The organism is Algoriphagus ornithinivorans, assembly GCF_900115305.1.
GTDB classification, from domain to species: Bacteria; Bacteroidota; Bacteroidia; order Cytophagales; family Cyclobacteriaceae; genus Algoriphagus; species Algoriphagus ornithinivorans.
On the sequence record NZ_FOVW01000006.1, the window covers coordinates 57,672 to 173,014 of the forward strand.

Below are 115,343 nucleotides of genomic sequence, written 5' to 3' on the forward strand. Positions count from 1 at the left end.
CTTTTAAGACATTTCCGTTGGTATCAAACTCAGACCCATGGCAGGTACAAGTGAATTTATTACTTCCAAATGTCCAGTTTCTATCACAACCTGAGTGCGTGCAAACTGAAGTCATTGCGCTGTAAGATCCACCAACATTAACGATTAAAGTTTGAGCATCAACTACCAATAACCAGCCGCCTGCTGTTTTCAATCCAGTCTGAACATCCAAGTCAATTCTAACAGTATTACCAGAAATGGTGATACCATTTGATCCTCCTCCTGATGTAGGTGGGTTTTGTGGGGGTTGTTGAGGATCCATGTCCTCAGAACTCGAGCATGCAGTGAAAAATCCAAGTCCGAAAATGGACATTACAGCTATTGATCCTGATTTCTCTAAAAACTCTCTTCTTGAGGAGCTCAGGTTTCCAGATTTTGTTTCAATTTTTTTCATTTCCTTTCTATGTCGTTACATTTTTACTAACGAGATAAAAAGCAATTGTGGATTAAAAATGTTTGAGAAAAGATTAAAAGTGCTTTCTATCAAGAATCTCTTTAAGAACGATAGCATCTTTCATGGAAGAGGAATTTTTCAGAAGCCTTGCATAAGGGTTGGACCTAATAGACTTTCTGGATTCATCTCTATCTACTACTGACGGGATTTCTGGAACCCCTTTCGAAGTTTTGCTTAGATCCGATTTGGTTTTATTGAATGCTCCTTCGTAATACTGAATTTCATCATCTTGCTCCTCCAAGGACTTGTATTTTGTCTTCCAAGGCAACTCCTCTACTGTCTCCGGCATTTGAACAGGGGCAGGTTCTTTTTTCTTGGGTTTGGGAGCTTCCTGCGTTCTTGGTTTTTTCTGTTGATCCCGGATTTCACGGAGTAGGTCCTCGAAACTAGTTCCTTGCTCGGGTTGATTGGTTGGAGTATCGGCAGGATCAAGACCTTCCTCAGACTTCTTTTTCCGAGTAGCAGTGTAAATGAAATAAGCCAAAACGGCCAAAATGTAAAGGATATTTCCCAAGTCCATAGCTTGAAGATAATAGAATTTGGGTGGATTGTTGAGAGTGGGTCTAAAATTTAGATTGGAATGAGAATTTTTAATTGATAGGCCTTCCATACCTACGGCATGGTGATGAATTCTATACCAATTTGCTACCGAGCTAAAATCCCTCCGGGATTTGGGTAGGCTTTGCGGTGCTGCTTCTCAGCGAGATCTCGAGCCAGCGCAGTGGTGATTCTCGTTTCCATTTATACCCCGAGTTACACTAGGGCCTGCCTGACACTTAGGCGGGGCTAATAAATTGCGCTCCTTTGCAGCTTTTGATATAGGTTCTATTTATGGTTTATCTTGCCGAAGGCATATCTGGCTCGACGGAGGAGAGACTATCTTGCGAAGCATATCTGTCGAAAATTATTTCGCCGCAGGCATATTTCTATTTTATCTCGAAAATCTCCCTACAAAAAAATCGTTTTCATCTTGCTGGCATTTGGTTTTTATGTCACAATTGAAATTGTGCGCCAGCGCTGGGGATGCAATTATCCGATTATTACCCCGAGTTGCACTCGGGCCTGCCCGACTCAGGCGGGGCTAATAAATTACGCTCCTTCAGAGCTTTTGATATAGGTTCTATTTATGGTATATCTCGCCGAAGGCATATCTGGCTCGACGGAGGAGAGCCTATCTTGCGAAGCATATCTGTTGAATATTATTTCGCCGTAGGCGTATTTCATTTTATTTCTACTGTATTTCTCTAAAATCCCCCCAGCCCCCTTTGCTGAAGGAAGTCATCCTAAACTAAGTTTACACTTCCAAAGGGGGATTTGACCCGTATCTTGCCGAAGGCATATCTGGCTCGACGGAGGAGAGCCTATCTTGCGAAGCATATCTGTTGAATATTATTTCTCCGAAGGCATATTTCTATTTTAACTCTACTGTATTTCTCTAAAATCCCCCCAGCCCCCTTTGCTGAAGGAAGTCATCCTAAACTAAGTTTACACTTCCAAAGGGGGATTTGACCCGTATCTTGCCGAAGGCATATCTGTTGAATATTATTTCGCCGAAGGCGTATTTCATTTTATTTCCACTGTATTTCTATTCTATCTCGCCGAAGGAGTATTTCCAATGTATTTCTTACACCATTTATTTCCTCTAAAGTCTTTTAATTTTTGCCAATTCCTTCAAATGATACTATTTTACTTGCTTTTAGAAAGAGGATAAAATCACATGCTACTTAGTAAACTGGAGATCAAGGGCTTTAAGAGTTTTGGCGACCGAATGGTCATCAATTTTGACAAAGGTATTACCGGTGTCGTAGGGCCTAATGGTTGCGGAAAATCTAATGTAGTCGATGCCATCCGCTGGGTATTGGGTGAACAAAAAACCCGAATGCTCCGCTCGGATAAGATGGAAAATGTGATTTTCAACGGGACCAAAAACCGAAAGCCTTCCAACTTAGCTGAAGTGTCTCTCACTTTTGAAAACACCAAAAACCTCCTCCCCACTGAGTATACTCATGTCACCATCACCCGTCGCTATTATCGCTCAGGGGAAAGTGAATATCAGATCAATGGGGTGACCTGTCGATTGAAAGACATCACCAATCTCTTCATGGACACGGGAATCAACTCGAATTCCTATGCCATCATCGAGCTGAAAATGATTGATGAGTTGCTCAATGATAAGAACAACTCTCGACGCGAACTTTTCGAAGAAGCTGCCGGAATCTCCAAGTTCAAAACCCGAAAGAAAGAAACCCTTCGCAAACTAGAAGACACAGATGCTGACCTCGCAAGAGTTGAAGATTTGCTCTATGAGATTGAGAAAAACCTCAAATCCTTAGAAAAGCAGGCAAAACAGGCAGCTAAATACTTTGAAATTAAAGCTGAATACAAGTCTGCTTCCATCAATCTGGCTAAAAAGAGTATAGAAAAGTACTCTAAGTCTTTGATTGAAACGAATCAGAAAATCCAAGCGGAATCTGACCGCAAACTTTCCTTTCAAACACAAATCGCAGACCAGGAGGCTATGTTAAGCCAGTTGAAAGCAGATTTGATTTCTAAGGAAAAACTCTTGGCTTCCCGCCAAAAGACACTCAATGAGCATGTCAATAAGATTCGCTCTTTTGAGTCGGAAAAGAAAATCAAAAATGAGCGTCTACGCTTTTTGGAAGACAGATCCCAAAAATTGCGGGAGCAAATAGACGCTGATAGAAAATCTAATGATAGAGCAGGATTCTCCATCCGATCCCTTCAGCAGGAAATGGAATCGGCGGGAAAAATGCTGGCCGAAAAGGAAGCAGTTGTCTCTGAACTTAGAGCTGCTTACGAATCCCAAAAGGAGATTCAGGCTGAAAAACAGTTGCAACAGAAATCTCAGCAGCAGGCATTTGAAGGATTGAAGGAAAGGGTTTATCAACTCAGCAAAGACCTTGAAATCAAGCAAATTCAATTATCTACTTTAAAGCAGGAACTTGAGAGAACTTCCTCAGATGATTCCCATCAAGAAGCTTCTTTGGTGGATTTTGAGGCCAAAATAGTAGACTTGAAAGAGGAGCTGGATCAGGCAACAGCGGAATTCACCGGCTTGAAAAACAAGCAGGAAGACCTGGACCAGAAGATCGAGGAATCCAATCGGGTCATTGAAATGATACGCGAGGAATTGACCACCTCATCAAGAAAATTAGACTCCAAGCAAAACGAATATAACCTCACCAAATCCTTGGTAGAGAATCTGGAAGGTTTTCCGGAGGCCATCAAATTTCTTAAAAAGAACAGTTCTTGGGGAAAAGATATACCCCTCCTCTCCGATCTCTTGACTACGGATGAAAAATACCGGGTTACCATAGAGAATTACCTAGAGGGATACATGAACTACTATGTGGTGGACACCGAAGCACAGGCAATTGCAGCGATCCAATTGCTTTCTGACTCCTCTCGTGGAAAAGCCAATTTCTTTGTTTTGGAGCATTTTGAGCGCTTCAAATCTAGCCAAAGCAAGTTGTTCGCCAATGCCATCGCGGCCACCGAAATCATAGAATTTGATGTCAAATACAGCCGTTTGATCAACTTCATTCTGGACAATGTCTACATCGTGCAGGGAGATTACAAGGATTTTCCTCAGGACACCGAGGCTGTGTTTATCTCCGAAAGTGGCAAATACACTAAACGCAAATTCTCCCTTTCTGGCGGTTCTGTAGGCCTTTTTGAAGGAAAAAGAATCGGTAGGGCCAAGAACCTAGAAAAACTAGACAAGGAGATCAAAGAACTCAATAAGAAAGTTTCTGCTACCCGATCTAATCTGGATCAAAAGCTTTCTGACCTGATGAAGCTGAAGGAGATTTCCTACAAAAAGCAGTTGGAGGAAAAGCAAGCAGCCATCAATGAGATCAACCAGTCTTATGTCTCGGTTCGAACCAAAAAAGAGCAACTGGCAGAATTACTTTCTTCCAATGCCAACAAGCGAGAGGATATCCTAGATAGAATTGCGGAGCTGGAAGAAAGTCTCTCCACCATTCAACCGGATTTATTGGAACAGCGAGGTGAATATGAATCTGCGGCTCAGGATCTGGAAATGCTGACTGAGGACTTGGAGAAAGAATCTGCTTTGCTTTCCGAAAAATCTCAGGCTTTCAACCAGGAAAATATCCTCTATCATCAGCAACTGAACCGCGTGAATAGCCTGGAGCAGGAGATCGAGTTTAAGCAGAATGCTTATGAGAGTTCCAAGGAGCGTATAGAAAAGTCCCAAGCTGAATTGGCCTCTCTGGATTCAGAAATCAAAGGATTATTAGAAAACAATGAGATCAAGGATGATGAATTGATTGAATTGTATTCGGAAAAAGAAGGGATTGAAGCTGGGGTTACCGAAGCTGAAAAGGATTACTATGGCAGTCGGGGCTTGATTGATGAAACAGATCAGAAAATCCGCAGTCTACAGAAAGCCAAGGAAAGTCATGATCAATTGTTGCATGAATTACAGAATAGCATCAATGAGATCAAGCTGAAAATGACCTCCATGAAAGAGCGTCTGAGCGTGGAATTTGAGTTGGATCTGGATCAACTGATGGAGGAAAATCCTGAGCTGGATGAAGAATTTGCAGACTTCTCGGAAGAGGACTTGAGAAGCTTGGTTCAGAAGCATAAAGAGAAGCTGGAGAAAATCGGCCCTATCAACCCTATGGCTATGGAGGCCTACGATGAGATCAAGGAGCGTCACGACTTTATCATTACTCAAAAAGATGACTTGGTGAAGGCCAAGGAATCCTTATTGACCACTATTCAAGAAATCGATGATGTGGCCAAGGAGACCTTTTTGGAGGCATTTGATAAGATCAAGGAGAACTTTATCAAGGTCTTTCGTTCCCTCTTTACAGAGCAGGATGATTGCGACTTAAAGCTGACCGATCCGGACAATCCCTTGGAGTCCAGCATAGAGATTATGGCCAAGCCTAAGGGCAAGCGACCATTGACTATCAATCAGCTATCTGGGGGAGAAAAGACCTTGACAGCCACTTCCCTACTCTTCTCTATCTATCTGCTCAAGCCAGCGCCATTCTGTATTTTTGATGAGGTGGATGCACCTTTGGACGATGCCAATATTGACAAGTTCAACCAGATTATCCAGCAGTTCAGCGGAGAGTCCCAATTTATCATCGTCACCCACAACAAGCGCACCATGGCCAGCACGGATATTATCTACGGTATTACCATGATAGAAGCAGGAGTTAGTAGAGTTGTGCCGGTAGATTTGAGGGAGTTGGCTTAATCCAAAAAAGTATTACAGATTTAATTTTTAGGAACTTTTATAAAATTTATATGGAACTATTTTTTTCAAGAGATGAGCTTGTTGAGGCTATCAAAAAAATAGATGAAGACCCAAGTCAAAAAAAAGGAAGGCAATCATCAACATATGATTTGATTTATGAAGGAAAAAACTACCCTCCAATTTTAGTTCTTTCGGTTGCAAATCAACTAAAGGGAGGAAAAGATTTGACTTTAGAGGACTTTGGAAACAATGTTAGTATACCATTTAAAATTCTTCGAGAAAATGATTTTGAGATCATCCCTAAAAAATCTAACCAAGATTTAGAAAATCACATGAGTTATTATGATGAGTTGATAAAATTTTTAGACCAGGCAAAAACAACCGACCTAAAAACTAAAGGCTATTTGAAAAGCTATGCTAATTTAAAGGTTAAGGTAAGTTTTGGTCAAGGGTATCCGGCAAACATCCCATGGATTTCATTTCTGGCTGATCCTTACACCACTGCTGACGGAATTTATCCTGTTTACCTATATTACAAGGATGAAGACTTGCTAATTCTTGCACATGGAATTAGTGAAACAACCCCCCCAAAAAAGGATTGGAATTTGGAAGACGCTAAAAGGATATCAAAATTCTTCGAAGAAGAAAGTCTAAATCCACCATACAGATACGGTGACTCATTTGTTTTTAGGGTATACGATACAACCAATTTACCAAGTAGAGAAGCAATTGATTCTGATTTAAATCAAATTATTGAGAGGTATTTAGAGCTGACCTCCAAAATCCAACCTTTTTCGAATGATAAATTTGAAATTGAAAATTTCATTGAAAATTCTGGTGAAGTTAATTTAATTTTTAACCCTCTTTTAATTAAAAGATTTGCTACTTCTCTCATTTCAAAACAATTTTTAATACTAACCGGTCTCTCAGGATCAGGAAAAACCAAACTTGCCCAATCTTTTGTAAAGTGGATTTCGTCAGATTCTAATCAATATAGAATTATCCCTGTCGGTGCTGACTGGACCAATCGAGAACCTCTTTTGGGGTATCCAAATGCTTTGAATCCAAAAGAGTATGTCAAACCTGAAAACGGAGCTTTAGATTTATTGATTGAGGCTAACGAGAATCCCTATCTCCCCTTTTTTTTGATTTTGGATGAGATGAATCTGAGTCATGTGGAGCGTTATTTTGCTGATTTCCTTAGTGCTATGGAATCCGGCGAGGAAATTTTCCTACACAGCGGAACGGAATCCATCAGCGGAATTCCATCCAAAATCAAAATTCCAAAAAACCTATTTATCATCGGCACAGTCAATATCGATGAGACCACCCATATGTTCAGCCCCAAGGTTCTGGATCGGGCCAATACCGTTGAATTCCGGATTACACCCGATGAAATGTCCTCCTTCTTAAATCAAATAAGGGAAATCAACATGGAAAATCTGGAGTCCAAAGGTGCCGGAATGGCAAAAAGCTTTTTGGAAATGGCTTTGGATAAATCTATTCCAAATGAAGAAATGGAGGAAGTCAAAGCGGAGTTAGGCAAATTCTTTGCCGAACTGAAAAAAGTAGGTGCTGAGTTTGGCTATCGATCAGCCACGGAAATCCTCAAATTAATTGACCGATTAGGCAAGATTGATTCTGGATTAAGCCAAGAAGAAAAACTAGATATTACTATTATTCAAAAGCTACTTCCAAAACTGCATGGATCTAGGCGAAAACTTGTTCCTGTATTGACATCCCTTGCCAATCTTTGCCTTAAGGATTCTTTCAAGCCAGAGAACGAAAATGCATCTGTTGAGAATAAGGTTTTCGAAGCGCAATTGGATCAAATCAAATATCCTATATCGTATGAAAAGCTATCACGGATGCACAAGGCAGCCATTGAAAACGGATTTGCAAGCTTTGCCGAAGCTTAACCTATGCCAGCTGTTTCATCCATATCGATCGATCTATCTGAGGTAGAAGATGGCTTAGTCTTAGAAATCCTTAATAAAAATAGAGAGGAGTTTCTTTTTGATGAATACCAGGAAAGCCTAGAAAACAACGAAGCCAGATATCAATTAGTGGAAGGTTGTTTTTATGAATATGACATAAATAATCCTGAATATTCATTAGATGCTGAAAATGAAAGTATTGTTCAATCCTCTCAAAAGCGCCCATATTCTGGTATTATAGCACCTAATATTTATGTGGGGACTCTTTTTCTTAACCTCAACAAAAAAGGAATTGAAAATCCAATCAAGAAAATTCCACTTGAGGTGCGATCCAAAAAAACAGACTATAGGAATGATTACCGTGACATGTTGGAATTCATAACCGAAAAATCTACAGATCTCCTCCTTCAAATCAACTCTCCGGTTTACCAAAATTTTGAACCTAATTTTGATCAGGGCATATCGGAAAAGGTACTTTATCAGCGCTTTATCTTTTTAAAGTCCATCATCGGCACTTCGGAATTTCATGAGGCAGTGCACCGGATTGTTTCGTTTCCTAATACCAAATGGAAAGAAGAAACAGAACTAAAGGAGGTAAGGAATGTGCGTCGCTTTTCCCGAAGTACAGTTGCCGAAATTATCAAAGGCAAAAACCGAAATAAAATTCCTGATACCCACCCACTCTGTGGCTATGGATTGGATTCTATTCCTGCCAAAATACTTTCTTCCAGAAAAGTGGATTCACTGGATACTCCGGAGAATCGATTTATCAAGTACGCCTTGGAAACTTTTTTAAAGTTTTGTGTGGAAATCCATGTCAAGGCACGGAAACTTAAATCACAAAGTCAATTGGCCATAGAATCGGAACGGTTGGTAGCCGAATTGGAAAACCATCTTCATCATACCGTTTTCAGCGAGATTTCTGCCCCCCATTTGTTGAAATTAAATAGTCCGGTTTTTCAGAGAAAAGAGGGTTATAGGGAAGTTTTACGGGTATGGCTGATGTTTGATCTAGCTGCCAAACTGATCTGGAAAGGTGGAGAAGATGTGTATGAAGGAGGTAAAAAGGATATTGCAACACTTTATGAATATTGGCTTTTCTTTAAAATGCTTGAAATCCTTCAGCATCTTTTTGAAATCGAACCCAAGCAATTGGAGGAATTGATAACTGTCAAAGATGAAGGCTTGAATATCAATCTGAAACAAGGAAAATTCACTGCTTTAAAAGGGATCTTCAATTCAGGAAACCGGAAGTTTCATGTTCAGTTCAACTACAATCGGTCATTTCAAGGAAAAAATGATTACCCAAAATCAGGAAGCTGGACCACTACCCTTCGGCCCGATTATACCCTTTCCGTTTGGCCATTTGGAATTAGTGAGATTCAGGCAGAGAAGGAAGAATTAATTGTTCACATTCACTTTGATGCCAAGTATAAAGCGGACAACATATTTCAAATTACAGATCAGGAAGATGAATTGGAAGAGGAAAAAACCGCTAACAGAAAAGGCATCTATAAAAATGCTGATCTCCTGAAAATGCATGCGTATAAAGATGCAATCCGCAGAACGGGTGGAGCCTATGTTTTGTACCCGGGAAATGTTCCGATTGAAAGAAAGGGCTTTCATGAGATTATCCCAGGACTGGGAGCTTTTCCTGTTCGTCCGTCCAAAATGGATGATGGTACTAGAGAACTGGAAACCTTTATCAAACAGGTTATTTATCATTTTATTAACCGCGCATCGCAGCGGGAAAAAATCGCTTTTAAATCATTCAAAGTTTATCAAAATCCACCATCAAAAGAAGACCGAGTAGACGATTTACTTCCAGAGGCATTTGGAGAAAATAGACACTTGATTCCAGATGAAACTTATGTGCTAATTGGATATTATAAATCTGAAGAGCATTTAGATTGGATCAAGAAAAAGAAGAAGTACAATTTTAGAACAGGCGCCGGAAACGGTTCTTTAAATCTCGATTTGGAAACAGTAAGCGCTAAATATTTACTTCTCCATACAAAAGGCGATAAAGATTCAAGTCACTTATGGAAAATCGTTAGCAAAGGGCCTAAAGTTTTTTCTAAATCTGATTTAGAAAAATTGGATTATCCATCTCCTTCAAATGATTTTTATTTAGTTATTAACCTCAAACCCATCACAGATCCTGAATTTATCGGTAAAAGATGGGCATTTAAAAAATTGGATAAATACAAAAAAGGAAATGCTTCTGCACTTCCATTTACTGCGAGCATTGCTGAATTTGTTAAAGTAAACTCTCATATTTGAAAAGATAGTTTGGAATTAATTAAGACCTAATTCTTCAATTATTTTTTTAGCATGAATCCAATTTTTATTTAAAATTGGTTTTGCCATTGAAGTTTTACCAAAAGATGGTTCACCCGAAAAATGGCAAAACTTCTCCTCAAAATTAGGGTTTTCATATTTAGACCAACTCTGATATGCAGTATATGAAAATCGCCTTTCTGGATTAAATGGAATTTTTTGACCTGACCTTATGCAAAATCCCTCGATAACTTTCCCGGTGCTCATAACATCTTTTTCCTCAGAAATTCGTTCTGGTCTTACACCATCAATTTGTTCACTACTAAGTTCATCTGGGTAATCAAAGACTGATTTTGGATTAGTTTTATCAATTGTTAATGATTTATAAAATTTGTCAGTAGAATCGAACAAAACTTTGGACCCCATATAATTCTTACTTTTAGAGAGCAAACCTTTTTTATTCTCAAAAATCGGTCTTTTAATAAAAACAACTTCATTTTTCTCTGCTATTTCTATACAAGTTTGCCAAGCAGCATCATCAACATTTGAGGTTTTTGAAATCTTTTCAAAAATACTTTGTTCAGCAAAGACTCCAAACTCTATATTATTCTTAAATGAATAATCGTATAGATTAATTGAAGTTATAACTCCATGATATTCATTAGCATAATACTTTGCATGAAGATTAGGAGCATAAACAATACTAACATTCGGAAACTCCTTAAAGAATTCAAAATCTGCAATATTTAGGCTTTTAGAAACACTTTTTTCATTTTTTCCAAAGATCAATAAAATGTTGAGCTCAGGTTTAGCCTTATGTTTTAAAAATAATTCTTTGAAGTAATCATCGAGTTTGATATAAGGTGATACAATTAAAAGTTTTGATTTTGCATTCCAAATTATATCATAAATGAGGTTACTTAATTCCTCCCCTGTTAAAAATTTTGCCATGAGTTTTTTATTTAAAATAAAACAAGTTTCCTCACTTTAAAAAGAAGAACCAATTAAGTACTTTATAAATGACTAATTTTCAAATCAATTGATTTTGAGAAAATAAATATTCCCTAAGTATTTGTTTTTTTTAAATATCTTTTTTGTTACCAACAAAGGAATCGTATTCATCAAACAAAGATTTTTGATAAACGCCTCCTTTGATTTTATTCATTAATTCCCGTATGAATTCATAATGTTTAACATAGGGATTGGGAACGGAAATGCTGGCTATTCCTTTGGATCGGAGTAGTTGGATTTTAATTTTATCCGATTCGATTCGCTTTTTGTTTCTGTAATGTTTCGTGCCGTTGATTTCAAAGACAACTTTTGGTACCCTACCCTGATAAATGACACCATCAAATTCCTTTTTGTTGACAAAATCATTATTGATTTCCTCAGGAAAGACATCCAGCACTTTTACATTTCGCTCCAACCGGCTTCCTTGGACTGAGCAATAATGGCACATTGTCTTATAAAATTCGTCCTCAAATTTCGAATCATTCGAAAACCCAATGGTAAACCTATTAGCCGAGCTTTGAGGGATTTGTGTGGTGCCGTTTTTTTGTACGTAATCAACCAGAGCATATAGATCATCATCCTTTCTTGAAAGAATATCTATCGCCTTTTTATCGGCAACCACAATTAAGTTTTCCTGAGCCCTGGTGACCCCCACATTGATCAACTGGCTGTTGTTCTTAATCCAATCGTAGGTTCTTCCAGAGGTGTTTCTTGATAGGGAAGTGGATATGATAATAGTTCTGTTCTCCTGGCCTTGTATTTTGTGAATTGTACCACAGCTTACGGATTCATCTATTTCATTATTGGCTTTCGCCCTTCCCAGGTATTGATTCAAAACTGCTTCCTGATTGCGGAAGGGGGTGATGATGAAAACATCTTTTAACTGATTGTCAGCAATGTATTTTACGATCTCTCCAGCTTCTTCAATGGTAGCATTTCTACTCTGCTGATTTACATTATTCACATCAATCAGCTTCAGCTCCCCTTTTGACTTAATTTTCGAAAGGTTAAGCTTGTTCTCATAAAACCGCATGTTGGAATAGCTGATAATCTTCTTTCCACAGCGATAATGATAGCTCAGCAGAATATCTCTGGAAATATTATCAATTCTCTTATATAGCGATAAAATAGAATTGTTGTAGTAATCGTAGGTCTTATCAACCTTGAATCGATGCATCAGCTGCTGGCCAGTACTCTCTTCAAAAACGACGATTGGCTTTAGCTGGTTTGTGTCTCCAATTAGAACCATGTTTTTGCACTTTGAAACAGGAATCAAGGCTGTGGCAACATCACATTGACCCGCTTCATCTATCACCAGTAAATCAAACTTACCTTTTCGTCCCAGCTTCCGGCTCGATAGATTGGTAGTAAGTATAATCGGAAATACTTTGGTGAGCTTTTCTAAATTCTCATCATCAGCAACCTATTTATTGAATTCCCTGACCTGTTTTCCAGATTCCTCAATCTCCAGGATTTCTATCAACTGAGCATACTCCTTGGTCCTGAGACGCTTTACGTACCTCAAAGATTCGTAGTAGAAAAACTGCAAAAGTTGGTGGTTGTCTTTAATGACTTCAAAAAGGTTATCCAGATCATCATTATTTGTCTCTGGTATCTGCCTTAGTTTTTCTTCAATGGCAAGCTTTTCCTTTTCTAGTAGATGATTTCCAGCTTTCGACAGCAAATTGCACACAAACTCAAGGTTTTGCGACTGCTCAATTCTTATCTCATGATTTTTGATTTTCTCAACTAATTTTCGGTTTCTCTCTTTCGATTCCTCTTTGAGATTAAAAAGCAGCCTTTCCTTAGGCACATCCTTGGTCTCAAACGCATGCCTTTCCTTGATTACTTGGATGGCCTGTGAGACGTAGTCGTTGTTCCCAAGCCTTAGTACAGGAAGCATTATTCCCTTGTTTCGGTATTTGCCCAAAGATAATTTATCCTTAATCCCGTCAATGGGCACATTATTGTTCGATGAGATCAACAATGTTTTGCCATTGGTAAGACAATTGACAATAATATTTAATATGGTTTGGGTTTTACCCGTTCCCGGTGGTCCCTGCACATAAGTGATGGGGTATTTCAAGGCATTATAAATCGTTTGAATTTGATCAATATTGATATTCCGATCATACAATACCATATGTGGTTCCTTTCGGTTTTTCCTGTCCAGCAATGACAGTTTTTGAAAGAACGCCTTTAACGGAACTTCCATTTCATCCCTCTCAAATTCTGCATGTATGGTGTCATAAATTCCAGCAATATCAATCTGAGCATATCCCAAAACAACAAGTTCCGGCCGGGTATTGATCACTTCGCCGGTTTTGAAATTGTCTCTCAACAATTCAATGGCTTCTGACTGGTCCTTTGTGTAAACCGCTTCAAAATCCGAAGGACTTAAATCAGAGTAATATGCCAATGAGTGCTTTACATCTTTTATATAAAAATTCGAGTTGAATTGTGTTTTGCTACCCAGATGTAATTTTTTGTTTACAGGATCAAGGGTGAGCTTTCTGTAGGCAATCACAAATTTGCCCTTAGAGGGTAAATCAATTGAAAATTCGCTGATCGCAAGCTCATATTCATAATGCTTGCGATAATCGTTGTGATAAATATCCTTAATGATCTGCTTTAGCTGATCATCTTTTAATGGATAAGGGTTTTCCTTTTCCAATTCTGACAAATCCACTCCTTGAATTAAATGGGATTTGTGTAGGAAGGGATCTTTATTGGCTTTGTAGCATTCCAGATAATAATTCAAAATGTTATTGTCATACCGGTCAAATTCGTAGACCTGTAAACTTTCATCCTCATCCAGTTTTCTGATCAATTCCTTTGAAGATTCACTATGGGAGAATTTAAGGATTTCAGCACTCTGGATTGATGAAAAAAAAATTTTTTTTACAAGTAGTGGATAATCCTTTGTGACATTAAACATATTTACCCACAGCTCACCATTTGCGTTTATGTCAAGAATGCTTATCCAAAAGGGCGTAATTTCCCCATCTTTGTTTTTATAGGTAATGTTTAGAAATTTCCCTTCCCTAATGGCTTTCCCGATAATTACAGTGATGTTTTTGTTAATCATTTTTAGGGAAAATTAAAATTCATGGAATTGAAAGTTCATTTCGTGATTACCTTATTTATGAAATACATTTAAAAAAAATTGATTTTTGGAACATCTGTTAATATTACAGTGTTTTAAACGAGGTTAGATTTATACTATTTGTAAACCATTTTTTGGAAAGATAAACTTAGAACTAATCATCTAAATATCCAATATCAACTTATTATTTAGGCTTTTGCTAGGTGGATGAACTTGATTTTCTAATTCTTCTCTATTCTAAAAATTTGGAATTCGCGGTAGGATTTGATGCTGGGTTTTCAATTTTCCTTGTCTTAGCCATGCAAAAAATCTCAATCTATAGAAATCACAGGAATATACTTTTCTAAACTGATATTAGGATTCCAGATAGCTTCTTCTTTTAAATTATGTAAAGGATTCCAGCTTCCCAAAGCTCCTATTTGAGAATTAGTTCAGAATTAGTTTCTATGGACCTAATTTGAACATTTTAAAAAGCCTATTTCTATAGTATAAAATCCATTAGCTTCAGAAAAACTAGGAATAGCAACCTTCGGCCTTTGTAAGGCTTTTCTTTCATAGTCTGAAAATAAGATGCAGGTAAATTAAAGGCAAACACCAAGCCGATAAAAAATTAGCATAAAATTAATCCGTTACTCCCTCTCCGCCTGCATTGCGCCGATATTATTGTCTTTGTAGAACTTATCCCGGTATTCCTGGAATTGCTCTTCGAGCTCTGAGACAAGATTTAAGTTGGTATCTACCGCAAAGAAAATATCGGTTAGTTTTTCTTCCAGCAGCTTTACTCCCAAGTTGATATTGTCTGCTTCTATCTTGGATATTTTCTTTAATACGGATGTTTGGGAGTTTCTTAAATCTTCAAATTCCCGAAGGATTTTATCCATCATATCCATTTTTTCTAGCTTATCCATGTGCATTTATTTTGGGTTTAAAGAGATGTTTCATCTAGAATATACAAAAAAATATTCGGTAATTGATATTTTATTATTGATTATCAGAAGGTTATTGGGTTTAGGTAGAGAATTCGGCTGCTCGAGATTTGTAATCTCGAGCACCTATCGTAGGATTTTCTATCCGACAATAACAAGCCCCTTCCCTGTCTTGCTGGCACTGAGATATCGTTTCCAAATGTAGATCACGGGCCAGCACTGGAGTGAATCTCGTTTTCATTTATACCCCGACTTCCAGGCGGGGCTAAGAAATTACGCTCCTTTGGAGCTTTTGATACAAGTACGATTTAAGGTTTATTTCGCCGAAGGCATATCTGGCTCGACGGAGGAAAGCCTATCTTGCGAAGCGTATCTGTTACAAAATATTTCGCCGAAGGCGTATTTCTATTTTATTTCTAAAATCTCCCTACAAAAAATCGTTTTCATCTTGCTGGCATTGGGTTTTCATGTCACAATTGAAATTGTGCGCCAGCGCTGGGAAGAGGGAAACTACATCTTCCAAACCCTGGGTTTCACCCAGGGCTAATAAATTACGCTCCTTTGGAGCTTTTTATTTTCGTTACAACAAAGGTTTTGTCTCGCCGAAGGCGTATCTCGTTTTATCTTGAAAAATATCTTTATCAGATTATCGAGAGTTCAGTAGTATTTCGCCGAAGGCTTATTTCTTTTTATTTCTACTGTATTTCGATTAAAATCCCCCTTGCCCCCTTTTATTAAAATTTGGTCATTAATTGAATTGACGTTTCCAAAGGGGGATTTGCTTCTTGGATAATTTAAGTTTTGTATAAAAAAAATGGCCTGTGGATCACACAAGCCAAATCGAAAGGTCATTCGAAAAATATATCAATCAAAAAGTTCCAAAAATCACCCCTAAACTAATATGTAAAATCCCCTCCGATTGATATCTATCTGCAGTAAGGACAGTTTTGCATAGGCGTAGTTATCTGATTCATTTGAGCATACAATCGGCAATACTCTTTCACTTCTCTTGAATCAGGACCTAATCCATTTTTACATAAGTAAACCCAAGCTGCCTGACAAAATCCATCTCGCTGAGGTGCTCCTGTTGGCCCTTGGTAGGTACTTGTACAATAAGACACTGAAGAACCACCAGATCCTCCTGAGCCACCACCGGAGCCGCCGGAGCCTCCAGAACCTCCTCCTGATCCCCCGGAGTCATCACTGGAAACTGGTGGGACATAAGGAGGATCATCTCTATTATCAAAACTTACTCTAAAATCAAAACTGATTGGAGTAGGCGGAAATCTAGGGTCAGATCCACCAAATTCTCCATTTCCTTGAAGTCTAAAGGAAATTTTCCCTCTGGTTTCATCTTTTATGTCTTTGGAAAATTCACTCACAGTGGCTGTGCCTGATTTGAACTTTAATGAAAAACCATCTGCATAAATATCTACTTCATCATTGCTAAAAGTATCTGGGACTATGGTAAAAGTCCCTTTTTTAGCAGGAATGGAGAAAGTGAGATTCACCATGATATTGTTTCCCAATATTAAATTCACCTTCGATTCACTGGCGTTGAATCCATATATTCTCAAATTAGAATCAGTTTTATCAGCATTTTTTAAGGTGCCTGATAATTCTGGAGTACTTAAAGAACCTATGCTGGAGATATAATATGAGTCAAGGCTATCACCTTTCAAACCCTCAATCAAATCACAGCTAGGCATCATACAGAAAACCATCAATGTGAGTATTATTCTAAATACGCTCTGCACGTGTTTCATCTGTTTATAATTTGTTTTTAAGAGGTCAGATGGAATGCCCCGGATAATCATTCCCCTCCCGAAACAAGTTCGGGACAAGTTGTTTGAGATTTTTCCTCATGGGCATTTCATATTTACCTGATCAATTTGGAAATACTCCTCCTCGGTCGTTCTGTTTATTTCACAAGTTTCAGCCTAAATATGAAGCCTTCCTATACCTAAAAATTGGTATTTTTATAAAGGATTGTTTTGAATTCAGTTCAATTTTTATCTTGCTTCCGAATTCATCCATCACCCTACACAATCACTCTAGTTTATCCTCTAAATGGGTAAGTGTTTAAAGAATAGCTTCTTTGTATTCATCTGGTACCACCGGTGGAACTTCCGTTACATCCTTGGCTCTATTCTTTTGATCAATTTGCTTTCCTGCACTGAAAAGGAGGACCAATTGAACTTTGGAATCTTTCCAGATCAGAATTACACTCCTTCAGAGGCTTGGGAAAGGTTTGACACTTTGAAGCAGAATAAAAGTTTGTTTAATCAGGGTATTACCAAAAGTCAGTGGTGGCTGGGATTTACTATAGTAAATGATGCGGATAGTTTACAGTCATTATTATTTGTTTCCAACAATCCTCATATCAACCGTATCCAGGTTTTTGAAAATGGAGCTAATTCCTCATCAATGGATCTGGGGGACTTATATCCTTTCGAAAAAAGACCATTCCTTGACAGGGATTTAATTATCCCATTTACTATTCCTGCGAATGGCAAGCTTCAAGTTCTTTTGCAGATGGATAAATCTGGGGAAACATTTCACATAGAGCCTGAGATTCTGGATTTCCAGACTTTTTATCAAAAAAAGACCAATGATACCTTGATCATAGGGGGTATCCTGGGCTGGATGTGTATCATTTTCATTTTCGCAGTTTTCTTTGCTGCAGAACTGAAGTCTTGGAGTGGAGCAATATATGCGGCCTATGTTTTGGCTATTTCTCTTTGGTTGGCCACCCATTGGGGCTTGACATTTCAATTTCTCTGGCCTACTCAGACTACCTGGACTGGAATTGCCAGGCCTTTTTTCAATTTGATGACCAATGTGCTGATTTTGCTTTTGGTGGTCAACTTCTTCCCTCCCACTGTTACTGGAAAAAAAACAGCAAAGTGGATTTGGGCTACTGCAATTTTCCAAGCTTTAATGGCTTTGGCCTTGCTTTTACCTTTGGGAATAATGGATGGTATTTCAAGCAAATCACTTTTTCTCCAAATCACGCTGCTTGTTTCCTTACTTACCAGCATTTTAATTCTATTATATCCTTTTCTCCAATGGAAAGCCAAGGTGCCTCTTGCTGGATATTACCTGCTCGGTATAGCTATTTTGGCTCTGTTTGGGATTGTGCTGCAACTCAATCAAAAAATATTACCTATGGGTTTGCCCCATTATTTGGTGGATTATGGAAGTGCTTTCGCGTTGATGGGTGAAACGGGAGTAATTACCGCAGCTTTTGCAAGAAGAGCCTCAATTTTCAAAAAGGAAAAAGAAAAGCTCTCCATTGAGATTTTGAAAAGGGAGAAGCAGGCTGCTGAACATTTGATACAAGTTCAGGAAGATGAGCGTAAGCGATTGGGCAGGGATCTTCATGATAGCATAGGTGGAATGCTGGCAAGCCTTTATATCAAAACTGAGACAATAGAAGAAAATTATTCTAAGCAATCCTTAAATGAATTGAGGCAAATGATAGAGCAAAGCATACAGGAAGCCCGCTCGCTTAGCCACAACCTAACTCCTCACTATCTGGAAGAAAATGGTTTGGAAAATGTATTGAAAGTGCAGATTGAGCTCTTGGAGAAAAAATACCCACTGAAAATCCATTTCTATTATCAAGTAAGTACAGATTTGGGGAAATCCACGGAATTGATTCTCTATCGAATTATCAATGAGCTACTTCAAAATATGGTTAAGCATTCGGAAGCGAAAAAAGCGCTGATCAGTATTTCGGAAAGGGAGGGTGAGCTAGAACTCATTGCAGAAGATGATGGAAAAGGAATTGATCCTGATCTTGGTTTAAAGGGAATTGGCCTAAAAAATATTCAAGAAAGAGTTGCTTATCTTAAGGGGAAAATGGAATTGGAATCCAGCGCAAGCGGAACAAGCCATATTATAATCATACCGCTACATGCTTAACTTCAGCGAAATTAAAATTGTGCATATAGACGATCACTTGCTATTTGCGCAAGGAGTTTATTCTTTGATTGGTACAGAGTCGTTTATTCAAGAACTCGCGCATGCACAGTCCTTTAAAAAAGGTTTGGAGGAGGTCAAAAGAATCCAGCCTGACATTATTTTATTGGATTATTTTTTACCTGATTCTGACGGTATAGCTTCTATCAGAGAATTGAAAAAAGTATCTGTTTCCAGTAAAATTATCCTACTTACTATGGAAAGTAATCCCAACATCGTGGATAAATGCAAAATGGAAGGCGCTATAGGATATTTGCCGAAATCGATCAGTAAAAAGGCATTGATTCAGGCTTTGAATAATGCTATCGAGGGGATCCCTACTTTTCCTGAGTCTACAGGGGAAAATACCCAGGGATCAGAAACTTATTCTAAACTGAATATTCTCAGTAAACGGGAGAAGGAGATTGCTTATTTGATAGCGGAGGGTTTGACATCAGCGGAAATTGCCGAGAAGCTTTTTTTAAGTGATTTGACTGTCAATACCCATAGGAGGAATTTGATTCAAAAATTAGGGTTGAAAAATTCAGCTCAATTGGTGGCATTTGTGGAGAATCAGAAATTTATGAAGTCCTGAGGTTTATTTTGACGGAACTTGTAATTCTCGGACATCTTGCTGGCATTGAGTTATCGTTTCTAAATAGAGCTATTGGGCCAGCGCTGGGATGAATCTCGTTATCATTTATACCCTGGGTTGAACCCAGGCCTGCCCGACACAGGCGGGGCTAAGAAATTACGCTCCTTTGGAGCTTTTGAATCGGCTGGTCGAGATTCGCTGCTCGAGATTTGTAATCTCGAGCACCTATCGTAGGATTTTCAATCCGACAATACCAAGCCTCTTCCCTGTCTTGCTGGCATTTAGATAGCGTTTTCAAACGTAGTTCTCGGGCCAGCGCTGGGGAGAAATCGTTACCATTTATACCCCGAGTTGCACTCGGGGCTATTAATAAGTTTAAGCCCTTCAGGCTTCTGGTTTAGGGATCAAACGGAGCAGGGTGAACATTGAACTATGAACGATTGAACTAATAAACCCATCAAAAATATCCAAAAGCTTGGGCCTCCGATTACTCAATTAACCAATTACACAATTACTCCTTTTGTTGCCGAAGGCGTGTTTCTATTTTATTTCAAAAATCTCCCTACAAAAAATCGTTTTCATCTTGCTGGCATTGGGTTTTCATGTCACAATTGAAATTGTGCGCCAGCGCTGGGGGTGCAATTATCCGATTATTACCCTGAGTTGCACTCGGGGCTAATAAATTACGCTCCTTTGGAGCTTTTGATACAAGTACGATTTAAGGTTTATTTCGCTCAAGGCATATCTGGCTCGACGGAGGAGAGTCTATCTTGCGAAGCGTATCTGTTACAAAATATTTGGCCGAAGGCGTATTTCTATTTTATTTCTACTGTATTTCTAATCTATCTCTCCGAAGGCATATCTTCTCTTCTCTTAAAAATATCTTTCCCCTAATTCTGGAACTCCTAGTATTCTTACTTGTTATAAGCTCTAAATCTGAAACAGGAGATTTCTAGAGATTAAAAATATCTTTTAAGGCTATATTGCAGCCCAATTGAAAATACCCAATGAATAGAGCCCAAATCCAACAAAACTTACAAGCAATTTTAAAAAATATGCCTGCCGATTGGCTTAACTTAACCACACATCGGTTGGATATTTATGAAGAAAGTCTCGCAAAAACTCAATTTTTAGAGCATTTCAAAAACCTTGTTGAATCTGGAAAGGTCAATTTGGAAGGTCTTAAACAACTTCCAACGGCTTACGATTATATTCGTTTAGGGCATCCCCTATCCAGTGTCTTGGAATGGGCAATTGCTGAATTAAATAACTTGCCTTTTGATCAGGTAATCAGCTTTTCTTCTAAAACGGCTCCCATTTTAGCCGTGCTGAGAAAAAACCTTTTTCTTCATAAAAAAACTCAAATCGTTTACTCAGAAGATATTTCAGATTTCTTCGGAGCTGAGCTCATTCGGGAAGTTTATGGATATGAGTTTGAACTCTTAAAGGCGAGCTCTAATGAGTCTCTTCCAGATTATGAAGGCAGTAGGATTTTTGTTTCCTCAGCAAACTCATTTGATCAACCTAAACTTTCATTTTCCATTGATTTTGCTGTCAGCATTCATGGGGATTTGGGAAGTGTAATTCAGGTTATTGGAGCAAAAAATGCTTCTTACATTTCTGAAATTCAACATGTGAGAAGAAGAGAGACAATCGCCATGACTCCTGCGAATTGCTTTACCGCTTTGGAATATTTAGCTGGTAATTCAAGTTCACCTGAATCCCCTAGCCGAGATCCAAAAACCAAGGATTCGGTTTTGGAAAGCATCGCCAATATTACAGGCACAGATAGCAAGCCCTTAGTAGCATCCAGCGGCTTATCTATCCAATATGCTATCATGATGGGATTGGTCCATGATGCAATGGAAAAGCATCCTGGAAAGGAAATCAAGTTTATTGTTCCACCTAACTGCTATGGAGGCACCAATGATCAGGCAAGAAGGGTTGCCGCTTGTTTGGATCAGGTAGAAATCGTGGATTTACCGGTAGATGCCGGAAATAACATGAACCAAAGCTTGGAAAGAATTTTAGGTGAATTAGCTCAAAAAGATGCTATTCCCTACATCATCGCCGAAATACCTACCAACCCAAGAGTGGAAGTTCCGGACTTACAAAGATTAAAGCAAGTACTCAGTGCCAGCCGTCAGACCGAAAATGGGGAAACAGCTATTGAACCTGTTTTTATACTTGATCAGACATTTTGCCCCAATGTGCAATTCTTGCCTGAGGGAGAAACGCTCTCAGTAATCCCAGCTATTTCTTACGCCAGTGGATCCAAATTCCCAAGCGGCGGTGAATGTACCGCTGGTTACTGTGTGGCCAATTTAAAGGCAGAGAACTTGATGGATAAAATTGCACTTCACCTTGCTCTGTGTGATAATGAAGCCACGGCTCAGCAGTATGAGATTTTGGCCAGACAACTCCCATCCATGAACCAGCGAATTCAGGATGCCTATGTGAATACTAGAGACTTTGTCAACTTTATACAAGACCAACTCCCAAGCGCCAAAATCAATTTTGTTTCTGAGGAATTAGCTGAAAGAGGCTTTACTCCTTCTGTTTTCTCTCTGGATTTGCCTACAAAAGGAGATACAGAGGAAGAAAGAGAAGCATACAAAAGGGCCTTGAACTTAAAGCTGATCAATAAAATGATCACTGAAATCCCTGATGAGAGTAAGTTTTGCGTGAGTTATGGACAATTAAAAGGTTGCTATTGGACTGTTCCTGCTACATCCACTCAAGGAACCACCAAGGAAGGAGATAAGGATTATATTGTCAGAGCATCTGTTTCTCACAATATTGACTTAGAGCGTCATAAGGAGGTATTCAAGGACTTTGCGGAAAAACTATAGTCGCGAAATTCAGATTTTCGATTTACGAGGGGATAAATAATCTTTGAAGAGCCAAATGTCAATTCAATTTTATTGACAGGATCAAACTTTCGCTTTTCTAACCATCTCAATATGTTCGATCCCATCTTCATCATAGGTATCTCCTTCTGCCCTGAATCCTAAAGACTCATAAAATCCCAAGGCATAGGTTTGAGCACCTAGTCTGATATTGCATGGCCCAAAAAGCTGATAGCAATACTCTATAGAAAGCACCATCACCTTTCTTCCCAATCCTTTTCCTCTGTGTGCAGGTGAAGAGACTACACGGCCTATGGCTACTTCTTGATAGGATAATCCTGCAGGAACTATCCTAGTATAGGCCACCAATTCATTCTCTTGATATAAAAGCAAGTGATAGCATTTTTGATCTTTATTATCCAAGTCTAGGAAAACACAGTTTTGTTCTACCACAAACACCTCACTTCTCAAGCGTAAAAGATCATAAAGTTCGGTTACACTTAATTCATGAAAGGCTTTTACAGTATGGCTTAGATTCATAAGGCTTACAATTGATTTTTCTTCATTTTTTCAAAATGCTAATATAATCCATTCATCCTGCAATAGGGGAAATTAATGGTTTTCTCATTTGACCTTAAAAATTTAAACAGGACACATCAATAAAAGGAAAATCCAGTTCCATTTTATGAACTGAAAATCAATAATTTATACCTATCTTCCTCAACCTTACTAGAGAAGGATTACTCACCCAGCCTGATATGAAAACTTCATCCAAAGTGTGCCTGCTTTTTTGCTTGGCACTGACCCTCAATACAGCATTTGCTCAAGAAAATTCAAGTCCTGCATTTAGAAAAAATGGACTTTCAGGCAGTTTAGGCTTTGCAGGAATTGTAGCCACCGCAACGTCTAATTATGAGCGAATTCTCACTCAGTCTTTAGACAAAGGAATCACAGCGACCTTTGCGAAGGTAGGCCTTGGGACTTACGGAGGTTGGGTGGATTCTGGAAGTTACCTGTATTTGCAATACGGATTTTTGACAGGAAAAAACGCCAACCATTTAGAGGTCAGCGCAGGTCCGAATTTTAATCTGAACAATGCAGAAGATATGCTTCCAGTAGCCTTTAATATTGGATACCGACTGCAAAAACCCGGAAAAGGATTTATGCTAAGAACTGGAGTGGCCTTTCCAGAAACCCTTTATTTGGGTTTAGGGTGGTCATTTTAAGAACTAAGTTTATTTAATGTTGGATAGATCTACTGGAGGTCTAAAATCTATCAATCCTTTTTTCTGAATCGTAGCCTCAACATCTTCCAATTTGGAAGGAACAAAGTCGCTGAGATTTTCTACACCTTCTTTGGTCACAAGAGCCACATCCTCGATTCTAATGTACAATCGCTCATCATGAAGCCATATCATGGGATCTATGGTAAATACCATGCCCTCTTTCAACGGAATTCCCCTCACTACTCCTACATCATGTACTGCCATCCCTACTGGATGCTGGAAGTGCCCTCTAAACTTCAAACCATCCTCAACAGCTTTTCTATGGCTTTCCTTTACAAAGCTTTTATCTTTCAAATATTCTTTCATCTCCGCCGCTGCTTTATCCAATACTTCATCAGAAGTCACTCCGGGTTTGATGTATCTGAATAAGGCATCTCTATAGGCTACAATAAAATTGTATAATTGCTTTTGCTCTTCAGTAAACTTGCCATTTACTGGCCAAATTCGGGTTACATCGCTGGTATAATACCTATAATCCGGAGCATAATCCATCAAGACCAAATCACCATCCTGAAGCATATCTTTTTTATGAAAATAATGTCCCATATAGGCATTGGTTCCACCTCCGATGATAGCTGGATAGGCATCCCCCTGAGATCCGTATAAGTAAAAAATATATTTTGCCACAGCATCCAATTGATATTCATAAACTCCGGGTTGGGTGGACTTCATGGCTTCTATGATTCCCAATCCTGCAATTTGAGTTGCTTTTCGGATGACAGCAATTTCCTCTTCACTTTTGATTAAGCGCATCTGATCCAAAATCGGAGTCAGGTCTTTAATGTCAAATTGTGGGAATCGGCTGTTCAATGTTTGGATAAATCTGGCTTCTCTGGTGGAAGATCCGTCCCATGGATCTGAGGCATTTCTTGCAAGGCCAAAAAGTATCTCATCTCTACTGTCATTACCGATTTCAGCCGGACTAAATTCTGTATAAAGAATCGGTGCGGGAGGCTTGATCAATCCAGATCCCACCAAATCTGCCGATAAGAATTCTATGCCTTTTACCTGCTCTACCCCGGTCAATTCTTTAACCAGTTCAGCATCTTCCGCAGACAATACTTTTCCTTGATTGTTTTCCATAGCTTCATCTCTATGAGGGAGATAAAGCGTTGCTCTTTTATTCCTTCCATTGAGCAATAAATAGGCCCTGGGAGTTTCTATTCCGGTGAGGTAATAAAAGCTATTCGATTGGCGGAAAACACTAAATCCAGGAATTCCACTGGCTCCCTGAATTACTGCGATTGCATTATTCCCAATTTGATCAAAGATCTGAGATCTTCTTTTGGCAAATTCTGCCTTAGAAAATTCTGATTGGAAATAGTAGTTGGTTTGCGCCTGAAGAGAAAAAATACTTGTCAAAACGAGTAAGCAAATGGAGATAAGTTTTTTCATAGTAGTGATTTATCTTCCTGAATATAAAAAAATTCTTTGGCAGGAAGTACTATTTAAAAGCAAGGCACATTTTCTGGATTTGAATAATATTCAAAAAAGAGCGGGAATTGATCCCGCTCTGATTAATTGGCTCTTCCTAATTGACGAAGCATCAAGATATGGTCCCATAGAGCTGAAAAAAAGGTTCCTTTGACCAAATAAGGTATTTTAAACTCTTTGGCTGTTTGGGAGACTATTTTGGCTAGCTTGTTATAATGAACATGACAAATATTTGGAAATAAATGGTGCTCTACTTGGAAGTTCAAGCCACCTATCAGCCAAGAAAAAACCTTGCTTTTAGGAGCATAATCACTCGTAGTTGCCATTTGGTGTTTGATCCATTCACTTTCAATTACCCCCTTTTCATTAGCTTGAGGAAATGAGGTGCTGGAAAGAATATGAGCCGTCTGAAAAACGACACTTATGACAATCCCTGTTACAAAGTGCATACTCAAGAAAGCAGCGACAATGATCCAAACAGGGAGCTGAATCATTATTAGAGGTAAAATCAGAGCATAAGAGTAATAAAGGAGTTTCAATGCTGTAATTTTCATCAACAACTTGGAATAATCCCCTTTTTTGGAAAAGAATCCCATTTTTCTATACCTCGTAGCTTTAACGTAATCCTTCAAGGTGATCCATGAAAAGGTAGAAAGTCCATAGAAAAACCAGATGTAAAGGTGTTGGAAACGATGAATCCAATAGCGTTTGGCATTTGGAGAAAACCTCAGGAAAAACGGAGCATTGATATCATCATCTTCGTGATCAATATTTGTATAGGTGTGGTGCAAAACATTGTGCTGAATTTTCCAGACATTGGCATTGGCGCCAATCAAATTCATGGTATAGCCCACCCATCTATTCACAGTTGGATTTTTAGAATAAGATCCATGGATTGCATCATGCATAACTCCCATGCCTACCCCTGCCATACCCAGTCCACTGCAGATATATAGTGCAAAGACTAGTCCTACGCTGGTGACTATTCCTGTACTCAGAATTACTAAGGGTATGAAGAATAGGGATAGCATAAAGACAGTTTTGATAACCATTCTTTTCCCTCCAAATCTGTTATGATTTGAGCTGCTGAAATAATCGTTTACTCTTTTATTTAAGGTTTTTGAAAATTCAGCGTCGTTTCTTTTTTCGAATTTTACATGTTTCATTGTTTCATTGATTAGCGCGTCAGTTGATCTAGGATTTTATAGCATAGACCAATTCAAAGCGGTTGGTTAGTAAGTTTGGAGTTCTGCGAAAAGCAGCTCCAATTCTTCTCTTGTTTTGTTCAATTTGACAGAAAGCTTTTTCATCATTTTTTCTCTCTGTCCTTCTGGATACTCAAAATCCGCATCAAGCAAAAAAGTAAAACGCTGCTTGAGCATTGCTTTTTGTTCTCTCCAACTTCTGATGATTCTCATAATAGATTTAATAAGTTTCCATTTATATGATTTCACGCTCAAAAAGAGCCAATTCTTTTTTTTCAGGATCTTCAGCGTACGTACAGTAATAAATCTCTTTATAAAACCTTCTTACAATTAAAGGAACTGTTGGATTAACCTTGGTGAAGACCTTATCTCCTTCTTTATACTTCGTTTTATTATCATTTTCCATGATTCTATTTTTTTACGTTATTATATCCTGACGTCCTCATATCCACTTTTGATAATGGTAGAAAGCATCTTAAATCGTTGATTTGCCTTCACCAAATGTTTCACATGAGCAGGAGATATTATGATTTGACCTTCTTCGACTGTACTCCATTTTTTATCTATGCAGACTGATGCATTTCCTTCGATCACCTGAATCAGATGATCAAAAGGGAAATAATAGACCTGCACATTTCCAATGTCAAAAGAGGATAATGTGACATTTCCTGTGTTTTGCTTTAGAATTATTTTATTGACTATGGAGCCATGGCAATATTCTATTGCGCTTCCTATATTTTGAGGAAGTGATTTTATTAATTCAGAATCATTCATGACTTTGAGTTATTAGGTTTCCATTAATCCATGTTTTTCTTTTCCTTTTTCTTGATGGATTTAGCTTCTCGTTTTTCCTTTAAAGTTTTTTGAGGAGCCTTGGCACCTGATTTTTCGCTTCGCTTTTTGTCTTTAGACATGATGTGTTAGGTTAGACTCTAGAGAAATGGGCAGTTTATGCCTATTTATCTCATATTCTAAAGTTCGCTTAATTATTATCCTAATGTGTTACACCTATCTGACAGATAGTTACATAAATCCAATGTTTAGGGCTCCAAAAAGTCTCTGCAGGATTTTTTAGAGATTTTCTAAGTTTTGCTTTCTCTTATTTTTCAAGCCTTTATAAAAAGTGGGCGTAAGGCCGGTAATGCGCTTAAATTGATTGGATAAATGCGCAACGCTACTATAATGCAACTTGTAGGCGATTTCAGTTAGATTCAATTCATCATAAATCAATAATTCCTTCACTCGTTCGATTTTATGAAGAATGATAAATTGCTGCAAGGTGATCCCGTTAACCTCTGAAAAAATTGAAGCCAGATATGTATAATTGAGATCTAATTTTTCGCTGATATAGTCTGAATAATTCACTTTGGGCAACTCATCCGAATAGTGAATCATCTCGATCACCACATTTTTTATTTTCTCAATGAGAATACTTTTTTTATCATCCAATAGCTCCAAACCGGCTTTTTTGAGATTCTCTTCAAACTTAGCTCTTTGTTTCTCGCTGAATTCTTCTAAGATTTCCACTACTCCCAGCTCCACAATCATATTTTTTACACCCAACTTCTGAAGCTCATCCTTCACCAACATCTTGCATCTCAGACTTACCATGTATTTAATATAAAGCTTCATGAGAGGATAAGGGTTGTATAATAAGGATAACAATTAAGCTATTTCTGATAAGGAATCACTCGATCCCACCTAATCATCTAATGATTGGAAAAGTGTACTTTTCAACCTAGAAATGTTTAATTCCTGCTTTTATATAAACCGGTAAGTCATTCTCTTTGGGAGGAATTGGACAGGAATAATTGGTACTATAGGCGCAGTAGGGATTATATGATTTGTTAAAATCGAGAACAATACTATCTCCTTCAGGAATCTCAACATCCATATATCTGCCTCCTCCGTAGGTCTCTTTTCCATTTGTTAAATCAGTAAAAGGAAGAAAAAGACTATTTTCATAACCGGGGGTAATTACCTTACTGATACTTTTAAAAAGTGTCAGCTGCATTTCTTGGCCATCCAAAGTGAAGGTTGCTATGCCATATTTCTCGTAATCTCTGAGTCTGTTATCACTGGTCTTGAATGTATGAAGGTCCACTTTCGGCAATTTTTGGAAAGTAGCCTCTATTCGATACACTTCATCCACAGGATAAAAAGGTAATCCTTCAAACTCTTGTAGCTTCTCTTTGCTCAGAGGAGATTTATCTGGATCAGCATAATTCTTATTAAGCTTTTCCCGAAATGCCAAAATATCCGAAGAATGAGATTGAGCAAAAGCTCCGGAAAGCAAAAAGCAGAGTGAAATACTAAGGACAAAACGTTTTTTAGAATGAAACACAGCGCTATTGGATTAAGGATTTATTATAAAATATAGATTATAAATCTTTGGATATCAATTTTTATAAAAAAAAGAATCTGATTATCCGCAATCATGCCAGTTGCCTTATTTTCTTTGCTTGACTGGTTGGATACTTCGACTTCGCTCAGTACAGGCGACCGATGACCTCAGCCTACCGGCAGACAGGGAAGACCCAGCCACGGCAGGCTGGCGAAGCTTCCGGATTCTGATCTTTTTAGCAGACAATAAGCCGTATTTTTGTCAATACTGGTAAGAAAGCGGATATCCATAAAAAAGAAAAAAGCCTTTCGAGTTTGGATCAAAAATAACCTCAACACGATCTATCACTTCCAAGAATTTATTTTTTAAATTGAAGCATCCAACACTAACACACTATGAAGAAGCTAAACATTATTTACATTTTGATGATTTCGGTAGGTTTTGCCTGTGGATCTGGATCTGAAAAAGACTGGGGTTCCATGATGACAGATACTCGAGACATTAGCGGGATCAATCAAATCAAACTAGAAGGCGCAATCAACCTTTACTTAAGCCAGGGAGACCTAGAATCCATGGAGATCAAAGGCTTCGAAAAAGCCATGGAGTATTTAAAAATATCAGAAAACGGTTCTGAATTAATTATTGATTTTGATCCTGATGGATCTGAGTTCTTCAAAAATAAAACTCCGGAGATCCATTTAACTATAGCGGATTTACAAAGACTGGTTTTTGATGGCGTAGGGAATATCGAGACAAAAAACACCTTTGAAGTAGGTCAATTGATGATTCGGGGAGATGGAGTTGGAAATGTGGAAATGGAAATTCAGGCGGAAAGTTTGGACGCGCAATTTAATATGATGGGAAATGTGGACTTATCAGGCAGTGCGACCTATGCTAAAATCAGCTTTGAAGGAATGGGAAATCTAGAGGCATCTGACTTGATCACCCAAACGATGGATTTACAATCAAGAGGGATGGGCAATGTAGAAGTACATTGTGAGGGTGAATTGTCCATTTATGCTCAGGGAATGGGTTCCGTGACATATACCGGTAATCCTACTGTAATCAAGGAGGAAATTAAAGGACTGGGTAATGTCAGTAGAAATTAAGCTTATCTCCTTTCAGATTCAGCGTTTCTGATCAAAAGGGATTGATGTCTCAATTCTTCCTTAAAATTATTTTCAATCCTTCTAATTCTCAAAAAGTACCCCGGCTAACTAACCGGGGTTATTTTTTAGACGTATTTTAAGAAATGGACCCATATTTTGACCTAAGAGGTCAAATACTCCATAATTCTAGAAATTTTAATTTGAAAGCCTAAAATTCTCATTAAGACAACTATTCTTTCTATTTTCAGAAAATCATTCTTTAAAATTCTATGGAAATATTCTCCATCATTACTATTCTGACCATACTTTCTGCACTTTTTGCTTACATCAATACCAAATTCCTGAAACTACCTTTTACCATTGGTTTGATGATCATAGCTATGCTATTCACCTTGGTGATCTTAATTCTAGGCTATTTTGAAAGTGCTGTTTTGGAGCAGTCCAAAACCTTAATTCAATCCATAGATTTTAAAACAGTACTGCTCGAAATCATGCTGAGTTTCTTACTCTTTGCCGGAGCTTTGCACACCAAATTAGATGAATTGGCTAAGCAAAGAGGGCCTATTATGCTTTTCGCAACTTTTGGGGTCTTGCTTTCCACCTTTTTGATCGGAACGCTTTTTTATTTCTTAGCTGAATTAATCGCACATCCGATTGCCTACATTTATTGCCTCCTTTTCGGAGCATTGATCTCTCCTACTGATCCCATCGCAGTATTGGGTATCCTCAAAGAAGCGAATGCCCCCAAAAAACTTGAAATCAAAATTGTAGGAGAATCCCTTTTCAATGATGGTGTGGGTGTCGTTGTATTTTTGGTCCTTTTATCTATTGCTCAAAGAGGAATTGCATCTGTTGAGGCTGAGGAAGTTGGTTTACTTTTCTTTGAGGAGGTATTTGGGGGCTTGGCTTTAGGTTTGGTTTTGGGCTGGCTTGCTTTCAAACTGATGAAAAGTATAGACCACTATGAAACCGAGGTATTACTCACCTTGGCATTAGTAATGGGCTTATATGCATTGGCCTCCTATCTGCATTTTTCAGGTCCTCTTGCAGTTGTAGTCGCTGGAATTTTGATTGGAAATAAATCGCCCGAAACTGCCTGGTCATCGGTTACCCAAAACTATGTAGACAAATTCTGGGAGTTGATCGATGTTTTCTTAAATGCTATTCTATTTGTTTTGATCGGACTTGAGTTATTGATCATCACCATTAATACAGAATATATTTTACTAGGGCTTTTAGCCATTCCTATTGCTTTGGTTTCACGTTATTTAGCGCTTTCCGGTCCTATTATATTATTCAGGAAAAAATTGGAATTTATTCCTAAGACTGGTCTTTTGATGACCTGGGGAGGAATCAGAGGTGGGATTTCAATTGCATTGGCCTTATCTTTAGAACCTATCATGGAGCGGGAACTATTCTTGACAGTCACATATGTCATAGTAGTATTCTCTATTATCATCCAAGGATTGAGCATCGGTCCATTAGTTAAAAAAATCCTCAGCAAAACCCCTCAATAATGAGCAATTCAAATTCCCTTTCTCAAAAGGGAAAAGCTGCATCTGAAAATCCAATGCGGATTGACCTGGAAGTCTATTTTGATGCCATGGATAATATCTACCACACCAAGGATAATCCTACGGGTACTTTCCCAATGAATGTTGCAGAAAACCAGCTTTGTTGGGAAATGCTGAAAGAAAAAATGCAGGGGATATCAGGCAAAGAGGAAATTCCTGATTGGGTGACCAGCTATGGAGATTCGTCGGGAGTTTTGAGTTTTAGAGAGGCCATAGCCAGCTATTATTCTGACTTTCTGATGAATCATACTGTGGATCCGGAAACATTGGCCCTTTCTGTTGGAGCCACTTCTGTGATTGAAATGACAGCCTTTTTATTGGCTGATCCGGGAGATACCGCGGTAATTCCAGCCCCAAGCTATCCTGTTTACACTGGAGATATCGGAGTTTTCCCCAGTATCAAGCGTTACGATCTCCAAACTCATTCTGATATTGGAGAATTAAAAGATGGAATTCCTTTGCAGATTTCACAATTAGAAAAAGCTAAAAAAGAAATTGAGGCAAGCGGAAGCAGATTTAAAATGCTCATTTTGACAAGCCCAGATAATCCTACAGGAGGGATTTATTCTAAAGAACAACAGGAAGAAGTTGCCGATTGGTGCATAGCCAATCACATTCATTTGATAGTGAATGAGATATACGGGCTTTCCTTGATCGATACTGAAGACCCAGAAGTTTCAGGTGATTATGGTAAGCATTTGAAGTTTTATTCTTTCGGCAACCTGATGAACAAAAAAAAGAGTGCATACCTACACCATTGGTATTCTTTTTCCAAGGATTTAGGGATCTCAGGATTTCGTATTGGTGTAGTTCACACCTATAATGAGGATTTCATTCAAGCTTATAAAAACGTGGGGCTTTCACATGGGATTTCTAATCATACCCAATGGTTGTTGCAAGAAGTTTTGAATGATAAAGCTTTCATGAACACTTATATTGATTCTTATCAAAAAGCACTGAATCAATCCTACAAAATCGTGAGAAGTACTTTACAAAAATTAGCGTTGAGGTATAGTCCCTCTCATGGAAGCCTTTTTGTCTGGATGGATTTATCAGAGTTTTTACAGAAAAAAACTCAGCAAGGTGAGAATGATCTATGGCTTAAAGTCTATGAAGAGACTAAAATATTACTGACACCGAGCAATGGCTTTGGACATAAGCAAAAAGGCTTATATCGCTTGGTGATCTCTAGTTTTAAACATGACGATTTACGAGTTGCTATGGAGCGATTCTCAAAATTTGTACTTCAGCAAAGAGCAGAAAAATAATAAGTTAAATGTCATTTTCAGAGTAATAAAGTGTTTCAAAAACCCGAATTCAAACTAATATGCAATTCAATTTTTAATTTGAATAAACCTTATTAAGTTTCAGATTATCAATATTTTAAATTCATTTTTTTATTTGATCCTAGGTTATTTTTTCGTACCTTCTACCAAATCAAAGAGAGTAACTGATGATTAAACTAGTGGTAGTATACGGACATCCAAAAAATACTGAAGATTTTGAAAAGTATTACATGGAGACTCATTTGCACCTTGCTAGAAAAATATCTTGTGAAAGACTTGAGACTTGCAAGTTTATAGGTACTCCAGATGGCAAAAAAGCAACCAATTATAGAATGGCTGAATTGTATTTTGGAACCTTGGAAGATTTGCAAACCGCCATGGCTTCTGAGGAAGGTCAAGCAGCAGTTCAGGATATACCAAATTTTGCTACCGGAGGAGTTGAAGTAAGTATTGCAGAGATAAGTTAATTACTTAGCCCGAAATTTTTAAGATTATCAAAAAACTTTTATCAAATTTCAAATGCCACACTTTTTAGGGCTATTTCATCTGTTTATAATTTGCTTTTTAGAGGTTAGATGGATTGCCCAGGATAATAATCTCCCTCCCGATCCGCCGCGGCGGACGGGACAAGTTGTATGAGATTTACTCCTCTTGGGCATTTCATATTTTACCCTCTCAAAAATTCCGCTAATAACCCATGAAAATGATGAACTCCCCTCTCCATTTTGGGCGAAAACCTTCCAGTCTGATAGATTCTTGAATGCATCCCTTTGAAGACTCCTTCAACTACGAACTCATCTTCTCTTTCTACTTTATCCAAGGAAGCCCCTGCTCCAGTGTCTAATTTGCTTTCATCCCAAACATAGGTGATAAAACTGACTTTGGTTCTATTGAGAGCAATGGGTTTGACTACGTTGATTGAACAACCCCATGGATAAAAGTTAAACATCATATTGGGGAATACCCAGAAATAATACGCGCTGATTTGTTTACCGAAGTCTTCATGGTTTTCAGGTAAATCAAAAACATGATCCCCTCCTGAGGAATGTCCTACCTGTAAATTAAGTAACCCATGAATCTCAGTTTCATATTTCCCATAATCCAAGACTTCATTCAAACCGCTGTGAACAAAAGGAATGTGAAAGCCCTCTAAGTAATTGTCACAATAAAGTGCCCAGTGAGCATTGACTAGGTAATCCTTATTTCTGCTTTTATCAAGTTTAAATTCATCCAAAGGAAGAAACCCTACCTTTTTTTCCATCACATTTAAGACAGCCTGAAAATCCATCCCGTGCTCTAAGGCTGTAAATAACCAAGGCCCCCATTTTTTTATTGGAAATGAATGAAGATGATCTTCCTTTCTTGGGAAATCTTCTGCCTCCTTGAATTGGGGCATATGTTGAAATTCTCCCTTGAGATTAAATCTTCTCCCGTGATAAGCACAGGTAATACCTTTTGAACTTCCTGCTTGATGGCAAAGGATGTTTCCTCTATGCGTACACACATTTGAAAGACAATTAATATCCCCTTGATCATTACTCAGCAGCATAGGCTCCTCTAATCCAAACTCCAAAAACTTGAATGGATAAACTTGGGAATCTAAACCCACCAAACTTTGATCTCCTATGAATTGCCAGGTTTTGGCGAAGACCTTTTCAATCAAAGCATCATATACTTCCTGCGAAGTGTAAAAATAGGAAGGCAGAGTTTCGGCCTTGGTGATATCAGGGTCTATATAGAAAGGTTTCAATATTTCTTATTATCTTGATTACTACCCAAATTACTTAATTCCATTCAATTCATTTTTTCTTTTGAAAAAAACTTCGCCTCAACGTCAACTAGGGTTAATTACGGTAATTTCTTTAGTGGCCGGGGGCATGATAGGTTCAGGAATTTTCACGCTTCCAGCTGCTTTAGCCCAATTTGGGGGGATTAGCTTATTGGGTTGGATTATAGCTGCAGTTGGGGCTACTTCCCTAGCAGCCATGATGGGGAAACTCAGCAAAGTCATACCCGAGCAAGGCGGCTCTTATGCCTACACAAAAAGAGCCTTTGGTAAATTTCCCGCATTCATTGTGGCCTGGGGATTTTGGTTGTCGCTCTGGAGCACGAATTCGGCCATAGCACTATCCTTTGCGGGTTATTTTTCAGTCTTTTTTCCCGGGCTTCAAGGTCAACCTTGGTTTACCACCTCGATTGCTTTATTGGTTATTTGGGGCTTATCTATCTTAAATAGCTTGAGTATCCGAGGATCAGGGAATCTTCAAGTTGTCACTACCCTACTTAAAATTATTCCTATCCTGATTATTGCTATTGGGGGTGTTTTTGTATTTGACATCAATCACTTTATTCCTTTAAATATTTCTGAGGTTTCTTCTATTCAAGCCATTACCACAGCCTCTGTACTTTGTTTTTTTGCTTTTATGGGAATAGAGGCTGCCACTATACCGGCAGAAAATATTAAAAACCCAGAGAAAAATATTTCAAAAGGCACACTCATAGGAGTTGGATTGGTCGTTTTTCTGTACTTGTTCAGTTCTATTTCTCTATTTGGAATTCTTCCTCCCTCTGAAGTAGCGCAAAGTACTGCCCCCTTTACCGATGCTGCAAATCAACTATTTGGGACAAACACAGGATTTTTCATAGCCATTGGAGCATGTATATCCACTTTAGGTGCTCTGAACGTTTGGATTTTGGTTCAAGGTCAAATTTCTAACTCCATGGCAAGGGATGGATTATTACCGAAATCTCTGGCATTTATCAACAAATATGGCTCACCCAGTACAGGAATAATTCTCTCAAGTACAGTTATTTCAGTTCTGCTTTTATTCAACTCCAGCAAGGGCTTTGGAGACTTATATTCTTTTATGGTATTATTGACTTCAGCTACTTCCCTACTCTTTTACATTGCAGCAGCATTTTCATTTCTCAAATTTTCAATAAAATCAGAATTAGGTTTTAAGCCTTCATTTAGTAATATCAGTCTTTCCTTTATTGGTTTGGGGTTCGGGATTTGGATCTTATTAGGTTCAGGAAAAGAAGCCTTGATTTGGGGTGGAATTGGGGTTTTACTAGGTATTCTTATTTATCTTTTCAACAGAAAAAATGACAGATGAAATCGAGCATGAGGAAAAATCTCAAACAACTTGTCCCGTCCGCCGCGGCGGATCGGGAGGGGGATGATTATCCTTGGCATTCTATCTGACCTCTAAAAACAAATTAAATGGATCCCCGCTTTATTTCCAGTATTGACAAAAATACGGCTTATTGTTTGCTGAAAGGATCAGAATCACGAAAGCTTCGGTCTTCGGTCATCGGTCTTCAAATCGCTCAAACAAAGAAAATATGGTAAATAGCAAGATTGCCGAAAATCAGATAATAAATAAATTGTTTATCTAATATGATTCATCAAATAGAAAATTCAGAATTAGCAATTAAAGTCAACGCAATTGGCATGGAGCTAACCTCCATTATTTCCAAGTCAACTGGAATCGAACACCTATGGCAAGGAGATCCAAGTTTTTGGAATGGTCAAGCTCCCATTCTATTTCCGATAATAGGCGCATTAAAGGATGGAAAAACTGAATATGATGGAAAATTCTACAAGATTCCAAAACACGGAATAGTAAGAAATTCGAGCAAGCCAGTTTTATTGGATCAAACTGCTGAATCACTCACATTTTCAATGCAGTGGGATGATGAGACTCTTCTTGCATATCCATTTAAATTTGAATTAAAAATAATCTTTTCACTCAAAAGAAGAACTTTGGAGGTCCTACACGAGGTAACGAATCATGGCTCTGAAACCATGTATTTTTCATTAGGAGGACATCCTGCGTTCAACTGTCCGATTCATAAAGGGGAAGTGTATGAGGATTATTTCATAAAATTTGAAGAGAAAGAAACCGATTCAACTTGGCCAGTGCTGGAAAATGGTCTGATTGGTAATGAGCCGCTTCCTATGTTGAAGGCTACTGATAAGTTACAATTGCACGATAACCTGTTCGATAAGGATGCTTTGATATTTAAAAATCTAAAGTCAAGAGAAGTCAGCTTAGTATCAGAGAAAAACGGTCCTGTCCTGAGTATGAGCTTTCAGGATTTTGACTATTTGGGAATATGGGCTAAGCCCAAAGCTCCATATGTGTGCATAGAACCATGGTTGGGTATTGCTGATTCAATTGATTCGGATGGAAAATTGATTCATAAAGAAGGCATCATTCTGCTGGAATCAAACAAGAAAACCCAAAAAAGCTACACTATAACTATTCATTAAATCGAGGAAGGAAGGTCATTCACGATGGTTTCCACCATTGTAATAAAACCTCGGTAAGTAAATGGCTTGTGAAAGTAAAAGGAAACAGATTGATATGCCAATGCTTGATTTCTTTCAGAAAGGCTGAGTTCCTCCGAGAGCGCAACGATTTGAAAAGTGGACTTTAACTGGTAATTAAGTCCATCAAACTTTTTCAAGAATTCCCAACCTATTCCATTTTGAGCATTTAAATCGAGTAGAATCAAATTTTCCCCATCATTTCCTGAATTATCGATTGATTTTGGATTTTCTTTTAAAAAATCATCTCCATTTGTGAAGTAAAAAATAGGGGTATTGACACCGATTTTATCTGTGAATTTTTTTATGGCTGAATGAAAAGCAGTGTCAGGATCTACAATGTAAATCGCATTAAATTCCATGAAAGTATTATTAAAATCAGGCTCTCAAAATTTAGAAAAAAAATAAGGGATTTGGAATACATTTAAATGCGTAACAAACTCATAAAAAGCTATTTAGCATTATTTTTCACGCTATTTTTTAAGACAGAATTTCAGATTTTAAAGTAGTATTTTTGAAGAAAGCCATAATCCTTTTTCTAAAATTTTTATTCTCTTTATTTTATCAAAGAATAACAAAATAATAACCTTGAATAATTACAGTTTTTTGGAATTAAAACTCATCTTTAAAGACAATTTTAAAATTCATTCTATGCAAAAAAAATTACTACGATTAGCGGGGATTTTTCTACTGCTTTTTACGGGCTTCCGACTGCAGGCTCAAGAAGTTTTTATCAACGAAATTCATTATGATAATGTGGGAACAGATGTAGGTGAGGCCATAGAAATAGCTGGACCTGCTGGTACTGACTTGACAGGATGGTCAGTGGTTTTATACAATGGGGCGAATGGTGCATCCTACAATACCCGAGCTCTTTCAGGTACAATCACTGATTCTGGAAATGGCTTTGGATTTGTAACCCTAACTTATCCAACCAATGGAATTCAAAATGGATCTCCAGATGGAGTTGCCTTGGTTAATAACGGAGTGGTTGTTCAGTTTCTCAGTTATGAAGGAACTTTCCTCGCTGTTGGTGGTCCTGCTGACGGCCTAACCAGCACCAATATTGGAGTTGAAGAAACATCCTCTACCCCAATAGGATTTTCTTTACAATTAGGGGGTACAGGCAGTACTTACACAGATTTTACTTGGCAAACCGAAAGCGCTGAAACATTTGGTTCAATTAATACAAATCAGACCTTTTCTTCAGAAGTTGTGCTGTTTGTAAATGAATTACACTATGACAATGTAGGTAACGATGTGGGTGAAGGCATTGAAGTAGCGGGCTCAGCTGGTCTAGACCTAGAAGGGTATAAATTGATTCTTTATAATGGAAATGGTGGAGCTGTTTATGGCACTGTGAATCTTACTGGAGTGCTTTCTGACCAGGACAACGGCTTTGGAACTAAATTTTTTGCTATCAATGGATTGCAAAATGGTGCTCCTGATGGATTCGCTTTGGTGAATCCTTCTAATGAAGTGATTCAGTTTTTAAGTTATGAGGGAGTTTTCACAGCAGTTGGTGGTCCAGCAGATGGCTTACTAAGCGAGGATATAGGCGTCGTTCAAATTTCATCTACTCCTGTTGGTACTTCTTTACAGCTACAAGGTACTGGAACCAAATACTCAGACTTTACATGGTCTTCCACCTCAATTACCAATACCTATAATCAAGTCAATTCCGGACAGAGTTTTGGAGGTGTAATCGTAGACCCAGAAGCAGTTTTAATTTCCATCGCAGAGGCAAGAAATAAAGGGATTGGTTCAGAAGTGTTAGTACAAGGCGTATTGACTGTTAGTGATCAATTGGGTGGACCTGCATTCATACAAGATGCTACTGGTGGAATCCCTGTTTTTGACTCCCAAGTTCATGGGCTTGGCAATTATCAAATTGGAGACGAAATCAGGATTCTAGGATCTATTGGAGCCTTCAACCAACAAATTCAAATTGTCAATATTTCTGAATTAGAACTTATAAGTTCTGGAAATGAAGTTGTGCCTACAGCACTTTCCATCAGCCAGATTAATTCAGGAGTAGAAGGACAATTGATTAGCATTCCAAATGCTGCCTTTGCTATTTCCAAAGGTCTCCTTTTCCCAGAAAGTAATTATACCATCACAGATGGTAGTGGAAGTCTTGAATTGAGAATCGATGGTGATGTCAGCAGTTTGGTTGGAAGAGTAATACCAACTGAGGCGCAAACCATCACGGGAGTGTTAGGAAGCTTCAGAGGAAGTCTCCAATTACTTCCTAGATTTATAGAGGACTTACCGGGTACAAGGCCATACGAAGCAGCCGGCTCCGATATTCCAAATGCAGAGACCTTAGATGTGATGACTTGGAATATGGAGTTCTTTGGTGCCACAATTGCGAACTTTGGTCCAAGCAATGTAAGCTTGCAAGCAGAAAACGCTATAAAAGTGCTACAAGCTACTTTGCCGGATGTAATCGCAGTACAAGAAGTTTCAGATGAAGATTTATTGGCTTTCGTGGTTTCACAGCTACCTGGATATGAAGTGATTTGTTCGGATAGATTCTCAAGATCTTTTGAGGCTCCCGATCCTACTTTCCCACCACAAAAGCTATGTTTAATCTATAATACGGCTGTATTAGAAATCCAGTCTTCTAAAGTTCTATTCGAACAGATTTATGATGAAGCTAGATTGGGATTGAATAACCTTTTGGATGAGTATCCAACAGGAACTCCATCTTCATTCTGGTCAAGTGGCAGATTGCCTTGGTTGGTGGAAGCTGTTGCAGATATCAACGGAGTCAAAGAGCGAATCAACTTTATCAACATTCACGCAAAATCTGGTTCAAGCAGAGATGATTTAGCTAGAAAGCGATTTGATAACCTTGCATTGAAGGATACTTTGGATGCATTTTATTCAGATGCCAATATCATCCTATTAGGGGATTACAATGATGATTTGGATATTTCCATTGGCGGAGGTCCTAGCACCTATGAAGTTATTATCAGCGATCCTGATTTCAACGGGGTAACCCTTTCCTTGAGCGAAGCAGGTTTGAGATCCTTTATCTTTAATGATAATGTCATTGATCACATCACAATTTCCAATGAGCTTTATGACAATTATTTAGAGGGATCAGAGCAGTTGTTTATTCCTTTCAATCTTGTTGCTAATTATGCCAATACTACTTCCGACCATTTACCTGTATCTGTCAGGTTTATTGCAGGTGAAGCCATTAGCTCAGATGCAGGAGAGGGAGCAATTGTTTATTTGGGTTATGAACCTTTAGCTTCCACCACACTTAAAGCCGCTGGTGCAAGTGGTGGCAGTGGCAATTACACCTATTCTTGGAGTAATGGTCAAACGGGACAAGAAATAACTGTTTCACCAACCGAAACCACTACTTACACACTTACTGTGAGAGATGATGCAGGGAATATCTTCCAAGACGAAGTCACTGTTTGCGTTGTCGATGTAAGATGCGGATCCAAGAATGATAAAGTATTGGTTTGCACTTCCAATGGCAATTCTGGAAAAACTCAAACTATTTGTGTGGCACCTGAAGCTGTTCCGGCCTTCTTGAGAAAAGGAGCAACTCTTGGAGATTGCGGTTTGATTCCTTGTGAAAGCAATTCTGAATCTATTAGCAAAGAGACTAGTTTCAAAAACGCAAAGATTCAAAAGGCTTATCCAAACCCATTAGAAGAAGAAGTAAACATTACTTTGGATTCTAACTTGGATATCGAAGTTGCTTACATCCTATTTGATGAAAAAGGTGAGTTGGTTCAAAGCGGAACTTCAAGCTTTAATTCTGGTAAGCTCCAGCTGATCATAGGTTCTAAACAATTGAAGAAAGGATTCTATTATCTTCATTTGAATCATGGTCAGGAGACTAAAATGATTCGATTGATGAAAAAGTAATTTGATTCAAAATACATTATGCCTGGTCCCAATTAGACCAGGCTTTTTTTTGAATTCACATTTTGAGGATTAAAGCCCCGAAGACTTTTTTACCCATGTATTTATTGGTAAATTATGAATACTATAAAAAACTGATCTATTGATATTTAAGATTGGTTATTAGCATAATTTTCAACATTAAACCCCAATAACATGGCACTAGTGAAAGTAATTGAAGTAATAGCTTCATCAGAAAAAGGAATTGAATCTGCAATAGAAAATGCTGTTGCAGAGGTTTCTAAAACAGTCCGGAATATTGATTCTGTATGGCTGAAAGACACCAAGGTTCATGTAAAAGATGGCAAAGTCATTTCTTACGGAGTAATCTGTAAAGTATCCTTCAGAGTCGATTAAATAATCAAAAAAAATAGGCGCAGCCAAACACTGCGCCTTTTCATTTTCCCAATCGCCAATTATTGAGTCAAATTCCAATCTCAACTTTTAAATTAAAACTTTTTCCTCAACTGTTTGAAGTTCGCCTTCCCACTTACTGACAGCTGCTGTAGCTAACCCATTTCCCAGTACATTGGTAGCACTCCGGAACATATCACAGAAGTGATCTATTGGCAATATTAAAGCTATTCCCTCTACAGGAATTCCAAACATTCCGCAGGTAGCCGCCACTACCACCAAGCTTGCTCTTGGGACGCCTGCTACGCCTTTACTGCTCAGCATAAGGACCAACAACATGGTGAGTTGAGTACCCAAATCCAATTCGATTCCATAAACCTGTGCAATAAAAATACTGGCGAAAGTCATATACATCATACTTCCATCCAAATTGAAAGAATACCCCAATGGCAAAGTGAAAGACACGATTCTGTCATTACAACCAAATTTTTTTAAATCCTCTGTGAGCTTCGGGAAAACAGCTTCTGAACTAGTTGTACTGAAAGCAATCACCATGGAACCAAATAGTCCTCTTATGAGCTCAGGCAATCTTTTTCCAATAACCAAATAGCCTACCAAGAGCAAGACCATCCATAGAACCAAGATACCAGCAATAAAAGCCCCGAAATACTTGGCATAGGTAAGCAAAATATCCAAGCCTCTCGTGGCAATCACGGCAGAAATAGCACCAAACACGCCTAAAGGAGCGGTCATCATCACGTAGCCTACCATTTTCAAAACAACATGAGCTACTATTTCTAAAGCATTGATCAAAGGCAAAGCTGTAGGACCTAATCCGGCCAAAGCAATTCCAAAGAATATGGAAAACACGACCAATTGAAGAATCTCATTGGTGGCCATGGCTTCAAAAACACTTTTGGGAACTATATGCTCCACAAAATTTAAAAGCGAAAACTGCTTTGTCTTTGCTGTCACATCAGCTACTCCAGCAGCATCTTCAGTACTCAGATTCATTCCCATTCCTGGCTCATAAAAATTGACCATCACTAAGCCAATTAATAAGGAAACTAATGAGGCAGAAAAGAACCAAATCATCGCCTTACCTCCTATCCTACTGACAGTCCTCACATTTCCCAACTTGGCTATACCTACTACCAGGGTACAGAAAACTAAAGGAGCGATGATCATCTGGACCAGACGGATGAAGATGGTGGCCAACAGTTTGATGTTACCACTATAGGCACTGATTAATTCAGGATCTTCACTTTTGAAAATTGAAAATCCAACGATCATTCCGAGCACCATAGCCCCAATAATCGAATAAGTAAGAAGGTTTTTTTTCATGAAAGATTGGGGCAATTGTCTATTCAAATCGCAAATGAAAGCAAATAATTTGATGCTTTTTCATGCCCCACTCTAAACCAAGAAAAATATTTTTTAAAACCTTTAATCAAGAATATAAACTCCTGATACAAAGATATTTAATAACCCAAAGCCTTTAAATTATCAATAGGAATAATTCAAATAAATTTAAACATTACAGAGTGAGTTTGAAGATTTCCAAATTACCTTTTCATCGGAAATAGCACTCATTGGAAATCTACTATCACCTACTCTACCCAGTTCATTTCCCTCGCAATCATAAATTGGGGAAACAGAATTGCAGTTTGAGCAGCAATTCTTTAAAATAAAAATTTCTTGATTAGCCGATTTTGCTTGTGTGAAGTATTGGAATGCCGCAAAATCTGAACCCTCTAACTCACGTATTTGCTCATTCAACCAGTCTAAGTCTTCGACTGGGTCTGCAACACCACAAACCAATACCGGCAATTCATTTTTTTGACAAGAGAAAAATATCATTCCTAAAAGGAAGATCATGGTTACATGTTTCATGAATTAAAGATTAAAGTTGATTTGTTTTTCTTGTTACGTACAATATGTATCAGTTGATACAGGTTTTTTTGTAAATCATTTAGATTGTACGATTTTTTCTCAGGTTTTTGAATACATTTAATGCTTATAATGCAATACATTCGACGCATTATTCAATTATAGGAATGTTTAAGTTAAGCGAAATCATATTTGTAGACGACGATGCGATCGTTAGAATGCTCGGAAAGAGGATCTTAGCCAGTATTAAATTTGAAAGAGAAATCACTCAATTTGAAAACGGCCAGACCGCAATCCAAGAGATTCAAAAGCGGGTTACTCAAAATTCAATCGAACAGAGCGAGAAACCTACTTTGATATTACTTGATATAAATATGCCTATCATGGACGGATGGGATTTTTTGGATGAATTTTCTGCACTACCCGAAAGCATCCAAAATCAGTTTTACATTTCCATTATCACCAGCTCTATAGACCGTTCTGACAAGGAAAAAGCCTTTTCGTACCCTATCGTAAAAGATTACATACAAAAACCCATGTCAGTAAACCTCTTTATGGATTTTTTAAAGAAACATGAGTTTGTGAATGAAGAATAATCACCGAGCATAAGTCTCTTTTATAATAATTGTTTGCTTTTTCTGGAGAATGGATGAATTTTAGGGCTAATGAATTCACCCGAGATTCTTGATGCCATTCGATTAAATTTTTCCCCCAAGGATTTACTCGCCTTAAATCTTGCATTAGCCTTGATTATGTATGGAGTAGCTTTGGATTTAAGGTTTGAAGACTTCAAGTACCTATTAAAGAATCCCAAGCCATTTTTCCTGGGAGTTCTTTCGCAATTTCTTCTGCTTCCTTTCATGACATGGCTACTAATCTTGGCAATACAGCCTCCTCCCAGTGTGGCCTTGGGTATGTTTCTAGTTGCAGCCTGTCCTGGTGGAAATGTGTCTAATTTCCTAAGCAGTTTGGCAAAGGGAAATACAGCCTTATCTGTAAGTTTAACTGGTTTCTCAACTCTAGCCTCAATTCTGATCACACCTCTGAATTTTTCGCTATGGGCAGGTTTTTACAAACCAACCTCTACTCTTTTAAAAGCAATTAGCTTAGATGTCACTGATGTTTTTATCACTATTTCATTGATTCTAGGTCTCCCTCTTGTTTTAGGGATTCTCACTCGTAGCTACTTCCCTGAGTTTGCTAGAAAAGCTGAAAAAATTCTCAAGCCTTTAAGTATTGTAATATTTGGAGCTTTTATCGTGTTGGCTTTTGCTGGAAATTTTGAAATATTCCTTCAATATATTTCAATCATCTTCCTTTGGGTTTTTGCCCATAATTTGCTTGCCTTGACTACAGGATTCTTTACAGCAAAATTGGGGAAACTTCCTTTGCCCGATGTCAAAACACTAACCATCGAAACAGGAATTCAAAATTCTGGCTTGGGGCTAGTTTTAATTTTTACGTACTTTGAAGGCCTTGGAGGAATGGCTATCATCACGGCCTTGTGGGGAATTTGGCATTTGATTTCAGGAATGCTTGTTGCCAGTTTATGGAAATCTAGAAAATGAAAGATCTTTTTAATGCGATTTTAAGGTTATTGGTAAAAATCGCCCTACGCCTATACTTCAATAAAATTAGAGTTTCAGGTAAGGAGCACATCCCTAAAAATAGACCAGTGATCCTAGTTGCTAATCACCAAAATGCACTCATAGATCCACTTTTATTAGCTACCCATACCAATTTAAAGCCTTGGTTTTTGACTAGGGCTGCCGTGTTTAAAAATCCCATAGTATCCAAAATCCTTCACTATATCAGAATGCTACCTGTATATAGAGTCAGAGATGGTTTTTCTACTATTCAGCAAAATCAACAAACTTTTGAGGCCACTTTTGAAGTGTTGAAAAAGAATGGTACTGTAGTGATCTTCGCCGAAGGTAGCCATAGCATTGTCCGAAATGTCAGAACTTTGAGTAAGGGCTTTACCCGTATGGCTTTTGGTCTCAAAGAAAAATATCCTCAATTAGAGCCATTGATTTTGCCTGTTGCACTGGAGTTTAGTGCTCATAAAAAATCAGGAAGTTTGGTCAGAATCGATTTTGGAAAGCCGATACCTGTGGATATGCCTTCTTCCAAATCAGGTTTACTTACCAAAAAAGTGCAAGAAACTCTACAATCCATGGTGGTAGAAATACCTGACGAAATATATGATGAGAATTTACAAAAGATCCTTGACGCAGGAGTAGATGTCACTTCCAAAAATGCCGTGAATGAGTTTTTGGATAATGGGAAAATCATCGAGTCCGTAGACAGCCCCTCGCCTATCAAAAATAAACTGATGAAAGTATTCCATTTTCCACTCTATTGGATTTGGCTTTCTATCAGTCCTAAAATTGAAGATCGGGTTTTTGAATCTACTTTTAAGTTTTTGATCGGTTTCTTTTTAGCACCTATTTATTACCTTTTGCTTCTTATTCTTGCATTGGAGAGCCCTTTGGGAAGCTGGGCCCTTTCCTTTCTGATCATGGCCTGGATAAGTCTCCTATGGAACAAGAATCCGCAAGAATAAGTTGAAATGATACCAAATAGTATTTGGAGGAATCATTAACTTTGAGCAACTCTTTGTAAAACCCAAACATAACTTATCATGAGTGAAGACTTCTTGCCCATTAATGGGACTGATTATGTCGAATTATATGTAGGCAATGCCAAGCAAGCTGCTTTATTTTATCAATATGCTTTTGGCTTCGAATTAATAGCTTATTCTGGTCCGGAAACTGGCTACAGAGATAGAGCTTCCTATGTATTGAAGCAGGGAAAAATCAGACTGGTTTTAACTTCTCCTCTTAAATCTGACCATTACATTGCTGAGCACATCAAAAAGCATGGTGATGGAGTTAAAGTGTTAGCCTTGTGGGTGGATGATGCAGAGAAAGCCTGGTACGAAACAACCTCCAGAGGTGCTGTTTCCGCTGATGAGCCGAGAACTTTTACAGACGAGCATGGCGAAGTAAAAGTAGCCTCAATAAAAACTTATGGGGATACTGTTCACACTTTCGTAGAGCGAAAAAATTACAAAGGCATCTTCATGCCAGGCTTTATTCCGAGGAATAGCACCTATCAATCTGAATCCATAGGCCTACTTCATATTGACCACTGTGTGGGAAACGTGGAATTGGGAGAAATGAACCATTGGGTAGAATTCTATGAAAATGTAATGGGCTTTAAACTCTTGGTTACATTTGATGATAAAGACATTTCTACAGAGTATTCAGCTTTGATGTCGAAAGTGGTTTCCAATGGAAATGGCTATATCAAGTTTCCAATCAACGAACCAGCCGAGGGAAAGAAAAAGTCCCAAATTGAAGAGTATCTGGATTTCTACAATGGACCGGGTGTACAGCATATGGCTATTGCTACCGATGATATTATTCACACAGTAGGTGAATTGAGAAAAAGAGGAGTTGAATTCTTGGAGGTTCCGGCAACCTACTACGATGACTTATTAGATAGAGTTGGAGCTATTGATGAAGATATCAAACCCTTGAAAAAACTCAATATTTTGGTAGACAGAGACGATGAAGGATATTTACTTCAAATCTTCACCAAACCACTTCAAGATAGACCGACTCTTTTCATAGAAATTATCCAAAGAAAAGGAGCAACTTCTTTCGGAAAAGGTAATTTCAAAGCTTTGTTTGAAGCAATAGAACGAGAGCAAGAACTAAGAGGAAATCTTTAAAAAAAAGCCAGCTAAAATGCTGGCTTTTTTTATCGATACAGTTCACTATGTAATTTCTTTAGAGCATTCAGGTCAAATTTGAATACCTGTCTATCATAGGTCATTAACCCATTTACTTCTACTTCAACGTCTGTTGTTTGGGTATAAATCGCTGCAGCTAATCCTTTTGGAATAACTTCTTTAAGATCCTCCATCAAAAGACTATATCGGGCAAAAAGCTCTGCCTGATCAGAAAAACTCTGATAGCCCCAATTATCCCGATTTTGCCAAGTGTGACCATCAAGCGGCAATCCCAAACCTCCAAATTCCCCCAGAACCAATATATTTTTCTCACCAAATAAAGCTGGATCTGGCATAACAGGATCTGGGTAATTGTGTAAGTCCAGAATATCTCCCAGCAAGTCGGCCTCCTTAGGATTCTCCCATTCAAAATTCCCCCCACTGGCAGAATTTATCAAGCGGGTTGGATCCAATTTTCTGGTTAATTCTACGATTTCAGCGGTTTTAAACTGTCCCCATGCTTCATTGAAAGGAACCCAAACCACAATAGAAGGGAAGAATTTAAACTCTTGAATGATTTCAGCCCATTCAGTCTTAAAAATTGATTCAGACTCCTCATTTCTTTCTTTGAAAGTACCTTCCCTAATCACTCCAGGTCTTATTTCCCATTTATTTCCCATGTCTCCAGATGGCATATCCTGCCAAACTAGCATTCCTAATTTGTCGGCATGGTAATACCATCTGGCAGGCTCCACCTTCACATGTTTTCTAATCATGTTAAAGCCCATTTCCTTGGTTTTCTCTATATCGAAAGCTAAAGCCTCATCGGTTGGCGCGGTGTACAAACCATCCGGCCACCAGCCTTGGTCTAAAGGTCCATATTGAAATAAGGGCTCACCATTTAAGAAAATTCGCTGATGCCCATCTTGAGCTTTAGCCATTTTGACCTCTCTAAAAGCGGAATATGAACTGACTTCATCAATGACCTTGCTCCCATCAAGTAATTTGATTTTAACGTCATACAGGTGTGGTTGCTCAGGAGACCATAGAATTGGGTTTTCCAATTTTAGTTGGATAGGTTCACCAACAGTATTGGATCCAGAGGCAATTAGCACACCTTGATTGGTCAATTGAATTTCAACTTTCTGCCCGGGTTTAGATTCATTTACGCTAGTATGAAAAAATTGAGTTTTTTGCTCCAAATTAGAAACAGAGTAAGTACCGGAGATATACGATTTAGGAACGGACTCTAACCATACGGTTTGCCAAATTCCAGTGACCGGTGTATACCAAATTCCTCTTGGGTCTTTAACTTGCTTTCCTCTTGGCTGTGGACCGGAATCACTTGGATCCCACACTCTAACTCTGATTTGCTGTTTTTTTCCTGGCTCCAAATGATCTGTAATGTCATAGGAAAATGAGTCAAATCCTCCTCTATGTATTCCGAGCGATTTGCCATTTACCCAAACTTCTGACTCCCAGTCAACAGCTCCAAAATGAAGCAGTATCCTTTTCTTATTGGGTTTAAGAGCCAATTCGAAATCTTTTTGATACCAAATTTCATTATCTGGGCCAACGGGCTGCTGCACTCCAGACAAGTAAGATTCTACAGGAAAAGGCACTGTGATTTTTCCAGCAAACCCAATCTCCGGCAAACTTCCTTTTGGAAGAATGCTATAATCCCAAGGTCCATTAAGATTTTGCCATTCTGAACGGACTAATTGAGGCCTTGGATAATCCTGTAAGGGTGCCTCGGAACTCACTTGATCCGTCCAGGGAGTCTTTAAAAAATTAGCCTGTCCAAAGGCATATGTATAACTAAACAATAAAATTAAAAAAAGACTTGAGCGCATAGGTGGATTGTTTAATGAAAATCAAACCATAATATCATAGGTCCAATTTTTCTATCGGTATTTGTTTTTAAAATTTCAGAATCTTTACCTGGAGCACTCAAAATATTTTCTTTTACCGGCTCTCTTTTTCCTATTGAGAGAAAGCTGATATCAGATTGCCAACCTATTGGATCATCTTTAGAAACTGGCCCCATATTGAGTGCGATACTTGGGTTTTCCGATTTGATCTCCACCCCTACATACTCAAAAGCCAATTTCACTTTATGGAATTCGGGAAGTTCTAAAATATTTTTTCCGTCCATAGCTGCATCTTTAGCTTCACTTTCTAGCAAAAAGCTTCCGCTAGAATTTTTCGAGTTTAGCCAGCTTACCTCTTTCAATTGAGAAACTTGGTAATCAAAGCTAAGCCCGATAAGATCTTGAGTTTGGTCTATATATCCATTGGCTTCCAATTTCAATTGACCATTGGAATGAATAGTCCAAGTTAAAGTGACTGGCCCCGGTTTATAATTGGATTGGATTTGTATACTACCATTTGAATTTCTTTTCCAGGTGAAATTTTGATAGGTACTACTGACACCTTCGATTTTTGGTACTTGAGCAAAGCTGAGCACATTCATACCCACTTTGACTTTTTCCAAATTCCCATTCGCTTTTCCGAAGACAAATATTTTTTCTCCTACACGAATCTGAAGATCCACTGTTGACTCCCTAACAACAATAGTTTCTTCTTCTTTTAAATCCTTTGCAGTAAAAGAAGCAAACATGATTAAGAATAAAAGGAAATAAAGTTTTGAGGCTTTTGCCATTAGGTAATTCATTTGGGTGAAGCTATTTCAGACTCTAAATTAAACTTTATCTATCCATTTAAAAATTAGGAGGCCTTTTTCATTCTTATAAACAGGCTATGTTTCGATCAATTTCAAAAATTGAATGGCATTTTTTCACATTTTCCATATCTTAGAATCAAGCTATAATTTTTACAAAAAAATGACTTCTATAGACCCTTCAATCTTAGTGCGGGCACAGGCATGGCTCGATGGTAACATAGACCAGAAATCAAAAGATGCTATTAAAAAGCTTCAGGCAGAGAATCCAACTGAACTTATTGACTCTTTTTACCAGGACCTAGAGTTTGGTACAGGAGGACTTCGGGGATTAATGGGAGTTGGAACCAACCGAATGAATGTCTACACCGTTGGGATGGCTACCCAAGGCTTGGCTAATTATTTATTGAAATGCTTTCCCAATGAAGAAATAGCTGTTGCGATCACCCATGACAGCAGAATCAATAATACTCTTTTTGCTAAAACCACTGCCGACGTTTTAACAGCGAATGGTATTAAGGTGTATTACTTCCGGGAAATGCGGCCAACACCAATGCTTTCTTTCGCTGTGAGACATTTTTCATGCAAAAGCGGTGTGATGATTACGGCTTCTCATAATCCAAAGGAATACAATGGCTACAAAGCGTATTGGGAAGATGGAGCACAAGTCGTAGCACCTCATGATAAAAATATCATCAAGGAAGTGAAGAAAATCACCTCTTTTGATTTGGTAAACTGGGATAAGAATGATGATCTATTTGAATACATAGAAGAGGATTTTGATCAGATTTATCTGGATAAAGTCAAAGGATTGAGTTTATCTCCAAAAGCAATTCAAGCCCAGAAGGATTTATCTATCGTGTTTTCTCCTATTCATGGAGCTTCAGGAAAAATGGTGCCAGCTGCTTTAAAAACCTTTGGATTCACGAATGTACACATAGTCAAAGAGCAAGCTGAGCCAGATGGGACTTTCCCAACTGTAATCTATCCTAACCCTGAGGAAGCTGAAGCTTTGACAATGTCTGTGGAGTTAGGAAAGAAGGTCAATGCTGATCTGATTTTGGCATGTGATCCTGACGGAGATAGATATGCGGCTGTAGTACCTAATGAAAAAGGCGAGTTTGAATTGCTCAATGGTAATCAAACTGGCACCCTACTTACCTACTATCTCCTCAGCAAATGGAAAGAGGCTGGAAAGCTGGATGGAAATCAATTTATGGTGAATACCATTGTGACCACAGAGCTTATCAACCGCTTAGCAGAGGGCTTCGGAGTGAAATGCTTTAATGTTTTAACAGGTTTTAAAAACATTGCTGCTATTATCCGTGAATTGGAAGGAAAAGAAACCTTCGTTGGAGGTGGAGAAGAGTCCTATGGCTATTTGGTAGGAGACTTCGTGAGAGATAAAGATGGAGTAAGTGCCTGTGCGATGGTTGCTGAAGCGATTGCCTATTACAAAACTCAAGGAAAATCAGTATTTGATGTTCTTGCAGAAGTTTACCAGCAATTCGAATTCTATAAAGAAGCCTTGATTTCTGTAACCAAAAAGGGAAAAGATGGAGCGGAACAAATCCAGGCTTTGATGATGGATTTCAGACTAAATCCTCCAAAGGAAATGAATGGAGTGTCCGTAGAAAAAATCATCGATGTGAAGGAAGGTGTGATTAAACATGTCAAATCCGGTAAGACCGAAAAGTTGGATATGGATTCCTCCAATGTAATGCAGTTTTACCTGGAAGACGGAAGTAAGATATCAGCTAGGCCTTCAGGGACTGAGCCCAAAATCAAATATTACTTCTCTGTTCATGCACCACTGGCATCCACATCAGATTACCGAAAGGTAGAGTCTCAGTTAGAAGATAAACTGGAAGGATTAAAGCGCTATTTTTCTTAATAAGTCACATTGATTATAAAAAAGAGACTGTCTCATAAATAGCTCTAATGTCAGCCTGAGCGCCTGCCTGTCGCAGGCAGGGAGTCGAAGGCCATTCCTATCGTTGTGGCCTACATTTCGACTTCGCTCAATGTGACATATTGCACTTTTTAGACAACCTCTTTTTTATATCCTTTGCCAAAGGACATCCGTGAAGTAATTTTCAGAATCAGTAAAAAAGTCCACAACTTTAAATCCACAGTCTGAAGCCAATTGACTGATTTCGGACTCACTGAATTTCCTGCTTATTTCAGTGAAAATAGGTTCAAAAGCCTCAAAGCGAATGAGTTTATTGGCAGCACCAATAGTTACCAATTGTTCTTTTTGGGAAATCAAATAACTTCTGCATTCCCCTGTAAGTGGATCATACATTGGCCAATGTGTAAACTGCTCCAAATCGAAATTGGCATCCAACTCTCTATTAATTCTTGTAAGTAGATTGAGGTTAAAATCTCTAGTAACGCCCTGCTTATCATTGTAGGCCTGAAGAATAATGGATGGATCTTTCTTTAAATCCACTCCCAATAAAAGCCAATCATGCGTTTGAGTACCTTGAGCTACATGAAGAAGGACATCTTTGGATTCATTCAAAGAGAAATTGCCAATATTAGACCCCAAGAAAAGGATTAGCGTAGGCTTTCCATTTTCCCAAACTCTTTCCTTCATCGCATTTCTATAGGTACTTTGAATGGGATGAACATCTATTTCAGGTAATTCACTCTCCAAATTATTCTTTAATTCCTGTAAAACTGAACCGGAAATATCCACAGGGAAATACGTAAAGTTGATTTCAGGCTTTGATCGTAGGTATCTGAGCAGGATTTTGGTTTTCATTCCATCTCCAGCTCCTAGCTCTACCAAGTTGAAGTCCTGTGAGTATCTCAAGATCTTTCCGAAAATGGCAGCGTGTTGGTTTTCAAAAATCTCAAATTCTTTCCTGGTCAAATAATACTCTGAAAGCCCCATGATTTTTTGAAAGAGCTTATCCCCAGCTGCATCATAAAAGTATTTAGAGGACAGTAATTTTGGGTTTTGTGTTAACCCATTGATTACATCCTGAAGAAAAGTTTCAGATGCATTTTTAATTTCATTCATAAGCTTTAAAATGATTTGGCTAGGCGAATGCCCATAAACTGCCATCTGTATTTAGGGTGAAAAAAGTTTCTATATGTCGGTCTTGAATGCCCTTCAGGAGTAGCTACGGATGCACCTTTTAAAACCATTTGATTAACCATAAATTTACCATTATACTCTCCTAAGGCCCCTGGGGCTATGGTAAATCCCGGATAAGGCAGGTAGGCAGAGTTGGTCCACTCCCATCTATTTCCCCAATTGAATTTTTCCTGAGCAGCTTCCCATTCAAATTCAGTAGGCAAACGCATGCCTTTCCAACTGGCAAAAGCTGATGCCTCATAAAAGCTTATATGAGATAGACTTGCTTTTGGATCAAGAAACTTCCTCCCGTTTAAAGTATAATAGGTCCAGGTATTATTTTGTTTTTCCCAATATAAGGGAGCTTCAATTTTATTTTCCTTCACCCAAGCCCAACCTTCATCATGCCAATACTTGGGTTCAGAATAAGCTCCAGATTTTATAAACTCCAAATATTCTCCATTAGTCACCAATGCAGATGAGATAGCGTAAGGATGTAGATAAACTTTATGTCTGCCCAACTCATTGTCAAAACAGAAAGAATCACCTTCATAACCTATTTCGTAAATTCCTTCATCCATCTCAATCCACTGAGATTTCTCTTCATGCGGATATTCATCAATATCCATGACTATAGGATCCAAAGGATTAAACCAAAAGCTGTATTTCAAATCAGTCAGCAATAGCTCCTGATGCTGCTGCTCATGATTCAATCCAAGAATAATCAATTCATTGATCTCGGGATTATCTTTTCGAATCAATCCTTCCATGGCTTGATCCACATATTTCCTGTATTCTTTCACTTCTTCTACAGATGGTCTCGTGATCAAGCCACGCTGATTTCTGGCAGTCCTCTGCCCCATCGCATTGTAGTAGGAGTTGAATAGGAAGTTAAAATGAGGATGCTTAACCCTGTATTTTTCAGCATATTTCACTAAGATAAATTGCTCAAAAAACCAGGAAGTATGTGCCAAATGCCACTTGGGCGGACTTACTTCTTCCGATGCTTGCAGGCTATAATCCTCAGTAATCAAGTCGGAGCAAAGGTGAATCGAGTGGGTTCGAATCCTCCTGAAATCGTCTAAAAGTCTCATTAAAAACGGGTAGTTATTGGTTTTTCTAATATAAAAAAATACTTAGGCTTTCCCCAAATGAATCAGTGCTTCTCCTACATTAATTACCGGAAGATTATTGATACCTATCACATATCCATTGGAGGGAGCTTTGATTGGAATTTTGATATGTCCATAAGGATCTGAAATCCTAGCGACAACCTGACCTTTTTTCACCTCATCGCCCAAGCGAACAGAGGAGTTGAAAATCCCTGAAGATCTTGCTCTTATCCAGTCACTACTTTGTAAAATAACAGTTTCCTTCTTTTCAGGACCACTTTCCAACATGTCCAAATGAAATAACATCCGCTTGATTCCGGCTACTCCTTCGTCAGTAGATAATTCATCAATTCTCATGGATTCCCCACCTTCAAATACCAGAAGATGCTTTTTGGCTTTAAAAGCAGCTTTTCTGAATGATTTCTCAATCAACTTAGAATTAACCACAAAGTGGGTCCCAAAAGCCATGGCTAATTCAATCGCCTTTTTGTCCTGAAAATCGACCCTGATTTGTGGGTGATTGGTCAGCATTCTACCTCCTGTATGAAAATCAATTCCATAATCTATATGGGGAATAATTTGCTCATTAAGAATGTAGGCTATTCTTCCAGCTAAAGAGCCCTTTTTACTACCTGGAAAACTCCTATTTAAATCTCGTCCATCCGGGAAGGTTCTACTGTTTGAAAGAAAACCATAGATGTTTACTAGAGGAATGATAATCAGCGTACCCTTCAGCAACTCCAGCCCATTGTCAATCTCTTCTAAAATCCTCTTCGCTGTTACAATTCCATTGATTTCATCCCCATGAACTCCCCCACTTACCAATACGACAGGTCCCTCCTCTTTGGCAGACCTGATGAAAATCGGCAAATCAATTAATGTATGTGTGGGTAATTTTGCAATTGGCAATTCAATATTCACTGCCTGACCTTGTCTGATCTTGACACCGTTGATCTGAAACTCTTTCATAGTAAGGGAAAGGAATAATTAATTTCTATTCCAAACAAAACTTCTTTATTTCGCATCTTAGATTCTGCTATGAAGATACAAGAAAACATTTCCCTTCAGCCTTACAACACCTTTGGTATTGATAAAAAAGCTAGATTTTTTGTCATCGTTAGCTCCATTTCAGATTTGAAAGAAGCCTTGGCTTATGCAAAAAGAAATGAGCTTAAAACCATATTTCTTGGTGGAGGTAGCAATATTTTATTGACTGAAGACCTAGATGCCTTGATTATCAAAATCGAAATCAAAGGAATTGAGTTATTAAAGGAGACTGAGGATCATGTTTTGGTTGAAGTTGGAGCTGGAGAAAACTGGCATGAATGGGTTCTGTACACTATTCAGAATGACTGGGCAGGAATAGAAAACCTGTCGCTAATTCCCGGAACAGTTGGAGCTTCTCCCATGCAAAATATAGGTGCTTATGGCGTGGAACTTAAAGATGTATTTCATAGCCTAAAGGCCCTCAATAGATCTACCGGAGAGGTTGAAACTTTTGATGCCGAGCAATGTGAATTTGGATACAGGGAAAGCGTCTTCAAGCATAAACTAAAGGACGCTTATGTCATTTGCTATGTTAAATTCCAACTTTCCAAAAAACCTGTATTTCATACCGAATATGGCATTATTAGAAATGTTTTAGCAGAAAAAGGAGTCAGAGACCTCAGCATAAAAGCTATCTCAGATGCGGTGATTGCTATCCGACAATCCAAACTTCCAGATCCAAAGAAAATTGGAAATGCTGGCTCATTTTTCAAAAACCCCACAATAGACTTGGAATTTTTTGAAAAACTGAAAAGCGAATTCCCTGAAATCCCGGCCTACCCTGTTCCTGAAGGCATGAAATTAGCAGCTGGATGGTTGATAGAAAAAGCTGGCTGGAAAGGAAAAAGAATAGGAAATATAGGCGTTCACGACAAGCAAGCCTTGGTACTTGTCAATCATGGCAATGGTGACGGTAAAGCAATTGCTGAGCTTTCGAAGGAAATCCGTGACTCAGTTAGGGAAAAATTCGGAGTGGAATTGCATCCAGAGGTAAATTTTCTCTAAATCAGGCTATCCTGAACCTCCAGTTCTTTTTGATAACGCTCTACGCTAACGCCAAATTTCTTCAAAAATTCAACTCCTTCATCTACCCCAATTCCTTTATATTCAGCATAGGAAAATAGGTACACAACTTTAGAGATTCCCATGGAGAAAATAATCCTCGCACAGGGCAAGCAAGGCGCTAAAGTCACATACAATGTAGAGCCTTCTACTGAAGTGTTATTTTTTACAGCATAAAGAATGGCATTTTGCTCAGCATGCAATGCTAGCGAACAACTCCCCTTACTATCTCTAGCACAACCATTTTCTGGAAATTCAACATCGCAGTTGTGCGTACCAGCAGGAGGACCATTATACCCGATGGAGATAATTCTGGTATCCTTTGTCAAAACTGCGCCTACGTGTTTTTTGATGCAATGAGAGCGTTTGGCAAGGTTTACTGCCAACTCCATAAAAATATCGTCAAAATCGGGTTTACTCATAATTAATAATTTGCTCAAAAATACTACTTAAGGTGAGGTAGGAACAAAATTGGAACAGAAACCTTCCAAAATTTGTCAAATATTATACATATTCAACTTTTAAGCAGCTTAGTCGTTTTGAGCTAAAAAGAAATATTCATGAGTTTATCAAAAATATCCATACACATTATCTGCATTTTAGCCATTGGGCTATGCTCATGTAGTTCAATAGATATTTTCAAAGAGAACACAGAGATTGCTCCTGTATCAAACTACAAATCCTTTGTCATTATCAACCAAGAGGTGAATATGCGAGGATTCAGTGCGCAATTATTGGATGAGAAAGTTCAGGACCATTTGAGAGAGGCGCTAGAGGCTCAAGGCATGGTATATGACAGGACTAAGCCTGATTTAGTCATTCGATACACATCAAACGAGGACCAAAGGATGAGGGAAATCAATAATTTCAATTATCCTATGCCATTCTGGGGATATAGAGTTTGGGATCCTTGGACTTTCAATCCTTACTCCTCTTTCAATACACCTGTAAGATCCAGTAGCTATGAGCTTCTTCAAGTGATCGTAGATTTTATAGACCCGAAAAAAGATAAGTTTTTGATGACCTTAACGGGTGTTACTGAGGTTCAAAGTGCTAAATTCAAGGAAAGAAAGGTACTGAAAACTACAGACAAGATTCTTGAGAGATTTATAACTGACGTACTAATCAACTCTAAATAAGATGGAAAAGCGCTATCAATCATTGAATGAATTTTATCCTTTTTACCTCTCAGAGCATCAAAACCCAACTTGTAGGATCCTCCATTTTATTGGTACAGCCTTGCTATTTGTGATTTTGTTTGGCGCAATCTTGACAGGAAATTATTTGTGGCTCATAGCTATCCCATTTGTAGGATACGGCTTTGCATGGGTGGGACATTTTTTCTTTGAAAAAAATAAACCTGCTACTTTTCAATATCCCGGTTATAGCCTGATTTCCGATTTCAAACTGTTTTTTGACCTTTTACTTGGAAAAGAAAAATTTCATCCAAAAAAAAGTATATAATCCAGTCTTATTTATTTGGCAATATATTTGCGAAGATTGAAAAGTATATTACTTTTGTAATAGCTTTAATGTAGTTCAGGCGCAAATATTTGCATTTTGATGTTAACGATAGTATTAATAGACGACGACCCTATCAGCACATTTGTGACTGAAAAGCTGATTTCTAAGAATGTCAAGCAGCCCTGTCAATTTTTTAAATATCAAAGTGCCAAAACAGCTCTGAATGAAATCTATCAAATCCGACCAAATTATCTGTTTTTGGATTTGAATATGCCTGAAATGACAGGCTGGGATTTCCTCGATAATTTCGATAGTCAAAAAAATGAAGCTGAAATTTATATCCTCAGCAGCTCGGTTGACGAAAGAGATATCAACAAAGCTAGCAAGTATCAAGTGGTCAAAGATTATTTATCAAAGCCACTTATTAAGAAATACATCAAAAGCATCTTCAATTGACCCACAGGGTCATTTTTTTTTGCCTTTTCTCCAACTTTTCAATTTCTCATCAGTTTAATTTTATGTAAATTAAACCTTATGAAATGCCCATAAGGAAAAATATCACAAAGCAGGATAATTATTGTGGGCATTCCATCTGATCTGTAAAAAACAAATTATAAACAGATGAAAGAGATTAAAGCCGAACTAATAGCAGCTATAGAGAGAACCGCGAAGAAGTTGAAGAATGGAGCAGCCTATCAGTGGGGTCACATGGGTGCCTGCAACTGTGGGAACCTTGCTCAGGAATTGACAAGTTTGTCAAAAGCCGAAATACATCGATTTGCTATGGAAAGATCAGGAGATTGGAATGATCAGATTCTGGAGTTTTGCCCTACCTCTGGTTATCCTATTGACTTGATTATAGAAAATATGCTGAGTTATGGGTTGACATTAGATGATTTGGGTCATTTGGAAAGATTATCAGCTCCCGAAGTTTTAGCCAAACTTCCGTTTGAGGTCAGAAACAATCTTTCCCAAAACAGAAAAAATGATGTCATCCTTTACTTAGAAACTTGGGCTCAAGTATTAAGAGAAAGATGGGAAAAGCAAACGCCTGCTTTCGACTTAGTGCAAAATGAAAAAAAATTCATCTCGCATGCATTGAGCTAAATAAAATTTTATTTTAATTCGCGCAATCTAAACTAAGTACCCTTTAACAAACAACTATGGAGGAATTTGACGACGATTTCGATGACTTCGATGATATCGAAGACGAAGATGATTTCGATTCTGATTTCGAGGACGAATACGATCTCGATGAGGAAAATGAATTTGTAGATGACAACATCATGGACTTCGACGAAGACGATGAATTCGACGAGGACTTCGAAGATGATTTCGAAGACGATTTAGACTAAACCATATTTGTGATGCCTTTATGTTGGTATTTTCCTTCTTTGAAAGTATCTTCGGGCCATCATTATATACCAATAAAATTATGATTCTACTTGATATATTCACTTCGCCAATTGCTTCAGGTGCTCAGTTATTCCTTTTGATCGTTTGCATTCTTATCGGATTAGGTGCAGGACTTTCCGCAATTGATGCCAGAAGTACATTCTCTAAAAGCAAGAAGGATTAATTATTTAAGATTTATACATTTTAAAAGGAGGCCTAGCCTCCTTTTTTTATTGTAGATCTAACTGAAGAGTTAAACTTTTTAAAAGTGCTTTCTCAGCATCCTTTTTCAAACTTTGGGAAGAAAAATTTAGATCTTCGAGCTTAACAAACTGGTCGAACCCAGCTTTTTTTCCTTCTTCCCCGGAACTAATCAAGACTGATTTTTTACCTTGCTTCCGACAAAGTTTCAAAAGCTCGAAACAAGCCTTTCCCTCTTCCGACTGAGCATCATACTTCCCCTCTCCCGTAATCACCCAATCACTTTCTTTGATAAGATCTTCTAAGCCTATTCTTTCAAAAAAATAGGGGGAACCAAATTCAATATCCGTATTAAAAAACGCTGATAAGCCCAAAGCAATCCCTCCAGCCGCTCCAAATCCAGATTTATCTACAAAATTCTTTTTGGCTTTCTTAAATAGTAGGGCAATATTCTTTTCTGAGGAAGTTTCAAAGGCACTCAATTCTTTAGATTTCAAACCCTTCTGAGGGCCAAAAACCGGAATAGCTCCATGATTCCCGAAAAATTGATTTCGTACATCACACAAGCAAGTAAAGCGGATATTAGGTAAGGGAACTGGGCTTTGAACATGACTGATTGCCTGTTGCACACGGTCAGTGAATGGTAGAATCTCTCTTCCATTTTGATCCAGAAAGACAAATTCCAAAGCCTGAAGAATCCCCAAGCCCAAGTCTACTGTAGCACTCCCTCCTAAGCCAAGAATAATCTCCCTAGCTCCCATCCCTACGGCTTTATTAATCAAAAGTCCTGTTCCATGTGTAGAAGCTATCCAAGGATTTTTTTGACTGTCACCTATTAATGCAATTCCAGAGGCTGTTGAAACATCCAGATATGCTTTTTTAGAGGCTTTATCGAGGCCAAAAAAACCTTTCGTTGGTCTCCCAATTGGATCTAAAGTCCAGGCATTTACCTGCTCTAGGTTTAAAAATTTACTGAGAAGATTACAGGTTCCATCGCCTCCATCAGCTATAGGAACAACTTGAGTGCGAACTCCAGCATACTTATCAATGCAAAATGAAGCTATAATTGCCCCTGCCTCTTCAGCGCTTAAGGTACCTTTAAAAGCATTCGGGGCAATCAAGACTTTCATTTTTCAGCTTTCATTCTTTCGAAATAATCTTTTGCAGCTGCTTTAACTTTCGGTGCCAGATATATGGTGGAAATCATCGTTGGAATTGCCATGATCGCATACATTCCATCTACCAAACTCACCACAACTTCCAAAGAAGCTACAGCTCCCATTACAATCGTAATCAAATAGAAATAATTGTAAAAGTCAGCTTTTTTAGCCCCGAAAAGATAATTGAAACACTTATGTCCATAATAAGAATAGGTGAACATGGTGGAAAGTGCGAAAATTAGAACGGCAGTCATTAGTAGGTATTTACCGATTCCAGGTAAGGCCGTTTCAAAAGCATTCAAGGTAAGTCTAACCCCATCTGCTTCTGTACTTTGCCAAACACCTGTCAGCATAATTACCAAAGCAGTTAAAGTACAAACCACAATTGTGTCAATAAATGGACCTAACATCGCTATCAAACCTTCTCTAATAGGCTCTCTATTTTTGGATGCTCCGTGAACCATAGGTGCTGTACCAATACCTGCTTCATTGGAAAAGGCAGCTCTTCTGGCTCCTGTTATAATTACTGCTCCAACAGCACCACCCGCTGCTGCCTGTCCGGTAAATGCATCGGTTACGATTCTAACCAACATTTCAGGAACATCACCTATATATTTTGCAACAATAATTAAGACCGTTGTAAAGTAAAGAGCCACCATAAAAGGAACCAGCTTGGATGCCACGACAGCAATTCGTTGTATCCCTCCCAGAATTACGATAGATACAAGCAACATCATAGAAATACCGATTATCCACCTTGTGGTTTCTCCTGTAGGAATTCCTGAAGGTTCAAGCATCACAGCTCTGAAAACAGCAGATAATTGATTGGCCTGAAAAATTGCTAGAAGACCTATCACGCCTGCAACTGAAAAAATGATGGAAAGAAACTTCCATTTTTTCCCCATGCCCTCTTCTATCACATACATGGGACCACCTTGAACCACACCAGCAGTGTCTTTTCCTCTAAACATTATGGCAAGGCTGCAGCTATAAAATTTGGTTGCCATTCCCACGAATGCAGAAACCCACATCCAAAAAATGGCGCCTGGACCTCCCATATTGATTGCTATCGCCACTCCACTGATATTCCCCAATCCTACTGTAGCGGCTATTGCGGCTGAAAGAGCTTGAAATGAGGTAATCTGCCCTGGAGCCAGATCATCGTCATATTTTCCTCTAAGAAGGCTGATGGCATGTCCGATTTTTCGAAATGGAACAAAGCCGGAGTGAAACAACAAAATCATACCGCCACCCATCAATAAAAGCAACATGGGCGTACCCCATATCCAATTTGCAAAGGAAATAATAATGTCTCCCATTCTTATCTTTTTGTTTATTAGACAGATGACTCTGTCATTTCTAATTTATTTTTAAAAGGACCATATTAGGCCGATTTTCCTCAAAATCCTAGATTTTCGAACTATTCCTAAAAGTAAAAAACCCAAGCTGATAATTTCAACTTGGGCTCATATTTTAGTTTTTTCTACCAGTCTACTTTGGGTGATTTGTAGAAATTAATATCTCTCAATTCCCATCTTTTTCCTTGAATAGCAATTCGCTTTTTAAAGCTTTCCCAATTTCTTTTTTCCATTGGAGTCCAAGCTACCTCGGCAATCGCTGCCAATCTCGGGAAAACCAGGTATTCTAAATCATCTCTAGTGACCACGGTTTCAGTCCATAAAGGCGCTTCGACCCCTAAAATGTCCTTCTTGCTGATTCCTTCAGTATAATTGGCTGGATCCCATAGATAGGCAGAGTCCAGTTCAATATAGGCAGCCCAATGCAATCCTATTCTAGTGGTGGAATCATACTGCATATCCAAGTATGCTTTTTTCGCAGGAGACATTAATACCTGATTTCCTTGCTCTTGAGCCAGTTTAGCATTATCCGCCATAGCCCAAAATTGTGCAACATTCCCCGGTAATAAAGTAGTGGTAGCAATTTCGTCCCAGCCAATGCTGGTTTTACCATGACTCTTCACTATCTCCTGAACACGCTCTATAAAATAGATATAATCGTCTTTTTTGGTTACATGAGACTCATCCCCACCTATATGAAAATAAGGTCCAGGAGTGATTGCTGAAAGCTCCCTTACTACGTCGTCAATCAATTGATAAGTTAATTCCAGATCAGTATCCAAAGTGCTAAATCCTACTTCAATTCCCGTATATAGCTCAGCCGGCTCTCTAATAATATTGGACTTTTTTAATGCTTCTTCAGCTTTTTCAACAGATTTGGTAACAGTCTCTGTATCACCATCCGGTAAATTGATCCCGGAATTCAACTCACCATAGGAAGCTAAAATAGCATTGGTATGACCAGGCATGTCCACTTCAGGAACAATAGTAATAAACCTCTGAGAGGCATACTTAACTATATTCACATAATCTTCTTGTGTATAATATCCACCTTCTCCACCACCAACTTGAGTACTTCCGCCTATTTCTGTCAGTTTAGGCCAGGATTTGATTTCAATTCTCCAACCCTGATCATCGGTTAGGTGTAAATGCAGATAGTTCAATTTTAGCTCGGCCATCAGATCTATATAGTGCTTCACTTCCTCTACACCCATAAAATGTCTGGAAACATCCAGCATAGAACCTCTATAGGCATACTCCGGTTTGTCTACAATTTTCCCTGCAGGTACTTCCCAAGTTTGATTGCTCGGATTGGGAGAAAATAACTCAGCAGGAAAGGCTTGAAGCAGGGTTTGAACACCATAGAATATCCCTGAAGCTCCATTCGAGGATATGACTATTTTTTCTTCTCCTATCTCCAATTCATAGGATTCATCTTCAGAATTTGATCTAAGGTCCAAAACAATAGAGCCTGCATCACCAGATACTGGGATTGCAAAACCAGTCGCATTTCGGAGTTTCTGAGCTAAATAATCTGAGATGAAAGACAGTTCTTCTCCATCACCAGATATTTGTATAGAAGTCGATTCATTTACCTGAAAGCTTCCCGAGGCAGGTACTACACTCGCTGGTAAGGGCATGATACCCACAGCATCTAATGATTCCTTTTGATTTTGACAAGCAGTCGCTAACAGCACGATTGACATCGCGAAAGCCAGTTTGAATTTTTTCATGATTATTGATTGGGTTTGAGTAAACTTAAATAAAAATTTTTTTTATCCATTTCCTTTTATCAAATTTATTTGAAAAAGATGAATATGGGAATGAATGCACCTTTTGCATCAAATCCTTTCCATTATTCAAAAATTAAAATCAGTATCCCCATGATTTTTTTAAATTGAAACCATGTAAATGGATTTGAGCTTTCTGGATCATTGAAAGTTATCCTTCTCAATCAGAAATAGACTACACTATAAATAAAGAACATAAGCATACCTTTTATTGATTTTCCCAAGTAACCATGAAAGACAAAAAAGAGATAAAAACTAATTCAAGAAGAGAATTCCTCAAGGGCTCAACTTTAGCCTTGGCGGGATTCTACATTGTACCAAGACATGTTTTAGGCGGACCGGGCTTTGTGGCTCCTAGTGACAAACTCAGAGTAGCAGGAATTGGAGTTGGAGGAATGGGCTACAATGATGTTAGTGGAGTATATAGAAGTGAAAAAGCTGAGATTGTTGCCTTATGTGATGTAGACGATACCAGAGCCCAAAGAGCAAGAGATCAACATCCAAAAGCTCCTTATTATAAAGACTTCAGAGTCATGTTGGAAAAGGAGGAAAAAAACATTGACGCGGTCACAGTGTCTACTCCGGATCATATGCATGCCGTGCAGGCGATGATGGCCATGAAAATGGGAAAACATGTTTACGTTCAAAAACCTCTGTCTCATGACATCTATGAGGCAAGAATGTTGACTCAGGCTGCAGAAAAGTACAAAGTGGTAACCCAGATGGGAAACCAGGGATCTTCTGGGGACGGTGTCAGAAAAATGGTAGAATGGTATAATGCAGGGTTGATTGGAGAAGCTACAAAAGTTTACTCCTGGACCAATAGGCCTGTTTGGCCACAAGGTATTCCATGGCCCAATGAACCCATTACACCTCCAAGCGATCTGGATTGGGATCTATGGCTTGGGACAGCTCCATACAAAGATTATGTAGGAAATCTGGTTCCATTTAATTGGAGAGGTTGGTGGGATTATGGAACAGGTGCATTAGGAGATATGGCATGCCATATTATGGAGCCACCATTTAGAGTTTTAGGATTAGGCTACCCTAAATCCGCAGAATGCTCAGTAGGATCAGTCTACGTAGGTGAATTTCAAAGAGGATACTTCCCAGACAGCTGTCCTCCTTCTTCCCATATCACATTAAGGTTTGACAGACCAGGAAAAGAAGATCTAGAGTTTCACTGGATGGATGGAGGTATTCAACCAACGAGACCTGAGGAATTGGAGCCTAACGAACAAATGGGAGACGGAGGCAACGGAGTAATTATCGAGGGAACAAAAGGAAAAATGATGTGCTCCACATATGGGGTCAACCCACAACTATTACCTACTTCTAAAACCAAAGACATCAATGTTCCTGAAACATTGTACCGAGTACCGGATGGAGACAGAGGGCATTACAGAAACTGGGTAGAAGCTTGTATCGGAGGTTATGGCTCAAAAGAATATCAACAATTGAGTTCTCCTTTCAGTGTGGCAGGGCCATTGACTGAATCTGTTTTGATGGGAAATCTTGCAATCAGGTCTTATGACTACAGAGTACCAAGACCTGGAGGAAATGACAATCAATTCGATTACCCAGGTAGAGGAATCAAATTGGTTTGGGATGGACCAAATATGAAAATCACCAATTTTGATCCAGCTAATCAATTTGTAAAGCGGGAATATCGAGGGGATTACACGCTTTAGTAGCATTTATTTATAATAAAAGAGCGCTGACTTTAAATAAGCCCAGCGCTCTTTTTTATTTTAAAGAATATGGAATATTCTTTTTCTTACCAGAATCAACAAAAATACGGCTTATTATCTGCTAAAAGGATCAGAATCCGGAAGCTTCGGTCTTCGGTCATCGGTCTTCCAACCAGCTAAGCGAAGAAAATAAGGTAACTGGCATGATTGCGGATAATCAGATTAAAGAATATCTCTTTTTCTAATTTTCTACTGTTAATTCTACTCTTCTATTTTTTGCTCTTCCTGCTTCAGTTGCATTGGAAGCCACAGGGCGAGTTCCACCCCATCCTGCAATTCTTAATTTTTCGAACTCAATACCTTTCTCCACCAAATAGTCCCTCACAGCTGCTGCTCGTTCTAAGGAAAGGGCTTTATTTAATCCAGGATCACCGGCATTATCAGTATGTCCACTAATTCGGATTGTCAGATCAGGGTTTTCTGTTAAAAACTCTGCAATCTCGTTCAAAAACTCCAGCGTTTCTACTCCTTCTAGTTCAGCTGTGCCTCTTTTGAAAGCAACTTTTTCCAAAGTAAAGGTACTGCCGGGAGCCGCTTTTCTCAGCAAAATCACATTTGGTTCTCCACTTAAAATCCGATCCACAGGAATTGCAACCGGAAAATATGTTGCTGCCTGAAATCGAAGCTCAGTTACTCCAGACTTCTTTAATTCATTTAATTTTAATGGGCCGTTTTCAATTCCCCATTCTGCACCTTTTTTTGAGAATAAGGAATAATCCAAAATTCTGGATTTTGAACTTTCATCTATGACCAACCAAGAAAGATTGGGCTCATCCACGGGTACAGACTTTTCCTGAACCTTTACTTCCGGAAATCCTACAGAACTTGAAGGATAAATAGGAACAATCTCTTGTATCTCTACCTTTTCTTCAGCTTCTGTTTGATTCAATACAATCGCACTTGGAGACTCAAAATTCTCTGGAATAATTAATTTTTCTGGGTTTTGGAAAGTCAAGAGATCCGCAAATCCATCACTGTTTTGTGTACTCGTCCATACTATTTCCTCATCAGAAATAAAGGTGATGGAAGCCTCAGATCCAGGAGAACTGATTTGTTCCCATCTTTTAGGTTGGCTCCAATTGGAAAGGGATCCGTCCAAAGATTTGGCGATAAAAATATCTTTCCCCTGTGCTCCTTCCTGCATGTTTGACGAAAAATAAAGGAGCTTGCTGTCAGGATTATAGAATGGACTTATTTCCTGACCCGGAGTATTGATCACATTTCCGAGATGAACCGGCTTTGACCAATCTATTGGACCAACCTTCTGTGTCAAGTATATATCTTCATTTCCTCTGCTGTCTGCTCTTTTCCCTGAAATAAAAATTAAAGTTCCGCCTTTGGAAACTCTACCAGTCAGGTTTCCTTCCATTTCTGAAATTCCTTCCACATTGACTTTTCGAAGAAAATTCCAGTCAGTTCCAAACTTAGAGTACTGATAAATCCCATTTCTCTCAGTATCTCTGTGATATACGAGTAAAGTCAGAAGATCCTCCAAACCCAAGGGAAAATCATAGCCAGGTGTACTGAGATCAGGTCTGTGAATAGCCTCTGACCATTCCCCTTTTTCATCTTTTTTACTCATCCATATATCACCGGAATCAGTAATTCCACCTTTATTGTCTGGGTGAAATGCTCTGGTAAAGAGCAGCGTATTATTTCCAATCCAAACAGGATTTTGATCATCCTGGGGACTATTTGCTCCTGACAAACTTCGGATAGCTTGAGCAGAAAGACCTGAGGAAAAAGAAAAAGCAAGCAATACTAGACTGCCTGCTTTCACATAAAATGACTTGAACTTATTCATAATTATTGACCCAAAACGATGGCAAATACCAGCGGGGCCACAATTGTTGCATCAGATTCAATGATAAATTTCGGAGTTTCCAAACCAAGTTTACCCCAGGTAATCTTCTCATTGGGAACTGCTCCAGAGTATGATCCATAAGATGTAGTAGAATCAGAAATCTGGCAGAAATAACCCCAAAGAGGCACATTATCACGTTGCAAGTCCTGATGCAGCATCGGAACCACGCAGATTGGGAAGTCTCCTGCAATTCCCCCGCCAATTTGGAAAAATCCGACTTTACTTTCTTCGGTAGCATTCTGGGTATACCATTCAGCTAGGAACATCATATATTCTATACCGCTTCTTACAGTATGAACATTCTTTACATCTCCAGAGATCACATGACCTGCAAACATATTTCCCAAGGTTGAATCTTCCCATCCTGGCACTATGATAGGCAGGTTCTTTTTGGCAGCTTCTAATAACCAGCTGTTCTTAGGATCAATTTGGAAAGAGTCATCCAACTTACCAGATAGCAATATTTTGTAGAAAAATTCATGAGGAAAATATGCTTCACCGGCCTGGTCGGCTTTCATCCACTCTTCCAAAATCACATTTTCAATCCTTCTCATGGCTTCCATCTCAGGAATACAAGTATCCGTAACCCTGTTCATGTGTCGCTCCAAAAGATCTTGCTCTTGTGCAGGAGATAATTCCCGGTAATTTGGGATTCTCTCGTAATAATCGTGAGCAACCAGATTAAAAACGTCCTCTTCCAGGTTGGCACCTGTACAGGTAATGATTTGGACTTTATCTTGACGGATCATTTCTGCCAAGGAAATACCCAATTCAGCGGTAGACATGGCTCCTGCTAGTGTGACCATCATCTTCCCTCCTTCTTCTAAATGAGTCTTATATCCTTCGGCCGCATCAATCAAGGCAGCTGCATTAAAATGTCTGTAGTGGTGCTTTAGAAATTCTGTGATTTTCATTACTTGGATTTATCAATTAGGCGTCAAAAATACCTAAAATTAGGGTACAAAAAAACCCGACCTTAAGCCGGGTTTCGATATATCTATTAGTAAATACTTATTTGGCTGAATCAGCAGGCGTAGTATTGTACTCTTTATTCAGACCTTCAATCACGGCTTTGGTTACATCCAAAGCATCTTTTCCATACCATACTGCTCCACCTCTAGTGTAGCTCAAGATCAAATCAATATTGTTTTCCTCTGCATAGCTCTTTAGATATTTCTGAACTTTGTCATAAACATCGCTATATAGATTAGATTCATCAGCAGAAAGCTCTTGCATCAGATTATCTCTGTAAGTCATCAAGTTTTGCTCTTTCTTTACCAACTCTTCCTGCTTTGCTCTTTGCTGGTTAGGAGTCATATTTCCACCGGTTTGCTGGAAATTAGCAACCTCCTGCTCAAAACCTCTAGCTCTGCTTTGAAGATCTCCTTCAAACTTCTTTCCTTTTTCTGTGATTTCTTCGGATTTCTTTTTGAAGAACTCGTACTGATTGATCACACTGTCAGTATACACATATGCTATACTCAAATCAGAAATTGAAGCAGCCTCTCCTGAAGCTGTTGCAGTTGTGTTTTCTGTAGTTTTTGGTTGACAAGCGTAAAAAAGCACTGTTGCAAAACCAAGTACTCCTATGAATTTAAATCCTTTTTTCACTTTGTATATTTTATTGTTGACAAGGGCGCAAATATAAAGAAAGTATTGATTTTCCAAGGTCTGACCTTTTTGAAAAAGCTTTTTTTAGGAGTATTTAAAAAAATATATCCTGAGCCAGCCTGTAAACCTGAGCATGCGCCTCAATGATATGGCTAATTTTTTCACTATAACCCCCTCCCATCGAACACATAATTGGAAGCTTCAACTCTTTTGCAAGGTTCAGCACTTTTTTGTCACGCATTTTAACACCTTCTATACTCATGCCTAGACGTCCAAGTTTGTCAGTTTCCAACACATCGACACCACATTGATACATGATGAAATCAGGATGAAACTTCTTCAGAATGTTTTCTAAGGCGAGATCTAGCTGAGTTAAATATTCCTCATCTCCAGTTCCATCAGGCAGTTCAATATCCAGGTCAGATTTTTCTTTTCGATGTGGATAGTTTTTGGCTCCATGCATGCTGAATGTGAATACGGATGGATCATCATTGAAAATTTGAGCAGTACCATTTCCCTGATGCACGTCTAAATCTATGACTAGAATATTTTTGGCAAGTCCTTCATTCTGAAGATATCTATTCGCCAAAGCTATATCATTTAACAAGCAAAAACCTTCCCCTCTATCCGTAAACGCATGATGCGTACCTCCGGCAATATTTAGGGAAATGCCGAATTCAAGTGCAAACAAAGCAGCTCTAACCGATCCACCAGCAATGATGGTTTCCCTATCCACCAATTCTTTGCTCAAAGGAAAACCAGTAGCTCGTTCTTCAGACCTACTTAAGGCTAAATTTTTGAGTTTTTCCCAATATTGAGCATCATGAACTTGTATAATAAGACTTTCTTCTATTGCATCAGGAGCAAAGAAATTTCTTTCAGAAACTGTGCCCTCATACATCAGTTGCTGAGGCAAAAGCTCATATTTTTCCATTGGAAATCTATGTCCCGGAGGCAAAGGATGAGCATATTCGGAAGACCAGGCAATTTTAAGCATAAAAAAAACGCTTGTATTTTAACAAGCGCTCCAATTTTTTGTTCCAAATTAAAATTTAAACGTCTTCTTCTTCAGATTGAAAAGCATACATGGTTTCATCGAGTTGAATTGTATCATCATTAAATTCCTTAATGAATTTAGCTATTACTTTCTCATCAATATATTCCACATTCAAAGCTGCATCTAAACCAATTCCATAATCGTGATTTGTATCGATGTCTATGAATTCTTGAACTTTCACAGACTCCTCTTCTTCGATTTCCATGATCATCTCAGTGATAAACCAACCGATTTCCTCTTCTTCACTAGACAATGGCATAAGATTACCATTTTCATCTTCTTCGTATCTAATTCCACTGAAATTCGGGAATTTCTTAGCCGCTTCATGTTCTGCAAGCTCATAAACCTCACTCGCATGGTGTAGTCTCAACGTATATAAAGCAGCATCGTATATAACTTCTTTACCTTCAAACATTCCAATGAAGTAAAAATTTACAAATTCATCAGAGTTTTCCTCCTCAGGAATTAATTGAAATGATTTGCCAGAGGCTTTCAATTCCTGCTTGAGTTTGGAAATTTCTTTTGGATCAAAGCCAGGATTCATAGTTGACATAGATTAAAAATTATTAGTCTTAAGTTTCAGTTGGGAAAGATAATCTTCAAGTTGAATATAGCAAGTAATATACGTCACAAATTGTAAATGAATAAACATAATATAGAAAAGTTTGATGAAGAATTCATCAAAAAGGTTTTAAAATCAGAAGAAGGTATCTCATTGGATTTCAAGCAGAAAGTGAGTTCCAAGGAGAAAATAGCCCGCACAATCTCTGCATTGGCCAATACAAAAGGGGGTGTCATTGTAGTAGGTATTTCGGATCAAAAAAAAATAACTGGCATAGACCCAAATGAGGAAATGTATATGATTCAGGATGCCAATGATAAATTCTGCATTCCTTCGGCAAACATAGACTTTGAGACTATCAAATGGATTGACGAAGCACCTGCTTACAATGAACCTTCTGAAAAATTCATACTAAAGGCGATGATTCATCATTCCAAACAGGAGATAAAAAGCCCAGATAAAAACGGAGTTTTGAAAGTTTATCGAAGGGTTAACGATCAAAGTACCTCAACGATCTAAATTCAAATTATTTCCAAACAGCGAGTTGATCAAGCTCAAGACTATAGCAAATAATAAAGCCCACCAAAAGCCGTTTACTTCAAAACCAGGAATAATCGCATCTGCTAATAATATTACTAAAGCATTAATCACCAAGAGGAACAAACCAAAGGTGATGATGGTTAAAGGTAGAGTAAGTAAGATCATCAAGGGCTTAACAGTCAGATTGATTAAAATCAATAGAGCAGCGAGCAAAAAGCCAGTAATCCATCCATCAATGGAAATTCCCGGAAGAAAAAAAGCTGCAATTAATACTGAAATGCCACCTAAAAGGATTTTGACAAGAATCGAAGTTGCTTGTGATTGCTGAGACATAATGAAAAGTTGTTTTCACCAAATTAAGCAAAAATTGATTTAAATCATGAAAATTAGATCGAGGTTGATCTCCTAGAAGCTTTACTATTGGGCTACTGCCTCTTATATTTGTACAAATTCAATAAACCAATAACGAGTGATTATCATTATCTTCTTTCTTCTGCACTGGTACTTTTCATTATTCTGCCAGAGCTTCTTTCTGCACCGCTATGCAGCTCATCAAATGTTTGTCATGAATAAATACTGGGAGAGATTTTTCTATCTCTTCACCTGGATATGGCAAGGCAGTTCGTATTTATCCCCTAGAGCATACGCTATCCTTCACAGAATGCATCACGCGTATAGCGATACTCCGAAAGACCCTCATTCCCCACATCATACAGAGAACCTTTTCACCATGATGTGGAAAACAAAAAACATTTACAATGATTACTTCAGCTTTAAACTGAAGCCTGAGGAGCGTTTTTCTAAAGATATTCCTGATTGGAACAGATTTGACAAATTTGCAGACAGCATGGGAGTCCGAGTAGCTTGGGGGTTATTATATGTAGCAATCTACGTATTGGCAATTACTGTATTTGAATTACCCGGAACTCACTGGTGGATGTACTTCTTACTTCCAATCCATTTCTTAATGGGACCTGTTCATGGTGCTATCGTCAACTGGAGTGGCCACAAATACGGATATGCTAATTTTGATAACAATGATAAATCAAAAAATTCGTTATTGTTGGATGTTTTAATGCTCGGAGAGCTTTTCCAAAACAATCACCATAAGCTTCCAAACCGTCCGAACTTTGCAGTGAAATGGTACGAATTTGATCCGACCTACCCTATAGTGAAACTTTTACACGCATCGGGTATAATTAAATTAAGAACAGCATAATCAAAAAGGAGCAAAATTTGCTCCTTTTTTATTTCCCTAGTTTTCAGATACTTGAGATTTTTTTTAACTAAATAGGCAAACTTATTTTTGTACTTTTCTTGGATTTTCGGAACTAAACCAATAATTTTCTAAGGAATTAAAACTTAACACCTTATGAAACCATTAACCAGAGCAGAAGAGGAGATCATGCAGATCCTCTGGGACATCGAAAGAGGGTTTGTCAAAGACATCCTTGTACCGATGCCAGAACCAAAGCCAGCCTACAACACAGTTTCCACTATCGTTAGGATTCTTGAAAGAAAAGGCTTTGTGAGTCACAAGTCTTATGGCAAAAGCCATGAGTATTTCCCAATCGTATCTAAAGATGAGTACAGGACATTCATCATCAAGAAAATGCTAGAGGGATATTTTGATAGTTCATTTGCAAAAATGACTCAGTTCTTCAAGAATGATGAGTCTTTAAACAATAAGAATTATCAATAAACAGAAACGTATAATGGATAAGCATTAGATAAAAGAAAAAGCCGGGCAAATTGCCCGGCTTTTTTTATTTCACCTCTTTCAGAAGTTCTTCAATTGCCTTTTCCAGCTGCTGATCAATTCCCTGATCAATCTTACCTGGCATATTTTTCACTTCAAACTGTGGCTTTGTTTCATTATTCTCCAGCCACTCTCCTGCTTTATTTTTGGCAGAAATAGGAACAGCTCCCCATCTCACTCCATTTGGTAAACCTTCCCAACCTGCAAAAGAGCAAGTACCTGGAGTAGGCATACCCACAGTTTTACCAATATTCAAATCTGTATATCCACAAGCAAAACAATGTCCATCTGAATAATTGGCTTCATTGAACATCGCTAAAGTTGGTTTAGTCCACCTGGCAGTTGGCTCATAACCCACCACTTTATCAGCAGTGGCATAAGTCAGGAATTTTTCGCCTGTGAAGAACATGGCTAAATCAGCTACTAAGTCTCCACCACCGTTGAAACGAGTATCTACGATAACTGCTTCTGTGTCATGATATTTACCCATCATGTCCTCATATACATTTCGATAAGGACCATCACTCATTCCCGGAATATGCACATAACCCAATTTACCATCGCTTAATTTTGTAACCTCTTCCTGATTCTTTTTCACCCATCTCTTATAAAGAAGTCTGTTTTCTTCCCCCAAGGAAATTGGTTTTACAGTGATCTGCTGAACATTTCCACCAGTTGCATCAGTGAGCTCAAGCAAGGTAAACTTGTCCACTTTCCTGTTCAAAAGTTTAGCAAAATCCACTTCTGTACTGATTACTTCACCATCGATCTTTTGGATAATCATACCCTGCTTTACAGAGAATTCTGCTTTATCCAATGGGCCTCCGGAGATCACTTCAGTTATTTTCAGCCCGTTTCCCTGATGCTTATAGTCCCAGAATATCCCCAAAGCAGCTGTTTGATCAGCCATTGGAATAGATCTGTTGTATCGTGCTCCAGCATGTGAAACATTCAATTCACCGATCATCTCAGAGAGCATTTCAGCAAACTCATAATTATTACCAATATGTGGCAGGTATTTTTGGTAATCTACTTTGGCTTTTTCCCAGTCTACACCATGCATATCCGGAGTATAAAAAATACCCTTTGTCCTCAACCAAACATGATCAAATAAATGGGCTAATTCAGCATCTTTATCATAACTCATCTCGCCACTGATCTTTATACCCTCTTTCTTCATCGACTCTGTGTTGATTTTGGAAATACTTCCATCACTCAATAGATAAAGATTTTTTTGATCCTTATCCCACATCAACCTACCATACCCGGCATTCAGAGCAAGCTCCTGCTTGGTTTCTTTAGTCCTTAAATTAGTGCTCCAGAGGTTTTGTCCTTTTTCAAAACTGGCCAAATAGAATAGTTTCTCCCCATCTTTACTGAGTACTGCATCTCCCAACATGGAAGAGTGAATGGTCAGTTTGGCCTTTCTTTCTTCCAATCCATCCCAGTCAAATTTTAGAGGAGCGATTTCTTTTTTCTCATCCTTTTTTTCCTCTTTGGAATCATCTTTCTTTTTGGACTTTTCAATTTCCTTCATCAAGTCAAATTCCTCTTTACTCAAGTTGAATTTGTCCCAAGCTGCTTTGTCAAAGAAGAGCATATACACATCTTCTTCACTTCTTCCGGATGTGGCATAGCTTCTTAGACCGTCTCTATTAGACATCCAAAGCATTTGTTTCCCCTCATTTACCCAGGTAGCTCTATCATCACTATAGCCACTTTGGGTGATCTTTTTCATGGGTTGCTTGCCAGTGATATCCAATAAAACCACTTCAGAGTTGACCATGGTAGGTCTGTAGGTAGCTAATAAATAGTTACTATCAGGACTCCATACAAAATATTGATCTCCATCTCTCATATGAAAGAGCTGCTCAGGAGTCATTAAAGTAACTGCAACTTTGCTGGATAAATCGACAACTTTCAAGGTTCTACGCCCTTCTACATAAGCGAGCTTTTTCCCATCAGGAGACAATTTTGGAAGATAGGCATCATCATTTACCTCTAGCAATAACTTCTCATTCAGCAAGGTTGAAGCAAAAAAGAAAGGTTCTTCTGCTCTTGCTTTAGTACTTTGGAAAATCTGCCATTTTCCATCTCTCTCACTGGCATACACTATAGATTTTCCGTCAGGAGCAAATTCCACAAATCTCTCTTGCTCTGGAGTATTGGTAATTCTTTTTGTGAGCGAACCATCGACAGATGTTACAAAAACTTCTCCCCTGGCTACGAAAGCTATTTCTTTTCCATCAGGAGAAATACTCATTTCGCTTACCCCACCATTGATAGAAATAAAGTTGTCAGGATTGGAAATAGCCTGAGTTTTAAGACTAACAGCTACTTTTTTAGGATTTTCACCTTTTTTTAAGGTATACAGCTCTCCATCATATCCAAAACTCATCAATCCATTGTTGGAAATACTTAAGAAGCGAACTGGAAAATTTGTCAAGCTAGTTAAGGCAGTAGTCTGAGAGGGATTATCTAAAGCCATGGAATACACATTGAAACTTCCATTTTGCTCGCTTAGATAATACAACTCTTTTTCATCGGGTGAAAAAACCGGGTTTCTGTCTTCCCCATAGAATGTGGTGAGCATCTGATGCGAATTAGAGCTTGCATCATAAATCCAAAGATCCCTAGCTATTCCAGACTCATGATGTTTTCTCCATTCATTCTCCCCTCCTTTTTTGTCATGATAGACTATTTTGGATCCATCTTTACTGGTCTTTACATATTCTGCTGGAATAGTCCAAACTTGGTCTACTCTCCCACCAGTTACCGGCACTTTATATAATTCAGGCTGAGATCCAGTAGGATATTGTCTATGAGAAGCAATATCCATTCGGGTTGCTCCAAATAGGACAAACTTTCCATCTGCTGAAAAATCAAAAGGTTGCTCATCATTGGAATGATATGTCAACCTTGTTGCCGGGCCTCCAGCAGCATCCATGATAAAGATGTCAAAATTCCCATACCGGTCAGATGCAAAAGCAATCTTGCTTCCATCCTTGCTCCAGACTGGTTGATAGTCATGAGCTTCGTGAAAGGTGATTTGCTTAGCTTCTCCACCTTGAGAAGACACAGTATACAAATCGCCCTTGTAGGTGAACACAATGGTGCTTCCATCGGGAGAAATTGCCGGGTATCTCATCCAAGAGGGATTCTCTTGGGCATTGATTCCTGAACTGATCAGAGTGAATAATGTAAGAGTTAGAATACTATATAAATATCTCATAGCTTTTAATTTCGATTGTGAAAGTAATGAAAATTAAAAAACTTAGCTTCAAAACTTCACCGTTGGTGTCTTTTAAAGGAAGAATGGACGCATCCAGCAATCCTTTTATACTTTTCTTCCATCCTTCGATGGACAAGGCTATATTTGCGGCTTAAATTTTAATAATTCCATGAATCCATTTATAGAAGAATTGCGCTGGAGAGGAATGCTCCAAGATATGACACCCGAAATCGAAGAACACTTAAATAAAGGTACAGCTTCGGCATATCTGGGTTTTGATCCGACAGCAGACTCTCTTCATATTGGCCATTTGGTAGGAGTAATGACGCTTTTACATTTCCAGAGAGCCGGTCACAAGCCTTTTGCTTTGGTAGGCGGGGCAACTGGAATGATTGGAGATCCATCTTTTAAATCAGCAGAAAGAAACCTTTTGGACAAACAGACATTAGATCATAATGTATCCTGCATCCAAAATCAATTGTCTAAGTTTTTGGATTTCAAAACCAATGCTGACAACAAAGCTGAGTTAGTCAACAACTATGATTGGATGTCTCAGTTTTCCTTTTTGGATTTTATCAGAGATGTAGGAAAGCACATTACAGTAAACTACATGATGTCCAAGGACTCCGTTAAAAGAAGACTTGAAGATGGAAATGGGCTTTCTTTTACAGAGTTCTCATACCAGCTGATTCAAGGTTACGATTTTTACCACCTCTGGAAAAATAAAAACTGTACTGTTCAGCTTGGAGGTTCAGATCAATGGGGAAATATAGTAACAGGTACTGAACTCATCCGAAGAATGGGTGGCGGCAGTGCATTTGCTTTAACGGTTCCTTTGATTACTAAAGCTGATGGAAGCAAATTCGGGAAAACTGAAGGCGGTTCCGTTTGGCTTGATCCGGAAAAAACCTCTCCTTATGCGTTTTACCAGTTTTGGTTGAATGTGTCGGATGAAGATGCATCTAAATATATCCGAATATTTACCACTTTAGACAGAGAGACCATTGAGGCATTGGAAGCTGAGCATGCTCAGGCACCTCATTTAAGAAGCTTGCAGAAAGAGATAGCCAAGCAAGTTACCATCATGGTCCATAGCCAGGAAGATTATGAGATGGCTGTAAAAGCATCTGAAATCCTATTCGGTAAATCTTCTACAGAAGACTTGGCAGCTTTGGATGAGCGAACCTTTTTACAAGTATTTGATGGAGTGCCTCAAGTAAAAATTGAGAAATCTGAATACTCAGCACTTACTTCTATTTTAGATTTATTTGGTGAAATTTCTCAGGGAGTGATTTTCGGTTCCAAAGGAGAAGCGAGAAAAATGATTCAGGGAGGTGGCTTGAGTATCAATAAAGAAAAGGTTGCTGATCCTAACGCATCCATAAATTTTGAATTGCTACAAGGAAAGTATTTACTAGTGCAAAAAGGAAAGAAAAATTACTTCATCGTAGAGATTGTTTAATCCTATGAGGATCAAGCAAAAAGCCTTAAATTCTAAAATTTAGGGCTTTTTTTATGTCTTTCCACTGAAAATTGACTCAGGGTTAATTCCGGTTTTTGACTAAGGTTTAATATCTTTGATATGTTTTTTAAACAGACGATCAAAAGGTATGGCAGGCGAAAAAAATAAGGAAAAGCTAATTCTGGATTCCGCAATAGCACTCTTCACCAGCAAGGGATTTCAAGCAACCCGAATGGAGGATGTGGCAAAAAAAGCAGGGATTAGTAAAGGGCTGAGTTACTTTTATTTCAAAAATAAGGAAGACCTTTTTATGGCATTGACCAAAAAGGCATTCGACCAATTAAAAGACGAATTCCGCGATGAATGGTCCAATCGAAGCCGGGGGAAATCAGGCTTAGCTATGCTTTCTGATTTGATAATCAGGATATCAAATTTTGCGAAAACCAATCAGATCCTTTATGATTCTGTGATCAACTTTTTGGATCTGATGAAAAAATATAACTCAGAAAAAGAGCGGGAATCTATCAATGCCTTGATCTTAGAAAGCGTTCACTTCCAAAAACTATTAGAAATTCACCATGAACCAGCAAAGCTGGGAATCCTAATGGTCAGTCATGGGATCAAGGATGGAAGTATCAGGCCGGAATTACAACCCGAAATCACTTTCTATACCATCTGGAGCATGATGATTGGATTTGAGAAAATGCGAGGACCGATTGAATATGAAGCCAAGGAAGTTAAAATTAATCCTGAAAACTGGGAGCCTGGCTTCATCAAACTAATGCAGGAGATGCTCAAAGGAACCATTCAGGCGAGTAAGCCAACTACTGTTCAGACAAGTTTATTCTAAAAAAAAAGCCGGCTTATGCCGGCTCTTTCATTTAATGGACATTGCCCATCATTCGTTTTATAATTGGTTTCAGTAGGAAGAGCAATAATGCTGAACCAATAACGGTGTAAACGATCAACATATATTGGTCTGGCATCTGAGCCAAAGCCTCTTCAGTTCCCCCACTCGCTTCACCTGCTATCAGGCCGGCAAACAAGTTTCCAAGAGAAACAGATAAGAACCAAATACCCATCATTTGTCCTGCATAGCCTTTTGGAGCCAGCTTGGTAACCAAACTCAATCCTACAGGTGACAAACTTAACTCACCAAATGTGTGAAGCATATAAGTCATGATCAACCAGGTAGGAGCTGCCAAATCTCCGGAAGCAGCAATTTTAGCTGCGAAATACATCACAAAGAAGCCCAAACCTAAAAGAAGGAGACCAAATGTAAATTTCAATGGAGAGCTAGGCTCCAAATTTTTGCGACCCAACCATACCCACATTCCTCCAAAAATCGGAGCAAATATGATGATAAACATGGAGTTGATAGATTGGAAATAACCGGTTGGAATTTCAAAGCCTAAAACTGATCGGTCTGTAAATCTTTCCGCAAATAAGTTGAGCGTAGAACCTGCCTGCTCAAAACCTGACCAGAACATAGCAGAGAACAAAAACAAAATGGCGATTACTCCAACCTTATTTTTATCCCCTTTATCCAATCCACCAAAAAGGATTACATAACCTAGATATCCAAAAGCAACCAATGCGATGATGGTTCCTGATGCTCCAGCGATAGCAGATACATCAATAGGAATTAGTCCAGTAAACAAAACAGCCACAAAAACTGCTAAAGCTAATCCAATCCAGGTTACCAAAGAGCGCAGCTTTTTCTGCTGAACTTTTTCAGTCTCTTCAGCCACTACAGGAGCCTCGCCATATCCCTCCAAGGAAGCACCAGTAATTTTATACTGAATTAAGCCAAAAACCATCCCTAATCCAGCCAAACCAAATCCTAAGTGCCAATCATATTCAGCAAGCGTACTACAAGCAATAGGTGCGATAAGAGCACCCAAGTTGATTCCCATGTAGAAAATAGAGAAACCCGCATCTCTCTTTGAGCTTCCAGCAGGGTATAATTGACCTACAATAGATGAGATGTTAGGCTTTAATAAACCTGTTCCAAGTACAATTAATATAAGCCCTAGAAAAAATGAATTGGTATCTAAGGCAGAAAGCTCTGTTTTTCCTTCATAAGCACCAGAACCAAAAATCCCGGGCAAAGCCATCATAAAGTGACCCATGGCGATAATAATACCACCGTACCAAACAGATTTTTTCAAACCAAAAAGACGGTCTGCTAACCAACCTCCCGGTAAAGCCAATAAATAAACACCCATGGTGTAGAGTCCATAAATAGCACCGGAGGTTTTATCATCAAAACCAAGACCTCCATCAGCAATAGCGGTGGTCATAAAAAGAATGAGCAATGCTCTCATTCCGTAGTAACTGAAGCGCTCCCACATTTCTGTGAAAAACAAGGTCATCAGACCCTTCGGGTGGCCAAAAATAGTTGGCCCTTCAAATTCAGGATTGTTTGGAGTTTCCAATTAAGTCAGTGATTTAGGTTGATAAATTTTACAATGATAAAAGAATTTGGCAGGTTCTTCAAAATGGAATGATTTAAATACACGCAATTTTCATTTTAAAATATGTAAATCTGGGGGATTTGTGAGCAGTTCAATATATGAAAATTCAAGACTGCCAAATAATTATCTGTTTTTTCTTCGTAATCGATTGAAAAGCGAAATTTTAAAGATTTTTCATTTTGAATTAAGACCTTTTTCCTAATTTTGGGAAGACAATTTTCAGTTTGTAAACCCAAAATTTTATGCAGGATTTAGCTCTGGACACCCAGACCTCTCCTTTGAATTTTCTCGACTTGCAGACAAGCGGAAAAGTTCACTTTAATCTTCCACAAGCCGAATTGGTGGAACAGGCATTGGCTCGAAAGGAAGGATATCTCACCTCTACTGGAGCGTTGATGGCAGACACCGGTAAATTCACCGGTAGATCTCCTAAGGATCGTTACGTTGTCAAAGATGCTCAAACAGAAGATGCTGTTTGGTGGGGAGACATCAACATTCCATTCGATGAAGAAAAATTTGATCGATTACTGGAGAAAATGAAAGCTTTCCTTTCTGACAAAGATCTTTTTGTTAGGGATGCTTTTGCCGGAGCTGATCCTCAGCATAGATTGAATATTCGAGTTATCAATACTTGGGCATGGCATAACCTCTTTTGCCACAACATGTTCTTGAGACCTACTCAAGAGGAGTTGGAAGACTTTGAGCATGACTTTACCATTATCTGCGCTCCGGGATTCCAGGCAGACCCTGAAACGGACGGTACTAAAAATCCAAACTTTGCCATATTAAATATGTCGAAGCGGATGATATTGATTGGAGGAACAGGATATGCCGGCGAAATGAAGAAAGGCATCTTCTCTGTTTTGAATTTTATCCTTCCTCACGAAAAGAACGTGCTTTCCATGCACTGTTCAGCCAATGTTGGTAAGAAAGGTGACACAGCTATTTTCTTCGGCCTTTCAGGTACAGGCAAAACTACCTTATCTGCTGACCCAAAAAGAGGATTGATTGGTGACGATGAGCACGGATGGACAGAAAATGGCGTGTTCAATTTCGAGGGTGGCTGTTATGCAAAAGTCATTGACCTAAGCAGAGAAAAAGAGCCTGAAATCTGGGATGCAATTCGGTTTGGTTCAATCGTGGAAAACACCAGATTTAACCCTGGAACTCGAATCGTGAATTACGCAGATAAAAGTGTAACTGAAAATACTAGGACAGCCTACCCTATTCATTATATACCAAACGCTTTAGAACCTTCCACAGCGGGTATCCCAAAAAACATCTTCTTCCTGACAGCAGATGCCTTTGGAGTTATACCACCGATTTCCAAGTTGAATAAGAGCCAAGCTATGTATCACTTTATTTCTGGCTATACTGCTAAAGTAGCAGGTACAGAAATGGGAGTCACAGAGCCTAAATTGACGTTTTCCGCATGTTTTGGTGCAGCATTTCTTCCATTACACCCAACAGCATATGCTTCTCTATTTGGAGAGAAAATGGAAAAGTATGAGACCAATGTTTGGCTGATCAACACAGGTTGGACTGGCGGACCTTATGGTGTCGGTTCTAGAATGAAGTTAGCTTACACTAGAGCCATGATCACCGCGGCTTTGGAAGGTAGCTTAGAGTCTGTTGATTTCAAACCTCATGCAGTTTTCGGTTTTGAGGTTCCTCAATCTTGTCCAAATGTTCCTAGCGAGGTATTAAACCCAAGAAGCACCTGGAACAATCCTGCAGATTATGATAAGCAAGCATCAGACTTGGCAAAATCATTTGTTCAAAACTTCAAGCAGTTTGAATCTTACGCCTCAGAGGATATTCTAGCTGGAGCACCAAAATTTTAATCAATATAAACCCTCTATAACCAAAGCCCATACATCATTGTATGGGCTTTTTTTCTTGATTACCATCCAAAATTTAATTATCCCAATAAATAATTGACTGATTATTCTAGGGAAAGACTATTTTTACCCCTCGAAAAATTCAGATCAAAAAACACAACATGAAGACAGCTGAAATTATCACTGAAAAGGGAACAATGAAGGTGGAGTTTTATGAGAAAGATGCTCCCAACACAGTAAATAACTTCGTTGAATTATCGCAAAAAGGATTCTATGATGGACTTACTTTTCATAGAGTGATTCCAAACTTTGTGATTCAAGGAGGATGTCCAATCGGAAATGGTGCCGGTGGACCAGGCTATAAAATCAATTGCGAATTAGACGGAGGTAACCAATACCATGATAGAGGTGTACTTTCAATGGCACATGCTGGAAGAAATACAGGAGGTTCCCAGTTTTTCATTTGCCATAGCAGAGATAATACAGCTCACTTAGACAGAAACCATACTTGCTTTGGAAAAGTAGTAGAAGGACTTGAAGTCATAGATGCTATCCGAGCTGGAGATAAGATTGAAAAAATAGTGATCAGCGAAGCATAAATTCATGAGGCTGTCTCAAAAGTAAAATATGTCACATTGAGCGTCCCGACAATTGTACGGGATCGAAATGTGATTAAAAACAATAGAAATAGCCTTCGACTACGCTAACAATGACAAATTAAATTCCGAAATAAGTGAAATTTCGGAATTTAATTCCTTTTAATGAAAAGTAAGCTTTAGCTAACTTAAAACCCTACTGCTTCTACTAAGCATTTTCTTTTTTCTCTTCGTTCTTTTGCCTTGAAGCAAAAGAACCAAAAATTCAAGACGCAGCAAAGCTCCAACCGCACTAGGCCGGACGCTGGCCCGCTGCTGCGCCAGCCCACCGCGCCCTCACTATAAAGTTTTTTCTAAAAGGATATGGTTTCAATTGCTAAAGGACAACAGACGAGTCCATTATGGATGAACCTGTCATATAATTTTTTGTATGTTCGAAGAATATTTAAGGCTCAGGCTGACACTAGAGCTATCAATGAGACAGCCTCTTATTTTTTAACAATTCTTGGAATAGTTCTTGAACAAGGGGAAGTTCAAAGAACTGATCTATGAAATACACTTATTTATTATTCCTGATATTTTTTGGTTCCATCAATTCTCTTCAAGCCCAGCATTATGGGAATTCGTTGGGTATACGCCTCGGAAATAATGATTTGGGAAGAACAGTAGGACTTTCTTTTCAACAAAGAATCAGTAAAAGAAATACCATAGAGGCTATTCTTCAGTCGGACTTTTCAAGAAACACAACGGCCCATATTTTATATGAAATTCATAGACCTATCATCTCCAAACGATTGAATTACTATTATGGAGGTGGCTTAGCTTTCGGAAGCGAAGAGAGCTTTATGAAAGATGCAGTGAACAAAGAGATAGTACATACCTATGGCAATTCAACAGTCGGTGTAGACTTTATCTTGGGTTTTGAAATGACCTTTTTGAATACAGTTTTCTCTTTTGATTATAAGCCCAATATCAATGTGGCAGGAAGAGAGGAGTTTTTCAGAGGACAAGCGGGGATATCAGCGAGAATGGTCTTAGTTAAAAGTAAGGACCAGAAAAAGCGTCAGAGACAAAGACAAAGAGCGAAAAATCAGCAAAATACCAGTTCATTTGGAGAAAAAATAAATTCTATTTTCAAGAAGAATTAACTCAGGAATTCAGAGTTTCCCAGTACATTTTTTCATGTAGATCTGACCTCTTTACAATCTGCTTATACCATTTAAGCCTTAAAGCATGTTTTTCATCTTCTGATAAATGGAAGCCCTCGATTGTTAAATCCTTGATTTGCTTAGTCAATTCATAAAGAAAAATCGAAGCGGAGACTGAAATATTAAAACTCTCTGTAAATCCCAACATAGGAATATGAACCAAGCCATCTGCTTGCTGTTTCACTTCTTCACTTACGCCTTCATGCTCATTGCCAAAAACTAATGCGATTTTCTGATTAGCAGGCAAATCATAGACAGAAATGGATCCGGGATTGGGGCTGGTGGCCAATATTTGATAACCATTTTTCTTGAGAGCAGAGAAACAGTCCTTGACTGCATTTCCTTCATTGGAAAAATATTTATGAATATCTACCCAATCAGATGCACCACGGGTGACATAAGGATTGACTTTGTATTGATTGGTTTTTTCAATGATATGAACATCCTGAATACCGAAGCAATCGCAAGTTCTTAATACCGCACTGGCATTATGAGGCTTGTAAATATCCTCTAAAACGACTGTGAAAAATCGGGTTCTTTGAGCTAATACAGTTTCCATTACCTTCTTTTTATGATCTGTAATGTACTGTCCCAGATAGGATAACAGCCCCAATTCCTTCTTGTAAAGCTCTTTTTCTTCCATTTTCAAATAAAAAGGGACTGTTTAAAACAGTCCCAATTGTTCTTCGTCATCCTTTTTAGGACTCAAGTCTATGGTGCTACCTACTTCAAGTTCATCATCCGTTTCACCTTCTTCCTCAGAACTGTCCGCCTCTTGCTTTTTGGATTCCTTTTTAGCCTCGATTAACTGCAAGTCCTTGATATCATGAGAACTTAACTTGTTACCAATGGCTTTCCAGCCTTTGACGTCAATTAGCATATCCAAATCAAACTCAACCGACTCTTCATTCTTACCTTTTACCAAGGTAGCAGAGACCTGAGGTTGCTTATTGGTCGAAACAAGCTTGAGATAGGATGATTTATGATCAGTAATAAAGTTGAATTTTTTATTGAGTGTAGTGGTTTCCACCTGGAATCGCTTGACATAGAAAGTCTTACTCCCTCCATCAAAATACACCGCAGAAAGAATCTTTTCCGGTTCAAACTTTTCTATCAATACCACCTCATTGGGTTCGTATCGGTTGGTCAGTTCAAAATTGGTCAATTCATAATCCCCAGACTTATAGCAAACCAATATTCTATCTTCACCCAGGAAATTACCGATTAAATTACCTCGTTGATCTGTATTAAGTCTTCCAACTATAGGATCGTAATAAATATCCAAGCCTCCCAAAGTGGAAACACCTTCCATTTTAAGTTGGATTTTTCTAACTGGATATTTGGTCAGAATATTTCCTCCTGCTCCTCTCCCCTTGATCTCTATCGTAGCAAAATCAAAGTCGAATACTTTGACTCTGGCTTTGGCACCTTGGGTCAAATAAACTGTAACAATTTCAGCTTCCCCATTCGGATTAGCCGTGAGATAAAGCGATTTTGAACCTTTCGTTCCTTTTGTTAGATCATATTCTTTATCTCTCGTTACACCTCCAGGCTGGAACCTTTTAACCATGGCTCTACCAGATGCACCGTCCAAATAGATCATATTGAAAGTCAGGCGCTCATCAGTTTTTCTATAGATTCCTACATGGAGAATGTCTTTCCCCATGAAGTTCTTCTCCTGAATCTTGGAAACCATCATCACTCCATCTCTCCGAATTACAATGATATCATCCAGATCGGAACAGTCACAGACAAACTCTTCTTTTTTCAATCCCATTCCTACAAAACCGTCTTTTCGGTTCACGTACAATTTGGCATTATTCGCTGCTACGACGCTGGCTTGGATGGTATCAAAGGCTCTGATTTCAGTTTTTCTTTCTCTGCCTTTTCCGTATTTATCTCTTAGATTTTCATAATACTTGATGGCATAGTCTGTCAGGTGTCTTAGGTTATGATTTACTTCCTTCAATTCATCCTGTAGCCTTTTCATCAATTCATCTGCCTTGAAGGCATCAAATTTTGAAATACGCTTAATCTTAATCTCTGTAAGACGGATCAAGTCCTCCTGAACAATCTCTCTGTAAAAATCAGGCTTGTAAGGATCCAAACCTTTGTCAATCGCCTCCAAAACAGCATCCCAAGTCGTACATTCTTCTATGTCCCTGTAGATCCTGTTTTCGATAAATATTTTTTCCAAAGAAGAGAATAGGAGCTTTTCCATCAACTCTCCTTTTCTGATCTCCAGCTCCCGCTTTAAAAGTGCTTTAGTTTGCTTGGTGTTGTATTCAAGAATCTGATTGACTGTTAGAAAGACCGGTTTATCTTCAATGATTACACAAGCATTAGGAGAAATAGAAACCTCACAATCAGTAAAGGCATACAGCGCATCAATCGTTACATCGGGCGAAACTCCCGGAGCCAAATGAACCTGAATCTCAACATCTTTAGCAGTGTTGTCCACCACTTTCTTGATTTTGATTTTCCCTTTATCGTTGGCTTTTAGTATGGAATCAATTAGAGAATCAGTAGTTGTACCATAAGGTATCTCCTTGATTAAAAGAGTTTTAGAATCCTCTTCTTCTATTTTAGCTCGAACTTTGATTTTTCCTCCTCTAAGGCCCTCATTATATTCACTGAAGTCTGCCAATCCACCTGTGATGAAGTCTGGAAGAACATTGGTTTTATTGCCTTTTAGAATTTCAATTGAGCCATCTATCAACTCAAGGAAATTATGAGGAAGAATTTTAGTGGAAAGACCTACAGCAATTCCTTCAACACCCTGCGCTAGCAATAAAGGAAACTTAACCGGAAGGGTTACAGGTTCTCTTTTTCGACCGTCATAAGATAACTGCCACTCTGTGGTTTGAGGATTGAATACTACCTCCAGGGCAAATTTAGAAAGCCTAGCCTCAATGTATCTCGCAGCTGCAGCTCTGTCACCTGTACGAATATCACCCCAGTTTCCCTGGGTTTCAATCAAAAGATCCTTTTGCCCCAAATTGACGATAGCATCTCCAATAGAAGCATCACCATGTGGGTGGTATTGCATGGACTGTCCAATAATGTTGGCCACTTTATTGAATCGTCCATCGTCCATTTCCTTCATAGCATGAAGGATACGACGCTGAACTGGCTTCAATCCATCTTCAATTGCAGGGACAGCCCGCTCTAGGATTACATAAGAAGCATAATCCAAAAACCAATCCTTATACATTCCGGTAACAGGCACCGAATCGTGTAAGCTTTCGTCTTTATCTTCAGGTCTATTTGTTTCCTCGCTCATTTAATTAATCCAAATTTTGTATAGGTGAAACGACAATATGACAGCACCTACTGAAACCATATTTCCAATTAAGGAATTACAGAATTATTGTATTTTTCCTGCAAAAACTAGTTTATTGTATTTTTAACGCAATCAAGCTGCTTCTTCCTCGGGTTCATCATTTTTTCTTGGGTCATCCAAAGCCAAATCCTTCTCGATCTTCAAATTATCAATGATGAAGTTTTGTCTATCGGGTGTGTTTTTACCCATGTAGAAATTCAAAAGGTCAGAGATTTTCGTCTCCTTGTTCAAGATGATTGGCTCCAAACGGATATCCTCTCCAATGAAAGTCCCAAACTCTTCTGGTGAAATCTCTCCCAATCCTTTGAATCGGGTAATTTCCGGCTTATTTCCTAGCTTATGGATCGCACGCTGCCTTTCTTCATCTGAATAGCAGTAGATAGTTTCCTTCTTATTCCTTACCCTGAAAAGAGGGGTATCCAGAATAAATAAGTGTCCATTTTTAACCAAATCAGGAAAAAACTGCAGAAAATACGTCATGATCAATAGCCGGATATGCATTCCATCCACATCGGCATCGGTAGCTATGACAATTTTTCTATACCTCAAATTTTCAATACCATCTTCAATATTCAAGGCGTGCTGCAGCAGATTAAATTCCTCATTTTCATACACCACCTTTTTGGTCATTCCAAAGCAGTTGAGCGGCTTTCCCCTCAATGAAAAAACTGCCTGAGTTTGCACATCCCTAGACTTGGTAATAGATCCAGAAGCTGAATCCCCCTCTGTGATGAAGAGCATGGTATTATTCTTCAAGTCCTCATTAGCCTTTGCATCGTCATAATGCACACGGCAATCTCTCAATTTTTTATTGTGAAGATTAGCCTTTTTCGCTCTTTCGTTTGCCAGCTTCTTGATTCCGGAAATCTCCTTCCTTTCTCTCTCAGACTGCAAGATTCTCTTCAACAAAGCATCTGCTACTGCAGGGTTTTTATGCAGATAATTATCCAGTTCAGTCTTGATAAAGTCATTGACGAAGGTTCGTAAGGTTGGACCTTCTGGACCAACTGATTGAGAACCCAATTTCGTCTTTGTTTGGGATTCAAAAACGGGCTCCTGAACTCTTACCGCAATAGCTGCTACCACACTTTGGCGGATATCTGAAGAGTCATAATCTTTTTTATAAAACTCCCGAACTGTCTTGACAATAGCCTCTCTAAAAGCTGCCAAGTGAGTTCCTCCTTGGGTGGTATACTGTCCATTGACAAAGGAATAATATTCCTCTCCATATTGATTGGAGTGAGTGATCGCCACTTCGATATCATTCCCTTTCAAATGGATGATAGGATACCTTGAACTTTCCTCATCAACTTTATTGGACAACAAATCATAAAGTCCTCTGTCTGAGAAAAACTTTTTTCCATTGAAATTAATGGTCAAACCTGCATTCAGGTAAGCATAATTCCAGATTTGATTTTCAAGATATTCAGGGATGAAGTGGTAATTCTTGAATATGCCGGCATCGGGGGTAAAAATCACCTTTGTGCCATTTCTATCAGAAGATTTCTCAATAGGTTTATCTTCCTTCAATACCCCTTTTTCAAATTCAGCTATTTTGGTTTCCCCATCACGATAGGATTGAACTTTAAAATAGTCTGACAAAGCATTCACAGCTTTTGTACCGACGCCATTTAGTCCTACTGATTTTTGAAAAGCACCTGAATCATATTTTCCTCCGGTATTGATTTTAGAAACACAGTCTATCACTTTCCCCAAAGGAATGCCACGTCCATAATCCCTTATTTCAACTCTGTGCTCAGATATTTTTACTTCGATGGTTCGTCCATAACCCATCATGTGTTCATCGATGGAGTTATCCAAAACCTCTTTGACCAAAACATAAATCCCGTCATCCTGGGCACTTCCATCTCCGAGTTTACCAATATACATCCCCGGCCTAAGGCGGATGTGTTCTCTCCAATCCAGAGATTTAATACTGTCTTCGGTATATTTAACTGTTTCTGCCATAGTCTTATCCTTAATCTCTTTTCTGTAGCTGTTTGGCTTTTCCTACGAAAAGCAAAAAGAGTGCAATGATCCAAAGTACCAAAAGCCCAGGAATCAAATAAAAGAAAAAGCCAAATTCATCTGCTGCGATCTCCTCCTGATTATTGGTGGCATGGATGTAAAATACAATAGTCGCAAGACTCAGATTGATAATGCCTCCAAAGGAGTAAAACCAAGTCAATAAATAATCTCTATAATTATCTCCTATCGGAAAAAGCTTGTGGAGTTTTCTATACGATTTGGTCTCCAACATTTTTGGCGGAACGAGCACCAAAGCATTCAAAGCCACAAATGTCGCAATCATCCCATAGAAAAAGTTTCCTTTTCCAATAGTAGAAATCCCTCCTTCTCCATCTGTTTGATAAGTGACCTGATCGGTCAATGCTGAGTAGAAGTAAAGGAGAAAAAAGAGAAAGAAAATGATGCTGATGTAGTAAAAGGCTTTCCCAAAACGGTAGTACATAATTCACGGGTAATTAGATGTGCTAATATAAAGGATTTGCTCAAACAGAATGTGCCAATATGGGTTTCATGCTATGACAATATTTGTCATTAATTTCAAAAAACCGTGAGCATAAGCTGATTAAGGCAAAAAACAAATCCGGAAATTTTCAATAGTACTCGAAATTGATTCAAATAGTTTTATTGAAAACATAGTCCTGATTTAAGATTGCGCTATACCTTTGCTTCAAATTAATTATTGCCCAATGAAATATTCAATTTCTTTCATTTTCGTATTTCTACTATTTATTGCTGCTTGTTCAGGTCCTCTGGATACCGGCAACATCAATATTGAGAATTGGAAAAATGACAGATATGGATGCAGTGGTCTTAGAATCCAAGATTTGGATGAATTGGAAAAAATCAAAAACAGCTTTTTAGGAGCTAATAATCAAGAAATCATCAAAACTTTTGGTAGGCCGGACCGGGTAGAATTGGTTGATAAAAGCCAAAGCTTCTTCTTTTATTTTCTAGAGCCAAGCAATGCATGTGAAGGGGTAGAAATAGAAAAAGAACCTCTGAAGGTTCTTTTTCGAATGAATGCAATATCTAAGGTTTCTGAAGTGACTATTACAACCCTGAACCCATAAAACACAAGGCGGCAGCACCTAATGTGCCGGCATTATTTTCTAGGGTGGCTTTTTTCAACCTCAAATCCTTATTGTAGTAATTAGTCAGGTATTGACGGATTGTTCTTTCCATAGAAGGCATCATAAACTCCAATCCAGCAGAAATACCACCCCCAAAATACACCTCTGTAACGTCCAAAATTCGAACAGTCGATACGATAGCTTCGCCCAGGATAATACCCACTTCCTGAAAGACCATCAGGGAAACTTCATTTCCTTCCTTGGCTGTGTCGACCAATAAATGGGTTCCCAGTTCAGCACCTTTCAATCTTCCAGCCTTCTCAGGATAAGCAGCTATCATTCTCTCAAGAATGGATAAAATGCCCTTTCTACCGATCAGTGTTTCCAATCTGGCACTACCGCTTGATAGCATGTGACCCATTTCAAGGGCATTACCTCTAGAACCTTTGAAAACCTCACCATCCAATACCATTGCACTTCCAATTCCAGTACCCATAGTAATGAAAAGGAAATTATCCGATGGATCATCTTTTCCGTAGTAGAACTCTCCGATTGCTGCAGCTGCTGCATCATTTTCCAAGAAGAACTCTTTATCAGGGTAAGCTTTCTCCAAACCTTGTTTCAGATTGAAATTATTCAGACTTGGAATAGCAGGGATTTCCAGCGGTGTTGTTCTATCCTTACTGATCAAACCAGGTAGTCCTATGCCTACTTTCTCAACCTGAGGATATTTTTTGAAATACTTGTCTAACCCGGAGATAAATGCTTGACCAAAACCTTCGGCATGGTCTCTGAATGGCGTGGTATCCTCTTTTTGAAAATCGAGGATGTTTCCGTTTTTGTCTACAAGTCCGATTTTTAGGTGGGTCCCGCCCACGTCCACTCCTAAAAAGTGTGTCTCCGAATTATTCATTTTGTTCTTCATAGGTTTGATTCTCAAAAAAGCCAAAAAATTGCTTTACTTCCTATATTCTTTGCCAATCTGCTGGAAAATTTTGAAAACTGCAGGACAAACTAGCGTATTTTTTAAAGTTAAACCCAAAATTCCGTGAATATTCTTCCGATTCGTGTGAGGATACTCCCTGCAGGCTTTAGGTCTGTCCTCATAGACTAAACACTTATTATCCGAGTTTAAAAAAGGACAAGGCGAAGAGTTCAAGACATAATCTCCATCTTCATCCCGGTGAAGATATTCGTCTATAAATTCACTGCTTTTTTGACGAAAAACTCTAGCCAATCGATCTATATCTGTTTGCAAAAAAATGGGACTTGTTGTCTTACAGCAATTTGCACATTCAAGGCAATCCAAACTTTCGAATACTTTATCGTGTAGATTTTCAAAGTCTTCATCCAGCTTTTTAGGCTTTACTTTTCGCAGCCTTTCCTTCAGCTTTTTATTAGTTGGGAATTCAGATTTACTCTCAATGTTAAATAATTCTAAATTCAATGAATCTTTTGATGCAGTCACATCTATCTTATTTTCAATTTATTACGTATTTTTTGTATCTTAATAAGACACTAAACCCCAATGACTATGAAAACACATCCATCAGAACTTTTATTCTATCACAGCGCAGGTCAACCCATTGATAAGCAAACCAAAGCCTACGCAAAATCTCTGGCAAAATTTGTCAACGAGATCGATGTGGTGAAACAAAGAATCACTGCGACTCAATGGGATAGCATATTATTGAAACTTGGACTACGTGCCAAGGACCTGCTCAATCGAGCCCATCCTGATTACCAGAAATACATCGCAGGTAAAAACTGGGATGATGAAGACTGGCTCAAAATCTTGGTCAAATATCCCTATTTGATCAAATCACCGATTGCACTATTCAGAAATAAAGCGATTCTCTGCCGAACTCCCAGTGATATTTTGAAATTGGATTAATCAGCAAATGCAATCCCATCCTCCAGAATTTTTATTTCTCTGGCTTTATACAACTGCCCTATGCATTGCTTAAAGTGCTTTTTACTCATAGAAAGCACTTTTTTTATTTCTTCAGGATCAGATTTATCATGAAGAGGAAGAAACTTCCTTTCTTCCAATATTTTCAGAATTCGTTCCGCACCTTCCTCGTATTTTTCTCGACCAGTAGGCAATAATTGCAAATCAATTTTACCATCATCTCTCCTTTTCTTCACATAGAGCGTGCGCTGCTCCCCTATTTCCAAAGGTTGAAACACTTCATTTGCATAGACCAAGCCTTCGTATCGGTCTTCTAGTAAGACTTTATATCCAAGGTCAGTTTTATCAAATATCAAACCCTCAACTTGAATTCCCGGCTCATAGTCCTTTGGTGCAGGGTAGATAAAGTCCTTATGCTTGGTACTTCCTATCAGCCTATTGGTTCTGTAATCCACACAGACCTTAACCAAGTACTTTTTCCCAGGTTCCATATTTTTACCCATCTCAGCATTAGGCACCAAAAGATCTTTCGGCAAACCCCAATCCATAAAAGCTCCAAATGAGGTGACTTCCTTAGCTTCCATGACACCCCATTCGTCTAAAAGTGCAATAGGGCGAGTAGTTACAGCAACTGGTCTATCTTCACTGTCAGTATATACAAAAACCTCAAGCTCATCATTTTCACGCTCCTCCCCTTTCAAATAACCTTGGGGTAACAAGACCTCTTCACCGGACTCTAACTGAAGGTATGCTCCAAAATCTGTAAATCTATTGATGGGTAATTTGCTGACTAAGCCGAGTTCTTTCATAGTTCAAAGGTAGCTATTAATCTAAAAGGATTTTGAAATTTTGTGACAAACAAAGTCAGGAAACGCATGTTTAAAAATTGGATTTCCTAGCTGTTGGAAGTAGTTTTGAATCCCTTTGCTTGAAGGCAAAGTCAAAAAAACCCAAATAGAACTGTTTTTAAATTTTAATCGCCTCATTATGAAAAATATCACTGTCATAGGATCTGGAACCATGGGAAATGGTATTGCACACGTTTTTGCTCAAACTGGTTATGAAGTTTCCTTAGTAGACATTAAAGAAGAATTTTTGAACAAAGCTTTAGCTACCATTTCCAAGAATATGGACAGACAGGTTAGCAAAGGCCTTCTATCTGAAGATCAAAAAACTGAAGCTCTAGGGAAAATCAAGAAATTTACCGAACTCAAAGAAGGAGTTAAAGAAGCAGATTTGATCGTTGAGGCGGCTACTGAAAATATGAATATCAAGCTCGATATTTTCAGACAAATGGATGAGTTTGCACCTAAAAGTGCGATTCTGGCAACCAATACCTCCTCCATCTCTATCACCAAAATTGCAGCGGTTACCCAAAGACCTGCACAGGTGATTGGAATGCACTTCATGAACCCAGTTCCTGTCATGAAGCTTGTGGAAGTAATCAGGGGATATGCAACTTCAGATGAGGTTACGGATAAGATCATGGACCTATCCAAAAATTTAGGGAAGGTTCCAGTAGAGGTAAATGATTATCCAGGATTCGTTGCCAACAGAATTTTGATGCCTATGATCAATGAGGCCATCATCACATTATTCGAAGGAGTTGCTGGTGTGGAAGAAATTGACACGGTCATGAAATTAGGCATGGCACATCCTATGGGACCTCTTCAATTGGCTGACTTTATCGGTCTGGATGTTTGCTTATCTATTTTAAAGGTATTGCACGATGGGTTTGGCAATCCTAAATATGCTCCATGTCCTTTATTGGTCAATATGGTAGAGGCAGGTTACAAAGGAGTGAAAACCGGTGAAGGATTTTATCAGTATACTCCGGGAAGCAAGGACATTAAAGTAGCTCCAAGATTCATTAAATAAGCATTAGCAAATCATGCACTTAGCAGTATCCGGAAATATCGGTAGCGGGAAAACTACGCTTACAGAAAAGTTAGCCAAGCATTATGGTTGGAAAGCTGAATTTGAAGCGGTAGATGATAATCCTTACTTACCTGACTTTTATGAAGACATGAAAAGGTGGGCTTTTCACCTTCAGGTTTATTTTTTGAATTCTAGATTCAATCAAATCAAAACTATTCAGGAAAGTAAAACTCCTACTATCCAAGATAGAACGATCTACGAGGATGCTTACATCTTTGCGGCCAACTTGTATAAAAGCAAGCTTTTGAGTGAAAGGGATTACTACAATTATCGAAGTCTTTTTGATAGCATGATTTCTCATGTGAAGGCTCCTGATTTGCTGATTTATCTCAAAGCTGATATACCCAAATTAGTTGGGCAAATAGAAAAAAGAGGTAGATCCTATGAAACGGCAATGAGGATTGATTATCTCAAAAATCTAAATTCTCATTACGAAGATTGGATTTCGAATTATAAAGAAGGGAAGTTATTGATTATTGATGTCAATGAATTGGACTTTGTTGAAAGACCTGAGGACTTCTCTTTTATTGTAGATAAGGTTCATAGAGAAATCTTTGGATTGTTCGCTTAATAAATAAAGCAGCTGAAAGGCTGCTTTTTTACTCCAATTTCCTCAAAAACCAGTTACAGATTACTTTTCTCTGATCCTCATTTGGGTTAACCAACATTTGATCCAAACGCTTCAAGCTCCCACCAGTCATAATCGTTTCATAAGGAGCTATCCGAATCAACTTATAACCATGAATTCTGGACTGAAGATCGATTTGAGCATCATTGAAAGCAGTTAATTTCCAACCTGAAGCACCTACACCGGAATAGTCACCCGGCTCGGAAGCCTGTCCAAACCAAGTCCCCGCAACAGGTGGCCCATTCCAAATTCTTTCCTGCAAACCAGCTTTCTGACATTCCTTTTCATAAGTTCTACAGAGTCTCTTGTAGGCTTCCGAAAAAGGGAAAGACATTTCACTATAAAAATCTGATCTTAAGCTTATTAATCTATATCTATTAAAGTGAATAGGTGAATCAAATAGGAATAAGACCCTGTTGATTTTCATATCAAAATTTGCCTTTTCCAATAGTGGATGCTTTCCTTTTCCACCTAAGTCATCATAGATTTCATGAAGCCAAGCTTGGCCTTTAGAATCTAGAAATGAGGGATTGAACTCCAATTGAAAACGATCATCGAAATCTACTTCTCCTTCTTTTAAGATGGAAAGGAGATTGCTTAAAAGTACTTGTTGCATGACTATATATTCTCTCTGACAACTTCCCAAGTATGGTCTGCCAGTAATTTTACTTCAGCCACAAAAGCAGCAAAGTCTTTCTTTCTTCCCCATTCTTCAGGGGCTATCATGCTCAAAAAATCGGAACCATCCTCTTTCTGGTAAAGAAAGTAGGTATGGTTAATTAAAGGTTCGAATGCAATGGATGCTTGATAAATCCGTTCAGAAACCTCTACCCGGGCTTTAATCTTTTTTGCCTGATCGGCCAAAAGCTGCATCTGCTCATAGATTTGAGCCATCTGCATATCAGTTTGGCTTTGCATAGCAGCCACGGCTCTGCCCGTAATTTTACCCTTATCTTCAGGTTTGATCAGAGCACTGCCCGAATGATGAGCATAGGGAAGAGTTCCGGGTTCCTCGGTCGTCTTATCCTTCATGCGTTCCAGATCCAACTTATCTACATCTATCTTCTTTCCAGTCATTGACTTTTTATTCTTCTCCTGTTGTAATACGTTCTTTTAGATTCCCTTTTGAGCCAGGGAAAGTAGTTCTTTGAGAAATATCATAACCAATCCAAAGCATGATTAGCATGAATATCACAAAGACTATCAAAAAGACTTTCTTGTTCTTTTTCATAACAGTACTTCCTTATTCTGGTTCAAAATTAATGTTTAACCAGTAAACACACATCTTTATAACTGATTTATGGAATCTTTGATTAAGAAATCCCTGATATTGAAAAATGTTTTTAATTTTAAGGATAGGTACCAAACAATCATTTTTATTTTGACTAGTCAAATTGCTCATGTATCAGCTAATCAGTGAACAAAGCATCTACCAATATTTTGGAGATGATGATCCGGATATGATCAGGGATATGATCCAAATTATTCTGGAAACCAACGTCCATGACCTCAAGGAGTTAGGGGATTTTTACGAAAAAAAGGAATTTGAAATCATCAAAAAAAGATGTCATAAGGCAAAGCCTAGCATGAGCTATATAGGAGCTATCAAGACTAGGAAATTGCTGGAGGAAATTGAGGCGGATATACCCAACTCACTTCCTCTGAATGCAAAACTTCAAAATCACCTTTTAACCATTGAGGATGAATTGAAAAAATTCGTCAAAACTCTTGATTAATATTTAACAAGCATGGTTCGTAATTGTCTACTTATCCTGGCATTTATATGCCTATCCTCTCCCCTTTTTGCCCAATCTCAATTAAGCGTGGAATACATCATGCGGGATCCTCAATGGATGGGTACTTTCCCAAGTAGAGCAAGATGGAGTGATGATAGTCAAACTATTTATTTCCAATACAATCCAGAAAAAAATCCTGCTGATTCCACTTACAAGATTCAAATAAGCTCTCCAAAACAAATCCAGAAAGTGAACTGGAAAGAAGAGAGTGCCATGAGGAGAGATCAGGCCAATTGGAATACTGATTATTCTCAGAGAGTTTATTTGAGTGCATCAGACCAGATTTCTTTGGAAAATATGAAAACAGGCCAGAAAAAGGTTCTGTTAAGTTGGCACTCAAGGGTTTCAAACCCAACTTTCTTGGCGGATGAAAATTTGATCTCATTTGTCTCTGATCAAAATATTTTCACGCTTAATCTTAGTACCGGAGTTGTTAAAAAGGTCACTCAAATATCCTCTGGTTCTAAACCTTCCAAAAAATCTAATGCTACCCAAGCAGAGCAGGTTAAAGGATTTGTGGAAGCTGAAAATTTAGAGCTTCTTCAAGTGGTCAAAGAAAGACAGGAGGCGGAGAAAAAACGCGCAGCCTACAGAGAGGCTACCAGAGAACAGGCGGAGGAAAAATTTGTCTATTACACCGAGGGAAAAAGTCCGGCTAACCTCCAACTTTCACCTGATGGCAACTTTGCAAGCTTCACCTATTATAATTCATCCAGCAACAAAAACACGAAAGTACCTGACTATGTCGCTGCCTCAGGTTATACAGAAGACCTAAATGCGAGACCAAAAGTAGGTACCGATCCTACCACTTCGGAAATCGGGATTTATGACCTGAAAAGAGACAGCGTTTATTTCATAGATTATTCGAAGCTTCCTGGTCTACAGGATCTTCCTGATTACACCAAAGACTACCCAGACAAAAAATGGGATAGCACAAATAGAAAATTATCTCTTTTTGGACCCATATTTTCTCCTGACGGAAAAAGAGCAATCGTTCAAGCCCGATCTTTTGACAATAAGGACCGATGGATTGCTGAGGTAAATCTTCAAACAGGTGAATTAAAAAATTTGGACAGGCAAAGAGATGAGGCTTGGATTGCAGGACCTGGAATTGGCTGGACTTTTTCAGGAGGAACCTTAGGTTGGCTCCCAGATAGCAAGCATATTTATTTTCAATCTGAAGAAAGCGGATATTCTCACCTATATCTCTTAAATGTAGAAAATGGAAATAAAAAGGCTTTGACTTCAGGTGCCTACGAGGTATTTGATCCTTTCATTTCCAGAGATAAAAAAAGTTGGTTCTTTACTAGTTCTGAGGTAGATCCTGGAGAAAGACATTTTTACCAAATGCCTCTTATGGGAGGAAAAAAGGTCCAGCTCACTTCCATGACCGGAAATAATGAGGTAAGTCTATCTCCGGATCAGAGTAAAATGGCTATTATTCATTCTTATAGTAACCGACCCGAGGAGCTTTACATTCAGGACTTAAAACCCGGAGCCAAACCTGTTCAACTTACCAACGGACAGAGTGAGGAATTCAAAGCTTATAACTGGAGAGATCCGGAAATTATTCGATTCCAGGCTGAAGATGGTGCGATGGTACCTGCGAGAATTTATCAGCCAGAAGCCTCAAAGAAAAATGGAGCTGCTGTCATCTTTGTACATGGAGCTGGATATCTTCAAAATGTACACAAATGGTGGAGCAGTTATTTCAGGGAATATATGTTCCATAATCTTTTGACAGATTTGGGTTACACCGTTTTGGATATAGACTATAGAGCTTCTTCTGGATATGGAAGAGATTGGAGAACGGGCATTTATAGACATATGGGAGGAAAGGACTTGTCTGACCAAGTTGACGGCGCCAAACATTTAGTAGAAAAGTATGGGGTAGATGCTGATAGAATTGGAATTTACGGAGGTAGCTATGGAGGCTTTATCACGCTTATGGCACTATTTACTGCTCCTGAGGTTTTTAAATCCGGAGCTGCCCTTCGCTCAGTAACCGATTGGGCACATTACAATCACGGATATACTTCCAATATTCTCAATACTCCTGAAGAAGATCCAATAGCTTATAGAAGATCCTCTCCTATCTATTTTGCGGAAGGTTTGAAAGGGAACCTTTTGATGGCGCATGGAATGGTAGATGTGAATGTTCACTTCCAAGACGTAGTTAGATTATCCCAGAGACTCATAGAATTAGGAAAAGACAATTGGGAAATGGCTATTTACCCAGTCGAGGATCATGGATTTGTGGAGCCTAGCTCCTGGACAGATGAATACAAGAGAATTCTTAAATTATTCAATAACACCCTACTCAATGATTAAGAGTTTTAAATCGATCAAGCTATTGCAAGTTTATGCAATAGCTTTTTTGTTGTTTTCTTGTTCCGAGAAACAACCTGAGGCTGAAAAAACACAAGGATTGATAGCTGATCAAGCCATGATCGTATCTGCAAGAAAAGAGGCCTCAGATATTGGCACAGCAATCCTTCAAAAAGGGGGGAATGCATTTGACGCGATGATGGCAACTGAAATGGCGCTGGCTGTGACCTATCCTTTTGCAGGTAATCTAGGAGGAGGAGGATTTGCGGTATTTAGAATGGCCGATGGAAGCACTGGATCTATAGATTATAGAGAAAAAGCTCCCCTAGCCGCCGACAGGGACATGTATTTGGATGAAGATGGAAATATTATTCCTGGCTTAAGTACCCAAGGGGCCTTAGCCTCGGGAGTTCCCGGAACAATCTCAGGTATCTTCACAGCTCAAGAGAAGTATGGAAAACTAAGCCCTGCTGAGGTTCTTCAACCTGTGATTGAACTCGCCGAAAAAGGATTCGTGGTAACCCAAAGACAAGCGGAACGCTTTGATAGATTGAGAGATACCTTTATCGAAGTCAATGGACCTGAAACTTTCTTTGCACAGAAAATCAATGCAGGAGACACTTTAAAAATCCCGGTTTTAGCACAAACCTTGAAGAGAATAGCCTTGAATGGAAAGGATGAATTCTATAAAGGTGAAACAGCTCAAATTCTTGTCAAACACATGCAGAATTTGGGAGGGATCATTACCGAGGAAGATTTGGCTTCCTATGAGGCAGCATGGAGAGATCCTATTATTTTCAATTATAAAGATCTGAAGATTATTTCCATGGCGCCACCGAGTTCTGGTGGTATTACAATCGGTCAGATTTTTAAAATGGTGGAGCCTTTCGATCTGCAGTCTATGGGGCATCATTCCCCTGAATACATCCAAGTACTGGTGGAAGCAGAAAGAAGGGCCTATGCGGATAGAAACTACTATCTGGGCGATCCTGATTTTGTAGAGATTCCCGTGGATGACCTATTAGATGACTCCTATCTTCGAGCAAGAATGGAGGATTTCTCATTGGATCAGGCAACTAAATCAGAAGATATTTCTGAAGGAAAAATAGCCTTTGCCGAGAGCATGGAAACTACCCACTACTCCATTGTAGATCAAGAAGGCAATGCGATCTCCGTAACGACCACCTTAAATGGAGCTTATGGAAGCAAGGTGTATATCGATGAACTGGGCTTTTTTATGAACAATGAAATGGATGATTTCAGCTCCAAAGCTGGAGAGCCCAATATGTTTGGGTTGATTGGAGCTGAAGCGAATAGCATTGCTCCGGGAAAACGCATGCTGAGCTCCATGACCCCTACTATTGTAGAAAAGGCGGGTGAATTATGGATGGTGGTAGGGACTCCGGGAGGATCCACTATTATAACATCTGTGGTTCAGACAATTTTGAATGTCTATGAGTTTGAGATGAGTATGCAGGAAGCCGTGGAATCACCGAGATTTCATCATCAATGGCTCCCCGATTTAGTCAGCTTTGAGCCAAATTCTTTTGATACCACCTTGATCTCAAACTTAAAGTCAAAAGGATATATCATCTTGGAAAACAATAATCCAATTATTGGAAAGGTAGATGCTATTTTAAAGCTACCTAATGGAAAACTGGAAGGCGGTGCAGATCCCAGAGGGGATGATGCAGCTTCAGGATTCTAAGTTGAAAAGAGGCTATCAAATAAATTCCTCTGGTGTCAGCCTGTGTCTTCAATATTCTTTGAACATACAATAAAATGATAAGACGAATTCATCCAATATGGATTCGTCTTTTGTCTTTTAGCAATTGAAATCCATCTCTTTTAGAAAAAACTTATTTAATGAGGGCGCGGTGGGCTGACGCAGCAGCGGGCCAGCGTCCGGCCCGGTGCGGCTGGAGCTTTGCTGCGTCTTGAATTTTTGGTTCTTTTGCTTCAAGGCAAAAGAACGAAGAGAAAAAAGAAAATGCTTAATTAAAGCAGTAAGTGCTTGATAGAGTTAAAACAAATTTTCGATAAGGAAGAATTAAATTCCGAAACTTCAATTATTTCGGAATTTAATTTAATCTGTCATTGGTAGCACCTGCCTGACGCAGGCAGGGAGTCGAAGCCCATTTCTATCGTTATAGCCCACATTTCGACCCCATTCAATTGTCGGAAAGCTCAATGTGGCAAAATAAAGCTTTGAGATAACCTCTCTCCTTATTCATTCTCTCCAAAAATCTCTTTCACTACCCAGCCTTTCCCCCACTCTTCCATTTCCTTTTCTGTCCACAACTCCGGATAAAATATCACCTTCTGAAAGCGCGGAGGCAGGTATTTTTGCCAGTTGGTTCCACCAGTAGCAGCGATATCCACCGGATCTTTTTGCAAATACCTAACGGCTGATTTATAATGCGCCAAAGGCCAAAATACATTCGCTTTAAGATCAAACTTTTTCATTAAATCCGTCAACTCATCGGATGGATGATCAATCTCCATATACTTATGCCATAAGTTTTTCCTTCTATAGCCTTCAATGAGTTCTTTTAATTTCTTCCCGTATTTCAGTTCGAAGTTTTTGAGCGTCAAAGTCTTTTTCCCACTGGCCAATTCAATGGCTCCTTGCTGCCAATACAGGTGTTCAAATAAATCATCAGCAGGAGAATGATAATCAAACTGAGATCTTTTGGATAAAGTGACCAATTGAAAAGCATCCGTAGCCATCAATTCAATCTCTCTATACTGGGCACTTTGAAAACCTGAAGAAGGTAAAAGAGACATTCTAAACTTCAAAAACTGCTCCTTTTCCATCCCTTTCCACATCATGGCAAAAGAGCTGATCAAATGATCAAAATACATCAGTATCCTTTCTAATCTGGATTGAAAGAATTCCTCGGTCAATTCTTTTTCATCGGCAATTTGCTCCATTTCAGAGATGATCAGCTTGAAGTAGAGCTCTGTAATCTGATGATAAATGATAAAAATTTTCTCATCCTTAAAGCTGGTTTTGGGCTGCTGTAAGGATAAAAGCACATCCAAATTGATGTATTCCCAATAGGTCAAATAATCAGCATATAGCAGCCCTTCAAGATAGGAAAGCATATCCTGACCGGAGGCTTTGAACTTCTCTTCCAGCTGCTTGATTTTGTCTAATATCTTCGGGTCAAATTCGGATTCGTGCATGGGGATTTTTTGGGAAAAATGATAGTTTTTTAGGTGCTTATCTATTTACTTCGAAAGGCGGGAACACTTATTCTTCCCGACAAAAATCAGAGATTCATTTTAATAAACCAAAATACCATGGAGGCAGTAGAAATCCATAAGTCACAAAAGCAGGATACGTTTGAGGGGGTAGATTTTCTCGATTTGGACGATTTGCTCACTGAAGAGCATAAATTGATTCGAGGTTCCATTCGAGATTTCGTGAAAAAAGAAATTTCTCCATACATAGAGGACTGGGCTCAAAAAGCTCATTTTCCTTATGAAATAGTGAAGAAATTTGGTGATGTGGGTGCTTTTGGCCCTCAAATTCCAGAGGAATACGGAGGCGGCGGACTGGATTATATCGCCTATGGTTTGATCATGCAAGAAATTGAGCGTGGCGATTCTGGCATGAGATCTACAGCCTCAGTTCAGGGTTCTTTGGTCATGTATCCAATTTACAAGTTTGGTTCGGAGGAACAACGCAAAAAGTTCCTTCCTAAACTGGCATCAGGAGAAATGCTAGGCTGCTTCGGTTTGACTGAACCAGACCATGGTTCTAACCCATCAGGCATGACAACCAATTTCAAAGATATGGGAGATCACTACTTGCTCAATGGGGCAAAAATGTGGATTTCCAATTCTCCTAAAGCAGATATCGCTGTGGTTTGGGCTAAAAATGAAGAAGGTAGAATACATGGATTGATAGTAGAAAGAGGCATGGAAGGATTTTCTACGCCAGAGACACATAATAAGTGGTCTTTAAGAGCCTCCTGCACCGGTGAATTGGTTTTTGATAATGTCAAAGTACCAAAGGAAAACCTCCTACCCAATAAATCTGGTTTGGGAGCTCCTTTGATGTGTTTGGATTCGGCCCGCTTCGGAATTGCCTGGGGAGCCATCGGAGCTGCCATGGATTGCTATGAATCTGCCAGAAAATATGCTGCCGAGCGTATCCAATTTGATAAGCCTATTGCAAGCTTCCAGTTGGTTCAGAAGAAACTGGCAGAAATGCTGACCGAAATCACAAAAGCTCAATTACTAGCTTGGAAAGTGGGCAAAATGATGAATGAAGGCAAGGCTAAAACGGTGCATATTTCCATGGCAAAAAGAAACAATGTGGAAATGGCTCTACATATAGCCCGTGAAGCAAGACAAATTCACGGAGGCATGGGCATCACCGGAGAATACCCAATCATGAGACATATGATGAACCTAGAATCTGTGATCACCTATGAGGGAACCCATGACATTCATTTGCTGATTTTAGGTAATGAGATTACCGGGATTCCGGCTTTTAAATAAGGATTTTGTAAGAAATTGTGAACTCCCCATCCCGATTGTAATTGGGATGGGGAGTTGGGCCTTTTAAGAATTGCTTTTTTATAGAATTGCAAATTCTTTAGAATAGAACAGCATGGATGTAATCTTTGCTTGGTCTTGGAAGATATTCTATTCTCAATGGGAGAATATTTGGTTTGTAATAGAGAATGTAATCGGCTCGTTTTCTTGGTCCTCTAGCAATTAGCTTTCCCCTCACATAGATTTTACCTGCCGTTAAAGATATTTCCTCCAAAAGTTGAGTAGTCTTATCCCACCCTACTTTTTCCAAAGCTGGAGTGATAAACTTGGTATATATATCTCTTTCTGAAAGGTCTTTTTATTCATTTTTAAGGTTTTCTGTGGTTGAGGGGGGATTGAACGGAGTGTATATGCTGTCGTGGCTGACGATATGAAGCTTTGAATTATAAACCTTGATCTGTATTCGTGCTTTTATTCTCTTTTTTCAGCATTGGGGCAACCATACTCTTTGGCAAGCTTTGGTTTGAGTGCTGGCTTGTGCGGCTTGACAATGTGTATGGATGCTAGGCGTTGGCATTGAATATTCCTTTATCTCTACATTCAGTTAAAAATTGTGCTTTTAGGAATCCATAATTCGATAGTTTATTCGTTCCTGCTTCTTTGAGCTTAAACTCTACCCATTTTGAAAAGTCAGTAACCCCCATTTCTTTAGCATTATTAAATCCATCCACTACTGAATTAAACCATTCAAGACCTTCATTTTTATGGCAACACAATGCCTTATATCTTTCCTCAATTCCAAATACTCGTTTCCATGATTCAATCTGTTCTTCATTACCTTCAGACTTAATTTCGAGGTTAATGTCTTGAGGTTGTAAGTTTTTAATGTCCTTTGAGGTTAGTTCAACCTTGATTTCTAATTCCGGATGATTTTCAGAATAGGGATAGAAAGCCAATTGTCGATTATCTTCTTTCTTTAGAGGATCAATTTTTTTATAGTCCTCATAAATAGGATCATCAGTTAACTTATAGGTCGAATTGCACTCATGGCACATTGGAGCTAGATTTTTGAAATTCAACGAGTTGAATGGATATAAGCCTTTTGGTAAATAATGATCATAAGCATCACGATAAGAATGGTTATTTCCTTTGATAGGAAGAATTCCACAAAAAGGACAGACCTCTTCGTTGTTATCTGTCATAAAAGCTTCATAGTGGTCTGGTATGAGCTTTTTGGTTAATTGCCCAAAAGCGTCAAGATTAAATGGACTTTCAGGCCCATAAAGTTTTGAGTAAAATTCATTAATTGCTTTTTCAAGGCTTGGATATTTTGCCTTTATCTGAGCATAACTAATTGGTAGTTTCGACTTGTCACTGCACAAAAGTTCAATGTGGTTATTGTAATGATATAAATCAATGAGTTCAAGCTTATAAGCTTCATCAATCTTTGCGAACTCTGCATATATTTTTTCGATAGAACTATTAAATAAATACTCTGATTTACCTTTCTGCCCTTTTTTTGCAGTTGCAGGATCATAGTCAACATTACCAAAATCTTCATAAATCTGCTTCAAATCTGGATTTCCATTTAATTTTTCAGCATCAAATTCTCCATCTGCAAACAACCATACATCATAGAACAAAAAATCCAAGAACTCTTGAAGCTTTTCAATATCATGCTTAATGTATTTATAGGTGAACAGCATTACTTCATGTTGATTTGATCAAGGATTTCATTAATAAAAAGAACACGTTCGACTGACTCACCAATCTCGTTTTTAACTCGTCTTAATAAAGCTTCTTTATCTTGTGAGGTCTCCAACTCCTTTCTTAACTCGTCAATTTTGCTATTTGCATAAGCTCCAATGGTATCTGGCTTGTTGTAAACTTTAATTGTGATTTTATTTACAGACGAACCCAAAGTTTGAAAATCTGGGAACCGATTAGAAACTTTCTTTGATCCTTGATCCTTCTCAAATATGTGGACATACTTTGATTCGCTGTCTGAAACTAAATAAGGCGAATGAGTTGTAATTAGCATCTCTCGCATGACATCTTTTGATTGAGAAAAACAATGTCTGAGATTTGAGATGAACTTTGCTTTCCAGTCAGGGTTAAAATGCGTTTCAGGTTCATCTAAAAGAAATAACGCATTTTCATTTTTGAAAAGTAAACACAAACCTAAAGAATGCAGAAATTGATGCTCACCATCAGAAAGTTGTTTTGTAAAAAGCGACTTTTCCAGTCCTTTCTTTTTTATCCATAGGTTCTTGAACCGCAACACTCTGTCATCTTCAAGAGAATTTGGATAGATATCATGGTTAATGAAAATATTTTTAGATTGGTAAACTCTCTTTTTGTCCTTTTCATCAACTACATATGCGTTCAATTCTAACAACAACTGGAACAGTTGAAATAATTGGAGAGGGTTATCGGCAAAATGAAATCTAAAGGCTTCTTTGGTAGCTTCGGTTACTTTGAAATCAAGGACTAAATATTCTCGCCCTTCTTCATAATTTTCTAGTTCTATGTATTGATGTTCAAAACAGGTAGCACATTTTTTAAGTGCCTCAATGCTTCTTTTTAAGTTAGAGGTTAGTTCTGTTAAATGTCGTTTTTCTTCATGCAACTCTTCAATTGTGATTTCTTTATCTCTTAAAATATCTTCATGTAGCTCCAGATAGCGATCTTGGCAGATAATTAGGCGAAACTCATCAATATCTTCTAACTCTACATTCTCTAATAATGGGGCTAATTTATCATTTTCTGAGGTTGGTTCATGCATGAGAAGATTTGCTAATAGAATGGCTTGGCTAAACTCTTTATCCAAATAGATAAGTCTACCTTCTGGTTTTGGAGGATAACCATATGGCTCTTCAAAACGAAGTTTATCAGCATATTCATCATAATGAAGAAATCTGGTCTTGAAGAATGGCAAACTCAACAATTCATTTTCACCCGAGGAATATCCGAGAACATACTTAGGTAGTAATCTTTGAACTTCTTTTTTACTGAGATCCTCGTTTTTAGATGAATATTCATCTCTATTTAACCACGTTACTAAAGGTTTTTGTCCAGCTTGTTTTTCTATGAGAATGTGTGCTTTCGTGTCGTTGAAAACAACTTTTGGAGTTTCATCAAAAGTTTTATCAATCAATCTAACTGGCACGGGAATAAAATATTCAAGTTCAAAAGCATCAACTACTCCGACTGTATTGTCAAACCCTTTTTCATTTTCTTCATCCTTTAAAAATCCATCAGGTAAATAGTCATTGTACATGCAGTCCAAATGGTAGAAAATATTGGACAAGGCTTCAAGAATGTTTGACTTGCCACTACCATTTCGCCCTGCAAGAATATTAGGATTAAATTCATGTGAATGCTTGTAGTCAAAATCTCTAAGAAAGTAGATTTCAAAATCTTTTTGTAAAGATCTAAACCCCTGTTCATCCGTTATTTTAAGGCGAATGAGTTTCATGACCTGATTTTGAAAACTATTTGCTTATCCTTCTCATCGAGTTCCTGAACCAATAAGGATTCATTGCCTTCCAAAGATTTGAAAACAAATTCTTTCACACCTTCATACGGAACATAAACACCACGATCTGCAATGGCAGATTCCAACTGTTTGAATGAAAAGGAAATATTCTCAAAATCTTTTCTAATGATTTCGTCAATATGAACTTGATAATCTTGAAGTTCTACTTTGCCTTCCCATCTTGGGTCACCTATTGGTTCCATTTCTGGTTTTTCTTGTGTACTATCTTCCATATCTGAAATATCTACTTTACTTAAATCCAATTCTCCTTTGAATGCCCTTTGACTAAGACTGCCATACAGGTTTTGGAGCTCTTTTAAACTTGATTGAAATTGAATCTTGATTTTTTCGACTTTAAGCACAATTTCATCAAATTCTAATTGTAGCTCAACAGGTGGTTGTGGTACTTTGAAGTTTCTAAGAATGTTTAAGTTAATATTCTTTTGTGCAGCAGAAGGTGCATTTTTCTCTAGAATTCTTTGAAAGAAGGAGAATAGATGATGAACATATAAATTCGTTGCCTCTTTTGGATCAACAACAAACCCAACCACGCTATCAGGAAAGCAAGCGTTGAACGCAAGGATGCCCGTCTTGGCAATATTCGCGGCAATCGTGATACAAAGTGTACCTGCTGGCCACATCTTACTTTGTTTTAGACCTAATTCTGAATAAGTCTGTTTATATGTTGCAATGTATGTTCCTGAATTAGCAACATCACCAGTTTGTACCAGAGGATAAGGACCATTAAGTAGTTTGGGAGCGTTTCTAGGTCTATGCTTAGAAACACCCCTGTCGATTGTTCCAAATTTGGATAAAGAGACCATTTCCCATTCTTTTTCGTTTCGAACAGGATCCCCAAACATCTCCAAAAAGGTCGATCTCAACAACTCATCCAATAAGCCAATACTATCTTTTCGCTTTTGAATTAACGCTTCACATTCGGAAAGGATTTTTGCTATGCGTTTTTGGTCTTCAATCGTAGGTGGCAGCGGAATAATTATTTTTTCCAACTCTCTGCGAGTTAATTTACCTCTGGTTGTTCCTGTAATGTATTTATTAAGATTGGCATGGTTTAGATAGAAATAAAGATATTCTAAATGTGCTTTTCCATTTTCTTTAAGAACATGAGCATGGTTGTTTACCCAGCATTTTTCATTGACAATATAAGAGCATCTTTCTTGACTTCCCCAACTGCCACCATCTTCCGCTATACATAAAATTTTTTCATCAAAAATATATTCATCTATATAGTCCAGAATATTGTTTGCTCCAAAATATGGGTACAGGCCAATTTTCTTCTTTTCTGAACGCTCCCTTGAATTTAGTGGAACACGTTTGTTGTCTAAATTGAAGGTAAGATTTCCTAATGTTTCGTAAATGAACTTCATTGTATTACCTTCTTTAATTCCTCAAGCGAACTTATTATTTGATTTTCAAGACCATTTTCTCCTATAAGCTTTTCTAATATTTCATGTGGATTTTCATATTCAATCTCGTCAAAAACCTCATTTCGATATTTTGAATAACTTAAATCATAATCTGCTTCTACAATTTCCTCTTTTGGAACAAAGAAGTGTTTGCCTTCACGTGCATCTTCCTGTCGCGGGTCTCTATTCTTGAATTGAGTTATGATATCCTGTAAATCACCATATCCGCCTATTTTGGCGCGTTTGTCATCTAAAGTGTATCCATCAGATTCCATGTCATAAAACCAAACGTTTTCGGTCTCACCTCCTTTCGTAAAAACAAGAAGCGCGGTACTCACACCAGCATAGGGTTTAAAAACACCACTCGGACAAGTAACAACGGCTTTCAACTCGGCTTGCTCAATCATTAATTTTCTTGCCTCAACAAAAGCACCGCTTGTACCAAACAATACGCCTTGCGGAACTACAATTCCAGCAGTTCCTCCCATTTTAAGCATGTTGAAAATACGCTCAATAAAAAGCAGTTCTGTTTTAGTCGTTTTTAATTGGAGCTCTTCATGGATATCACCCTTATCAATATTTCCTGTAAATGGAGGGTTGGCAAGCACAATGTCATATTCAGAAGTTTCGTGATAGCTTTTACTAAGCGTGTCTTTGTAATCAATTTGAGGATTATCTATTCCATGCATCATGAGGTTCATTAACCCTAAACGCACCATAGTAGAATCTATATCATATCCGTATAAACTCTTACCCAATATTTCTTTTACGTCCTCAGTTAGCAGCGCACTCTTACTGTTTCGGATAAAACCATCTTCATCAGGAGTTCTTTTATCTTTTTCCTTATCAAGCTGAGTTACCATGTATTGATATGCACCTAACAAAAAGCCACCAGTTCCACAAGCAGGATCAGCTACCTTTTGACCCAATTTTGGATCAACCAAATCCACCAGTAATTTGATGATATGTCTTGGTGTTCTGAATTGTCCATTTTTACCAGCTGAAGCAATCTCACTTAGGAGCATTTCATACACATCCCCTTGAATATCCTGAAAATCTTGTCCCTTCTCATTAGAGTCCTTTTCCATCTCTTCGTATATCTCATCAATGGAAGAAATAGCCTCCTTTAGCAAAGATGGTTTTGGGATAATAAACACTGCATTGACCATATGCTGGGCGAAAAGAGAATCCTCTTTATCAAGTTTTTTTAGAAATGGGAACACAGCTCTTTGAATATGTGCCAACATTTCATCAGACGGTAGTCGCTTAAACTGGCTCCATCTTAAGGTTTGTTTTTCAATACCATTCTGCTGTTTTTCTTCATCCTCTTTGGTAAGGTAGAAAGTACCTTCGAATTTTGAGACATAAGGTTCTCCTGTAAATTCCGCATTTGCAAGAGCCTCTAAGTCATTTTCGTCCATTTTCTTCATGAACAGCAAATAGGTTATTTGCTCAATTGCAGTTAGAGGATTTGATATTCCACCACTCCAGAACTTGTTCCAGAGATCATCAATCTTTGCTGCTATTTGTGGATTGCTATTTATTAAGCTCATTATGCTGCGAATTTTTCCGTTAGTGTTAATAATTCTTTTATTTCCCCTGGGCTAAAAATGCCTCTTACGCCTTTCGGATGAATAATCGTGAAAGGAGCATGGATTAAATCCCTCTTTTCAATATTCCCTCTTTCTATAATGTAATCTCGCATCAGGTGCAAAAACTCAATTTGGCGAGTAGTCAATTGCGTATGTTCTTGTATAAATTGTTGAACTGCCTTACTGACCTGCTCATCAAAACTTTCTAGTATCTCAATACCCAAAATATGCTTGATGAACTGAATGAATTTTGCTTTTTGATGTTTGTAAACTTTGCGAAGCAAAGATTCAGTAATGTGAGGGTCTTCTTCATGAAGCTCCTCAGCAAGAAGATTTGTTTCTTCTTCTGAAATTATCTCACCAGCTTGGATTTTTTGCAGGATTGGGTTTTGCTTGGTAAGTTCTGCAATTTTTGCCTCTACCATTTCACGATACTTTGATATGCTCACAGCTTCATTCTGTGGGCCAAACTCTACCATTTCTTTGGTTTTCAACACATCAGAAAGATTCAGTTTGGCAGGGCCTTCATTTGTTAATTGTACTTCTCTAAATTTTATTAAAGGAGCAATAATTTCAGCAATTTCATCAAATCCAGAATCTTGAATGACTGACCAATAATGATTTGAAAGAATTTGTTTAATGAATGAAGCATGCCTTGCTACAATATTTACTGATAAAGGCAGCTCGCTCACCTGATTGATGATATTTTCTTTGAGAGCATCAAATTTTTCAGACTCTTCTGCTAAATGGGCAAGAGAGGTTTCTAAAACATCCTTTTGAAATCTCATGGATTTAAAGTCGGTTTGAGAAACAGTTCTGAATAATGGTTTAATAGTGTGCCTTAAAAATTCCAACTTTTCAGGCGTCAAATGATTCCAGAAAGAGTCATTCTCAATTTTTGCTAAATCAGCTCTAGAGTCTTGTATTACCACTGATTTTTTAGGTAGTTCTGCAATTTGTTCTCTGAGAAGTGTTATTTCCTTTTCTGAAATATCTTCACGATTTTTATCTAGTGCCTTTTCAATTTTATCAATTCTAAAACCCACAAAACGAACAGGTAAGGGAATTTGACTTTTAAGTTCTTTCCCTTTTGGATTCAGTTTGAAGTATTCAAAATTATCCCAACAATCCATAATCAGGAACACATCCTTTTCAGGACACCAGGGTTTTATTTTAGCAGGTTCTAACAACCTTGTTCCCCGTCCAATCATTTGCCAAAACTTAGTGTAAGAATACACAGGTTTTGCAAATACAAGATTCACCAATTCTCTAACATCAATTCCAGTATCTAACATGTCAACACTCACAGCCACCCGTGGCATATCATTGTGAGTAAATTGATGCAGAAGACCACCTTTGCCGTACACTCTTGGGTCATCAGAAACCATCACTTTGGCTAACTCTCCATGATATTCAGGATACAGCGCATCAAAAATCTGTTCAATACGTCTGGCGTGTGCCTTAGTAGCACAAAAGAAAATGGTTTTTCCAGGAAGTACACCATTTGGGTCTTTGATGCATTCCTCCATAAATTCTTTTACAATAGTCACGTTAGTACCTTTGTTCGTAACGGACTTTTCTAAGTCTGTTCCTTCAAAATTGATCTCAGCAACTTCTTTGCCCTCCAAAATCAACTTTTTTTGATCTTCAAGACTTATGGTGCGTTTACTTATTCCTTCTGCCTGAAATTTGGTTTGAATTTTCATTACTTGAAAACTACTCAGGTAAGGAGGAATATTATTTACCGCTTCCTCATAGGAATATGCAAAAGTTGGAAGCCCATCTTCACAATTGAAAAGTTCGAAAGTGTTGTGATCAATTACATCTGTGGGTGTAGCTGTTAATCCAAGTGTGATGGTGTTAAAATAATCTAGAACTTCTTGGTATGTGTTATAAATAGAACGATGACTTTCATCTACGACAATCAAATCAAAAAAGTGAGGCGATAAACTATTCTTTTCCTCTCGGATAATATTCAGCATTGTGGGATAAGTAGTAACGTAGATTCTCCTGTCTTTAGCTATTGACTTTTCACCAACCTTTGGCCATCTGGGCTCATTAGGTAAATGTTCTTTGAATGCATCCAATGCTTGATTTCGAAGAGCAATCCTATCAACCAGAAATAAAACCTTTTCAGCCCAACCAGCTCGCATTAGCGCATCAACCAATGCAATACAGGTTCTGGTTTTACCTGTCCCTGTCGCCATGACGAGAAGAAATTTACTTTTCTTCTGCTCCATGGCTTCCATAACTGAACGAATAGCGTGGATTTGATAATCCCTTCCCGCAATTGAAGTGTTAATCAATTCTGATGCAAGGGGCTTTCTATTTCTTCTAATATATTCGTATCGTTCGAGATCGTCTCTAGTAGGAAAGCCAATTACCTTTTTGGGTGGATAATTTCCCAAATCCCAAAAGAATATATCATGCCCATTAGTGTAAAAACAAAATGGCAATTCTCCACCATGTTCCTTTTGAATATTGTAGCAATATTGTTTAGCTTGTTCACGACCTATAGCGGCATCAGTAAAGGTTTTTTTTGCTTCAACAACGGCAATTGGCTTTCCATTTTTACCGAGTAACACGTAATCAGAGAATTGGTGACCTTGATAAGGTGTTAAAGGCTCATTAACACCATCAGGAAGATCAACCTTTATATCAAATTCAGAAATGACTTGAGTTTGGTCATGGATATTCCAGCCAGCTTGATAAAGCTGTTTGTCAATTAAATCTTTTCTAGTTTGAGCCTCGTTCATGTTAACTCTTTTTTGAGACTATCAATTCTTTTATGTCTACATCCAAAATGTTGGCTATTTCATTTAGAATTTCAAGTCTTGGTTGTTGCCTGTTTTGCACATATCCATTCACCATATTATAACTCTTGCCAAGTTTCTGCGCTAATCAAGTTTGCTAATTTTCTTTTTCCTCAAGCACTTATTTCATTCGGTTCAAGTCCGCACTAATTAAAGTTTTTAAAAAGCTCGAAATTTCTCTTTATCCCGTTTTTCAATATAGTTTTATTAGATTTCTTTTTAGTCTTTCCATGTGAAGGCAAAAAAATTAGATCTTTTTGTTTTTTTAAGTTGTTTCTGATAGCTACCAGGATATATGCTGGTCTAATCTATAATTAATACCATCAACCGCCAATGAGTCAAACGACTTCTTACATATTGTATTTTTCTTTAAGTCCAAGTTTTTCAATGCGCGAATTAATTGCTCCATTATTACGACCAAAAATCTCAATTAACTCTGAAATTGACTTTCCTTCGCAAAAATATAATTCCAATTGCTCGTCATCTTCTTTCGCCCATCTTTCATACGCATTTTTATATTTTCTCTGCTTCTCCGATTTCGAGTACGCTTTAGTTTCACCACGTTTTCCTTTAATACTATATTTAGGTTTCAATTTATCAAATAACCTTTCTTCAAGTTCTTTACGTCCCAGGTCAACTAAAATATAGGACATTGTTAAATGGTTAATTATTAGATCATTCAAAAGCAGCTCAATGTCATCTGTGAAGCTTTTTCGCGCACTTGCTTTTTCATAATTTGGCAGTTCAGAGAAGTGAGAATTTCCCAAATTTCTTCTAACTGTTTGATTTTTAGTATTTAAAATGTCAGCCATTCTACCTTTCAGACTTCCTGTTTCTCCTATGTAACATATCTCTCCATCTTCTCTAAAAAGATACACAGCCGATTCGCTAGGAAATGAATTTGCCCATTTACGAGTTAATTCAATTGCGTGTCTCTCCGATTCAATCAGCAATTTATGTTCAAGCTTAAGCAAATATTCTTCTATTTCCGTTTTGGTCATTTAGATTACTATTTCTTAATATGATAGGTAAAGGCTAATTAATACTTTCAATAATATCTTTGCCTTTGTCTTCGGTTCCTCAAATCTTAACCCGAAAAATTCTCCTTTTCCCTTTTTGATTTACGTTTGGACCTAATAGGATTTGAAAAATTAAAATCTCTCCGACACATCGAACTTTATTTTCAAACCCAACTACACCGAATCAGCTTTCGGTTAATGTGGTCAAATCTCGGAAAAACAGCTTCATCCCAAAACTCTACAAAGAATCTGAACTAAAAATAAAGATTTTGGAAAAAAGTCTACCAACCTTTTGAAAAAATTTTTCGTTTTCAGTGGTGAAATGAATATGGATTACTTTGAATAGTAACATTCGCTGATTTTACTATATTTATTCTAGCTGGAAGTTGGAAGTATTCGGATTCTGAACCTTTTGCTTAATTTCAGTAATTCCATTCTATTACTTTATTAAATCCCTCCGTGAGATCAGACAGGAAGCAATTGGGAGGCAAAGCAGAATAAGGAAAATACTGCTTTCAGAAAAGCAGCTTAACAAAATCTCTCTACTCATTGACAGACTTATTTTTCAATCCAACTTGATCAATTTACCTATCAACACTTTTTGATCAATACTGAAGACCATGACGCTATAAGTACCGGAAGGCAAAAGGCTTACATCTAAATTGATTTCACTCAAATTAGCGCTTATTAGAATAATTTGCTGACTTACATTTTTTCCTGAAAGATCGAAAATAGAGACAGTATTGGAGTCTAGCTCCCATTCACCTTCCGCCATTAATTTGACATGGTTCTTCGCTGGATTGGGATAAACTTTCAGGTTTTCCACTAGCAACTTACCTCCAGGCAAGCCCGCTATAGTCATCACAACTTCTTTCAACATCGCTGTGCACCCTACTTCATTGGTGACCTGAACTTTATAGGTACCCATAGCAGTAACTTTCAGCTCTCTTTGGGTAGCCCCAGCAATTTTTTCTCCATCCTTAAACCATTGATAGGAAGCCATTCCCTCCGGCGCCCTTAGGATATCTCCATCCACTTTAATCTCACCACCAGGGCTTTCTTTTAGGCTAACTTCCAAAGGCAAACTTTCCGATAGACAAGCACCGATATATCGAATTACCGCTTGATACTTCCCCCCTTCTTTGATTTCAAGCTTTTTACTTTTCTCGCCGACTATTTCCTGACCGTTTCTAAACCACTTCAGCACCTCAAAATCCTGAGTACTTTCAACCTCCAGAATACCAGTTGCTCCTGCACAAAGCGCTTGATTTCCCACCACTTTTGGTTTAGCGGTTTCTACTCCCACTACCTTCACCTGAGTGGTAGCTTCTTTGATATTGCCGGAAGGATCTTTTGCAGTTACTTTCACTGGAATGGTTTTCCCAATGTCCTCGCAACCAAACTCTGATCTACTTAAAGTCAAAGAACTGATAGAGCATATATCTCTGGCTTCAATGACCAGATCAGATGTTTTCAAAATCCCTTTTCCCGTTTCCAGTTTCACCTCCAATTGGAATGATTCTTTGACTGTTAAAACCGGAGCTAGCGTATCTTTGACAAGCACAATGATCGTGTACTCAGAAAGCAGATCATTTCCTGATTTGATCTCCAATTTGACTTCATTGGTTCCTACATTTTCACAGGTGAAGCGATTTTTTGAAAAAATGTAGGTGTATTTTTCAAGTTCAGCATTCCAATTATCAAATAGTGATTTTGGGCCTAGCTCAGCAATTCCATTGGGATTCAAAATCAGGATGATTTCTTTTTTAATCACCGCAAATGGATCATCGCCTTGAGTTAGACTTGTTTTCTTACTGAATACAGGACATCCATTGGGCAAGGGTTTTACTTTGGTGAAATACTGACCTGGCTTAGATACTTCTATACTTTTCCCAAATTGGTTTGCAATCACCTCCTCATTGTAATACCATGCCAAGACCTCATAATCAAATTCATTACCCAAAGTCACCAACTTTTGCTGGCCAAAAGGAATTTGAGTTCCTGAAGCAGGACTAATAGACAATTCCTTGGATTGGAAAGATTGGAGTTCGAATTCAACTTCAATGAAAGACTGATTCCCGGATGAGTCAATGCCGAAGATTTTCACCACATGCTTCTTTCCAACATCCTCACAGGTAAAGCTTTGCTTGCTTAATTCGTATCTGATCTCTCCGCAATTATCAAAAG

99 protein-coding genes and 3 pseudogenes (2 of these 102 cut by a window edge) are annotated in these 115,343 nt (G+C 38.4%); 45 read left to right on the plus strand and 57 right to left on the minus strand.

What is annotated here, in order from left to right:
• Both BM073_RS10260 and BM073_RS10265 read right to left on the minus strand, forming a co-directional pair.
• Positions 1-433: the 5' portion of a QcrA and Rieske domain-containing protein gene (locus tag BM073_RS10260; RefSeq protein ID WP_091653856.1), read on the minus strand. The gene continues 71 nt to the left of window position 1, outside the view; the window shows 433 of its 504 coding nt (coding positions 1-433); it begins with the start codon at positions 431-433; its stop codon lies off the left edge, out of view.
• Between the two features lie 73 nt (positions 434-506).
• Positions 507-1,103, minus strand: coding sequence for a hypothetical protein (locus BM073_RS10265; protein WP_091653858.1), 597 nt, complete (start codon positions 1,101-1,103; stop codon positions 507-509).
• A 1,107-nt stretch (positions 1,104-2,210) separates the two neighbouring features.
• Between BM073_RS10265 and smc the strand changes: the two genes are divergently transcribed.
• The 3 genes from smc to BM073_RS10280 are packed head-to-tail and all read left to right on the plus strand — an operon-like array spanning position 2,211 to position 9,970.
• The gene (gene smc, locus BM073_RS10270; protein WP_091653859.1) at positions 2,211-5,750 is read left to right on the plus strand and encodes a chromosome segregation protein SMC; all 3,540 of its coding nucleotides are present in this window, start codon (positions 2,211-2,213) and stop codon (positions 5,748-5,750) included.
• A gap of 50 nt (positions 5,751-5,800) precedes the next feature.
• The gene (locus tag BM073_RS10275; RefSeq protein ID WP_091653861.1) at positions 5,801-7,669 is read left to right on the plus strand and encodes an McrB family protein; all 1,869 of its coding nucleotides are present in this window, start codon (positions 5,801-5,803) and stop codon (positions 7,667-7,669) included.
• A gap of 3 nt (positions 7,670-7,672) precedes the next feature.
• The gene (locus tag BM073_RS10280) at positions 7,673-9,970 is read left to right on the plus strand and encodes a DUF2357 domain-containing protein (protein WP_091653862.1); all 2,298 of its coding nucleotides are present in this window, start codon (positions 7,673-7,675) and stop codon (positions 9,968-9,970) included.
• Between the two features lie 15 nt (positions 9,971-9,985).
• On the opposite strand, the gene BM073_RS10285 is transcribed toward BM073_RS10280, so the two are convergent.
• The 5 genes and pseudogenes from BM073_RS10285 to BM073_RS10295 all read right to left on the minus strand — a co-directional run bounded on the left by BM073_RS10285 (position 9,986) and on the right by BM073_RS10295 (position 14,992).
• Positions 9,986-10,918 carry a phospholipase D family protein gene (locus tag BM073_RS10285; protein ID WP_091653864.1) on the minus strand — a complete coding sequence of 311 codons (933 nt, stop codon included), beginning with the start codon at positions 10,916-10,918 and terminating at the stop codon, positions 9,986-9,988.
• Between the two features lie 130 nt (positions 10,919-11,048).
• Positions 11,049-12,155, minus strand: a complete 1,107-nt coding sequence (locus BM073_RS18180) for a DEAD/DEAH box helicase (RefSeq protein ID WP_407639973.1) — start codon at positions 12,153-12,155, stop codon at positions 11,049-11,051.
• A gap of 39 nt (positions 12,156-12,194) precedes the next feature.
• A pseudogene (locus BM073_RS18325) lies at positions 12,195-12,362 on the minus strand (AAA domain-containing protein); the annotation flags it as partial.
• Positions 12,363-12,401: 39 nt separating this feature from the next.
• The gene (locus BM073_RS18185) at positions 12,402-14,066 is read right to left on the minus strand and encodes an AAA domain-containing protein (RefSeq protein ID WP_217643103.1); all 1,665 of its coding nucleotides are present in this window, start codon (positions 14,064-14,066) and stop codon (positions 12,402-12,404) included.
• A gap of 647 nt (positions 14,067-14,713) precedes the next feature.
• On the minus strand, positions 14,714-14,992 hold the full coding sequence (locus tag BM073_RS10295) for a hypothetical protein (protein ID WP_091653865.1): 279 nt from the start codon (positions 14,990-14,992) through the stop codon (positions 14,714-14,716).
• Between the two features lie 301 nt (positions 14,993-15,293).
• Between BM073_RS10295 and BM073_RS17960 the strand changes: the two genes are divergently transcribed.
• Positions 15,294-15,557: a hypothetical protein gene (locus tag BM073_RS17960; RefSeq protein WP_139217478.1), complete on the plus strand. Its 264-nt coding sequence runs from the start codon at positions 15,294-15,296 to the stop codon at positions 15,555-15,557.
• Between the two features lie 379 nt (positions 15,558-15,936).
• Here BM073_RS17960 and BM073_RS10305 read toward each other — a convergent pair whose 3' ends face one another.
• Positions 15,937-16,776 (minus strand): hypothetical protein, encoded by an 840-nt coding sequence (locus BM073_RS10305; RefSeq protein WP_139217479.1) that lies wholly within the window; start codon positions 16,774-16,776, stop codon positions 15,937-15,939.
• A gap of 304 nt (positions 16,777-17,080) precedes the next feature.
• On the opposite strand from BM073_RS10305, the gene BM073_RS10310 reads away from it, so the two are divergent.
• The 3 genes from BM073_RS10310 (at position 17,081) to BM073_RS10320 (ending at position 22,420) form a co-directional block, all read left to right on the plus strand.
• The gene (locus BM073_RS10310; protein WP_091653870.1) at positions 17,081-18,937 is read left to right on the plus strand and encodes a sensor histidine kinase; all 1,857 of its coding nucleotides are present in this window, start codon (positions 17,081-17,083) and stop codon (positions 18,935-18,937) included.
• Complete coding sequence (locus tag BM073_RS10315) at positions 18,930-19,568, plus strand: response regulator (RefSeq protein WP_091653872.1); 639 nt, start codon at positions 18,930-18,932, stop codon at positions 19,566-19,568. The genes BM073_RS10310 and BM073_RS10315 overlap by 8 nt, the downstream gene beginning before the upstream one ends.
• A gap of 1,007 nt (positions 19,569-20,575) precedes the next feature.
• Positions 20,576-22,420 carry a PLP-dependent transferase gene (locus BM073_RS10320; protein WP_091653874.1) on the plus strand — a complete coding sequence of 615 codons (1,845 nt, stop codon included), beginning with the start codon at positions 20,576-20,578 and terminating at the stop codon, positions 22,418-22,420.
• A gap of 81 nt (positions 22,421-22,501) precedes the next feature.
• Here the strand turns inward: BM073_RS10320 and BM073_RS10325 are convergent, their stop codons facing one another.
• The gene (locus tag BM073_RS10325; RefSeq protein ID WP_091653876.1) at positions 22,502-22,957 is read right to left on the minus strand and encodes a GNAT family N-acetyltransferase; all 456 of its coding nucleotides are present in this window, start codon (positions 22,955-22,957) and stop codon (positions 22,502-22,504) included.
• Between the two features lie 218 nt (positions 22,958-23,175).
• Between BM073_RS10325 and BM073_RS10330 the strand changes: the two genes are divergently transcribed.
• A complete protein-coding gene (locus BM073_RS10330) occupies positions 23,176-23,643 on the plus strand; it encodes a hypothetical protein (RefSeq protein ID WP_139217480.1) in 468 nt (155 codons plus the stop codon).
• 9 nt (positions 23,644-23,652) lie between these two features.
• Here the strand turns inward: BM073_RS10330 and BM073_RS10335 are convergent, their stop codons facing one another.
• The 7 genes from BM073_RS10335 to BM073_RS10360 form a co-directional block, all read right to left on the minus strand.
• Positions 23,653-25,098 carry an aminopeptidase P family protein gene (locus BM073_RS10335; protein WP_091653879.1) on the minus strand — a complete coding sequence of 482 codons (1,446 nt, stop codon included), beginning with the start codon at positions 25,096-25,098 and terminating at the stop codon, positions 23,653-23,655.
• A 122-nt stretch (positions 25,099-25,220) separates the two neighbouring features.
• Positions 25,221-26,303 carry a fatty acid desaturase family protein gene (locus BM073_RS10340; RefSeq protein ID WP_091653880.1) on the minus strand — a complete coding sequence of 361 codons (1,083 nt, stop codon included), beginning with the start codon at positions 26,301-26,303 and terminating at the stop codon, positions 25,221-25,223.
• A gap of 66 nt (positions 26,304-26,369) precedes the next feature.
• Complete coding sequence (locus tag BM073_RS10345; RefSeq protein ID WP_139217481.1) at positions 26,370-26,555, minus strand: general stress protein CsbD; 186 nt, start codon at positions 26,553-26,555, stop codon at positions 26,370-26,372.
• 22 nt (positions 26,556-26,577) lie between these two features.
• Positions 26,578-26,748 (minus strand): hypothetical protein, encoded by a 171-nt coding sequence (locus BM073_RS18090; RefSeq protein WP_175557891.1) that lies wholly within the window; start codon positions 26,746-26,748, stop codon positions 26,578-26,580.
• A gap of 20 nt (positions 26,749-26,768) precedes the next feature.
• On the minus strand, positions 26,769-27,116 hold the full coding sequence (locus BM073_RS10350; RefSeq protein ID WP_091653883.1) for a cupin domain-containing protein: 348 nt from the start codon (positions 27,114-27,116) through the stop codon (positions 26,769-26,771).
• A gap of 297 nt (positions 27,117-27,413) precedes the next feature.
• On the minus strand, positions 27,414-27,974 hold the full coding sequence (locus tag BM073_RS10355) for a helix-turn-helix domain-containing protein (RefSeq protein WP_217643104.1): 561 nt from the start codon (positions 27,972-27,974) through the stop codon (positions 27,414-27,416).
• 106 nt (positions 27,975-28,080) lie between these two features.
• Positions 28,081-28,686: a DUF1684 domain-containing protein gene (locus BM073_RS10360; RefSeq protein WP_217643105.1), complete on the minus strand. Its 606-nt coding sequence runs from the start codon at positions 28,684-28,686 to the stop codon at positions 28,081-28,083.
• Positions 28,687-29,081: 395 nt separating this feature from the next.
• On the opposite strand from BM073_RS10360, the gene BM073_RS10365 reads away from it, so the two are divergent.
• From BM073_RS10365 to BM073_RS10380, 4 genes are all read left to right on the plus strand, one after another.
• The gene (locus tag BM073_RS10365) at positions 29,082-29,795 is read left to right on the plus strand and encodes a head GIN domain-containing protein (RefSeq protein WP_091653884.1); all 714 of its coding nucleotides are present in this window, start codon (positions 29,082-29,084) and stop codon (positions 29,793-29,795) included.
• Between the two features lie 269 nt (positions 29,796-30,064).
• Positions 30,065-31,312 carry a cation:proton antiporter gene (locus tag BM073_RS10370; protein ID WP_091653886.1) on the plus strand — a complete coding sequence of 416 codons (1,248 nt, stop codon included), beginning with the start codon at positions 30,065-30,067 and terminating at the stop codon, positions 31,310-31,312.
• Positions 31,312-32,637 (plus strand): aminotransferase class I/II-fold pyridoxal phosphate-dependent enzyme, encoded by a 1,326-nt coding sequence (locus BM073_RS10375; protein ID WP_091653888.1) that lies wholly within the window; start codon positions 31,312-31,314, stop codon positions 32,635-32,637. The genes BM073_RS10370 and BM073_RS10375 overlap by 1 nt, the downstream gene beginning before the upstream one ends.
• A 185-nt stretch (positions 32,638-32,822) precedes the next feature.
• Positions 32,823-33,122: an EthD family reductase gene (locus tag BM073_RS10380; protein ID WP_091653890.1), complete on the plus strand. Its 300-nt coding sequence runs from the start codon at positions 32,823-32,825 to the stop codon at positions 33,120-33,122.
• A gap of 200 nt (positions 33,123-33,322) precedes the next feature.
• On the opposite strand, the gene BM073_RS10385 is transcribed toward BM073_RS10380, so the two are convergent.
• On the minus strand, positions 33,323-34,405 hold the full coding sequence (locus BM073_RS10385; protein WP_091653892.1) for an aromatic ring-hydroxylating oxygenase subunit alpha: 1,083 nt from the start codon (positions 34,403-34,405) through the stop codon (positions 33,323-33,325).
• 61 nt (positions 34,406-34,466) lie between these two features.
• On the opposite strand from BM073_RS10385, the gene BM073_RS10390 reads away from it, so the two are divergent.
• The gene (locus BM073_RS10390) at positions 34,467-35,771 is read left to right on the plus strand and encodes an APC family permease (RefSeq protein WP_139217482.1); all 1,305 of its coding nucleotides are present in this window, start codon (positions 34,467-34,469) and stop codon (positions 35,769-35,771) included.
• Between the two features lie 284 nt (positions 35,772-36,055).
• Positions 36,056-36,931, plus strand: a complete 876-nt coding sequence (locus BM073_RS10395; protein WP_091653896.1) for an aldose 1-epimerase family protein — start codon at positions 36,056-36,058, stop codon at positions 36,929-36,931.
• Here BM073_RS10395 and BM073_RS10400 read toward each other — a convergent pair.
• A complete protein-coding gene (locus BM073_RS10400) occupies positions 36,928-37,350 on the minus strand; it encodes a response regulator (RefSeq protein ID WP_091653898.1) in 423 nt (140 codons plus the stop codon). The genes BM073_RS10395 and BM073_RS10400 overlap by 4 nt on opposite strands.
• Positions 37,351-37,639: 289 nt before the next feature.
• Between BM073_RS10400 and BM073_RS10405 the strand changes: the two genes are divergently transcribed.
• Together BM073_RS10405 and BM073_RS10410 are read left to right on the plus strand one after the other, a co-directional pair.
• Positions 37,640-40,882, plus strand: coding sequence for a DUF5689 domain-containing protein (locus BM073_RS10405; protein ID WP_139217483.1), 3,243 nt, complete (start codon positions 37,640-37,642; stop codon positions 40,880-40,882).
• 192 nt (positions 40,883-41,074) lie between these two features.
• Positions 41,075-41,275 (plus strand): dodecin family protein, encoded by a 201-nt coding sequence (locus tag BM073_RS10410; RefSeq protein WP_091653902.1) that lies wholly within the window; start codon positions 41,075-41,077, stop codon positions 41,273-41,275.
• 87 nt (positions 41,276-41,362) lie between these two features.
• Here the strand turns inward: BM073_RS10410 and BM073_RS10415 are convergent, their stop codons facing one another.
• Both BM073_RS10415 and BM073_RS10420 read right to left on the minus strand, forming a co-directional pair.
• Positions 41,363-42,616: a dicarboxylate/amino acid:cation symporter gene (locus BM073_RS10415; RefSeq protein WP_091653904.1), complete on the minus strand. Its 1,254-nt coding sequence runs from the start codon at positions 42,614-42,616 to the stop codon at positions 41,363-41,365.
• 186 nt (positions 42,617-42,802) lie between these two features.
• Positions 42,803-43,165 (minus strand): hypothetical protein, encoded by a 363-nt coding sequence (locus BM073_RS10420; protein WP_091653906.1) that lies wholly within the window; start codon positions 43,163-43,165, stop codon positions 42,803-42,805.
• Between the two features lie 164 nt (positions 43,166-43,329).
• Between BM073_RS10420 and BM073_RS10425 the strand changes: the two genes are divergently transcribed.
• From BM073_RS10425 to hppD, 4 genes are all read left to right on the plus strand, one after another.
• Positions 43,330-43,758 carry a response regulator gene (locus tag BM073_RS10425; protein ID WP_091654310.1) on the plus strand — a complete coding sequence of 143 codons (429 nt, stop codon included), beginning with the start codon at positions 43,330-43,332 and terminating at the stop codon, positions 43,756-43,758.
• A gap of 69 nt (positions 43,759-43,827) precedes the next feature.
• Positions 43,828-44,730, plus strand: a complete 903-nt coding sequence (locus BM073_RS10430) for a bile acid:sodium symporter family protein (protein WP_091653908.1) — start codon at positions 43,828-43,830, stop codon at positions 44,728-44,730.
• On the plus strand, positions 44,727-45,728 hold the full coding sequence (locus BM073_RS10435) for a 1-acyl-sn-glycerol-3-phosphate acyltransferase (RefSeq protein WP_091653910.1): 1,002 nt from the start codon (positions 44,727-44,729) through the stop codon (positions 45,726-45,728). The genes BM073_RS10430 and BM073_RS10435 overlap by 4 nt, the downstream gene beginning before the upstream one ends.
• Before the next feature lie 78 nt (positions 45,729-45,806).
• A complete protein-coding gene (gene hppD, locus BM073_RS10440) occupies positions 45,807-46,901 on the plus strand; it encodes a 4-hydroxyphenylpyruvate dioxygenase (RefSeq protein ID WP_091653911.1) in 1,095 nt (364 codons plus the stop codon).
• A gap of 29 nt (positions 46,902-46,930) precedes the next feature.
• Here the strand turns inward: hppD and BM073_RS10445 are convergent, their stop codons facing one another.
• Both BM073_RS10445 and BM073_RS10450 read right to left on the minus strand, forming a co-directional pair.
• Positions 46,931-48,754: a glycoside hydrolase family 2 protein gene (locus tag BM073_RS10445; protein WP_091653913.1), complete on the minus strand. Its 1,824-nt coding sequence runs from the start codon at positions 48,752-48,754 to the stop codon at positions 46,931-46,933.
• A gap of 11 nt (positions 48,755-48,765) precedes the next feature.
• A complete protein-coding gene (locus tag BM073_RS10450; RefSeq protein WP_139217484.1) occupies positions 48,766-49,563 on the minus strand; it encodes a hypothetical protein in 798 nt (265 codons plus the stop codon).
• Between the two features lie 181 nt (positions 49,564-49,744).
• On the opposite strand from BM073_RS10450, the gene BM073_RS10455 reads away from it, so the two are divergent.
• Positions 49,745-51,475, plus strand: a complete 1,731-nt coding sequence (locus BM073_RS10455; protein ID WP_091654313.1) for a phospho-sugar mutase — start codon at positions 49,745-49,747, stop codon at positions 51,473-51,475.
• Positions 51,476-51,640: 165 nt separating this feature from the next.
• Here the strand turns inward: BM073_RS10455 and egtD are convergent, their stop codons facing one another.
• Genes egtD through BM073_RS10470 form a run of 3 tightly spaced genes read right to left on the minus strand, consistent with a single transcriptional unit; the run spans position 51,641 to position 54,747 of the window.
• Positions 51,641-52,609, minus strand: a complete 969-nt coding sequence (gene egtD, locus BM073_RS10460; RefSeq protein WP_091654315.1) for an L-histidine N(alpha)-methyltransferase — start codon at positions 52,607-52,609, stop codon at positions 51,641-51,643.
• A 5-nt stretch (positions 52,610-52,614) separates the two neighbouring features.
• Entirely contained in the window at positions 52,615-53,760 is a 1,146-nt protein-coding gene (gene egtB, locus BM073_RS10465) for an ergothioneine biosynthesis protein EgtB (RefSeq protein ID WP_091653916.1), read from the minus strand.
• 42 nt (positions 53,761-53,802) lie between these two features.
• Positions 53,803-54,747, minus strand: a complete 945-nt coding sequence (locus tag BM073_RS10470; RefSeq protein WP_091653918.1) for a succinylglutamate desuccinylase/aspartoacylase family protein — start codon at positions 54,745-54,747, stop codon at positions 53,803-53,805.
• 69 nt (positions 54,748-54,816) lie between these two features.
• Here BM073_RS10470 and murB point away from each other — a divergent pair, with 69 nt between their 5' ends.
• Entirely contained in the window at positions 54,817-55,830 is a 1,014-nt protein-coding gene (gene murB, locus BM073_RS10475) for a UDP-N-acetylmuramate dehydrogenase (RefSeq protein ID WP_091653920.1), read from the plus strand.
• On the opposite strand, the gene BM073_RS10480 is transcribed toward murB, so the two are convergent.
• On the minus strand, positions 55,827-56,309 hold the full coding sequence (locus tag BM073_RS10480; protein ID WP_091653922.1) for a deoxycytidylate deaminase: 483 nt from the start codon (positions 56,307-56,309) through the stop codon (positions 55,827-55,829). The genes murB and BM073_RS10480 overlap by 4 nt on opposite strands.
• 138 nt (positions 56,310-56,447) lie before the next feature.
• Here BM073_RS10480 and BM073_RS10485 point away from each other — a divergent pair, with 138 nt between their 5' ends.
• From BM073_RS10485 to BM073_RS18095, 6 genes are all read left to right on the plus strand, one after another.
• Positions 56,448-57,026 carry a DUF4136 domain-containing protein gene (locus tag BM073_RS10485; protein ID WP_091653924.1) on the plus strand — a complete coding sequence of 193 codons (579 nt, stop codon included), beginning with the start codon at positions 56,448-56,450 and terminating at the stop codon, positions 57,024-57,026.
• Between the two features lies 1 nt (position 57,027).
• On the plus strand, positions 57,028-57,351 hold the full coding sequence (locus BM073_RS10490) for an Mpo1-like protein (RefSeq protein ID WP_091653926.1): 324 nt from the start codon (positions 57,028-57,030) through the stop codon (positions 57,349-57,351).
• Between the two features lie 99 nt (positions 57,352-57,450).
• A complete protein-coding gene (locus tag BM073_RS10495) occupies positions 57,451-57,807 on the plus strand; it encodes a response regulator (protein WP_091653927.1) in 357 nt (118 codons plus the stop codon).
• Between the two features lie 165 nt (positions 57,808-57,972).
• On the plus strand, positions 57,973-58,458 hold the full coding sequence (locus BM073_RS10500; protein ID WP_091653929.1) for a hypothetical protein: 486 nt from the start codon (positions 57,973-57,975) through the stop codon (positions 58,456-58,458).
• A 56-nt stretch (positions 58,459-58,514) separates the two neighbouring features.
• Positions 58,515-58,706 carry a hypothetical protein gene (locus tag BM073_RS10505; protein WP_091653931.1) on the plus strand — a complete coding sequence of 64 codons (192 nt, stop codon included), beginning with the start codon at positions 58,515-58,517 and terminating at the stop codon, positions 58,704-58,706.
• Positions 58,707-58,786: 80 nt separating this feature from the next.
• Positions 58,787-58,930 carry a hypothetical protein gene (locus BM073_RS18095; RefSeq protein WP_175557890.1) on the plus strand — a complete coding sequence of 48 codons (144 nt, stop codon included), beginning with the start codon at positions 58,787-58,789 and terminating at the stop codon, positions 58,928-58,930.
• Positions 58,931-58,976: 46 nt separating this feature from the next.
• Here the strand turns inward: BM073_RS18095 and BM073_RS10515 are convergent, their stop codons facing one another.
• The 3 genes from BM073_RS10515 to BM073_RS10525 all read right to left on the minus strand — a co-directional run bounded on the left by BM073_RS10515 (position 58,977) and on the right by BM073_RS10525 (position 63,198).
• On the minus strand, positions 58,977-60,077 hold the full coding sequence (locus BM073_RS10515) for a glycerate kinase (protein WP_091653934.1): 1,101 nt from the start codon (positions 60,075-60,077) through the stop codon (positions 58,977-58,979).
• Complete coding sequence (locus BM073_RS10520) at positions 60,074-61,426, minus strand: alanine/glycine:cation symporter family protein (RefSeq protein WP_091653936.1); 1,353 nt, start codon at positions 61,424-61,426, stop codon at positions 60,074-60,076. The genes BM073_RS10515 and BM073_RS10520 overlap by 4 nt, the downstream gene beginning before the upstream one ends.
• Positions 61,427-61,590: 164 nt before the next feature.
• Positions 61,591-63,198: a beta-N-acetylhexosaminidase gene (locus BM073_RS10525; protein ID WP_091653938.1), complete on the minus strand. Its 1,608-nt coding sequence runs from the start codon at positions 63,196-63,198 to the stop codon at positions 61,591-61,593.
• 287 nt (positions 63,199-63,485) lie between these two features.
• On the opposite strand from BM073_RS10525, the gene BM073_RS10530 reads away from it, so the two are divergent.
• Positions 63,486-64,946 carry a Gfo/Idh/MocA family protein gene (locus BM073_RS10530; RefSeq protein WP_091653941.1) on the plus strand — a complete coding sequence of 487 codons (1,461 nt, stop codon included), beginning with the start codon at positions 63,486-63,488 and terminating at the stop codon, positions 64,944-64,946.
• A gap of 241 nt (positions 64,947-65,187) precedes the next feature.
• Here BM073_RS10530 and BM073_RS10535 read toward each other — a convergent pair whose 3' ends face one another.
• The 5 genes from BM073_RS10535 to BM073_RS10555 form a co-directional block, all read right to left on the minus strand.
• Positions 65,188-66,810, minus strand: coding sequence for an OmpA family protein (locus BM073_RS10535; RefSeq protein ID WP_091653943.1), 1,623 nt, complete (start codon positions 66,808-66,810; stop codon positions 65,188-65,190).
• A 2-nt stretch (positions 66,811-66,812) separates the two neighbouring features.
• On the minus strand, positions 66,813-67,784 hold the full coding sequence (locus BM073_RS10540) for a deoxyhypusine synthase family protein (RefSeq protein ID WP_091653945.1): 972 nt from the start codon (positions 67,782-67,784) through the stop codon (positions 66,813-66,815).
• 97 nt (positions 67,785-67,881) lie between these two features.
• A complete protein-coding gene (locus BM073_RS10545) occupies positions 67,882-68,481 on the minus strand; it encodes an OmpH/Skp family outer membrane protein (protein ID WP_091654317.1) in 600 nt (199 codons plus the stop codon).
• A 94-nt stretch (positions 68,482-68,575) separates the two neighbouring features.
• Positions 68,576-69,478: a histone deacetylase family protein gene (locus BM073_RS10550; RefSeq protein WP_091653947.1), complete on the minus strand. Its 903-nt coding sequence runs from the start codon at positions 69,476-69,478 to the stop codon at positions 68,576-68,578.
• Between the two features lie 55 nt (positions 69,479-69,533).
• Positions 69,534-70,091, minus strand: coding sequence for a hypothetical protein (locus tag BM073_RS10555; protein WP_091653948.1), 558 nt, complete (start codon positions 70,089-70,091; stop codon positions 69,534-69,536).
• 87 nt (positions 70,092-70,178) lie between these two features.
• On the opposite strand from BM073_RS10555, the gene BM073_RS10560 reads away from it, so the two are divergent.
• Positions 70,179-70,619 carry an AlbA family DNA-binding domain-containing protein gene (locus BM073_RS10560; RefSeq protein ID WP_091653950.1) on the plus strand — a complete coding sequence of 147 codons (441 nt, stop codon included), beginning with the start codon at positions 70,179-70,181 and terminating at the stop codon, positions 70,617-70,619.
• On the opposite strand, the gene BM073_RS10565 is transcribed toward BM073_RS10560, so the two are convergent.
• Positions 70,608-70,973 carry a phage holin family protein gene (locus BM073_RS10565; RefSeq protein ID WP_091653951.1) on the minus strand — a complete coding sequence of 122 codons (366 nt, stop codon included), beginning with the start codon at positions 70,971-70,973 and terminating at the stop codon, positions 70,608-70,610. The genes BM073_RS10560 and BM073_RS10565 overlap by 12 nt on opposite strands.
• A 136-nt stretch (positions 70,974-71,109) precedes the next feature.
• Between BM073_RS10565 and BM073_RS10570 the strand changes: the two genes are divergently transcribed.
• Both BM073_RS10570 and BM073_RS10575 read left to right on the plus strand, forming a co-directional pair.
• A complete protein-coding gene (locus BM073_RS10570) occupies positions 71,110-71,859 on the plus strand; it encodes an acyl-CoA desaturase (protein ID WP_091653953.1) in 750 nt (249 codons plus the stop codon).
• A gap of 153 nt (positions 71,860-72,012) precedes the next feature.
• The gene (locus tag BM073_RS10575; RefSeq protein WP_091653955.1) at positions 72,013-72,342 is read left to right on the plus strand and encodes a BlaI/MecI/CopY family transcriptional regulator; all 330 of its coding nucleotides are present in this window, start codon (positions 72,013-72,015) and stop codon (positions 72,340-72,342) included.
• A gap of 64 nt (positions 72,343-72,406) precedes the next feature.
• Here BM073_RS10575 and BM073_RS10580 read toward each other — a convergent pair whose 3' ends face one another.
• Complete coding sequence (locus BM073_RS10580; protein ID WP_091653958.1) at positions 72,407-75,631, minus strand: S41 family peptidase; 3,225 nt, start codon at positions 75,629-75,631, stop codon at positions 72,407-72,409.
• 169 nt (positions 75,632-75,800) lie between these two features.
• Between BM073_RS10580 and tyrS the strand changes: the two genes are divergently transcribed.
• Both tyrS and BM073_RS10590 read left to right on the plus strand, forming a co-directional pair.
• Positions 75,801-77,093 carry a tyrosine--tRNA ligase gene (tyrS, locus tag BM073_RS10585; protein ID WP_091653959.1) on the plus strand — a complete coding sequence of 431 codons (1,293 nt, stop codon included), beginning with the start codon at positions 75,801-75,803 and terminating at the stop codon, positions 77,091-77,093.
• A gap of 148 nt (positions 77,094-77,241) precedes the next feature.
• The gene (locus BM073_RS10590; protein ID WP_091653961.1) at positions 77,242-77,943 is read left to right on the plus strand and encodes a TetR/AcrR family transcriptional regulator; all 702 of its coding nucleotides are present in this window, start codon (positions 77,242-77,244) and stop codon (positions 77,941-77,943) included.
• Between the two features lie 31 nt (positions 77,944-77,974).
• Here the strand turns inward: BM073_RS10590 and BM073_RS10595 are convergent, their stop codons facing one another.
• Positions 77,975-79,468 (minus strand): peptide MFS transporter, encoded by a 1,494-nt coding sequence (locus BM073_RS10595; RefSeq protein WP_091654318.1) that lies wholly within the window; start codon positions 79,466-79,468, stop codon positions 77,975-77,977.
• A gap of 344 nt (positions 79,469-79,812) precedes the next feature.
• Between BM073_RS10595 and pckA the strand changes: the two genes are divergently transcribed.
• The 3 genes from pckA (at position 79,813) to BM073_RS10615 (ending at position 83,155) form a co-directional block, all read left to right on the plus strand.
• A complete protein-coding gene (pckA, locus tag BM073_RS10600; protein WP_091653963.1) occupies positions 79,813-81,414 on the plus strand; it encodes a phosphoenolpyruvate carboxykinase (ATP) in 1,602 nt (533 codons plus the stop codon).
• A 158-nt stretch (positions 81,415-81,572) separates the two neighbouring features.
• Positions 81,573-82,010, plus strand: a complete 438-nt coding sequence (locus tag BM073_RS10605) for a peptidylprolyl isomerase (protein ID WP_091653964.1) — start codon at positions 81,573-81,575, stop codon at positions 82,008-82,010.
• 545 nt (positions 82,011-82,555) lie between these two features.
• Positions 82,556-83,155, plus strand: a complete 600-nt coding sequence (locus BM073_RS10615; protein WP_091653968.1) for a hypothetical protein — start codon at positions 82,556-82,558, stop codon at positions 83,153-83,155.
• Between the two features lies 1 nt (position 83,156).
• Here the strand turns inward: BM073_RS10615 and BM073_RS10620 are convergent, their stop codons facing one another.
• The 4 genes from BM073_RS10620 to BM073_RS10635 form a co-directional block, all read right to left on the minus strand.
• On the minus strand, positions 83,157-83,858 hold the full coding sequence (locus tag BM073_RS10620; RefSeq protein ID WP_091653969.1) for a TrmH family RNA methyltransferase: 702 nt from the start codon (positions 83,856-83,858) through the stop codon (positions 83,157-83,159).
• A 21-nt stretch (positions 83,859-83,879) separates the two neighbouring features.
• The gene (locus tag BM073_RS10625) at positions 83,880-86,498 is read right to left on the minus strand and encodes a DNA gyrase/topoisomerase IV subunit A (RefSeq protein ID WP_091653971.1); all 2,619 of its coding nucleotides are present in this window, start codon (positions 86,496-86,498) and stop codon (positions 83,880-83,882) included.
• Positions 86,499-86,630: 132 nt separating this feature from the next.
• A complete protein-coding gene (locus BM073_RS10630; protein ID WP_091653972.1) occupies positions 86,631-88,526 on the minus strand; it encodes a DNA topoisomerase IV subunit B in 1,896 nt (631 codons plus the stop codon).
• Between the two features lie 10 nt (positions 88,527-88,536).
• Entirely contained in the window at positions 88,537-89,028 is a 492-nt protein-coding gene (locus BM073_RS10635) for a DNA topoisomerase IV (protein WP_091653974.1), read from the minus strand.
• Between the two features lie 244 nt (positions 89,029-89,272).
• On the opposite strand from BM073_RS10635, the gene BM073_RS10640 reads away from it, so the two are divergent.
• Positions 89,273-89,656: a hypothetical protein gene (locus tag BM073_RS10640; RefSeq protein WP_091653978.1), complete on the plus strand. Its 384-nt coding sequence runs from the start codon at positions 89,273-89,275 to the stop codon at positions 89,654-89,656.
• Here BM073_RS10640 and BM073_RS10645 read toward each other — a convergent pair.
• Together BM073_RS10645 and BM073_RS10650 are read right to left on the minus strand one after the other, a co-directional pair.
• Complete coding sequence (locus BM073_RS10645) at positions 89,637-90,569, minus strand: ROK family protein (RefSeq protein ID WP_091654320.1); 933 nt, start codon at positions 90,567-90,569, stop codon at positions 89,637-89,639. The two genes, BM073_RS10640 and BM073_RS10645, sit on opposite strands and share 20 nt — an antisense overlap.
• 45 nt (positions 90,570-90,614) lie before the next feature.
• Positions 90,615-91,103 (minus strand): YkgJ family cysteine cluster protein, encoded by a 489-nt coding sequence (locus BM073_RS10650; protein ID WP_091654322.1) that lies wholly within the window; start codon positions 91,101-91,103, stop codon positions 90,615-90,617.
• 87 nt (positions 91,104-91,190) lie between these two features.
• On the opposite strand from BM073_RS10650, the gene BM073_RS10655 reads away from it, so the two are divergent.
• The gene (locus BM073_RS10655; RefSeq protein ID WP_091653979.1) at positions 91,191-91,550 is read left to right on the plus strand and encodes an arsenate reductase family protein; all 360 of its coding nucleotides are present in this window, start codon (positions 91,191-91,193) and stop codon (positions 91,548-91,550) included.
• Here the strand turns inward: BM073_RS10655 and BM073_RS10660 are convergent.
• The gene (locus BM073_RS10660) at positions 91,547-92,377 is read right to left on the minus strand and encodes a CvfB family protein (RefSeq protein ID WP_091653981.1); all 831 of its coding nucleotides are present in this window, start codon (positions 92,375-92,377) and stop codon (positions 91,547-91,549) included. The two genes, BM073_RS10655 and BM073_RS10660, sit on opposite strands and share 4 nt — an antisense overlap.
• A gap of 178 nt (positions 92,378-92,555) precedes the next feature.
• Here BM073_RS10660 and BM073_RS10665 point away from each other — a divergent pair, with 178 nt between their 5' ends.
• Both BM073_RS10665 and BM073_RS10670 read left to right on the plus strand, forming a co-directional pair.
• Complete coding sequence (locus BM073_RS10665; RefSeq protein ID WP_091653982.1) at positions 92,556-93,446, plus strand: 3-hydroxybutyryl-CoA dehydrogenase; 891 nt, start codon at positions 92,556-92,558, stop codon at positions 93,444-93,446.
• Positions 93,447-93,459: 13 nt separating this feature from the next.
• Positions 93,460-94,077, plus strand: coding sequence for a deoxynucleoside kinase (locus BM073_RS10670; RefSeq protein WP_091653984.1), 618 nt, complete (start codon positions 93,460-93,462; stop codon positions 94,075-94,077).
• 28 nt (positions 94,078-94,105) lie between these two features.
• Here the strand turns inward: BM073_RS10670 and BM073_RS10675 are convergent, their stop codons facing one another.
• Genes BM073_RS10675 through BM073_RS18100 form a run of 3 tightly spaced genes read right to left on the minus strand, consistent with a single transcriptional unit; the run spans position 94,106 to position 95,365 of the window.
• The gene (locus BM073_RS10675; RefSeq protein ID WP_091653988.1) at positions 94,106-94,750 is read right to left on the minus strand and encodes a DUF7255 family protein; all 645 of its coding nucleotides are present in this window, start codon (positions 94,748-94,750) and stop codon (positions 94,106-94,108) included.
• Between the two features lie 2 nt (positions 94,751-94,752).
• The gene (locus BM073_RS10680) at positions 94,753-95,211 is read right to left on the minus strand and encodes a DUF2452 domain-containing protein (protein WP_091653991.1); all 459 of its coding nucleotides are present in this window, start codon (positions 95,209-95,211) and stop codon (positions 94,753-94,755) included.
• Between the two features lie 7 nt (positions 95,212-95,218).
• On the minus strand, positions 95,219-95,365 hold the full coding sequence (locus BM073_RS18100) for a hypothetical protein (protein ID WP_175557892.1): 147 nt from the start codon (positions 95,363-95,365) through the stop codon (positions 95,219-95,221).
• 169 nt (positions 95,366-95,534) lie between these two features.
• Between BM073_RS18100 and BM073_RS10685 the strand changes: the two genes are divergently transcribed.
• The 3 genes from BM073_RS10685 to ggt are packed head-to-tail and all read left to right on the plus strand — an operon-like array spanning position 95,535 to position 99,966.
• A complete protein-coding gene (locus BM073_RS10685) occupies positions 95,535-95,870 on the plus strand; it encodes an Hpt domain-containing protein (RefSeq protein WP_091653995.1) in 336 nt (111 codons plus the stop codon).
• Between the two features lie 12 nt (positions 95,871-95,882).
• The gene (locus BM073_RS10690) at positions 95,883-98,261 is read left to right on the plus strand and encodes a S9 family peptidase (RefSeq protein WP_091653998.1); all 2,379 of its coding nucleotides are present in this window, start codon (positions 95,883-95,885) and stop codon (positions 98,259-98,261) included.
• Positions 98,254-99,966 carry a gamma-glutamyltransferase gene (gene ggt / locus BM073_RS10695; RefSeq protein WP_091654324.1) on the plus strand — a complete coding sequence of 571 codons (1,713 nt, stop codon included), beginning with the start codon at positions 98,254-98,256 and terminating at the stop codon, positions 99,964-99,966. Before BM073_RS10690 ends, ggt begins: the two co-directional genes overlap by 8 nt.
• 518 nt (positions 99,967-100,484) lie before the next feature.
• Here ggt and BM073_RS10700 read toward each other — a convergent pair.
• Complete coding sequence (locus tag BM073_RS10700) at positions 100,485-101,447, minus strand: tryptophan 2,3-dioxygenase family protein (RefSeq protein WP_091654001.1); 963 nt, start codon at positions 101,445-101,447, stop codon at positions 100,485-100,487.
• A 117-nt stretch (positions 101,448-101,564) separates the two neighbouring features.
• On the opposite strand from BM073_RS10700, the gene BM073_RS10705 reads away from it, so the two are divergent.
• A complete protein-coding gene (locus BM073_RS10705) occupies positions 101,565-102,770 on the plus strand; it encodes an acyl-CoA dehydrogenase family protein (RefSeq protein ID WP_091654325.1) in 1,206 nt (401 codons plus the stop codon).
• A gap of 106 nt (positions 102,771-102,876) precedes the next feature.
• Here BM073_RS10705 and BM073_RS18235 read toward each other — a convergent pair.
• The 9 genes and pseudogenes from BM073_RS18235 to BM073_RS10750 all read right to left on the minus strand — a co-directional run.
• Positions 102,877-103,104 (minus strand): annotated as a pseudogene (locus tag BM073_RS18235) (hypothetical protein); the annotation flags it as partial.
• A 226-nt stretch (positions 103,105-103,330) separates the two neighbouring features.
• Positions 103,331-104,473 (minus strand): hypothetical protein, encoded by a 1,143-nt coding sequence (locus tag BM073_RS10715; RefSeq protein WP_091654003.1) that lies wholly within the window; start codon positions 104,471-104,473, stop codon positions 103,331-103,333.
• Complete coding sequence (locus BM073_RS10720) at positions 104,473-106,245, minus strand: restriction system-associated AAA family ATPase (protein WP_091654006.1); 1,773 nt, start codon at positions 106,243-106,245, stop codon at positions 104,473-104,475. Before BM073_RS10720 ends, BM073_RS10715 begins: the two co-directional genes overlap by 1 nt.
• Positions 106,242-107,693, minus strand: coding sequence for a restriction endonuclease subunit S (locus tag BM073_RS10725; protein WP_091654008.1), 1,452 nt, complete (start codon positions 107,691-107,693; stop codon positions 106,242-106,244). The genes BM073_RS10720 and BM073_RS10725 overlap by 4 nt, the downstream gene beginning before the upstream one ends.
• On the minus strand, positions 107,690-109,285 hold the full coding sequence (locus BM073_RS10730; RefSeq protein WP_091654013.1) for a type I restriction-modification system subunit M: 1,596 nt from the start codon (positions 109,283-109,285) through the stop codon (positions 107,690-107,692). The genes BM073_RS10725 and BM073_RS10730 overlap by 4 nt, the downstream gene beginning before the upstream one ends.
• Entirely contained in the window at positions 109,285-112,080 is a 2,796-nt protein-coding gene (locus BM073_RS10735; RefSeq protein WP_091654015.1) for a type I restriction endonuclease subunit R, read from the minus strand. The genes BM073_RS10730 and BM073_RS10735 overlap by 1 nt, the downstream gene beginning before the upstream one ends.
• Before the next feature lies 1 nt (position 112,081).
• A pseudogene (locus BM073_RS18240) lies at positions 112,082-112,213 on the minus strand (transcriptional regulator); the annotation flags it as partial.
• Between the two features lie 274 nt (positions 112,214-112,487).
• Positions 112,488-113,138 carry a GIY-YIG nuclease family protein gene (locus tag BM073_RS10745; protein ID WP_091654017.1) on the minus strand — a complete coding sequence of 217 codons (651 nt, stop codon included), beginning with the start codon at positions 113,136-113,138 and terminating at the stop codon, positions 112,488-112,490.
• Positions 113,139-113,721: 583 nt separating this feature from the next.
• A protein-coding gene (locus tag BM073_RS10750; RefSeq protein WP_091654019.1) for a T9SS type A sorting domain-containing protein crosses the window boundary here: on the minus strand, positions 113,722-115,343 show its end. The gene runs 2,101 nt beyond the window's last position; 1,622 of the gene's 3,723 nt are visible here — the last part of the coding sequence; the start codon falls outside the window, past its right edge; it ends in the stop codon at positions 113,722-113,724.

Coding starts and splice junctions, on each gene's coding strand:
- BM073_RS10420 (WP_091653906.1), bottom strand. CDS start 43,165: ATGAAACATGTAACCATGATCTTCCTTTTAGGAATGATATTTTTCTCT.
- hppD (WP_091653911.1), top strand. CDS start 45,807: ATGAGTGAAGACTTCTTGCCCATTAATGGGACTGATTATGTCGAATTA.
- BM073_RS10635 (WP_091653974.1), bottom strand. CDS start 89,028: ATGTACTACCGTTTTGGGAAAGCCTTTTACTACATCAGCATCATTTTC.
- BM073_RS10675 (WP_091653988.1), bottom strand. CDS start 94,750: ATGCAACAAGTACTTTTAAGCAATCTCCTTTCCATCTTAAAAGAAGGA.
- BM073_RS10350 (WP_091653883.1), bottom strand. CDS start 27,116: ATGAATGATTCTGAATTAATAAAATCACTTCCTCAAAATATAGGAAGC.
- BM073_RS10355 (WP_217643104.1), bottom strand. CDS start 27,974: ATGAAGCTTTATATTAAATACATGGTAAGTCTGAGATGCAAGATGTTG.
- BM073_RS18100 (WP_175557892.1), bottom strand. CDS start 95,365: ATGAAAAAGAACAAGAAAGTCTTTTTGATAGTCTTTGTGATATTCATG.
- BM073_RS10375 (WP_091653888.1), top strand. CDS start 31,312: ATGAGCAATTCAAATTCCCTTTCTCAAAAGGGAAAAGCTGCATCTGAA.
- BM073_RS10380 (WP_091653890.1), top strand. CDS start 32,823: ATGATTAAACTAGTGGTAGTATACGGACATCCAAAAAATACTGAAGAT.
- BM073_RS10685 (WP_091653995.1), top strand. CDS start 95,535: ATGTATCAGCTAATCAGTGAACAAAGCATCTACCAATATTTTGGAGAT.
- BM073_RS10580 (WP_091653958.1), bottom strand. CDS start 75,631: ATGAGATATTTATATAGTATTCTAACTCTTACATTATTCACTCTGATC.
- BM073_RS10275 (WP_091653861.1), top strand. CDS start 5,801: ATGGAACTATTTTTTTCAAGAGATGAGCTTGTTGAGGCTATCAAAAAA.
- BM073_RS10535 (WP_091653943.1), bottom strand. CDS start 66,810: ATGAATAAGTTCAAGTCATTTTATGTGAAAGCAGGCAGTCTAGTATTG.
- BM073_RS10525 (WP_091653938.1), bottom strand. CDS start 63,198: ATGAAAAAATTCAAACTGGCTTTCGCGATGTCAATCGTGCTGTTAGCG.
- BM073_RS10345 (WP_139217481.1), bottom strand. CDS start 26,555: ATGAGAATCATCAGAAGTTGGAGAGAACAAAAAGCAATGCTCAAGCAG.
- BM073_RS10670 (WP_091653984.1), top strand. CDS start 93,460: ATGCACTTAGCAGTATCCGGAAATATCGGTAGCGGGAAAACTACGCTT.
- BM073_RS10565 (WP_091653951.1), bottom strand. CDS start 70,973: ATGTCTCAGCAATCACAAGCAACTTCGATTCTTGTCAAAATCCTTTTA.
- BM073_RS10550 (WP_091653947.1), bottom strand. CDS start 69,478: ATGCTTAAAATTGCCTGGTCTTCCGAATATGCTCATCCTTTGCCTCCG.
- BM073_RS10370 (WP_091653886.1), top strand. CDS start 30,065: ATGGAAATATTCTCCATCATTACTATTCTGACCATACTTTCTGCACTT.
- BM073_RS18180 (WP_407639973.1), bottom strand. CDS start 12,155: ATGCATCGATTCAAGGTTGATAAGACCTACGATTACTACAACAATTCT.
- ggt (WP_091654324.1), top strand. CDS start 98,254: ATGATTAAGAGTTTTAAATCGATCAAGCTATTGCAAGTTTATGCAATA.
- BM073_RS10490 (WP_091653926.1), top strand. CDS start 57,028: ATGGAAAAGCGCTATCAATCATTGAATGAATTTTATCCTTTTTACCTC.
- BM073_RS10320 (WP_091653874.1), top strand. CDS start 20,576: ATGAATAGAGCCCAAATCCAACAAAACTTACAAGCAATTTTAAAAAAT.
- BM073_RS10430 (WP_091653908.1), top strand. CDS start 43,828: ATGAATTCACCCGAGATTCTTGATGCCATTCGATTAAATTTTTCCCCC.
- BM073_RS10265 (WP_091653858.1), bottom strand. CDS start 1,103: ATGGAAGGCCTATCAATTAAAAATTCTCATTCCAATCTAAATTTTAGA.
- BM073_RS10410 (WP_091653902.1), top strand. CDS start 41,075: ATGGCACTAGTGAAAGTAATTGAAGTAATAGCTTCATCAGAAAAAGGA.
- BM073_RS18095 (WP_175557890.1), top strand. CDS start 58,787: ATGATTCTACTTGATATATTCACTTCGCCAATTGCTTCAGGTGCTCAG.
- BM073_RS10560 (WP_091653950.1), top strand. CDS start 70,179: ATGAATAAACATAATATAGAAAAGTTTGATGAAGAATTCATCAAAAAG.
- BM073_RS10470 (WP_091653918.1), bottom strand. CDS start 54,747: ATGAAAGAGTTTCAGATCAACGGTGTCAAGATCAGACAAGGTCAGGCA.
- BM073_RS10680 (WP_091653991.1), bottom strand. CDS start 95,211: ATGACTGGAAAGAAGATAGATGTAGATAAGTTGGATCTGGAACGCATG.
- BM073_RS10310 (WP_091653870.1), top strand. CDS start 17,081: ATGGGTAAGTGTTTAAAGAATAGCTTCTTTGTATTCATCTGGTACCAC.
- BM073_RS10745 (WP_091654017.1), bottom strand. CDS start 113,138: ATGACCAAAACGGAAATAGAAGAATATTTGCTTAAGCTTGAACATAAA.
- BM073_RS10630 (WP_091653972.1), bottom strand. CDS start 88,526: ATGGCAGAAACAGTTAAATATACCGAAGACAGTATTAAATCTCTGGAT.
- BM073_RS10640 (WP_091653978.1), top strand. CDS start 89,273: ATGAAATATTCAATTTCTTTCATTTTCGTATTTCTACTATTTATTGCT.
- BM073_RS10520 (WP_091653936.1), bottom strand. CDS start 61,426: ATGGGAGACATTATTATTTCCTTTGCAAATTGGATATGGGGTACGCCC.
- BM073_RS10590 (WP_091653961.1), top strand. CDS start 77,242: ATGGCAGGCGAAAAAAATAAGGAAAAGCTAATTCTGGATTCCGCAATA.
- BM073_RS10505 (WP_091653931.1), top strand. CDS start 58,515: ATGGAGGAATTTGACGACGATTTCGATGACTTCGATGATATCGAAGAC.
- BM073_RS10700 (WP_091654001.1), bottom strand. CDS start 101,447: ATGCACGAATCCGAATTTGACCCGAAGATATTAGACAAAATCAAGCAG.
- BM073_RS10305 (WP_139217479.1), bottom strand. CDS start 16,776: ATGAAACACGTGCAGAGCGTATTTAGAATAATACTCACATTGATGGTT.
- BM073_RS10280 (WP_091653862.1), top strand. CDS start 7,673: ATGCCAGCTGTTTCATCCATATCGATCGATCTATCTGAGGTAGAAGAT.
- BM073_RS10325 (WP_091653876.1), bottom strand. CDS start 22,957: ATGAATCTAAGCCATACTGTAAAAGCCTTTCATGAATTAAGTGTAACC.
- BM073_RS10720 (WP_091654006.1), bottom strand. CDS start 106,245: ATGAAACTCATTCGCCTTAAAATAACGGATGAACAGGGGTTTAGATCT.
- BM073_RS10445 (WP_091653913.1), bottom strand. CDS start 48,754: ATGCGCTCAAGTCTTTTTTTAATTTTATTGTTTAGTTATACATATGCC.
- BM073_RS10555 (WP_091653948.1), bottom strand. CDS start 70,091: ATGTCAACTATGAATCCTGGCTTTGATCCAAAAGAAATTTCCAAACTC.
- BM073_RS10725 (WP_091654008.1), bottom strand. CDS start 107,693: ATGAAGTTCATTTACGAAACATTAGGAAATCTTACCTTCAATTTAGAC.
- BM073_RS10655 (WP_091653979.1), top strand. CDS start 91,191: ATGAAAACACATCCATCAGAACTTTTATTCTATCACAGCGCAGGTCAA.
- BM073_RS10540 (WP_091653945.1), bottom strand. CDS start 67,784: ATGAAAATCACAGAATTTCTAAAGCACCACTACAGACATTTTAATGCA.
- BM073_RS10665 (WP_091653982.1), top strand. CDS start 92,556: ATGAAAAATATCACTGTCATAGGATCTGGAACCATGGGAAATGGTATT.
- BM073_RS10715 (WP_091654003.1), bottom strand. CDS start 104,473: ATGCTGTTCACCTATAAATACATTAAGCATGATATTGAAAAGCTTCAA.
- BM073_RS10405 (WP_139217483.1), top strand. CDS start 37,640: ATGCAAAAAAAATTACTACGATTAGCGGGGATTTTTCTACTGCTTTTT.
- BM073_RS10730 (WP_091654013.1), bottom strand. CDS start 109,285: ATGAGCTTAATAAATAGCAATCCACAAATAGCAGCAAAGATTGATGAT.
- pckA (WP_091653963.1), top strand. CDS start 79,813: ATGCAGGATTTAGCTCTGGACACCCAGACCTCTCCTTTGAATTTTCTC.
- smc (WP_091653859.1), top strand. CDS start 2,211: ATGCTACTTAGTAAACTGGAGATCAAGGGCTTTAAGAGTTTTGGCGAC.
- BM073_RS10455 (WP_091654313.1), top strand. CDS start 49,745: ATGACTTCTATAGACCCTTCAATCTTAGTGCGGGCACAGGCATGGCTC.
- BM073_RS10395 (WP_091653896.1), top strand. CDS start 36,056: ATGATTCATCAAATAGAAAATTCAGAATTAGCAATTAAAGTCAACGCA.
- BM073_RS18185 (WP_217643103.1), bottom strand. CDS start 14,066: ATGATTAACAAAAACATCACTGTAATTATCGGGAAAGCCATTAGGGAA.
- BM073_RS10450 (WP_139217484.1), bottom strand. CDS start 49,563: ATGGCAAAAGCCTCAAAACTTTATTTCCTTTTATTCTTAATCATGTTT.
- BM073_RS18090 (WP_175557891.1), bottom strand. CDS start 26,748: ATGGAAAATGATAATAAAACGAAGTATAAAGAAGGAGATAAGGTCTTC.
- BM073_RS10530 (WP_091653941.1), top strand. CDS start 63,486: ATGAAAGACAAAAAAGAGATAAAAACTAATTCAAGAAGAGAATTCCTC.
- BM073_RS10595 (WP_091654318.1), bottom strand. CDS start 79,468: ATGACCTTGTTTTTCACAGAAATGTGGGAGCGCTTCAGTTACTACGGA.
- murB (WP_091653920.1), top strand. CDS start 54,817: ATGAAGATACAAGAAAACATTTCCCTTCAGCCTTACAACACCTTTGGT.
- BM073_RS10415 (WP_091653904.1), bottom strand. CDS start 42,616: ATGAAAAAAAACCTTCTTACTTATTCGATTATTGGGGCTATGGTGCTC.
- egtB (WP_091653916.1), bottom strand. CDS start 53,760: ATGAGACTTTTAGACGATTTCAGGAGGATTCGAACCCACTCGATTCAC.
- tyrS (WP_091653959.1), top strand. CDS start 75,801: ATGAATCCATTTATAGAAGAATTGCGCTGGAGAGGAATGCTCCAAGAT.
- BM073_RS10605 (WP_091653964.1), top strand. CDS start 81,573: ATGAAGACAGCTGAAATTATCACTGAAAAGGGAACAATGAAGGTGGAG.
- BM073_RS10335 (WP_091653879.1), bottom strand. CDS start 25,098: ATGAAAAAACTTATCTCCATTTGCTTACTCGTTTTGACAAGTATTTTT.
- BM073_RS10660 (WP_091653981.1), bottom strand. CDS start 92,377: ATGAAAGAACTCGGCTTAGTCAGCAAATTACCCATCAATAGATTTACA.
- BM073_RS10295 (WP_091653865.1), bottom strand. CDS start 14,992: ATGGATAAGCTAGAAAAAATGGATATGATGGATAAAATCCTTCGGGAA.
- BM073_RS10435 (WP_091653910.1), top strand. CDS start 44,727: ATGAAAGATCTTTTTAATGCGATTTTAAGGTTATTGGTAAAAATCGCC.
- BM073_RS10735 (WP_091654015.1), bottom strand. CDS start 112,080: ATGAACGAGGCTCAAACTAGAAAAGATTTAATTGACAAACAGCTTTAT.
- BM073_RS10515 (WP_091653934.1), bottom strand. CDS start 60,077: ATGAAAGTCTTGATTGCCCCGAATGCTTTTAAAGGTACCTTAAGCGCT.
- BM073_RS10620 (WP_091653969.1), bottom strand. CDS start 83,858: ATGGAAGAAAAAGAGCTTTACAAGAAGGAATTGGGGCTGTTATCCTAT.
- BM073_RS10340 (WP_091653880.1), bottom strand. CDS start 26,303: ATGAAACATGTAAAATTCGAAAAAAGAAACGACGCTGAATTTTCAAAA.
- BM073_RS10330 (WP_139217480.1), top strand. CDS start 23,176: ATGAAAACTTCATCCAAAGTGTGCCTGCTTTTTTGCTTGGCACTGACC.
- BM073_RS10425 (WP_091654310.1), top strand. CDS start 43,330: ATGTTTAAGTTAAGCGAAATCATATTTGTAGACGACGATGCGATCGTT.
- BM073_RS10690 (WP_091653998.1), top strand. CDS start 95,883: ATGGTTCGTAATTGTCTACTTATCCTGGCATTTATATGCCTATCCTCT.
- BM073_RS10645 (WP_091654320.1), bottom strand. CDS start 90,569: ATGAATAATTCGGAGACACACTTTTTAGGAGTGGACGTGGGCGGGACC.
- BM073_RS10480 (WP_091653922.1), bottom strand. CDS start 56,309: ATGAGTAAACCCGATTTTGACGATATTTTTATGGAGTTGGCAGTAAAC.
- BM073_RS10615 (WP_091653968.1), top strand. CDS start 82,556: ATGAAATACACTTATTTATTATTCCTGATATTTTTTGGTTCCATCAAT.
- BM073_RS10485 (WP_091653924.1), top strand. CDS start 56,448: ATGAGTTTATCAAAAATATCCATACACATTATCTGCATTTTAGCCATT.
- BM073_RS10625 (WP_091653971.1), bottom strand. CDS start 86,498: ATGAGCGAGGAAACAAATAGACCTGAAGATAAAGACGAAAGCTTACAC.
- egtD (WP_091654315.1), bottom strand. CDS start 52,609: ATGAATGAAATTAAAAATGCATCTGAAACTTTTCTTCAGGATGTAATC.
- BM073_RS10400 (WP_091653898.1), bottom strand. CDS start 37,350: ATGGAATTTAATGCGATTTACATTGTAGATCCTGACACTGCTTTTCAT.
- BM073_RS10495 (WP_091653927.1), top strand. CDS start 57,451: ATGTTAACGATAGTATTAATAGACGACGACCCTATCAGCACATTTGTG.
- BM073_RS10500 (WP_091653929.1), top strand. CDS start 57,973: ATGAAAGAGATTAAAGCCGAACTAATAGCAGCTATAGAGAGAACCGCG.
- BM073_RS10365 (WP_091653884.1), top strand. CDS start 29,082: ATGAAGAAGCTAAACATTATTTACATTTTGATGATTTCGGTAGGTTTT.
- BM073_RS10705 (WP_091654325.1), top strand. CDS start 101,565: ATGGAGGCAGTAGAAATCCATAAGTCACAAAAGCAGGATACGTTTGAG.
- BM073_RS10315 (WP_091653872.1), top strand. CDS start 18,930: ATGCTTAACTTCAGCGAAATTAAAATTGTGCATATAGACGATCACTTG.
- BM073_RS10575 (WP_091653955.1), top strand. CDS start 72,013: ATGAAACCATTAACCAGAGCAGAAGAGGAGATCATGCAGATCCTCTGG.
- BM073_RS10285 (WP_091653864.1), bottom strand. CDS start 10,918: ATGGCAAAATTTTTAACAGGGGAGGAATTAAGTAACCTCATTTATGAT.